At 59.1% G+C, this 115,343-nt stretch carries 100 protein-coding genes, 1 tRNA gene and 1 pseudogene (1 of these 102 running past the window's edge); 44 read left to right on the top strand and 58 right to left on the bottom strand.

All coding sequences use genetic code 11. The features are described from left to right. Positions 1-342: pseudogene (locus D8U73_RS29625) on the bottom strand (RHS repeat-associated core domain-containing protein) (its annotated part extends 178 nt beyond the left edge of the window); the annotation flags it as partial. Positions 343-556: 214 nt separating this feature from the next. Between D8U73_RS29625 and D8U73_RS24520 the strand changes: the two are divergent. Further along, positions 557-1,111, top strand: coding sequence for a DUF2780 domain-containing protein (locus tag D8U73_RS24520; RefSeq protein ID WP_130905995.1), 555 nt, complete (start codon positions 557-559; stop codon positions 1,109-1,111). Between the two features lies 1 nt (position 1,112). On the opposite strand, the gene D8U73_RS24515 is transcribed toward D8U73_RS24520, so the two are convergent. Next, positions 1,113-2,000 (bottom strand): acyltransferase, encoded by an 888-nt coding sequence (locus D8U73_RS24515; RefSeq protein ID WP_056853875.1) that lies wholly within the window; start codon positions 1,998-2,000, stop codon positions 1,113-1,115. 165 nt (positions 2,001-2,165) lie between these two features. Between D8U73_RS24515 and D8U73_RS24510 the strand changes: the two genes are divergently transcribed. Beyond that, positions 2,166-2,669 carry an ATP-dependent zinc protease gene (locus D8U73_RS24510; RefSeq protein WP_153188977.1) on the top strand — a complete coding sequence of 168 codons (504 nt, stop codon included), beginning with the start codon at positions 2,166-2,168 and terminating at the stop codon, positions 2,667-2,669. 240 nt (positions 2,670-2,909) lie between these two features. Here the strand turns inward: D8U73_RS24510 and D8U73_RS24505 are convergent, their stop codons facing one another. The 10 genes from D8U73_RS24505 to D8U73_RS24460 all read right to left on the bottom strand — a co-directional run bounded on the left by D8U73_RS24505 (position 2,910) and on the right by D8U73_RS24460 (position 14,409). Further along, a complete protein-coding gene (locus D8U73_RS24505; protein ID WP_130905993.1) occupies positions 2,910-3,932 on the bottom strand; it encodes an RHS repeat-associated core domain-containing protein in 1,023 nt (340 codons plus the stop codon). A 275-nt stretch (positions 3,933-4,207) separates the two neighbouring features. After that, entirely contained in the window at positions 4,208-5,104 is an 897-nt protein-coding gene (locus D8U73_RS24500; RefSeq protein WP_130905992.1) for an RHS repeat-associated core domain-containing protein, read from the bottom strand. Positions 5,105-5,196: 92 nt separating this feature from the next. Beyond that, positions 5,197-5,826, bottom strand: coding sequence for a glutathione S-transferase (locus tag D8U73_RS24495; protein WP_130905991.1), 630 nt, complete (start codon positions 5,824-5,826; stop codon positions 5,197-5,199). A gap of 145 nt (positions 5,827-5,971) precedes the next feature. Beyond that, positions 5,972-6,151, bottom strand: coding sequence for a hypothetical protein (locus tag D8U73_RS24490; protein ID WP_056853874.1), 180 nt, complete (start codon positions 6,149-6,151; stop codon positions 5,972-5,974). Continuing rightward, a complete protein-coding gene (locus tag D8U73_RS24485) occupies positions 6,148-7,278 on the bottom strand; it encodes a PepSY-associated TM helix domain-containing protein (protein WP_130905990.1) in 1,131 nt (376 codons plus the stop codon). The genes D8U73_RS24490 and D8U73_RS24485 overlap by 4 nt, the downstream gene beginning before the upstream one ends. Positions 7,279-7,350: 72 nt before the next feature. Next, on the bottom strand, positions 7,351-9,783 hold the full coding sequence (locus tag D8U73_RS24480) for a TonB-dependent siderophore receptor (protein ID WP_130905989.1): 2,433 nt from the start codon (positions 9,781-9,783) through the stop codon (positions 7,351-7,353). 233 nt (positions 9,784-10,016) lie between these two features. Continuing rightward, positions 10,017-10,991, bottom strand: coding sequence for a FecR family protein (locus tag D8U73_RS24475; protein WP_056853872.1), 975 nt, complete (start codon positions 10,989-10,991; stop codon positions 10,017-10,019). After that, the gene (locus D8U73_RS24470; protein ID WP_056853871.1) at positions 10,988-11,506 is read right to left on the bottom strand and encodes an RNA polymerase sigma factor; all 519 of its coding nucleotides are present in this window, start codon (positions 11,504-11,506) and stop codon (positions 10,988-10,990) included. Before D8U73_RS24470 ends, D8U73_RS24475 begins: the two co-directional genes overlap by 4 nt. A gap of 244 nt (positions 11,507-11,750) precedes the next feature. Continuing rightward, positions 11,751-12,458 (bottom strand): 3'-5' exonuclease, encoded by a 708-nt coding sequence (locus D8U73_RS24465; RefSeq protein ID WP_056853870.1) that lies wholly within the window; start codon positions 12,456-12,458, stop codon positions 11,751-11,753. A gap of 10 nt (positions 12,459-12,468) precedes the next feature. Further along, positions 12,469-14,409, bottom strand: a complete 1,941-nt coding sequence (locus tag D8U73_RS24460; RefSeq protein WP_177435067.1) for a putative nucleotidyltransferase substrate binding domain-containing protein — start codon at positions 14,407-14,409, stop codon at positions 12,469-12,471. A gap of 254 nt (positions 14,410-14,663) precedes the next feature. Here D8U73_RS24460 and D8U73_RS24455 point away from each other — a divergent pair, with 254 nt between their 5' ends. After that, complete coding sequence (locus D8U73_RS24455) at positions 14,664-15,110, top strand: response regulator (RefSeq protein ID WP_056853869.1); 447 nt, start codon at positions 14,664-14,666, stop codon at positions 15,108-15,110. 160 nt (positions 15,111-15,270) lie between these two features. On the opposite strand, the gene D8U73_RS24450 is transcribed toward D8U73_RS24455, so the two are convergent. Beyond that, positions 15,271-17,448 carry a malate synthase G gene (locus tag D8U73_RS24450; RefSeq protein WP_056853581.1) on the bottom strand — a complete coding sequence of 726 codons (2,178 nt, stop codon included), beginning with the start codon at positions 17,446-17,448 and terminating at the stop codon, positions 15,271-15,273. A 567-nt stretch (positions 17,449-18,015) separates the two neighbouring features. Between D8U73_RS24450 and D8U73_RS24440 the strand changes: the two genes are divergently transcribed. Continuing rightward, positions 18,016-18,534: a glycine cleavage system protein R gene (locus tag D8U73_RS24440; protein ID WP_056853580.1), complete on the top strand. Its 519-nt coding sequence runs from the start codon at positions 18,016-18,018 to the stop codon at positions 18,532-18,534. 215 nt (positions 18,535-18,749) lie between these two features. Here D8U73_RS24440 and rarD read toward each other — a convergent pair whose 3' ends face one another. From rarD to D8U73_RS24415, 5 genes are all read right to left on the bottom strand, one after another. Continuing rightward, positions 18,750-19,637, bottom strand: a complete 888-nt coding sequence (gene rarD, locus D8U73_RS24435; protein ID WP_130905986.1) for an EamA family transporter RarD — start codon at positions 19,635-19,637, stop codon at positions 18,750-18,752. 154 nt (positions 19,638-19,791) lie between these two features. After that, positions 19,792-20,766 carry a serine/threonine protein kinase gene (locus tag D8U73_RS24430; RefSeq protein WP_056853578.1) on the bottom strand — a complete coding sequence of 325 codons (975 nt, stop codon included), beginning with the start codon at positions 20,764-20,766 and terminating at the stop codon, positions 19,792-19,794. A gap of 197 nt (positions 20,767-20,963) precedes the next feature. Beyond that, a complete protein-coding gene (locus D8U73_RS24425; RefSeq protein ID WP_130905985.1) occupies positions 20,964-22,865 on the bottom strand; it encodes a PhoX family phosphatase in 1,902 nt (633 codons plus the stop codon). A gap of 66 nt (positions 22,866-22,931) precedes the next feature. Further along, positions 22,932-23,696, bottom strand: a complete 765-nt coding sequence (locus D8U73_RS24420; RefSeq protein ID WP_056853576.1) for a TOBE domain-containing protein — start codon at positions 23,694-23,696, stop codon at positions 22,932-22,934. Positions 23,697-23,758: 62 nt separating this feature from the next. Continuing rightward, positions 23,759-24,499 carry a ComF family protein gene (locus D8U73_RS24415; RefSeq protein WP_130905984.1) on the bottom strand — a complete coding sequence of 247 codons (741 nt, stop codon included), beginning with the start codon at positions 24,497-24,499 and terminating at the stop codon, positions 23,759-23,761. Between the two features lie 91 nt (positions 24,500-24,590). Here D8U73_RS24415 and bioB point away from each other — a divergent pair, with 91 nt between their 5' ends. The 10 genes from bioB to D8U73_RS24360 all read left to right on the top strand — a co-directional run bounded on the left by bioB (position 24,591) and on the right by D8U73_RS24360 (position 37,138). After that, entirely contained in the window at positions 24,591-25,646 is a 1,056-nt protein-coding gene (gene bioB, locus D8U73_RS24410; RefSeq protein ID WP_056853574.1) for a biotin synthase BioB, read from the top strand. 175 nt (positions 25,647-25,821) lie between these two features. Further along, positions 25,822-27,000, top strand: a complete 1,179-nt coding sequence (gene bioF, locus D8U73_RS24400) for an 8-amino-7-oxononanoate synthase (RefSeq protein ID WP_130905983.1) — start codon at positions 25,822-25,824, stop codon at positions 26,998-27,000. Continuing rightward, complete coding sequence (locus D8U73_RS24395) at positions 26,993-27,724, top strand: alpha/beta fold hydrolase (protein WP_130905982.1); 732 nt, start codon at positions 26,993-26,995, stop codon at positions 27,722-27,724. Before bioF ends, D8U73_RS24395 begins: the two co-directional genes overlap by 8 nt. Beyond that, positions 27,717-28,529, top strand: a complete 813-nt coding sequence (gene bioC / locus D8U73_RS24390) for a malonyl-ACP O-methyltransferase BioC (protein WP_130905981.1) — start codon at positions 27,717-27,719, stop codon at positions 28,527-28,529. The genes D8U73_RS24395 and bioC overlap by 8 nt, the downstream gene beginning before the upstream one ends. Beyond that, positions 28,526-29,206: a dethiobiotin synthase gene (bioD, locus tag D8U73_RS24385; RefSeq protein ID WP_130905980.1), complete on the top strand. Its 681-nt coding sequence runs from the start codon at positions 28,526-28,528 to the stop codon at positions 29,204-29,206. The genes bioC and bioD overlap by 4 nt, the downstream gene beginning before the upstream one ends. A gap of 107 nt (positions 29,207-29,313) precedes the next feature. After that, positions 29,314-29,610 carry a pyrroloquinoline quinone biosynthesis protein PqqE gene (locus tag D8U73_RS24380; protein ID WP_130905979.1) on the top strand — a complete coding sequence of 99 codons (297 nt, stop codon included), beginning with the start codon at positions 29,314-29,316 and terminating at the stop codon, positions 29,608-29,610. A gap of 278 nt (positions 29,611-29,888) precedes the next feature. Then, on the top strand, positions 29,889-31,694 hold the full coding sequence (locus tag D8U73_RS24375) for a phenylacyl-CoA dehydrogenase (RefSeq protein WP_056853568.1): 1,806 nt from the start codon (positions 29,889-29,891) through the stop codon (positions 31,692-31,694). 219 nt (positions 31,695-31,913) lie between these two features. Further along, positions 31,914-33,206 (top strand): GGDEF domain-containing protein, encoded by a 1,293-nt coding sequence (locus tag D8U73_RS24370; RefSeq protein WP_056853567.1) that lies wholly within the window; start codon positions 31,914-31,916, stop codon positions 33,204-33,206. An 86-nt stretch (positions 33,207-33,292) separates the two neighbouring features. Further along, positions 33,293-35,089 carry an acyl-CoA dehydrogenase C-terminal domain-containing protein gene (locus tag D8U73_RS24365; protein WP_056853566.1) on the top strand — a complete coding sequence of 599 codons (1,797 nt, stop codon included), beginning with the start codon at positions 33,293-33,295 and terminating at the stop codon, positions 35,087-35,089. Positions 35,090-35,359: 270 nt separating this feature from the next. Beyond that, a complete protein-coding gene (locus tag D8U73_RS24360; RefSeq protein ID WP_130905978.1) occupies positions 35,360-37,138 on the top strand; it encodes an acyl-CoA dehydrogenase C-terminal domain-containing protein in 1,779 nt (592 codons plus the stop codon). A gap of 227 nt (positions 37,139-37,365) precedes the next feature. On the opposite strand, the gene D8U73_RS24355 is transcribed toward D8U73_RS24360, so the two are convergent. Next, positions 37,366-38,295 carry a LysR family transcriptional regulator gene (locus D8U73_RS24355; RefSeq protein ID WP_130905977.1) on the bottom strand — a complete coding sequence of 310 codons (930 nt, stop codon included), beginning with the start codon at positions 38,293-38,295 and terminating at the stop codon, positions 37,366-37,368. Positions 38,296-38,464: 169 nt separating this feature from the next. Between D8U73_RS24355 and D8U73_RS24350 the strand changes: the two genes are divergently transcribed. The 4 genes from D8U73_RS24350 (at position 38,465) to D8U73_RS24335 (ending at position 40,905) form a co-directional block, all read left to right on the top strand. Then, entirely contained in the window at positions 38,465-39,748 is a 1,284-nt protein-coding gene (locus D8U73_RS24350; protein WP_130905976.1) for an aminotransferase class III-fold pyridoxal phosphate-dependent enzyme, read from the top strand. A 246-nt stretch (positions 39,749-39,994) separates the two neighbouring features. Next, a complete protein-coding gene (locus D8U73_RS24345; protein WP_130906074.1) occupies positions 39,995-40,351 on the top strand; it encodes a type II toxin-antitoxin system RelE/ParE family toxin in 357 nt (118 codons plus the stop codon). Further along, complete coding sequence (locus D8U73_RS24340) at positions 40,344-40,664, top strand: DNA-binding transcriptional regulator (protein ID WP_056853562.1); 321 nt, start codon at positions 40,344-40,346, stop codon at positions 40,662-40,664. Before D8U73_RS24345 ends, D8U73_RS24340 begins: the two co-directional genes overlap by 8 nt. A gap of 82 nt (positions 40,665-40,746) precedes the next feature. After that, positions 40,747-40,905, top strand: coding sequence for a YqaE/Pmp3 family membrane protein (locus D8U73_RS24335; protein ID WP_003228885.1), 159 nt, complete (start codon positions 40,747-40,749; stop codon positions 40,903-40,905). Between the two features lies 1 nt (position 40,906). Here D8U73_RS24335 and D8U73_RS24330 read toward each other — a convergent pair whose 3' ends face one another. The 10 genes from D8U73_RS24330 to D8U73_RS24285 all read right to left on the bottom strand — a co-directional run bounded on the left by D8U73_RS24330 (position 40,907) and on the right by D8U73_RS24285 (position 51,891). Next, positions 40,907-42,733 carry a S9 family peptidase gene (locus tag D8U73_RS24330; protein WP_130905975.1) on the bottom strand — a complete coding sequence of 609 codons (1,827 nt, stop codon included), beginning with the start codon at positions 42,731-42,733 and terminating at the stop codon, positions 40,907-40,909. Continuing rightward, complete coding sequence (gene pqqE / locus D8U73_RS24325; protein WP_130905974.1) at positions 42,699-43,871, bottom strand: pyrroloquinoline quinone biosynthesis protein PqqE; 1,173 nt, start codon at positions 43,869-43,871, stop codon at positions 42,699-42,701. Before pqqE ends, D8U73_RS24330 begins: the two co-directional genes overlap by 35 nt. After that, positions 43,843-44,118 (bottom strand): pyrroloquinoline quinone biosynthesis peptide chaperone PqqD, encoded by a 276-nt coding sequence (gene pqqD, locus D8U73_RS24320; RefSeq protein WP_056853559.1) that lies wholly within the window; start codon positions 44,116-44,118, stop codon positions 43,843-43,845. The genes pqqE and pqqD overlap by 29 nt, the downstream gene beginning before the upstream one ends. Further along, positions 44,115-44,867, bottom strand: coding sequence for a pyrroloquinoline-quinone synthase PqqC (gene pqqC, locus D8U73_RS24315; RefSeq protein ID WP_056853558.1), 753 nt, complete (start codon positions 44,865-44,867; stop codon positions 44,115-44,117). Before pqqC ends, pqqD begins: the two co-directional genes overlap by 4 nt. 154 nt (positions 44,868-45,021) lie before the next feature. Continuing rightward, positions 45,022-45,933 (bottom strand): pyrroloquinoline quinone biosynthesis protein PqqB, encoded by a 912-nt coding sequence (pqqB, locus tag D8U73_RS24310; RefSeq protein ID WP_056853557.1) that lies wholly within the window; start codon positions 45,931-45,933, stop codon positions 45,022-45,024. An 81-nt stretch (positions 45,934-46,014) separates the two neighbouring features. Further along, positions 46,015-46,089: a pyrroloquinoline quinone precursor peptide PqqA gene (pqqA, locus tag D8U73_RS24305; protein ID WP_003444522.1), complete on the bottom strand. Its 75-nt coding sequence runs from the start codon at positions 46,087-46,089 to the stop codon at positions 46,015-46,017. Positions 46,090-46,248: 159 nt separating this feature from the next. Continuing rightward, complete coding sequence (pqqF, locus tag D8U73_RS24300) at positions 46,249-48,678, bottom strand: pyrroloquinoline quinone biosynthesis protein PqqF (protein ID WP_130905973.1); 2,430 nt, start codon at positions 48,676-48,678, stop codon at positions 46,249-46,251. A gap of 42 nt (positions 48,679-48,720) precedes the next feature. Continuing rightward, entirely contained in the window at positions 48,721-49,515 is a 795-nt protein-coding gene (locus D8U73_RS24295) for a carbon-nitrogen hydrolase family protein (protein WP_056853555.1), read from the bottom strand. A 12-nt stretch (positions 49,516-49,527) separates the two neighbouring features. Continuing rightward, positions 49,528-51,210 (bottom strand): NAD(P)/FAD-dependent oxidoreductase, encoded by a 1,683-nt coding sequence (locus D8U73_RS24290; protein ID WP_056853554.1) that lies wholly within the window; start codon positions 51,208-51,210, stop codon positions 49,528-49,530. Positions 51,211-51,429: 219 nt separating this feature from the next. After that, positions 51,430-51,891 (bottom strand): Lrp/AsnC family transcriptional regulator, encoded by a 462-nt coding sequence (locus D8U73_RS24285; protein WP_007980298.1) that lies wholly within the window; start codon positions 51,889-51,891, stop codon positions 51,430-51,432. A gap of 184 nt (positions 51,892-52,075) precedes the next feature. Here D8U73_RS24285 and D8U73_RS24280 point away from each other — a divergent pair, with 184 nt between their 5' ends. Together D8U73_RS24280 and D8U73_RS24275 are read left to right on the top strand one after the other, a co-directional pair. Beyond that, positions 52,076-54,430 (top strand): glucose/quinate/shikimate family membrane-bound PQQ-dependent dehydrogenase, encoded by a 2,355-nt coding sequence (locus D8U73_RS24280; RefSeq protein WP_130905972.1) that lies wholly within the window; start codon positions 52,076-52,078, stop codon positions 54,428-54,430. Between the two features lie 112 nt (positions 54,431-54,542). Next, complete coding sequence (locus tag D8U73_RS24275; RefSeq protein WP_130905971.1) at positions 54,543-55,175, top strand: peptidase M41; 633 nt, start codon at positions 54,543-54,545, stop codon at positions 55,173-55,175. A gap of 85 nt (positions 55,176-55,260) precedes the next feature. On the opposite strand, the gene D8U73_RS24270 is transcribed toward D8U73_RS24275, so the two are convergent. The 6 genes from D8U73_RS24270 to rpsU all read right to left on the bottom strand — a co-directional run bounded on the left by D8U73_RS24270 (position 55,261) and on the right by rpsU (position 64,639). Further along, the gene (locus tag D8U73_RS24270; protein ID WP_056853551.1) at positions 55,261-55,581 is read right to left on the bottom strand and encodes a DUF3077 domain-containing protein; all 321 of its coding nucleotides are present in this window, start codon (positions 55,579-55,581) and stop codon (positions 55,261-55,263) included. A 510-nt stretch (positions 55,582-56,091) separates the two neighbouring features. Further along, a tRNA-Ile gene (locus tag D8U73_RS24260) sits at positions 56,092-56,168 on the bottom strand. 15 nt (positions 56,169-56,183) lie between these two features. After that, positions 56,184-59,930, bottom strand: a complete 3,747-nt coding sequence (locus D8U73_RS24255) for a bifunctional diguanylate cyclase/phosphodiesterase (protein ID WP_056853550.1) — start codon at positions 59,928-59,930, stop codon at positions 56,184-56,186. A 123-nt stretch (positions 59,931-60,053) separates the two neighbouring features. Next, positions 60,054-61,901, bottom strand: coding sequence for an RNA polymerase sigma factor RpoD (gene rpoD, locus D8U73_RS24250; protein WP_056853549.1), 1,848 nt, complete (start codon positions 61,899-61,901; stop codon positions 60,054-60,056). A gap of 67 nt (positions 61,902-61,968) precedes the next feature. After that, positions 61,969-63,942, bottom strand: coding sequence for a DNA primase (gene dnaG / locus D8U73_RS24245; RefSeq protein WP_056853548.1), 1,974 nt, complete (start codon positions 63,940-63,942; stop codon positions 61,969-61,971). A 481-nt stretch (positions 63,943-64,423) separates the two neighbouring features. Continuing rightward, positions 64,424-64,639, bottom strand: a complete 216-nt coding sequence (gene rpsU, locus D8U73_RS24240) for a 30S ribosomal protein S21 (RefSeq protein WP_002551877.1) — start codon at positions 64,637-64,639, stop codon at positions 64,424-64,426. 199 nt (positions 64,640-64,838) lie between these two features. Between rpsU and tsaD the strand changes: the two genes are divergently transcribed. After that, complete coding sequence (tsaD, locus tag D8U73_RS24235; protein ID WP_056853547.1) at positions 64,839-65,864, top strand: tRNA (adenosine(37)-N6)-threonylcarbamoyltransferase complex transferase subunit TsaD; 1,026 nt, start codon at positions 64,839-64,841, stop codon at positions 65,862-65,864. A 23-nt stretch (positions 65,865-65,887) separates the two neighbouring features. Here the strand turns inward: tsaD and plsY are convergent, their stop codons facing one another. Further along, complete coding sequence (plsY, locus tag D8U73_RS24230; protein ID WP_056853546.1) at positions 65,888-66,457, bottom strand: glycerol-3-phosphate 1-O-acyltransferase PlsY; 570 nt, start codon at positions 66,455-66,457, stop codon at positions 65,888-65,890. Positions 66,458-66,531: 74 nt separating this feature from the next. Here plsY and folB point away from each other — a divergent pair, with 74 nt between their 5' ends. Next, a complete protein-coding gene (gene folB / locus D8U73_RS24225) occupies positions 66,532-66,888 on the top strand; it encodes a dihydroneopterin aldolase (protein WP_008051601.1) in 357 nt (118 codons plus the stop codon). Beyond that, positions 66,879-67,397, top strand: coding sequence for a 2-amino-4-hydroxy-6-hydroxymethyldihydropteridine diphosphokinase (gene folK / locus D8U73_RS24220; protein ID WP_130905969.1), 519 nt, complete (start codon positions 66,879-66,881; stop codon positions 67,395-67,397). Before folB ends, folK begins: the two co-directional genes overlap by 10 nt. 84 nt (positions 67,398-67,481) lie before the next feature. Here folK and D8U73_RS24215 read toward each other — a convergent pair whose 3' ends face one another. From D8U73_RS24215 to D8U73_RS24165, 11 genes are all read right to left on the bottom strand, one after another. Continuing rightward, a complete protein-coding gene (locus tag D8U73_RS24215; RefSeq protein ID WP_056853544.1) occupies positions 67,482-68,711 on the bottom strand; it encodes a multifunctional CCA addition/repair protein in 1,230 nt (409 codons plus the stop codon). Positions 68,712-68,774: 63 nt separating this feature from the next. After that, entirely contained in the window at positions 68,775-70,337 is a 1,563-nt protein-coding gene (locus D8U73_RS24210) for a SpoVR family protein (RefSeq protein WP_056853543.1), read from the bottom strand. After that, positions 70,334-71,605: a YeaH/YhbH family protein gene (locus D8U73_RS24205; RefSeq protein ID WP_056853542.1), complete on the bottom strand. Its 1,272-nt coding sequence runs from the start codon at positions 71,603-71,605 to the stop codon at positions 70,334-70,336. Before D8U73_RS24205 ends, D8U73_RS24210 begins: the two co-directional genes overlap by 4 nt. 136 nt (positions 71,606-71,741) lie before the next feature. After that, positions 71,742-73,664 (bottom strand): PrkA family serine protein kinase, encoded by a 1,923-nt coding sequence (locus D8U73_RS24200; RefSeq protein ID WP_007980217.1) that lies wholly within the window; start codon positions 73,662-73,664, stop codon positions 71,742-71,744. 297 nt (positions 73,665-73,961) lie between these two features. Further along, on the bottom strand, positions 73,962-74,291 hold the full coding sequence (gene glpE, locus D8U73_RS24195; protein WP_056853541.1) for a thiosulfate sulfurtransferase GlpE: 330 nt from the start codon (positions 74,289-74,291) through the stop codon (positions 73,962-73,964). A gap of 33 nt (positions 74,292-74,324) precedes the next feature. Further along, a complete protein-coding gene (locus D8U73_RS24190; protein ID WP_130905968.1) occupies positions 74,325-75,209 on the bottom strand; it encodes a symmetrical bis(5'-nucleosyl)-tetraphosphatase in 885 nt (294 codons plus the stop codon). Beyond that, entirely contained in the window at positions 75,209-75,589 is a 381-nt protein-coding gene (gene apaG, locus D8U73_RS24185; protein WP_056853539.1) for a Co2+/Mg2+ efflux protein ApaG, read from the bottom strand. The genes D8U73_RS24190 and apaG overlap by 1 nt, the downstream gene beginning before the upstream one ends. A gap of 123 nt (positions 75,590-75,712) precedes the next feature. Next, the gene (gene rsmA / locus D8U73_RS24180) at positions 75,713-76,531 is read right to left on the bottom strand and encodes a 16S rRNA (adenine(1518)-N(6)/adenine(1519)-N(6))-dimethyltransferase RsmA (RefSeq protein WP_056853538.1); all 819 of its coding nucleotides are present in this window, start codon (positions 76,529-76,531) and stop codon (positions 75,713-75,715) included. Next, complete coding sequence (pdxA, locus tag D8U73_RS24175; RefSeq protein WP_056853537.1) at positions 76,528-77,517, bottom strand: 4-hydroxythreonine-4-phosphate dehydrogenase PdxA; 990 nt, start codon at positions 77,515-77,517, stop codon at positions 76,528-76,530. The genes rsmA and pdxA overlap by 4 nt, the downstream gene beginning before the upstream one ends. Then, positions 77,514-78,836 carry a peptidylprolyl isomerase SurA gene (surA, locus tag D8U73_RS24170; RefSeq protein WP_177336561.1) on the bottom strand — a complete coding sequence of 441 codons (1,323 nt, stop codon included), beginning with the start codon at positions 78,834-78,836 and terminating at the stop codon, positions 77,514-77,516. Before surA ends, pdxA begins: the two co-directional genes overlap by 4 nt. Continuing rightward, complete coding sequence (locus D8U73_RS24165; protein ID WP_130905967.1) at positions 78,811-81,606, bottom strand: LPS-assembly protein LptD; 2,796 nt, start codon at positions 81,604-81,606, stop codon at positions 78,811-78,813. The genes surA and D8U73_RS24165 overlap by 26 nt, the downstream gene beginning before the upstream one ends. 130 nt (positions 81,607-81,736) lie before the next feature. Between D8U73_RS24165 and D8U73_RS24160 the strand changes: the two genes are divergently transcribed. From D8U73_RS24160 to D8U73_RS24150, 3 genes are read left to right on the top strand one after another with little or no spacing between them, the layout of a single operon-like run. Continuing rightward, positions 81,737-82,756, top strand: a complete 1,020-nt coding sequence (locus tag D8U73_RS24160) for a phosphotransferase (protein ID WP_056853534.1) — start codon at positions 81,737-81,739, stop codon at positions 82,754-82,756. After that, positions 82,753-83,424, top strand: coding sequence for an N-acetylmuramate alpha-1-phosphate uridylyltransferase MurU (gene murU, locus D8U73_RS24155; RefSeq protein WP_130905966.1), 672 nt, complete (start codon positions 82,753-82,755; stop codon positions 83,422-83,424). Before D8U73_RS24160 ends, murU begins: the two co-directional genes overlap by 4 nt. A 1-nt stretch (position 83,425) precedes the next feature. Then, positions 83,426-84,193 carry a TerB family tellurite resistance protein gene (locus D8U73_RS24150; RefSeq protein ID WP_056853532.1) on the top strand — a complete coding sequence of 256 codons (768 nt, stop codon included), beginning with the start codon at positions 83,426-83,428 and terminating at the stop codon, positions 84,191-84,193. A 139-nt stretch (positions 84,194-84,332) separates the two neighbouring features. On the opposite strand, the gene D8U73_RS24145 is transcribed toward D8U73_RS24150, so the two are convergent. Then, complete coding sequence (locus D8U73_RS24145; RefSeq protein WP_130905965.1) at positions 84,333-85,325, bottom strand: alpha/beta hydrolase family protein; 993 nt, start codon at positions 85,323-85,325, stop codon at positions 84,333-84,335. A gap of 73 nt (positions 85,326-85,398) precedes the next feature. Here D8U73_RS24145 and D8U73_RS24140 point away from each other — a divergent pair, with 73 nt between their 5' ends. From D8U73_RS24140 to trpE, 10 genes are all read left to right on the top strand, one after another. Then, entirely contained in the window at positions 85,399-87,798 is a 2,400-nt protein-coding gene (locus D8U73_RS24140) for a sensor histidine kinase (RefSeq protein WP_130905964.1), read from the top strand. Further along, a complete protein-coding gene (locus tag D8U73_RS24135; RefSeq protein ID WP_020798801.1) occupies positions 87,799-88,428 on the top strand; it encodes a response regulator transcription factor in 630 nt (209 codons plus the stop codon). 326 nt (positions 88,429-88,754) lie between these two features. Continuing rightward, complete coding sequence (locus tag D8U73_RS24130; RefSeq protein WP_056853529.1) at positions 88,755-89,879, top strand: ABC transporter ATP-binding protein; 1,125 nt, start codon at positions 88,755-88,757, stop codon at positions 89,877-89,879. 44 nt (positions 89,880-89,923) lie between these two features. Then, positions 89,924-90,967: an ABC transporter substrate-binding protein gene (locus tag D8U73_RS24125; RefSeq protein WP_056853528.1), complete on the top strand. Its 1,044-nt coding sequence runs from the start codon at positions 89,924-89,926 to the stop codon at positions 90,965-90,967. Between the two features lie 251 nt (positions 90,968-91,218). Then, positions 91,219-92,466: an ABC transporter permease gene (locus tag D8U73_RS24120; protein WP_056853527.1), complete on the top strand. Its 1,248-nt coding sequence runs from the start codon at positions 91,219-91,221 to the stop codon at positions 92,464-92,466. Positions 92,467-92,478: 12 nt separating this feature from the next. After that, complete coding sequence (locus tag D8U73_RS24115; RefSeq protein ID WP_130905963.1) at positions 92,479-93,303, top strand: ABC transporter permease; 825 nt, start codon at positions 92,479-92,481, stop codon at positions 93,301-93,303. Between the two features lie 221 nt (positions 93,304-93,524). Then, positions 93,525-94,673 carry an iron-containing alcohol dehydrogenase gene (locus D8U73_RS24110; RefSeq protein ID WP_130905962.1) on the top strand — a complete coding sequence of 383 codons (1,149 nt, stop codon included), beginning with the start codon at positions 93,525-93,527 and terminating at the stop codon, positions 94,671-94,673. A gap of 80 nt (positions 94,674-94,753) precedes the next feature. Beyond that, positions 94,754-95,428, top strand: a complete 675-nt coding sequence (gene rpe, locus D8U73_RS24105) for a ribulose-phosphate 3-epimerase (RefSeq protein ID WP_056853524.1) — start codon at positions 94,754-94,756, stop codon at positions 95,426-95,428. Beyond that, positions 95,425-96,243 (top strand): phosphoglycolate phosphatase, encoded by an 819-nt coding sequence (locus tag D8U73_RS24100; protein ID WP_056853523.1) that lies wholly within the window; start codon positions 95,425-95,427, stop codon positions 96,241-96,243. The genes rpe and D8U73_RS24100 overlap by 4 nt, the downstream gene beginning before the upstream one ends. A 70-nt stretch (positions 96,244-96,313) precedes the next feature. Continuing rightward, positions 96,314-97,795: an anthranilate synthase component I gene (gene trpE, locus D8U73_RS24095; protein ID WP_056853522.1), complete on the top strand. Its 1,482-nt coding sequence runs from the start codon at positions 96,314-96,316 to the stop codon at positions 97,793-97,795. A gap of 82 nt (positions 97,796-97,877) precedes the next feature. Here the strand turns inward: trpE and estP are convergent, their stop codons facing one another. Then, on the bottom strand, positions 97,878-99,785 hold the full coding sequence (estP, locus tag D8U73_RS24090; protein WP_130905961.1) for an esterase EstP: 1,908 nt from the start codon (positions 99,783-99,785) through the stop codon (positions 97,878-97,880). Between the two features lie 401 nt (positions 99,786-100,186). Here estP and D8U73_RS24085 point away from each other — a divergent pair, with 401 nt between their 5' ends. The 4 genes from D8U73_RS24085 (at position 100,187) to D8U73_RS24070 (ending at position 103,501) form a co-directional block, all read left to right on the top strand. Continuing rightward, entirely contained in the window at positions 100,187-100,780 is a 594-nt protein-coding gene (locus D8U73_RS24085; RefSeq protein ID WP_056853519.1) for an aminodeoxychorismate/anthranilate synthase component II, read from the top strand. 9 nt (positions 100,781-100,789) lie between these two features. Further along, the gene (gene trpD, locus D8U73_RS24080) at positions 100,790-101,839 is read left to right on the top strand and encodes an anthranilate phosphoribosyltransferase (protein ID WP_056853518.1); all 1,050 of its coding nucleotides are present in this window, start codon (positions 100,790-100,792) and stop codon (positions 101,837-101,839) included. Further along, the gene (trpC, locus tag D8U73_RS24075) at positions 101,836-102,672 is read left to right on the top strand and encodes an indole-3-glycerol phosphate synthase TrpC (protein ID WP_056853517.1); all 837 of its coding nucleotides are present in this window, start codon (positions 101,836-101,838) and stop codon (positions 102,670-102,672) included. Before trpD ends, trpC begins: the two co-directional genes overlap by 4 nt. Before the next feature lie 127 nt (positions 102,673-102,799). Further along, the gene (locus tag D8U73_RS24070) at positions 102,800-103,501 is read left to right on the top strand and encodes a lipoate--protein ligase family protein (protein ID WP_130905960.1); all 702 of its coding nucleotides are present in this window, start codon (positions 102,800-102,802) and stop codon (positions 103,499-103,501) included. On the opposite strand, the gene crp is transcribed toward D8U73_RS24070, so the two are convergent. Beyond that, a complete protein-coding gene (gene crp / locus D8U73_RS24065) occupies positions 103,498-104,142 on the bottom strand; it encodes a cAMP-activated global transcriptional regulator CRP (RefSeq protein WP_056853515.1) in 645 nt (214 codons plus the stop codon). The two genes, D8U73_RS24070 and crp, sit on opposite strands and share 4 nt — an antisense overlap. Before the next feature lie 230 nt (positions 104,143-104,372). Here crp and D8U73_RS24060 point away from each other — a divergent pair, with 230 nt between their 5' ends. Continuing rightward, positions 104,373-104,795, top strand: a complete 423-nt coding sequence (locus D8U73_RS24060; RefSeq protein WP_042730268.1) for an OsmC family protein — start codon at positions 104,373-104,375, stop codon at positions 104,793-104,795. 91 nt (positions 104,796-104,886) lie between these two features. Here the strand turns inward: D8U73_RS24060 and coq7 are convergent, their stop codons facing one another. The 6 genes from coq7 to hemJ form a co-directional block, all read right to left on the bottom strand. After that, a complete protein-coding gene (coq7, locus tag D8U73_RS24055) occupies positions 104,887-105,534 on the bottom strand; it encodes a 2-polyprenyl-3-methyl-6-methoxy-1,4-benzoquinone monooxygenase (RefSeq protein WP_056853582.1) in 648 nt (215 codons plus the stop codon). 147 nt (positions 105,535-105,681) lie between these two features. Further along, on the bottom strand, positions 105,682-106,020 hold the full coding sequence (locus D8U73_RS24050; RefSeq protein WP_008027110.1) for a histidine triad nucleotide-binding protein: 339 nt from the start codon (positions 106,018-106,020) through the stop codon (positions 105,682-105,684). 81 nt (positions 106,021-106,101) lie between these two features. Continuing rightward, a complete protein-coding gene (locus tag D8U73_RS24045; protein ID WP_056853514.1) occupies positions 106,102-106,890 on the bottom strand; it encodes an SDR family oxidoreductase in 789 nt (262 codons plus the stop codon). 61 nt (positions 106,891-106,951) lie between these two features. Continuing rightward, entirely contained in the window at positions 106,952-107,908 is a 957-nt protein-coding gene (locus tag D8U73_RS24040; RefSeq protein WP_130905959.1) for a DUF805 domain-containing protein, read from the bottom strand. 77 nt (positions 107,909-107,985) lie between these two features. After that, the gene (locus D8U73_RS24035; RefSeq protein WP_130905958.1) at positions 107,986-108,954 is read right to left on the bottom strand and encodes a nitronate monooxygenase family protein; all 969 of its coding nucleotides are present in this window, start codon (positions 108,952-108,954) and stop codon (positions 107,986-107,988) included. Positions 108,955-108,985: 31 nt separating this feature from the next. Then, on the bottom strand, positions 108,986-109,417 hold the full coding sequence (hemJ, locus tag D8U73_RS24030; protein WP_056853511.1) for a protoporphyrinogen oxidase HemJ: 432 nt from the start codon (positions 109,415-109,417) through the stop codon (positions 108,986-108,988). A gap of 135 nt (positions 109,418-109,552) precedes the next feature. Between hemJ and argC the strand changes: the two genes are divergently transcribed. Both argC and erpA read left to right on the top strand, forming a co-directional pair. Next, on the top strand, positions 109,553-110,587 hold the full coding sequence (gene argC, locus D8U73_RS24025; RefSeq protein ID WP_056853510.1) for an N-acetyl-gamma-glutamyl-phosphate reductase: 1,035 nt from the start codon (positions 109,553-109,555) through the stop codon (positions 110,585-110,587). Positions 110,588-110,754: 167 nt separating this feature from the next. Next, positions 110,755-111,105 (top strand): iron-sulfur cluster insertion protein ErpA, encoded by a 351-nt coding sequence (gene erpA, locus D8U73_RS24020; RefSeq protein ID WP_007906865.1) that lies wholly within the window; start codon positions 110,755-110,757, stop codon positions 111,103-111,105. A gap of 66 nt (positions 111,106-111,171) precedes the next feature. Here erpA and D8U73_RS24015 read toward each other — a convergent pair whose 3' ends face one another. After that, positions 111,172-112,263 carry an anhydro-N-acetylmuramic acid kinase gene (locus D8U73_RS24015; RefSeq protein WP_130905957.1) on the bottom strand — a complete coding sequence of 364 codons (1,092 nt, stop codon included), beginning with the start codon at positions 112,261-112,263 and terminating at the stop codon, positions 111,172-111,174. Between the two features lie 3 nt (positions 112,264-112,266). Next, a complete protein-coding gene (locus D8U73_RS24010; RefSeq protein WP_130905956.1) occupies positions 112,267-113,700 on the bottom strand; it encodes a peptidoglycan DD-metalloendopeptidase family protein in 1,434 nt (477 codons plus the stop codon). 213 nt (positions 113,701-113,913) lie between these two features. Between D8U73_RS24010 and tyrS the strand changes: the two genes are divergently transcribed. Beyond that, positions 113,914-115,113, top strand: a complete 1,200-nt coding sequence (gene tyrS / locus D8U73_RS24005; protein ID WP_130906073.1) for a tyrosine--tRNA ligase — start codon at positions 113,914-113,916, stop codon at positions 115,111-115,113. Positions 115,114-115,343: the final 230 nt, after the last annotated feature.

The raw sequence follows: 115,343 nt of genomic DNA, 5'->3' as shown, positions 1-115,343 counted from the left end.
CGTTCGCCGTTGAAGCCGAGCAGGCTGAGCAAACCGTTCTCTTCCGGGCGATGACCATAGGGCGAGTACGCGAGAGGATTGAGACGAGCCGCGTCGAGTACGTTCAACACTGAGCGCTGTTCATCGGTGGCAAGCAATTGCGTGAGCCCACCACATTGCTGAGCCAGTACTTGATCGTCGTGCTGCATGATCGACCGTTGCAGCGTGCCTTGAATCTCGGTAGTCAAGCGATCTTTCTGGTAGAAACGCCGAGTCGTGGCTTGTACCGTCGGCGTGCAATCAACCAGTCGATCCAAGGTCGTAGTGGTAGCGGCAGAGCAGCGTCTCGCATTTGGGCAGCATGGGTGGGCTTACTGAATGAAGGTGCGATCCAGGATTTCACTGTGAAGTAACTGTTCAGGGCTGCCTACTAGCGGTTCTGATAGTGCCGTAGGTGTTTGTGACGAGCGGGCAGGAAATGCATGCCAGCCTTCGGAACATGCCCTCGCTTACCCGGTCAAACCGGCAACTTTGCGCTCGTTAACGGGCGTTATTTGTGACACACGAGGATGCCCGGATGAAGATTTCACGCGGTTTAGCATTGGCTTCGCTGTTGACCCTGGTCGCCAGCCCAGTCTTCGCACAGTTCAGCCTGGGCGATGCGGCCAGTGCGATTGCGGGCATGCAGGACGACAACGCAGCCGTCGAGGCCGCGCCGACGGCTGAAACAGCCGACCTGCTGGGTGCGCTCAGCCAATTGAATGTGACACCGGAGCAAGCCATCGGTGGCGCCGGGGCCATGCTGGGGCTGGCGAAGAATCAGTTGAGTTCAACCGACTATTCGGCGTTGGCCAAAAGTGTCCCGGGCCTTGATCAACTGTCCGGCCTCGGTGAACTGAGTGCTCTCGCCGGTTTACTAGGATCAAGCGGCAAGGCCGCGGGCCTGGACAACGCCCTGGGCAACATCAAGGACACCACCGACCTGAACAACGCCTTCAGCGCGCTGGGCATGGACACCGGCATGATCGGCGTGTTTGCCCCGGTGATCCTGCAGTACTTCGGTCAGCAGGGTGTCGGTGGTTCGCTGTTGCAAAGCCTGGGCGGGATCTGGGGCGCCGGTACCAGCAGTTGATTCAATGGCTTTCGGCGCGCAAGGCGTCGATGCGTTGGTCCTTCTCGGTCCAGAGCTGGTTGACCCAGTTCTGGACCGTTTCACGAAACCGCGGATCGTTTTCGTAATCGCCCTGCCACAGCGTCGGCTCGAGTTCGCGAGTCTTGATGTCGATGATGACCCTGGGCACGTTGCCGCTGATCAAATCCCAGAACCCGGGAATCGTTTGCTGTGGGTAAACCACCGTCACGTCGAGAATCGCATCCAGTTGTTCGCCCATCGCTGCCAGCACAAATGCCACGCCACCGGCCTTGGGTTTAAGCAGGTGGGTGAACGGCGATTGCTGCTGCGCACGTTTTTCGGCGGTAAACCGGGTGCCTTCCAGGTAGTTGACCACCGTCACTGGCTGGCGCTTGAACAGCTCGCAGGCCTGTCGGGTGATTTCCAGATCCTTGCCGGCAAGCTCCGGGTGCTTCGTCAGGAAGGCCTTGGTGTAGCGCTTCATGAAAGGGTAATCCAGCGCCCACCAGGCCAGGCCCAGAAATGGCACCCAGATAAGCTCTTTCTTGAGGAAGAATTTGAAGAACGGCGTGCGTCGGTTCAGCGTCTGGATCAGCGCCGGGATATCGACCCAGGATTGATGGTTGCTGATCACCAGATAAGACGTGTCGCGCCGCAGATCGTCGCCACCGCGAATGTCCCATTGAGTGGGAATGCACACGCGAAAGATCAGCTTGTCGATTTCCGACCAGGTCTCGGCGATCCACATCACCGACCAGGAAGCGTAATCGCGCAGACGACCGGGCAACACCAGTTTGAGCAGGGCAAACACCATCAAAGGCCCAATCAGGACCAGAGTGTTGAGCAGTAATAGCAAGGCAACGAAACAGCCGGTGAGCAGGCGGCGCATAGGCAACTCTTGAAAGCATTTGGGCGCGCCATGATAAGCAGCTTCGGGCGGCAGGCCAAATCGGTGGTGACGAATGTTTCACCATGGAGCCGCTAACCTCGGGGGAACGATCAGGTTAACCACGGTCTAAAATTGCGCTGCTCACTTCTCATGGAAGCCCACTACGTGAAATCTCTCCTTGCCCTGCTTTCCCTCATCGCCCTGCCGGCTCTGGCCGCCGAGCCAACCCTGTACGGGCGCTATGAATACATCGCCTTGCCGGAAATCGGCGGTGAAGTGCTCAAGGCCAAGATGGACACCGGCGCCCTGACCGCATCGCTGTCGGCCAAAGACATCGAAACCTTCACCCGCGACGGCGAAGACTGGGTGCGTTTCCGCCTCGCCACCAAAGATGCGAGCAACAAAGTCTACGAACATAAAGTCGCACGAATCAGCAAAATCAAAACCCGTTCCGAAGAGGACGAAGACGAAGACGTGGCTGCACCGACCAAGCGGCCGGTGGTTGACCTGGAGTTGTGCCTGGGTAACGTCAAACGCACGGTCGAGGTCAACCTGACTGACCGCAGCAGTTTTAATTACCCGTTGTTGATGGGTGCCAAAGCGTTGCGTGAGTTTGGGGCGGCGGTGAATCCGGCGAGACGGTTTACGGCGGACAAGCCGGATTGTTGATAAGAAGAGGGCTCAAGCACGGCAGAACTGCCAGGGTGTGATTTCGGCTGGTATCAAGCCTTCGGCGTTGTCGCATCATCAAAAGTCGCTGACTCACCTCGAAGTACCACGCGCCAGTTGTCAATTGGCTGTGCGCCAGTCCAGTCAGGATGGCGCACGTCTACGTAACTCTACGCATTCTGCTTAAGGAAAAAACTGTCCCGCTTCCTCGGCGTCTTGGTTCCCGTTTCCTTTCTAGAGTTATGAAAGTTTCCTTAATTCTGAATTGATTTCTGAAGGTTGGTTTATTTTAGATTCGGCGAAATAGTTTCTGTATTTTTGTAGTTTATAGGAATACATGACTTTTGAGTGTAAGTCACGTACAGCAATGTCTTTAGGAGTAGAGAGGGCATCGGTTCGAAATTCACCGCTCTCCTCATAAAAGCTTCTGACTACCTTGAACTTTTCGTTGGTGTCTGGTGTTTTCTGAGCGAAGCTTAATATTTGGTCTAATAATTTATTGTTGTCCGTTTCGACTGCTTTGGTGTATGTTTCGATTTCTTTAATGCTTTTTTTGTTCAGGTTCAACATGGTTTCTTCTTTGCCGACTTGATAGCCTAGCGTTTGCCCGTTGTAGCGCATCCCTTGTTTCTCATGCGTTATGTTGAAAACTACCTCTTGATGTGTAGTCGGTGTTCTAAGTTTTTTTGGGATTCTGCCCAAAAAAGTATTTTTAAAACCTTTCCAAGCGCTCATGAATATATTTGAGTGCCCTGTGGGGTCTGCCCCAAGAACTGGCTCTCCATCGCAATATGCGTATGCATTGATTCCTCCCCTCCCAAACGGACTCCAACTGTCCGGACTGTTAAACCGCATCAACACCGGATTGAACTGTCGATAGCCATTACCCAAATGATAATGCCCGGTCACCGAGTCTGGCCGTTCGCCGTTGAAACCGAGCAGGCTGAGCAAACCGTTTTCCGGCGGGCGATGGCCATAGGGTGAGTAGGCAATGGGATAAGGTCGGGTTGTATCGAGGGCCTCCAGTACTGAACGTTGCTGGTCGGTGGCGAGGAGTGTGGTGTCGATCTTGTCGGCGCGAACCTGGCGTTGAGCCAGCAACTGGTCGTCGTGCTGGAACAGGCTGGTCTGTACGCCGCCGCCCACTTCGGTGGCCAAACGATTGTTGCAGTAAAAGCGCTGGATGTCGGTCTGAGCGCTCAAGCGATCGAGTGGGTCATAGCGGTAGCGACTGAGGACGGTTTCGCGAGTTGTAGTAGGCATTGGCTGAGCTCCAGGCGAGGTCGGTAGCGTCGGCCTTTAGCTTCGGAGTTTTATCAGTCTTTGCCTACTATCAGAACTGCTAGTGTTTCCTCGTCGCAGGCTAAACCTTCGGCATCGTCGCAATCATCGAAGGCCGCTGGCTCACCTCGAAATACCACGCGGCCCAAGACATATTGTTACGGGTAAATATGTCTGACCCCCGTTTCCCTTGGTTGTGTGTTGTTGATCGGGTTCTTGTAGGCCATGTACTGCGCAGAGTGCGTCACGGCTTGGGTTTAATATTTTAGCCATGGTTCGAGTTCAGTAACACGGAGTTTTCTCTTTGCGCGACGCTGGAGCTCTGTTCCTCTTATCTCTCCATTAGCCTGCACGGCCAAGCGCTCTCTTGTGTGTATTTCGGCGCCAAGGTTGGGAATTTGGCTAAATTTATCAAGCTGTTCATCTGGTATGTTGTTGGTTGAGTTAACCCATTTCAAAGTCGATGATTTTGTGGCTCCGTGAGCCGCTCTGTTAGACGTAAGTCCCAATGTTGCAACATAGTTTGGGTTGAGCGCGGCAGAAGAGTAAGAGGGGCCAATGCTGGAAAGAGAACTCTGATTCATGCTCTGGTAGGGCGAAGGCATTGGCACTGAGGGCAAGTTATCCACACTTGAATATGATTTAATCGCATCGTGATTTGATAGGGCGCTTCTCCTGTTACTAATTGAACTGGCGCTTTCGAATGTGGAGTTAATTTTAGATGCAGTTGAGGTAGGTGTTCGTAATAATTTATCGGATGTCCTGCCAGCGAGTTTTAATGTTGGTCGCGGAATTGCAAAACGTTTGAAGTATACATATACCTTTCCGCTTGGATCGTGCCGATTCCTCGGATCCCCTCCACAGTACACATACGCGTTGACTCCACCCGCCCCGAACGGACTCAAATAATCCGGACTTAAAAAGCGCATCAACAGAGGGCTATATATTCGATGTCCATTGCCCAGCGAATAATAGCCTGTCATTAATTCCTGAAATTCCCCATTAAACCTAATCTGACTCTGCGAAGCGCTCAACTGACTATGACCGTAAGCAGAGTAGGCAATGGCATTACTCCCGGCCGTGTCGATGGCATTCAACACCGATCCCGAATGATCAGTTGCTAACAGGATCGTTTTGCGAATTTGCGTAGTCATTGATTGATCTCCGAAAACAGCTGTGAAATCAGTGTCGGAGATTCATCAGCGCTTGCCTACTATCAGAACTGCTAGTGTTTCCTCGTCGCAGGCTAAATCTTCGGCATCGTCGCAATCATCGAAGGCCGCTGGCTCACCTCGAAATACCACGCGGCCAATTGCGGATTGGCCGTGCGCCAGTCCAGATCAGGATGGCGCAAGTCCACGTAACCCAAGGCACATGCCACACTGATTGCCGCCACGTCGAAATGGCTGGTCAGCTCGGCAATCGCGTCTTTTTCCAGCAGCGCCAGAGCACGGCGGATTTTGTCGCGCTGGCCGTCGAGGTAGGCGGCCCAGTGTTTTTCAGCGGGGCGCAGGGCGACTTCGTAGCGCACCAGCACGGCGGCATCCATGATCCCGTCGGCCAGCGACGCGAGGGTCAGGCGCCGCCAGCGGGCGGAACCTTCGCGAGGGATCAGCGGGTTGCCGACGTGCTGGTGGTCGAGGTAGTCGAGGATCACCCGGCTGTCATGGATGACGTTGCCGTCGGCCAAACGCAGGGCGGGGATTTTGCTCAAAGGGTTGTCGTCGATCAGCGCCAGATCCGGGTCGACCGGGGTGAGCACGCAGTTTTGCAGGGCCACTCGATTCTGTTGGCCGGTTTCGTGCAGCAGCACCATGACTTTGCGAACGAAGGGCGAAAGCGGATTGTGGTACAGGGTCATGCTCGGGGCGGACATGGCAGCGTCTCGATCGGGGGCGGTGACGGGCAGCATAGCGTGTTGAGCACATAGCTCAAACGTCATGACTCGAGCCGGGCGGGAGTTGGCTTGCTCGCGATGGCGATCTTGCGGGCGCCATCGTCGGCAAGCCGTGCTCCAACGTTCAGCGGTGTTGCAGCAAGCCCCGCAGACCGAGGACGGCAGGAATGCCGAGCCCCAGCCAGCTTAGCGAATCCCAGACGCCATCCCCCAGCAACGCGGCAAACAATCCCGCCGCGCTGAAAAGCGCAATGACCGTGGGCGTGGCAAATACCTTCCAGAAACTCGACTGCCGAGGCCTCATGCCGCGCTCTCCGCTTTTTCCAGCACAGGGTTGGCAGCCTTGCGCCGGACCACCCACAGGTAAACTCCACTGCCCAGGACAATGATGGTCAGCACATCCAGGGTCGCCCAGAGAATTTGCATCGGCATGCCGCCGTAGTCACCGAAGTGCAACGGCTGCGACATGCCCATGGCGTCCATGTACCACGGACGTTCAGCCACAGCGGTGACTTGCAAAGTGCTGGCGTCGATCAGTACCGGCGTCAGCAAGTGCGAGGTCAAATGCGTGCTGCCCTTCATGAACACGGCGTAATGGTGCTCACTGGAGAACCGTGTGCCGGGAAAGGCGATGAAGTCGGGTTGCATGCCTGGCGCAACTTCCCTGGCGATATCGAGCAATTGAGTGGCCGGTGCCAGGTGCGTCAGCGGTGGCGCGTCGCGGTACGGCGCGACCATCGCACTCAGGCTGTCGTTGCGCCACGCGGCGATCAGCAGGTCGGCACAGGCGCTGATCACGCCGGTTACTCCGACCACCAGTGCCCAGGTCAGCGTCACCACGCCGATCAGGTTGTGCAGATCAAGCCAGCGCAGGCGGGAGGATTTGTCGTGGCGCACGGTGGCGAATTTCAAGCGACGCATGAACGGCAGGTACAGCACGGTGCCCGAAACGATCGCGACAACGAACAGCAACCCCATGAACGCCAGCAACAATTTGCCCGGCAGGCCGGCAAACATGTCCACGTGCAGGCGCAACATGACCATCATGAAGCCGCCATTGGCCGATGGCATCTCCAGCGCTTCGCCGGTACGGGCATCTAGCATGAAGGTATGGGATGAGTTCGGCTCGGTGCCGGCGGTGGCAGCCATGATCGCGATCGCGGCATTGGGCTCGTCATCTTCGAAACCGAAATATTGCATGACCTCGCCGGGGCGATGCTTCTCGGCCGCCTGTACCAACTGCTGCAAATTCAGGTGGGGGGTGTCCTCCGGCATGACCTGCAACTCTGGGGCATCGCCCAGCAGATGGTCGATCTCGTGATGGAAGATCAAGGGCAGGCCGGTCAATGCCAGCATCAGCAGGAACACGGTGCAAATCAGGCTGGACCAGGTGTGGATAAAGGACCAGCGGCGGATTGTTTTGCTTTTCATTTCTTGGCCTTTGAAAAAACCGAAGCCGCCCATTAAGGACGGCCTGGTCATAGGGCATGTCAGATCAACGCTTTACCACTTGTAGGTGGCAGTGGCGACGACGCTGCGCTGGTCGCCGTAGTAGCAGTAGAAACTGTCGCAAGTCGAGATGTAGTCCTTGTCGAACAGGTTGGTCGCGTTCAGCGCCAGCGAGGCGCTTTTCAAGCTGTTGTCCAGACGGCCGAGGTCGTAGTGAACAGCTGCGTCGAACACGGTGTAGGCATCGGCCTTGCCCAGTTCGGTGTTGGCCTGATCGCCGTAGGTGTTGCCGGTGTAGCGAACGCCACCGCCCACGCCGAAACCATCGAGCACGCCGTTGTGCCAGGTGTAATCGGCCCACAGCGAAGCCTGCTGGTTTGGCATCAGTTGCAGGCGATTGCCTTTGAAATCACCTTTTTGCACTTCGGATTTTGCCAGGGTGTACGCGGCGATGACCTTGAGGTTCTCCGTCACATCGGAAACGGCTTCCAGCTCCAGTCCCTTGACCTTTACTTCACCGGTCTGGCTGGTGATCGAAACGTTGTCCGAGTTGGTGGTGGTGACGGACACGTTCTTCTGGGTCAGGTCGTAGATCGCGGCACTGAGCAACGTATCGCTGCCTGGCGGCTGGTACTTGATGCCCAGTTCCCATTGCTCGCCTTCGGTCGGTTTGAACGAATCGGTGGGCGAGGCCGTGGCATTGCTGGTCGGCTGGAACGACTCGGCGTACGACAGATACGGAACAAAACCGTTGTCGAACACGTAGCTGATCGCTGCGTTGCCGCTGAAGTTGGTGTCGCGCTCAGTATTGGTGGCATCGCCCTTGTTGAAGAACTTGGTGCCGGTGTGAACCCAGTCTTCACGACCGCCCAGTGTCAGGCGCCATTGGTCGAGGGCCATCTGGTCCTGGACGTACAGGCCGGTCTGGTAGGTTTTCTGGTCGTAGTCGTAGAACGCGCTGGAGCGTGGCGGACGGACGATTTCCACGCCACGCACAGGGTTGTTCACGTTGGTTGGCGGTGCGCTGCCGAAAATCGAGGTGTAGTTGGTGTTGCTGCGCTGGTGATCGAAACCAATCAACACGGTGTGACTGACATCGCCGGTGGCGAAGTCGGCCTGGAAGTTGTTGTCCACGGCGAACTGGCTGATGTCCTCGTCGACGCTGGTGGTCGAGCGACCGACGTTGCCTTCATTGTCGACCTGAGTGAACGGGTACGCGCCGACGGTGATGCCCTGGAAAGACAAGTCAGATTTTGTGTAGCGCAGGTTCTGACGGAATTGCCAGACATCGTTGAGGCGATGTTCGAAGGCGTAGCCCAGCGCGTAGTAGGTGCGGTCGTAGTATTCCCAATCCGGGTCGCCCAGGTTCTTGTGGTGGGAAACATCGCCGAACGGCATGTTGATTTTGGTGCCCTGGATCGGCAGGAATTGGCTGGTGATGCCGGTATCGTCCCGGGTGAATTGCGTGAGCAGGGTGAACCGGGTGTCTTCGTCGATGTTCCAGGTCAGGCTTGGCGCAATGTTGTAGCGCTTGTTGTCGACGTGGTCGATTTGGGTTCCGCTGTCGCGCACTACGCCGCTCAGACCGTAGAGGAATTGCCCTTCATCGTCGATCTTGCCGGTGCTGGCAAAATTGATCTGGCGATGATTGTCGCTGCCGTATTGCAGCTGGACTTCGCTGCTCGACTCAGCACTGGGACGGCGACTGACCATATCGAGCAGGCCGCCCGGCGGCGTCTGACCATAGATCGACGAGGCTGGGCCGCGCAGCAGGGCTAGGCGGTCGAGGTTCCAGGTTTCCTGTTTCGGGTTGGCATACACGCCTTTTGGCAGCGGCAGGCCATCGAGGAACTGGGTCGGTTCGAAACCGCGCACTCGCAACCAGTCGGCGCGGGTGTCGCTGCCATAGCTGCTGGCGGTGATGCCTGGCATGTAGCGCACGGCGTCGTCGAGACTCTGTACGTTACGGTCGTCCATCTGCTCACGGGTTGCCACGGAAATCGAACGCGGCACCTCGACCAGTGCGGTGTCGGTCTTGGTGCCGGCAGCCGTGCGCTTGGCCAGATAACCCTGCACCGGCCCCCACGCGTTTTCAGGATCAGCTTCGACGCCGATCACGCTGGTGGCCGGCAGCGACATCACACCTTCAGGCACCGCCACCAGTGTGTAGCTGCCGGTGGCGCTTTGTTCCAATTGCAAACCCGTGCCCCGCAGTGCTTCACGCAAAGCGCCGGCAGCATCGAATTGGCCGGTGACCGGAGCCGACGTCTTGCCCGCCGCCAGCGATGGGCTCAGCGACAGGGCGAGGCCCGCCTGGCTGGCGATCTGGTTCAGGGTGTTGGCCAATGGCGCGGCCGGCAGGTTGTAGGCGCGAACGCTGGACGCTTGTTCAGCGGCGACCAGTTGACTGCTGGCCAAAGGGGTGCAAAGGGCGATGGCGACCGCCAGCAAACTGGGGCGCAACAAGGTGTCTAGCGAACGGGACATACAGCGGCTCCTGAAAGGGAATACTTCTCAATTGCCTAGGTGCCGAACGAAAATCAAAAAGTGATAGGGCTGGATGAAAATAATTTCGATTCAATAATCACTGTAAGTCTGACGGCCTCTTCGCGGGCAAGCCTCGCTCCTACAGTTTTGTATTGTTCCCACATTCAATAAACGACTCGACCTGGTAGGAGCGAGGCTTGCCCGCGAAGGCCGTATGCCAGAAACAGCACCTCTCAGGGTTTGGCATCGGCCTTGGCCGCCACCGTCACCCACCATTGCGTGTGCTGTTCAATCTGCACTGGCAACGTCGGTAACAGCGCGTTCAGGGCCAGGTCCGTGTCATGCAGCGGGAAGCTGCCGGTGATCCGCAGGTCCGCTACTTGCGGCGTCACGCCCAAATACCCGCGGCGATAACGGCCGAGTTCATGCACCAGGTCTTCCAATCGCGCGTTATCCACCACCAGCATGCCGCGGGTCCAGGCATCTGCGCCGAGGTTGAGTGCAGCCACCGATCCCAAGCCATCATTACGAATCAGTACTTGCTGGCCTTCGCGCAAAATCTGTTCGTCAGCGCTCGATTGCGGATGAACGGCCACCGCCGACTGCAAGACGCTCAGGCGCGTGCCTGCTTCTTCGCGCTTGACCAGAAACCGTGTGCCCAATGCGCGCATGCTGCCTTCGCGGGTTTCGACGATAAACGGGCGGGCATCACCATGGCCGGTCTCAACGAGGATTTCCCCTTCCTGGAGTACCACCCGGCGCTGCTTCTCATCGAAGCGCACGTCCACGGCACTGTGGGTGTTGAGGTTGATCAGCGTGCCGTCGGCCAGGCGAAGGGTGCGCTGTTCACCGGTCGCGGTGCGTTGGTCGGCCAACCAGTAACCGACCGGCAGATACCGCTCACCGGCAAACAATGCCAGACCGATCACCGCTACGACGCTGGCCAGACCGCTGCCGAGCTTGCGTACCCGTCGGCGAATACCTTCGCGTGATTGCAGCAAGGCAGTGCGGGCCGGGCCGCTGGCGACGCTGAAGCGTTGGTCGAGCATGCCCAATTGGCGCCATGCACGCGCATGTTCTTCGTGGGCGGCGTGCCATTTGCTGAACGCTTCGCGCTCCACCGGATTACCGGAATCCAGCGACAGCTGCCAGGCAATGGCGGCATCGAGCACCTGCGCCGACACTGGCTTGGAACTGAGCGGGTTCATGTCGGCTCACCGTACAGCGCGATGTAACACTGACGCAGGCCCTGGGTCAGGTACTGGCGCACACGCGGTACCGACACGCCGAGGCGTTCGGCGATTTGCGCGTGGCTCAAGCCATCGAGACGATTGTAGAGAAACGCCGCCCGAGCCTTGCTCGACAGCTTGCCGAGCAGGCGATCGATGTTTTTCAGGTCTTCAAGGATCATTTGCTGTTCTTCCACCGACGGTTGCTCGGCTTCGGGGATCAGCATCAGTTCGGTGAGGTAGGCCTGTTCCAGCGCGGCGCGGCGGAAATAGTCGAACAGCAGGCCCTTGGCAATCGCCACCAGAAACGCCCGCGGTTCGCGCGGCTCTTTGAGTTCCTCACGGCCGAGCAAACGCACGAAGGTGTCCTGACTCAAGTCTTCGGCTCGTTGCGGGCAAGCGACGTTGCGACGAAGCCAGGCCAATAGCCAACCGCGATGGTCGCGATATAACGCACCGACGAGCTCACTTTGAGGGCTTGGGACTGACGACACGCCGCATCACCGTTTGGGAAGTGTTAACTAACGAGAATTGTTCGCGATTGTGGCAGAGGCGAGGAGGGTGCGCAATTGGCGCTGGTCGGGTGGGATAAATGCTTGTTCGCTGTAAGACCGCGGCTTCGTTCATCGCGGGCAAGCCTCGGTCCTATAGAGATGGTGTCGTTCGTCAACGTCCTGAACGAAACATCTCTGTAGGACCGAGGCTTGCCCGGGAAGGCGCCAGAGCAGACCAAAAAATCTAGAAAGACGGGGTTTGCTGCCGTCGTTTCCACTGATTCAACCGCTGCTGCAAATTCAACGGACTGTGAATCTGTTGCTGTCGCGCACGGCTGAACAGGATCAACGCCAGTTCCGCCGTGGCCAGCGCATCGGCGCTGGCGTTGTGACGTTCGAACACTTCGAGTTTGAACCAGTCGATCCACTCGTCCAGCCCGGCCTCGCGAATGTGCGCCTGCGGGCAGACCAGCGGGGCGATATCCGCAACATCCATAAACAGGTGCTGCAACTTGTAACCCAGATGTTCTTTCAGTGCGCGGCCGAGCATGTGCTGGTCGAATGGCGCGTGGAAAGCCAGCACCGGACTGTCGCCGACAAACTCCATGAAATCGAGCAGTGCGTGGGCCGGATCGCTGCCGGCAGCAATCGCGCTGGGGCCGATCCCATGAATCAGCACGCTGGGGCCGAGTTTGACTTCGGCGCATTGCAGGGTGCGCTCGAACTGCTGGCTGAAGTCGATCGCGCCGTCTTCGATCACCACCGCACCGATGGACAGCACGCGGTCCTTGTTCAGGTTCAGTCCGGTGGTTTCCAGGTCGAGCACCACCCAGCGTTGTTCGCGCAGGCTGCACTCGCTCAATTCTTTCACCGCCGGCAAACGTTGCAGGCGTTGTTGCAGTTCTCCGGACAGGCTCGGGCCGCCCGGGCGCAACCATGAAAACAGACTCATCGCTGATCGCTCATAATTGGTACCGCAAGGCCAGACTGCTTTGCAGGCGTTGCGCCTGACGCAAGGACTCACGCAGGATCCGCCGGTCCAGATGATTCAGACTGTCCGGATCGACGCGGTTGGAGTAAGGCAGGTTCTCCCGGGTCTGTAGCTGATGTTGCTGCATGCGGGTTTGCTGAATGAAGTGATAGGCCTCTTCGTACGCCGCGCCGTCCAGGGGCTCGATGATCTCTTTGTCCACCAGTTGGCGAAAACGCTCCAGGGTGTTGTTGGTTTCGATGCCATGGGCCAGGGCAAGCAGTCGCGCCCCGTCGACGAAGGGCGTCAGGCCCTGAATCTTCAAGTCCAGTGTGGCTTTCTCGCCATTCTTTCGGGCCAGTACAAACTCGCGGAAACGCCCAACAGGCGGGCGATTGCGCAACGCGTTTTCGGCCAGCATGCGCTGGAACAAGCGGTTGTCGGCGACCTGGTCGAGAATCCCGCGGCGCAACTGCTCACAACCTTGCTCGTTGCCCCAGACCACACGCAGATCGAAATAGATACTCGAACCCAGCAGGTTTTCCGGCGTGGCCTCGCGGATGAACGCGGCGAAGCGACGCGCCCACTCGACACGGGACAAGCACAGCTCGGGGTTACCGGCCATGATGTTGCCCTTGCACAGGGTGAAGCCGCACAACGCCAGGCTTTGGTTGATCTGATGGGCGATGGGCAGCAACTTGCCGCGGATTTCGGCAGCATGGGCTGCGTCGCGGGCTTCGAACAGAATGCCGTTGTCCTGATCGGTGTGCAGCGTTTGCTCGCGACGGCCTTCGCTGCCGAAACACAACCAACTGAACGCGACGCCCGGATCACCTTTCTCGGCGAGGGTCAGTTCAATCACCCGGCACACGGTGTGATCGTTGAGCAGGGTGATGATGTGGGTGATCTGGGTCGAGGACGCACCGTGGGCCAGCATGCGCTCGACCAATTGGCCGATCTCGCCGCGCATGGCCACCAGATTTTCCACCCGCGGAGCGTTGCGGATGGTCCGCGCCAGGTGCACCAGGTCGACCCGCTGCAGTGAAAACAGATCGCGCTCGGACACCACGCCACACAGGCGTTGGTCCTTGACCAGGCAGACATGGGCGATATGCCGCTCGGTCATGGCGATCGCGGCGTCGAACGCGCTGTGGTCCGGTGTGAGGTAAAACGGCGAGGGTGTCATGTGGCGTTCGATGGCTTCGGCAAAATCACCGGCAGCATTGGCCACCACGTGCCGCAGGTCGCGCAGGGTGAAAATCCCCAGCGGCGCTTGCTGTTCATCAACCACCACAATGCTGCCCACCTGCTGCTCGTGCATCAGGGTCACGGCCTCGCGCAGGGGCGTCGCCGGACTGCACATGACCGGATGGCGCATGGCCAATTCACCCAAACGGGTATTGAGCGAATACTGCGTGCCAAGGGTTTCCACGGCTTTCTGCTGGACCTGCTGATTGACCTGATCCAGCAGGCTGCTCACGCCGCGTAGGGCAAAGTCACGGAATGTGCCGGAAATGGCGAAGAGCTTGATAAATGCGAGTTTGTTCAGCTGTAGGCAAAAGGTGTCTTCGGCTGCCAGATGTTCAGTGCGCGTCGCACGTTCTCCCAGCAACGCCGCCAGGGGAAAACACTCGCCGGTGGTGATCTCGAAAGTGGTTTCGGTACCGCCCTTGGCTGAATGGGGGCGCTCGCCTACGACCCGGCCCTGTTTGACGATATAGAAATGTTCAACCGGGCCCTCGGCAGGCTTGATGATGCTTTCGCCGGGGGCATAAAAACGCAGCTGACATTGTTCAACCAGGTACGCCAGGTGGGCGTGTTCCATCTGGTTGAAAGGCGGGAATCGCTGAAGAAATTGCAGAGTGCCCTGGATGTTCTGCAACACCGCGGTTTTCCCTGCCTGTGTGAAGGCGTCCGCTTTACTCATAACCATTACCGCAGTCTTTTTTGGAGTTGTTGTTGTCGGATGACTCACCCATGGTCGACCCCTGCGAGCGGGGTGCCCATTGGACGTAAGTCTAGGTAGGACGTAAACGTGAGGCAGCGTCTGAAAAACCCTACCTAAATGTGAGAAAAACCTTACCTAACCCCTATTGGAAAATATTCCGACGAAGTGCACATTGAAGGTCTGCTTAGCGATGTCTCACCACTGTGCTAGGGAAATGAATTGAACATGTAGAGAACGCCATGTCCGACCACGATATTTTGAGTGACGCCGAGCGTGAAGCGCTGAGTGCAGTCATGCAGGAACCTGACTTGCCGCCGCAACGGGTGTTGATCGTCGATGACGATAAAGATGCCCGGGAGCTGCTGTCAGAGATCCTCGGGTTGGACGGGATTCGTTGCCTGACCGCGGCGAGCGGCGAAACAGCATTGAAAATGCTGGAAGAGAAACCCGCGATTGGTTTGATCATCACCGATTTGCGGATGGGCAATGTCGATGGCCTCGATCTGATCCGCCAGGTCCGTGAATCGGTACGGGCGGCGATGCCGATCATCATTGTGTCCGGTGATGCCGACGTGAAAGACGCCATCGCCGCCATGCATTTGAGCGTGGTGGATTTTTTGCTCAAGCCCATCGATACCGGCAAATTGCTGGGGCTGGTCAAGCATGAGTTGGGGATGGAGCCCTGACCGATGATGGGTTTGGCTTGTTTGATCGTCTTCGCGGGCAAGCCGCGCTTCGTGCAAGACCTGTAGGAGCGAGGCTTGCCCGCTAAGGCAGCGCCCGTGATGCCCAAAAAAAACCCTGATCGAAAGATCAGGGCTTTTTCATGTCCGGCGTAAACGTTCGTTATAGGCCGTTGGCAGCCTTGAACTCGCGACGACGACGGTGCAGGACCGGCTCGGTGTAGCCGTTCGGCTGCCTGGTGCCTTCGATCACCAACTCGACCGCCGCCTGGAAGGCGATGTTGCTGTCGAAGTCTGGTGCCAATGGACGGTACAGCGCATCACCAGCGTTCTGACGGTCAACCACCGGCGCCATGCGCTTGAGGCTTTCCATCACTTGCTCTTCGGTGACGATGCCGTGACGCAGCCAGTTGGCGATGTGCTGGCTCGAAATACGCAGCGTGGCACGGTCTTCCATCAGGCCGACATCGTTGATGTCCGGCACTTTCGAACAGCCAACGCCCTGGTCGATCCAGCGCACGACGTAACCGAGAATGCCCTGGCTGTTGTTGTCCAGTTCGTTCTTGATTTGCTCGGCGGTCCACTGCGGATTCACTGCCAGCGGGATGGTCAGGATGTCGTCCACCGACGCGTGAGCACGCTTGGCCAGTTCGGCCTGACGGGCGAACACGTCAACCTTGTGGTAGTGCAGCGCGTGCAGGGCAGCGGCAGTTGGCGACGGGACCCAGGCCGTGTTGGCGCCGGCCAGTGGGTGAGCGATTTTCTGTTCGAGCATCGCTGCCATCAGGTCAGGCATTGCCCACATGCCTTTACCGATCTGTGCGCGACCCTGCAGGCCGGTGCTCAAACCGATATCGACGTTGGAGTTCTCGTAGGCACCGATCCATTTTTCCGCCTTCATGTCGGCCTTGCGCACCATCGGGCCGGCTTCCATGGAGGTGTGGATTTCGTCGCCCGTGCGGTCGAGGAAACCGGTGTTGATGAACACCACGCGCTCGCTGGCAGCCTTGATGCAAGCCTTGAGGTTGACCGTGGTACGGCGTTCCTCGTCCATGATCCCGACCTTGAGGGTATTGCGCGCCAGGCCCAGCACGTCTTCGATGCGGCCGAACAGTTCGTTGGTGAACGCCGCTTCTTCAGGGCCGTGCATCTTCGGCTTCACAATGTAGATGGAGCCGGTGCGGGTGTTCTTGCGCGTGGTGTTGCCGTTCAGGTTGTGCATCGCTGCCAGGCAGGTCACCAGGCCATCGAGAATACCTTCCGGCACTTCATTGCCATCTTTGTCGAGGATCGCATCGATGGTCATCAGGTGACCCACGTTGCGCACGAACAACAACGAGCGACCGTGCAGGTTCACCGCGTTACCGTCGACACCGGTGTAGGTGCGGTCGGGGTTCATGGTGCGGGTAAACGTCTTGCCACCCTTGGCGACTTCTTCCGACAGGTCGCCTTTCATCAAGCCGAGCCAGTTGCGGTAGATCACCACTTTGTCATCGGCATCAACGGCGGCAACCGAGTCTTCGCAGTCCATGATGGTGGTCAGCGCGGCTTCCATCAGGATGTCTTTGACGCCGGCGGCATCGGTCTGGCCAACCGGAGTGCTGGCGTCGACCTGGATTTCGAAATGCAGGCCGTTGTTTTTCAGCAGGATCGCGGTCGGTGCCGAAGCATCGCCCTGGAAACCGATCAGTTGCGCATCGTTGCGCAGGCCGCTGTTGCTGCCGCCCTTTAGCGCGACGACCAGTTTGCCGTCGACGATTTTATAGGCGGTGGAATCGACGTGGGAACCGGCTGCCAGTGGCGCCGCTTCGTCGAGGAAGGCGCGGGCGAAGGCGATGACCTTGTCGCCACGAACCTTGTTGTAGCCTTTGCCTTTTTCCGCACCGTCAGCTTCGCTGATGGCGTCGGTGCCGTAGAGCGCGTCGTACAGCGAACCCCAGCGGGCGTTCGAAGCATTGAGAGCGAAGCGGGCGTTCATCACCGGGACCACGAGTTGTGGACCGGCCATGCGGGCGATTTCTTCATCGACGTTTTGCGTCGTTGCCTGGAAATCGGCCGCTTCTGGCAGCAGATAACCGATGTCTTGCAGGAAGGCTTTGTAGGCCACGGCGTCGTGCGCCTGACCGGCGCGTTCCTGGTGCCAGGCGTCGATACGCGCCTGGAAATCATCGCGTTTGGCGAGTAGGGCTTTGTTCTTCGGTGCCAGGTCATGAATGACCTTGTCTGCACCGGCCCAGAACTTATCGGCGGTGAGGCCGGTACCGGGAATGGCTTCGTTGTTCACGAAGTCGAACAGGACTTTGGCGACCTGCAGGCCACCGACTTGAACGTGTTCAGTCATTGCTTGCCTCACTCTGCTCAGCTATTTCGCTTTTCAGCTCTTCAATTTAACAATGAAGCCTCTGGCCATTTAAACCACAAACCCTGCGACCAGTACATGCCATTTCTGACGGCTGGGTGGTGACCGATCAACGGCTTGAGGGCCTTGCTGACGGGGCTTTCAGGGATGTGGCTGCGGCTGTGGCAGACATCGATCCAACGTTATGTAGTGCGCGCTGCGGCATACTACATGATCAATTGCGCTTGTGAAAATTAGACTAATTACGTCGTTCTGCGACCCCATGACGCATTGCAGTCACGTCGGGGATCGGGATGTTCTCAAAAAACCATGAGATTGTTCCAGTTAAATATAAAAAGTTGTACACATAATCTTTGGTTTGCGGCTATGGAGCTATGTTTCCCGTGGCGAGGGAGCTTGCTCCCGCTGGCTTGCGAAGCAAGCCCAAACGTTTTTACGACTGCTTCGCAGTCGAGCGGGAGCAAGCTCCCTCGCCACAGCCAAGCCGATTCCAGCCCCTTGCCTATACTTGGTTTTCTATAACAAGAGTCATGACCAGAGGGCTGCGCCATGGACCACCTCGTACTCACCGTTTTTGCACCGGACAAGCCAGGGCAGGTCGAGCGCATTGCCCAATGCATTGCCGAGCAGGGCGGCAACTGGCTGGAAAGCCGCATGTCGCGCATGGCCGGGCAATTCGCCGGGATTCTTCGGGTGGGCGTGCCGGCAGAAGCCTACGACGCATTAGTCGATGCCCTACAGGCATTGTCCGCTCAGGGCATTCGCGTGTTGATCGCCGAAAGCGGCATCGAACAGTCCTGCACCTGGAAGCCGATTGCCATGGAATTGGTGGGCAATGATCGCCCCGGTATCGTGCGAGACATCACCCGGTTGTTGAGCGAGCAGGGGGTGAACCTGGAAAGGTTGGTGACGGAAGTGCGTCCAGCGCCGATGAGCAGCGAGCCGTTGTTCCACGCCGAGGCGATTCTGGCGGTGCCATTGACCCTTTCTCTGGACGTGCTGCAATCACGCCTGGAAACCCTGGCGGATGATCTGATGGTGGAACTGGTGCTGCGCAGTGAACCGTGACCCGGTTATCCAAGTTTAACGTGCACCTGCCTGTGGATAACCTGTAGAGACAGCCCGCCAGGCCACGCCGGCCGGGGCTTTTCAGGATCTGATCAAAAAACCAGCAGTTTCAGTGACTTGCGCACAAACGGCGGGGATCACGCTGTGGATAACCTTGGGAAGGAACGATGCAGGCCACGGAATACGTGGCCTGTGGAGGTTTGTACGTTTTTTGATCAGGCGCGGCGACGCAAACTGAGCCACGCATCGACGCTGTAAACGGCCAGGCCTGCCCAGATAAACATGAAGGCCACCAAGGTGCTGGACGACAAGTGTTCGTCAAACAGCAGTACCGCCTGCAACAACACCAACGTCGGCGCCAGGTACTGGAGGAAGCCCAGTGTGGTGTAGGGCAAATGCCGCGCGGCGGCGTTGAAACACACCAGCGGTACCAGCGTCACCGGACCTGCCGCCACCAACCACCAGGCCTCGGAGGTCGTCCAGAATTCGGCCTGAGCACTGCTGGCGGTCGGATTGAGCAACAACCAGGCAATGGCGATCGGCACCAGCATCCAGGTTTCCACCACCAGCCCGGGCAGGGCCTTCACGGGTGCCTGCTTGCGAATCAGCCCGTAGAAACCGAAGGTCAGAGCCAACACCAGCGACACCCACGGCAGACTGCCGACTTGCCATACCTGTTGCGCTACGCCCACGGCCGCCAGCCCCACCGCAATCCATTGCATGCGGCGCAGCCGCTCGCCGAGGATCAGCATGCCCAGCAGCACGTTCACCAGCGGATTGATGTAGTAACCAAGGCTGGCTTCGAGCATGCGCCCGTTATTCACCGACCAGACATAGGTCAGCCAGTTGGCCGCGATCAATGTGCCGCTCAAGGCGAGGATCGTCAGTCGCTTCGGATTATCACGCAGCTCACGCCACCAGCCCGGGTGCTTCCAGACCATCAGCAGCAAGGCACCAAACAGCGCCGACCAGAGCACGCGGTGGATGATGATCTCCACGGCGGGAACGCTGGCGATGGCTTTGAAGTAAAGCGGGAAAAGTCCCCAGATGATGTAGGCACTCAGGCCCAATATGTACCCGCGACGCGGGTTGGCGGCTTGCATGCAGAGTCCTTGCTTAGGCAGCTAACAAAGAAGGGATTGTATAGATGTATAGAGGATTGTGTAGGAGCGAGGCTTGCCCGCGAAGAACGCTAACGTGGTATGCCTGATGTACCGCGTTTTCGTTCTTCGCGGGCAAGCCTCGCTCCTACAGGGGTTAGAACAACTTCAGGGGTTCTTCGTTGAGCGCGGCCAACTGCTCACGCAACGCCAACACCTGATCGCCCCAATAGCGTTCGCTGCCGAACCACGGAAAACTGCGCGGAAAGGCCGGGTCGTCCCAGCGGCGGGCAAGCCAGGCGCTGTAGTGCATCAGGCGCAGGGCACGCAAGGGTTCGATCAGCGCCAGCTCCCGCGGGTCGAAGTCGTGGAATTCGTTGTAGCCGTCCATCAATTCCGACAGTTGCCCCAGGCAATCCTGCCGATCACCCGCCAGCATCATCCAGATGTCCTGGACCGCCGGACCCATGCGACAGTCGTCGAGATCGACGATATGGAACATTTCGTCGCGGCACATCATGTTGCCGGGGTGACAGTCGCCGTGCATGCGGATGTTCTGGTGCGGTGTGTTGCTGTAGGCATCTTCCACACGCTTGAGCAGATCGCGGGCGACGGACTCGTAGGCCGGGAGCAAACTGCGCGGGATGAAATTGCCTTCGAGCAAGGTTGCCAGTGAGTCATGGCCGAAGTTCTTGACTGCCAGGGCTTCGCGATGCTCGAACGGCTTGGTCGAACCCACTGCATGCAAGCGCCCGAGCAGTTGCCCCAGGCGATACAACTGATCGAGGTTGCCCGGCTCCGGCGCACGACCACCGCGGCGAGGGAACAGGGTGAAGCGAAAGCCTTTGTGTTCGTGCAGCGTTTCACCGTTGTGGATCAGCGGCGCAACCACGGGTACATCAACCCCGGCAAGTTCGAAGGTGAACTGGTGTTCCTCCAGAATCGCTTCGTTGCTCCAGCGCTGCGGACGATAGAACTTGGCGATCAGCGGCTCGCAGTCTTCGATGCCGACTTGATAGACACGATTCTCGTAGCTGTTGAGCGCCAGGATGCGCGCGTCGCTGAGGAAGCCGATGCTCTCGACGGCATCGAGCACGAGGTCTGGGGTGAGGGTTTCAAACGGGTGGGCCATGCTGACTCCTGCGCGCAGCAGGCTGCTGCGTCCGGCCAGGCATGGTAGCGCAGACGGGGCTGCTTTAGGGGGATCGTTCCCACGCTCTGCGTGGGAATGCAGCCAGGGACGCCCTGCGTCCCAAAAGCCGAACGCGGAGCGTCCGTTGAGCCATTCCCATGCAGAGCGTAGGAACGATCAGTGGCGGACGATCCAAATCAGGCGCCGACAATCCCGCCATCTTCCCGGCTGATCGCTATCACCGAAGACCGCGGCTTGCCATTGGGCAAATGCTCGGGGAAGGTCGAACCGCCGTTTTCACCCGGATGCTGGATTCCGACAAACAGGGTTTTTTGATCGGGTGAGAAACTGATCCCCGTCACTTCACAGCCAATCGGTCCGACCATGAAACGACGAATTTCCCCGCTCACCGGATCGGCGCAGAGCATCTGGTTGTTGCCCATGCCGGCGAAATCTCCGGCGTTGCTGGCATCGCCATCGGTTTGAATCCACAACCGCCCGGCATCATCGAACGCCAGACCGTCGGGGCTGTTGAACATGTTCTGCGGGGTGATGTTCGACGAGCCACCCTTTGGTGTTCCCGCGTGTACTTGCGGGTTGCCGGCCACCACAAAAAGATCCCAGGCAAAGGTTTTCGAACCGTGATCATCACGATCGGTGCGCCAGCGCAGAATTTGCCCGTAGACGTTTTTCTCCCGCGGGTTTGGTCCGCCCACCGGTTGCCCGTCTTCACCGCGTTTGGCGTTGTTGGTCAGCGTGCAGTAGACCTGGCCATCCTTGGGACTGACCACGATCCATTCCGGGCGGTCCATGCGCGTGGCTTTCACGACGCTTGCCGCCAGACGCACATTGATCAACACCTCGGCTTGATCGGCAAAACCACTGCCGGCATCGATGCCGTTCTTGCCGTGGGTCAACTCGATCCATTCACCCTGGCCTTTGGGATGATCGGCATTGCCGTCACCGGCGTCGAACCGTGCCACGTACAAGGTGCCGTGATCGAGCAGGTCGCGGTTGGCCTTGGGATTCTGGAGGTTGATTTTGTCGCGGCTGACGAATTTGTAGATGAATTCGCCGCGCTCATCGTCGCCCATGTAAACCACGGCATGCCCGTCACGGGTTTGTGTGAGGGCGGCGTTTTCGTGTTTGAAGCGCCCCAGCGCGGTGCGCTTGACCGGGGTCGATTGCGGGTCGAACGGATCAATCTCGACCACCCAGCCATGTCGGTTGAGTTCGTTGGGATTTTTCGCCAGGTCGAAACGCGAATCGTGTTGATGCCAGTTGATCTCTTTGCTGGAGACCACCGCGCCATAGCGTTTCTGCGCGGCGTCGAATTTCTGTTCGGCATTGGTGCTGCCGAAGCAATCGGTGAAGTTCTCTTCGCAGGTCAGGTAAGTGCCCCACGGTGTCTGGCCGTTGGCGCAATTCTGGAACGTTCCGAGGACGGTTTTACCCTGCGGATCGGCACTGGTTTTCAGCAAGTCATGTCCGGCGGCGGGGCCGCTCAGCCTGATCGGTGAATTGCCATGGATGCGTCGGTTGTAACGTGAATCCTGAACGAATTGCCAGTGGCCGTCCTTGCGTTGCACTTCAATCACCGACACGCCTTCGCAAGCCAGGGCTTTGCGCACGTCTTGCGCCGATTGCGGCATGCCGCCCTGGGGGTAAAGGTAGCGATAGTTGGTGTATTCGTTGTTGATCGCCATCAGCGCGCGATGGTCGTCCCCGGGAAAGGCGAACAGGCTCATGCCGTCGTTGTTGTCGCCGAACTGGACTTCCTGCTGCTCGGCGCTGCCATTGCCGCTCGGATCGAATGCCGGACCGTTTTTGTGCAGGGGCTGGCCCCAACTGATCAACACCGAAGATTTGTAGCCTGGCGGCAGGCTGATGCTGTCGGCGGTGGCGGCGGGAATGCTCTCGAACCCCAGCAGCTTGCTGTTGCCGGCGCTGACACTGGCGGCCAGCACGCTGCGGCTCAACAAGTTACCACCGAGGAACATGGCGGCGCCGCACAAGGCTCCCGCGCTGATGAACCCGCGACGGCTGAGGCCGACCATTTGTTCGAGGTCGGTGGGTTGGTTGTCTTCTAATAGGCTCACATCAGGCTCCCTGCGGTTTTTGCAGTCACCTTAGTGATCAGTGATGAAGGTTTTGTTGCAGCGCGTTTACAAAGGAGTGCCCAGCAGAACCCGGGACGGTGAAAACTCGACGCGCACGGGCGTGCCGTTGCCAAGTCCCTGGGACTGCAAATGCCCGGGTTCGGCCAAGGCACACAGGGTCAAGCCGTTGGGCAGGGAGATACGTACTTCACTGGGGCCGTCGTCTGCATCAAGGATCTTGTCGATAATGCCGTTCAAGCAATTGTTGCCTGGCGTTTCGCCAGAGTCGATCGCCATCAGATCAAGCCAACCGGCCTTGATCAACGCGACGACTTCGGTACCGATTTGCAGCTCCAGTCGTTCGGTACTGTCGTGGGTGATTTGTGCTTCGATGACCAGGTGTTCAGCCATTGCCAGGCGAATCAGGTCGTTTCGCCCCTGCGGCTCGATTGCGGCGACCGTACCATGCAGTTGGTTGCGCGCACTGGTGCGCAACATCAGGCGACCGAGCAGGTCCAGGTCGCTGGCGTCTTCAGCAGCTTCCAGCACCTGAGCCTGTAACGCCTGCAATTTCTGATACAGGCGCAATACCCGCTCGCCCTCGCTGGACAGTTTGGCGCCGCCACCGCCCTTGCCACCGACACTGCGCTCCACCAACGGCTTTTGCGCGAGGTTGTTCAGCTCATCGATGGCATCCCAGGCTGCCTTGTAGCTCAGCCCCGCGCTTTTTGCGGCACGGGTGATCGAACCCTGTTCAGCGATGTGTTGCAGCAGGGCGATGCGCTGCGGACGGCGGACAATGTGCTGGGACAACAAACTGGGCAAGGACATGGCAGACGCTTTGGGTTGTGACGATGGAAAGGACGTTGGCTGCTAAGTGCGAACGAGTCAAGTCAAGGCGCGTCCCCCGGTTTGGGCGTGCGGGCCAGGCAATAGACATCGACCCGTGCGGCACCGGCGTCCATCAGCAGACGAGCCAATGCTTGTGCAGTGGCGCCGGTTGTCAGCACGTCGTCCACCAAAGCCAAGTGACGGCCCTTCACCGATGCGTCGGGCACCAGAGCGAATGCGCGGCGCAAATTGTTCTTGCGCGCCGCTGCATTCAATTCCTGTTGGGCACTGGTGTCTTGAGGCCTCGACAGCAGCCGCTCGTCGGAAGGTAAGCCGAGGTGAGCGCTTAACCAGCGGGCGAGCATCGCCGCCTGATTGAACCCGCGTTGGCGCAAGCGTTTGGGCGCCAGTGGCACCGGAACCAATGCATCGGGAACCGGCAGATCATCGGCGAAACGATGTTGCAGCGCCTGGGTGAGCAGTTCGGCGAGCAAGTGGCCAAACGGCCACTTGGCGCTGTGCTTGAAACGGGTAATCAGGCTGTCTACTGGAAAACTGTAGGTCCATGGCGCAACGACTTTTTCGAAGGCCGGTGGCTGTTTCAGGCATTGGCCGCACGTCAGGCCGGCCGCGGGCAACGGCAGTGCGCAACTCAGGCAGTGATCGCCGAGCCAGGGCAAGTCGGTTTCGCAGGCCATGCAGATGGGCGCGGCCCCATCGGCCAATTCATCACACAACAAACAAAATTGTTTGTTTTTTAACCAGATGTAAACCTGTCTTTCGTATCGTGGTTGACAGCGCATTGCTCTTCCTTAAATATGCCGAACATCCGTGTTGCGCCTGTGGGTATTCCGTCCCCAGTCGCTTGCCCAGCATAAAACAAAGGAAACGCCCATGAGCGCCAGCACCACTGCCACCCTGCGTCATGACTGGACTTTGGCCGAAGTCAAAGCACTCTTCGTTCAACCCTTCAATGACCTGCTGTTCCAGGCGCAGACGGTGCACCGCGCGCATTTCGACGCCAATCGCGTCCAGGTGTCGACCCTGTTGTCGATCAAGACCGGTGCCTGCCCGGAAGATTGCAAATATTGTCCACAGTCCGGTCACTACAACACCGGCCTGGAAAAAGAAAAACTGATGGAAGTGCAGAAGGTCCTCGAAGAGGCCGCCCGCGCCAAAGCCATCGGCTCGACCCGCTTTTGCATGGGCGCCGCGTGGAAACATCCATCGGCCAAAGACATGCCTTACGTATTGAAAATGGTCGAAGGCGTGAAAGCGCTGGGTCTGGAAACCTGCATGACCCTGGGTCGCCTCGATCAGGAGCAGACCGAAGCGCTGGCCAAGGCCGGTCTGGATTACTACAACCACAACCTCGATACATCCCCCGAGTTCTACGGCAGCATCATCACCACCCGCACCTACAGCGAGCGCCTGCAAACCCTGGCCTACGTGCGTGATTCAGGGATGAAGATCTGCTCGGGCGGCATCCTCGGCATGGGTGAGTCCCTCGATGATCGCGCCAACCTGCTGATCCAGTTGGCCAACCTGCCGGAGCATCCGGAATCGGTGCCGATCAACATGCTGGTGAAAGTCGCCGGTACACCACTGGAAAACGCCGAGGACATCGACCCGTTCGACTTCATCCGTATGCTCGCGGTTGCGCGGATCCTGATGCCGCAATCCCACGTGCGCCTGTCCGCCGGCCGCGAAGCGATGAACGAGCAGATGCAGGCCCTGGCGTTCTTCGCCGGCGCCAACTCGATTTTCTACGGTGAAAAACTGCTGACCACCGCCAACCCGCAGGCCGACAAAGACATGCAGCTGTTCTCGCGTCTGGGCATCCTGCCGGAAGCCCGCGAAGAGCACGCTGACGAAGTGCATCAGGCGGCGATCGAACAGGCATTGGTGGAGCAGAAGAGCAGCGAGCAGTTCTATAACGCGGCGGTTTAAGCGCTACGCAATTTTGATTGGCTGGAATGCTGAACCCTGTGGGAGCGGGCTTGTCCGCGATCGCGCAGTCACATTCAAAAAGGATGTCGACTGGAAGATCGCTATCGCGGGCAAGCCCGCTCCCACAGGGTCTGTGTTCACCCTAATATTGGTGCTTTGATTGCCCGAGGCCTGCATGTCTTTCGATCTCGCCGCACGCCTGGCTGCCCGTCGTGCCGAAAACCTCTATCGCCAGCGTCCGCTGCTCGAAAGCCCGCAAGGCCCGCAAGTGGTGGTCGATGGCCAACCGCTGCTGGCGTTCTGTAACAACGATTACCTGGGCCTGGCCAATCACCCGCAAGTGATCGAAGCCTGGCGCGCCGGCGCCTTGAAATGGGGCGTCGGCGGCGGAGCATCGCACCTGGTCATCGGCCACAGTGGCCCGCATCACGCGCTGGAAGAAGCACTCGCCGATCTGACCGGTCGCCCACGCGCATTGCTGTTCACCACCGGTTACATGGCCAACCTTGGCGCGGTGACCGCGCTGGTGGGGCAGGGGGACACGGTGCTGGAAGACCGACTCAACCATGCTTCATTACTGGACGCGGGACTGTTGTCGGGCGCACGGTTCAGCCGTTACCTGCATAACGATGCCGCGAGCCTGGCTACTCGGCTTGAGAAAGCCAGCGGCAATACCCTGGTGGTCACCGATGGCGTGTTCAGCATGGACGGCGACATCGCCGACCTGCCCGCGCTGGCCCGGCAAGCCAAGGCCAAGGGCGCATGGTTGATGGTCGATGATGCGCATGGTTTCGGTCCGCTAGGCGCCAATGGCGGCGGCATCGTCGAGCATTTCGGCCTGAGTATGGAAGAAGTGCCGGTACTGGTCGGCACCCTCGGCAAGGCATTCGGCACGGCGGGGGCATTTGTCGCCGGCAGTGAAGAGCTGATCGAAAGCCTGATTCAGTTTGCCCGCCCCTACATTTACACCACCAGCCAGCCGCCCGCACTGGCCTGCGCCACACTCAAAAGTCTTGAACTGTTGCGCAGCGAACATTGGCGCCGTGAGCATCTGCAAGCGCTGATCCGCCAGTTCCGTCAAGGCGCCGAGCAGATTGGCCTGCAGCTGATGGACAGTTTCACACCGATCCAGCCGATCATGATCGGCGACACCGCCAGGGCGGTGCGTTTGTCGCAGATGTTGCGCGAGCGCGGGCTGATGGTGACCGCCATTCGTCCACCGACCGTGCCCGCCGGCAGCGCCCGTTTGCGTGTGACCCTGAGCGCCGCCCATAGCGAGTCGCAAGTGCAGCTATTGTTAGAAGGACTGGCCGATTGTTTCGAACAACTGGGACCGGAGCCAAGCCATGCGTGATCGACTGATTCTGCTGCCTGGCTGGGGCCTTGGCGTTTCGCCGCTGGAGCCGCTGGCGGCCGCCTTGCAAGGCCTGGATGAACATCTGCGGGTGGAAATCGAGCCACTGCCGGAGCTGGTTTCCAGCGACCTTGAAGAATGGCTCGATGAACTCGACTCGATGTTGCCCCAGGATGCCTGGCTTGGCGGCTGGTCCCTGGGAGGCATGCTCGCCTCCGAATTGGCGGCGCGTCGTGGTGATCGTTGTTGTGGTCTGCTGACGCTGGCGAGCAACCCTTGTTTTGTCGCCCATGACCAATGGCCGAGCGCGATGCCCGGTGAAACCTTCGATGCGTTTCTGGCAGGTTGCAGGGCGGACCCGCGCACGACATTGAAACGCTTTTCGCTGCTTTGCGCCCAAGGTGCCCAAGACCCGCGCGGTTTGTCGCGGCTGCTGCTCGGCGGCGCGCCACATACGGCGGCCTCGGTGTTGCTGAGCGGTCTGGAAGTGCTTGCGCAGCTCGATACCCGCCACGCCTTGCAGGCCTTTCGCGGCCCGCAGCTGCATCTGTTTGCTGGCCTTGATGGTCTGGTTCCCGCTGAGGCGGCAGGCGAGCTGTTCGCGTTAACCCCGGATATCGAAATCGGTCTGATTGAACAGGCCGGCCACGCGTTTCTTCTGGAAGACCCCCACGGTGTGGCGGGGGCGATCCAGGCCTTTTTGCATGAGTCCGGCGATGACTGATTTATCCCTTCCCAACCTGCCCGGCGGCTTGCCCGACAAACGCCAGGTTGCGGCTTCTTTTTCCCGCGCCGCGGCGAGCTACGACAGCGTGGCCGAGTTGCAGCGAGAGGTAGGCAATCAATTGCTGGGCCGGTTACCGGCGTCGTTCACTGCGCAGCGATGGCTGGACCTTGGCTGTGGCACCGGGCATTTCAGTCGTGCATTGGGCGAACGCTTCCCGCTCGGTCACGGGGTGGCGCTGGACATCGCCGAGGGCATGCTCAATCACGCCCGGCCCTTGGGCGGTGCTGCGCATTTCATCGCGGGCGACGCCGAGCGCCTGCCATTGCGCGATGCCACTTGCGATCTGATCTTTTCCAGCCTGGCCGTGCAGTGGTGTGCGGACTTCACCTCGGTACTCAGCGAGGCTTACCGCGTACTGAAGCCGGGCGGTGTTTTCGCATTTGCTAGTCTGTGCGTGGGTACGTTGTACGAGTTACGCGACAGCTGGCGTCAGGTCGATGGCATGGTGCATGTCAACCGCTTCCGCGAATTCGCTGTTTATCAACAGCTGTGTGCGGCCAGCGGCTTGCAGCCGCTCACGCTGGAAACCCGAGCGCATGTATTGCATTACCCGGACGTGCGCAGCCTGACCCATGAACTCAAGGCCCTGGGCGCGCACAACCTCAATCCCGGGCGCCCTGGCGGTTTGACGGGACGGGCGCGGATACTGGGGCTGGTCGAGGCTTATGAGCAGTTTCGTCAGGCCGAGGGCCTGCCGGCGACTTATCAAGTGGTGTACGCCGTTTTGGAGAAACCCTTATGAGCGCAGCCTATTTCATCACCGGTACCGACACCGATGTCGGCAAAACCACGGTGGCCGCAGGTCTGTTGCATGCCGCTCGAACTGCCGGCCTGAGCACCGCAGCCGGTAAACCGGTGGCCTCCGGTTGCACCGTGACGCCCAAGGGGCTGCGTAACGCCGATGCGCTGGCATTGTTGGCGGAATGTTCGCTGCCGTTGACTTATCCCCAGGTCAATCCGGTGGCGCTGGAACCGGCCATTGCCCCGCACCTGGCCGCCCGCGAGGCGGGCATCGCGCTGACCGTGCAATCGCTGGCGGCGCCGATGCGGCAGATTCTCGATATGCAGGCCGACTTCACCTTGATCGAAGGCGCCGGTGGGTGGCGCGTGCCATTGGCGGATCAGGACAACCTGTCGGATCTGGCGATGGCATTGGGTCTGCCCGTGATCCTGGTGGTCGGCGTGCGCCTGGGCTGCATCAACCATGCGCTGCTCACGGCAGAAGCGATTGCCCGGGACGGTTTGCAACTGGCGGGCTGGGTGGCCAACATCATCGACCCGAAGACTTCGCGCCTGGAGGAAAACCTCGCGACCCTGGCCGAGCGCATACCGGCGCCTTGCCTGGGACGGGTGCCCAAGCTCAAGCTGGTGACGGCCGAAGCCGTGGCGGAACATCTCCAACTGGACCTGCTGGACTAGAATTTGCCTATGACAAGGCACAGTGCCATTAGGGTTTTTGTCGGGCGTTTTCTGCGCAGGTCTGCTTCAATGTGTGTTGGTAATCCTTTGCAAGGACGAGTTCTCCCATGGAAATCTCAGGTAACAGCGCTTTTTATGCCGGTCTGAGCACTATTCAGACAGGGCAGAACCGTGTCGATCAAGCCGCGGGCCAGATCGCCAACAACACCGTCGAACGTGCGGTCACCAGCCAATCCTCGGATGCCCAGGTCGATCGCCTGCGTTCTGTCGACCGCAGTCAGCAATCGGACCTGGCCAGCAACATGGCCGAGATGTCTCAGGGCAAATTTCAGGTTGAACTGGGCGCCAAGGTCGCCAAGGCATCCGATGAAGTGCTTGGAACGTTGATCGATACGTTCGCCTGATCTCCTGCTGAATCAGCACTGCCAACGCCGCGATATTTCGCGGCGTTTTTCTGCGTAAGTCCTTCTCCCTAAACTAATCTTTCCTTCACTGGCGTGCTGCTGTAGCGGCGGCGCTGCGCAGCCTGTATGCCGGCTATTTCCTTAAGGGATGACGAACGGCAAAAGATCGACGCTTGACAAGATTTAGGCGTAAACGTATGTTTCAAACAACTGTTTGACCGTCACAACAAATCAACACGGTCGTTCATTCCCGGTTACATCAGCAGAGGTTTATCGCTATGCCTGACTACAAGGCCCCCTTGCGTGATATTCGCTTCGTACGTGACGAACTGCTCGGCTACGAAGCGCACTATCAGAGCCTTCCGGCTTGCGCGGACGCAACTCCGGACATGGTTGACGCCATTCTCGAAGAAGGCGCCAAGTTTTGTGAGCAGGTACTGGCTCCGCTGAACCGTGTGGGTGATACCGAAGGCTGCACCTGGAGCGAGTCCGGCGTTAAGACCCCGACTGGCTTCAAAGAGGCCTACAAGCAATTTGTCGAAGGCGGCTGGCCAAGCCTGGCCCATGACGTAGAACACGGCGGCCAGGGCCTGCCGGAATCTCTGGGTCTGGCTGTCAGCGAAATGGTTGGCGAGGCCAACTGGTCGTGGGGCATGTACCCGGGCCTGTCGCACGGTGCGATGAACACCATCTCCGAGCACGGCACCCCAGAGCAGCAAGAGGCCTACCTGACCAAACTGGTTTCCGGCGAGTGGACCGGCACCATGTGCCTGACCGAACCGCACTGTGGCACCGACCTGGGCATGCTGCGCACCAAGGCCGAACCTCAGGCCGACGGTTCCTACAAAGTCTCCGGCACCAAGATCTTCATCTCGGCCGGTGAACACGACATGGCCGACAACATCGTCCACATCGTGCTGGCCCGCCTGCCGGATGCTCCGGCTGGCACCAAAGGCATCTCGCTGTTCATCGTGCCGAAATTCCTGCCGAACGCAGACGGTTCGATCGGTGCGCGTAACGCCGTGTCCTGTGGTTCCCTGGAACACAAGATGGGCATCCATGGCAACGCCACTTGCGTGATGAACTTCGACGCGGCCACCGGTTACCTGATCGGCCCGGCGAACAAAGGCCTGAACTGCATGTTCACCTTCATGAACACCGCACGCCTGGGCACTGCGCTGCAAGGTCTGGCACACGCCGAGATCGGCTTCCAGGGCGGTCTGAAATATGCTCGCGACCGTCTGCAAATGCGCTCGCTGACTGGCCCGAAAGCGCCGGACAAAGCCGCTGACCCGATCATCGTCCACCCAGACGTACGCCGCATGCTGTTGACCATGAAGGCGTTCGCCGAAGGCAACCGTGCGATGGTTTACTTCACGGCCAAACAGGTCGACATCGTCAAGTATGGCGTGGACGAAGAAGAGAAGAAGAAAGCCGACGCACTGCTGGCCTTCATGACTCCAATCGCCAAGGCCTTCATGACCGAAGTCGGTTTCGAGTCGGCCAACCACGGCGTGCAGATCTACGGCGGCCACGGTTTCATCGCTGAGTGGGGCATGGAGCAGAACGTTCGCGACAGCCGCATTTCGATGCTGTACGAAGGCACCACCGGTATCCAGGCCCTCGACCTGCTGGGTCGTAAAGTGCTGATGACCCAAGGCGAAGCCCTGAAAGGCTTCACCAAGATCGTCCACAAGTTCTGCCAGACCAACGAAGGCAACGAAGCGGTTCAAGAGTTCGTCGCTCCGCTGGCTGCACTGAACAAGGAATGGGGCGAGCTGACCATGAAGGTCGGTATGGCTGCCATGAAAGATCGCGAAGAAGTCGGCGCGGCCTCCGTGGACTACCTGATGTACTCCGGTTACGCCTGCCTGGCCTACTTCTGGGCGGACATGGCGCGCCTGGCTGCGGAAAAACTGGCTGCCGGCACTTCCGAAGAGGCGTTCTACACCGCCAAGCTGCAGACCGCGCGTTTCTACTTCCAGCGCATCCTGCCGCGTACCCGCACTCACGTTGCAACCATGCTCTCGGGTGCCAACAACCTGATGGACATGAAAGAAGAGAACTTCGACCTGGGTTACTAAGGCTTAAGGCAGTTCTGCAAAAACCGCTGCTCCTTCGGGATCAGCGGTTTTTTTTGCATTGGCGTGCGCCCACGAGACTTCTCCTTGCATCACTGGTGATCGCGATGCCGCCAACTCCATTGAAAATACCTCAGTAAAACGCTCAGCAAATCGGGGTTTCTGCCGTTACAGTAGTGGGCACAATGCCATTTATTGATATGACGGGTCGGAGCTTTACCCTTGCCGCGTTCTTCCGCTGTACGTTTCAGTCATTTCCTACCGTCATTGCTGCTTTTGCTGGCGGGCCTTGCGGCTGCGTACGTCAAGGACCTGAACGTTTTCTTCACCTCACTGTTCAACGTACTGCCAACCCTGGTTCTGCTGCTGGGCGGTGCATATTGCGCGGTCTACCGACGCCAGCGTGAACTGTTTCTGATGGTCACGGTGTACATCGCCTATTTCCTGCTCGACACCCAGACTGATTACTACCGCGACAACGGCAAGGTGCGTGAAGACGCAGCCGTGGTTTTTCATCTGTGTTGTTTGTTGTTGCCGTTGCTGTTCGGCGTGTTTGCGGCGTGGCAAGAACGAACACATTTGTTTCAGGACATGGTCGCGCGTTTTGCCGTGTTGCTGGCGGTCGGCAGCGTGGCATTGGGGCTCGAGCAGAGTTACCCGCAGGCGCTGCTGATCTGGTTGTCGGAGATTCGCTGGCCGGCCTTGCACGGTGCGTGGATGAGCCTGATCCAGCTGTCCTATCCAGTGTTCATCGCATCGTTTGTGCTGCTGGCATACCAATACTGGCGCAACCCGAGGCCGCTTCACGCCGCACAGCTTGTGGGTTTGCTCGGATTATTCTGGATGTTGCCGAAAACCTTCATTCTGCCGTTTACCCTCAACATCATGTGCAGCCAGGTGATGCTGATGATCGCCGCTGCCGTTGCGCACGAAGCCTATCAAATGGCATTCCGCGATGAGCTGACCGGGTTGCCGGGGCGTCGTGCGTTGAATGAACGCATGCAGCGGTTGGGGCGCAACTATGTGTTGGCCATGAGCGACGTCGACCATTTCAAGAAATTCAACGATACCCACGGCCATGATGTCGGCGATCAGGTGCTGCGATTGGTCGCCAGCAAGCTGTCGAAAATCGGTGGCGGCGGTAAGGCGTATCGCTACGGTGGCGAGGAATTCGCCCTGGTGTTTGCAGGCAAAACCCTCGAAGAATGCATGCCGCACCTGGAAGTCATCCGCGAATCCATCGCCACCTACAACATTCACCTGCGCAATCAGGACAGCCGCCCGCAAGATGACAACCAGGGGCGCCAACGCCGTGCAGGATCCGGTGCGTCGAGCGTGTCGGTGACCGTCAGTATCGGAGTCGCCGAGCGGATCGACCAGCGCACCCCGGAAGAGGTGCTCAAATCAGCCGACCAGGCGCTGTACAGCGCCAAGGGCGCGGGGCGCAACTGCGTGATGGCGTTCGGGCAGAACCGTCGTGGCGCCGTGCGCATGGACGCCGCTACGGTTGAGTGATGATGGCGCATTCAGCGTCTGCACTGTGATTGTGGGGCGTGGTCGACGGCAGTAGGTTGGAGAAATCTGCTGACGGAGAAATGACCATGCCTGAGTACAAAGCTCCCCTGCGCGACATGCGCTTTTTGATCGACCATGTCTTCGATTTTCACGGCAGCTACGCCGCATTGGGGGCTACCGATGCCAGCCCGGACATGGTGAGTGCGATCCTGGAAGAGGGCGCGAAGTTTTGTGAAAACGTGCTCTCCCCGCTCAACCGTAGCGGCGACGAAGAAGGCTGCCATTTCGACAATGGCAAGGTCACCACGCCTGCGGGGTTCAAGCAGGCTTTCGCTCAATATGTCGAGGGTGGCTGGCATGGTCTGGCGGCGGATCCGGCTTACGGCGGCCAGGGTTTGCCCAGCTCTCTGGGGCTGGTCATCAGTGAAATGGTCGGTTCGAGCAACACCTCATGGGGCATGTACCCGGGCCTGACCCACGGCGCCATGTCGGCAATCCATGCTCACGGCACTGAAGAACAGAAACAGACTTACTTGAGCAAACTTACCGCCGGCCAATGGACCGGCACCATGTGCCTGACCGAAGCTCATTGCGGCACCGATCTGGGCATCATCAAGACACGCGCCGTACCTCAGGCCGACGGCAGCTACGCAATCTCCGGCAGCAAGATTTTCATCTCCGCCGGCGAGCACGACATGAGCGACAACATCATTCACCTAGTGCTGGCGAAACTGCCGGATGCACCGGCCGGGACCAAAGGCATTTCGCTGTTTATCGTGCCCAAGTTTTTGCCCGATGCAGCGGGTGAAGCGGGCCAGCGCAACGGCGTCTCCTGTGGCTCGATCGAACACAAAATGGGCATCAAGGCCTCGGCCACCTGCGTGTTGAATTTCGATGGCGCCCAGGGTTTTTTGATCGGCGAACCGAACAAGGGCCTGAACTGCATGTTCACCATGATGAACCATGCGCGGCTGGGTACCGGCATGCAAGGCTTGTGTCTGGGCGAGGCAAGTTTCCAGGGCGCGATCAGGTACGCCAACGACCGTTTGCAGATGCGCTCGCTGACGGGACCCAAAGCGCCGGAGAAAGCCGCCGACCCAATTATCGTGCACCCCGATGTACGGCGGATGTTGCTGACCATGAAGGCTTTCAACGAAGGCAACCGCGCGCTGACCTACTTCACCGCACAATTGCTGGATGTCGCGCACCTGAGCGCGGATGAAACAGCGCGCCAGGACGCCGAAGACCTGTTGGCGTTCCTGACGCCTATCTGCAAGGCCTTCATGACCGACACCGGCCTGGAGGTGACCAATCACGGCATGCAGGTATTTGGCGGGCACGGTTTCATCCGTGAGTGGGGTATGGAACAACTGGTGCGTGATTGCCGCATCGCACCGATCTATGAAGGCACTAACGGTATTCAGGCGCTGGACCTGCTCGGGCGTAAGGTCCTCGGCAGCCAGGGCAAGCTACTGCGCGGCTTCACCAAAATCGTCCACAAATTCTGTGCGGCGAATGCCGCGCACCCGCAGTTGGCGGTTTATGTGGCCCAACTCAACGAACTGAACCGGCAGTGGGGCGAATTGACCACTCAGGTCGGCATGGCTGCGATGAAAAATCCGGACGAAGTCGGCGCGGCATCAGTGGATTATCTGATGTACAGCGGTTACATCATCCTCGGATACTTGTGGTTGCGGATGGCGTTGGTGGCGCAGGCACAATTGGAATCGGGCAGTGGCGATGCCGATTTCTGCCGGGGCAAACTGGCGACCAACGAGTTTTACTTCAAGCGACTGTTGCCACGCACTGCCGCGCACCGGGCAGCGATCGAGGCGGGCAGCGATTGCCTGATGAAGCTGCCGGCGGAGTTGTTTGCGCTCTGACGATCAGGCTTGAAAAGCTTCGCGGGCAAGCCTCGCTCCTACGGTTCTATGTCGTTCACGTGAATGCGTGCGACACGGCCTGTAGGAGCGAGGCTTGCCCGCGAATGCGTTCTGGCAGGCGAGAACTGTCTCAGCTGAAATGCTGGTGACCAAAAATAACAAAACAGTCACTGGCTGACCCTATGTGTCGCAAAAGTTGTTGGGTTACACTCGGACCCAACGAAAACACCACACCTACGAATTACCTGTTTAGATCTTGCGAGGTTTGCCATGGCTGACTACAAAGCGCCCCTGCGCGATATGCGCTTCGTCCTCAATGAAGTTTTCGAGGTCGCCAAACTCTGGGCCGAGCTGCCGGCACTGGCGGATTCCGTCGATGCTGAGACCGTCGAAGCCATTCTCGAAGAAGCCGGCAAGGTCACCAGCAAAAGCATCGCGCCCCTGAGCCGTGCGGCCGACGAAGAAGGTTGCCATTGGGCAGACGGTGCTGTCACCACGCCGGCCGGTTTCCCACAGGCTTATCAGACTTATGCTGAAGGCGGTTGGGTCGGGGTCGGTGGCGATCCTGCCTACGGCGGCATGGGCATGCCCAAAGCCGTGTCGGCCCAGGTCGAAGAGATGGTCAACTCCGCCAGCCTGTCGTTCGGTTTGTACCCGATGCTGACCGCCGGTGCTTGCCTGTCGATCAACGCCCACGCCAGCGAAGAACTGAAAGCCGCGTACCTGCCAAACATGTACGCCGGTGTCTGGGCCGGTTCCATGTGCCTGACCGAGCCGCATGCCGGTACGGACCTGGGCATCATTCGCACCAAGGCCGAGCCACAGGCTGACGGTTCCTACAAAGTCAGCGGCACCAAGATCTTCATCACCGGTGGTGAGCACGATCTCACCGAAAACATCATCCACCTGGTACTCGCCAAGCTGCCGGATGCTCCGGCCGGTCCGAAAGGTATCTCGCTGTTCCTGGTGCCGAAGTTCATGGTCAATGCCGATGGCAGCCTGGGCGCGCGCAACCCGGCCAATTGCGGCTCGATCGAGCACAAGATGGGCATCCAGGCGTCGGCGACCTGCGTGATGAACTTCGATGAGGCTGTGGGTTATCTGGTCGGCGAGCCGAACAAAGGCCTGGCGGCGATGTTCACCATGATGAACTACGAGCGTCTGGGGGTTGGCATCCAGGGCCTGGCTTCTGGCGAGCGCTCCTATCAGAACGCAGTGGAGTACGCCCGCGACCGACTGCAAAGCCGTTCGCCGACCGGCGCGCAGAACAAGGACAAAGTGGCCGATCCGATCATCGTCCACCCGGATGTACGTCGCATGCTGTTGACCATGAAAGCTTCGAACGAAGGCGGTCGTGCGTTCTCGACTTACGTGGCCATGCAACTGGACACCGCCAAGTTCAGCGAAGACGCCGCGACCCGCAAGCGTGCGGAGGATCTGGTGGCGTTGTTGACTCCCGTGGCCAAGGCGTTCCTGACTGATCTCGGCCTGGAAACCACAGTGCACGGCCAGCAGGTTTTCGGAGGTCACGGCTACATCCGCGAGTGGGGTCAGGAACAACTGGTTCGCGATGTTCGCATCACTCAGATCTACGAAGGCACCAACGGCATCCAGGCCCTGGACCTGGTCGGGCGCAAGATCGTTGGCAGCGGCGGGGCGTTCTACAACCTGTTCGCTGACGAGATTCGTCACTTCACGGCCTCTGCCAGCGCCGATCTTGCCGAATTCACCAAACCGTTGAACGACGCTGTGACCACGCTCGACGAACTGACCGCGTGGTTGCTTGACCGGGCAAAATCCAACCCGAATGAAATCGGCGCGGCATCGGTCGAGTATCTGCAAGCGTTCGGTTATGTCGCTTACGCCTACATGTGGGCACTGATGGCCAAGGCCGCTCTCGGCAAAGAAGCGCAGGACGATTTCTACGCCAGCAAACTCGGCACGGCGCGGTTCTATTTCGCACGCCTGCTGCCGCGTATCCACTCGTTGAGCGCGTCGGTGAAGGCCGGGAGTGAGTCGCTTTTCCTGCTGGATGCCGCACAGTTCTGACAATGTAACGTCATGTAAGCTTTCTCTTACATGACGTGCTGCCTATCTCCCATAGATGCCGATTGGATCCACGGCTAATCTACTTCACATGGACGTAGCGCAGGAAGCGCAAAGCAACAACACGGACACGTAGGATTCTGCCAGGACGGCGGAGTGAAATGGATGTCAGGGAAACAGTCTGCAAAGCCCCGCTTCGGCGGGGTTTTCTTATGCCTGCGAAAAAGTACTCAGCCAAGCCCGTCCAGTGCTGGCGAGTTATTCAAGCGATCTTCTGGTCGATTTATCACCTCTTCGAGCAGCGTACGTAACAACGCCAGCGAGGCTTGTTGCCGTTGCACATCGCGACACACCAACCCCACTTTCAACGGTACCCGCGGCTCACTGAGCGGTTTCCACAGCAGGTCGTTGTTGCCATGGGTTTTTTGCGAGCGTCCGGGCAATACCGTTGCCAATTGTGTGTGCGGCAGGCTGTCGAGAATCCCCGCCATGTTGTTCAATTCAGCCTGCACCTGCGGACGTCGTCCCAGATTGGCCAATTGCGCCTGCCAAATCTGGCGTATCTGAAACTCCTCACCCAATAGCAACATCGGCAATTGCGCAGCCTGACTCATCGAGACTTTCTTGAATTCCCGCAAGGGGTGCTCCGCGGGGATGACAAGCGTCAGTTCATCCTCATACAGCATCACGCCATGTAGCCCAGGTTGCCGGGGGGGCAGATAGCTGATGCCGATATCCAGCGAGCCATTGAGCAACCGACGTTCGATTTCCAGTCCTGTCAGTTCATAGATCTGCACCACCAGATGTGGCTGGGCTTTGCGCACGCGTTCGAGCATCTGCGGCACAAGGCTGGTGTGCACCGTTTGCAAAACGCCAATGGCCAGCGTACGCAGCGCCTGCCCCTTGAAATTGCCCAATGCTTCGCGCGCCCGCTGCAGACCATCGAGCAAGGGCAGGGCGTGGTTGTACAGCGTATGGGCCGCCAGGGTCGGCAACAGGCGTTTGCTGCTGCGTTCGAACAGGCTCACATCGAGGGTCTGTTCGAGATGGCGGATCTGTTGTGAAAGCGCCGGTTGAGAGATTGAAAGTCGTTCGGCGGCACGCCCGACGTGGCCCTCTTCATACACCGCGACGAAATAACGCAGTTGCTTAAAATCCATAAGTAATTCTTATTGAAAATGCTGGTAAATCGAAATGGTTCAACACTGGGACTGAGCCTAGTCTAACTGCATTCATAAGGCTTGCAGGGCCAGAAAAGGCGATGAAGAGCATTGGCTTCGCTGTTGTTTGCATAGGTAACGCAAAACACCTGAAACGCAGGTTGAACCCATGAATCTGTTCAGCCTGCGGCGCGCTTCGCCATCGATTGATGATCTGGTAGCGGGTGCTTCCTTCGCCTCCAGTTACGAAAACCTCTCCAGTGAGTGCCTGATGCCCAGTGTCGAGCGGCCCCATCAGATTTTTGTCCGCGGCCAAGGTTCGTGGTTGTGGGACAGCGATGATCGCGCGTATCTGGATTTTTCCCAGGGCGGCGGGGCCAACAGCCTGGGCCACAGTCCCAAAGCACTGGTCAATGCCATCACGGCGCAGGCGCAGGCGCTGATCAATCCCGGTTTCAGCCTGCATAACCGCGGCATGCTCAACCTCGCCGAGCGTTTGTGCCTGAGTACCGGCAGCGATCAGGCTTACATGCTCAACACGGGCAGCGAAGCCTGTGAGGCCGCGATCAAATTGGCGCGCAAATGGGGCCAACAGCATCGCGGCGGCGCTTCGCGGATCATCGTCGCCAATAACGGCTGCCATGGTCGTAGCCTGGCGACGATCTCGGCGTCGGACAGTTCGACTTTGGCCAACCGATTTGAACCGCAGCTGCCAGGCTTCAGCCATGTTCCCTACAACGATCTTCCGGCGCTGCACGCGGCTGTTGACGAGCGGACCGTGGCGATCATGCTCGAACCGATTCAGAGCGAAGCCGGAGTGATTGCGGCCACGGCGCATTATCTCAAAGGCGTCGAACGTCTGTGTCGGGAGCTGGGGATCCTGTTGATTCTCGACGAAGTGCAAACCGGATTGGGTCGCTGCGGCACCTTGCTCGCCGAACAGTCCTACGGTGTGCGCGCCGATATCGTCGTCCTCGGCAAAGGGCTGGGCGGTGGGGTGCCCTTGGCCGCATTGCTGGCGCGGGGCAAGGCTTGCTGTTTCGACACTGGCGAACTGGGCGGCACCCATCACGGCAATGCACTGATGACCGCGGCGGGTCTGGCGGTGCTCGACAGTGTGCAGGACAAAGGATTTCTCGAACATGTCGGGGAATCCGCCCTGCACCTGCGCGAAGGTTTGCAGCGTTTGTCCCATCGTTACGGTCACGGCGAACTGCGCGGCCAGGGGCTGCTTTGGGGGCTGACTCTATCCGACGATTCTGCTGATGCCGTCGTCAACGCAGCCTTGTTTGAAGGCTTGCTGCTCAACGCTCCGCAACCGGACTGCCTGCGCTTCACCCCGGCGCTGACCGTCAGCATGGCCAATATCGATGAAATGCTCCTGCGCCTGGCCCGCGCTTTCTCCCGTGTGCGCACCGCGCAATTGCAATGCCGTAAAGGGATTGCCGTCTGATCAGACGCGTCCTGCACACATTCCAGAACCGTCTCGCGGTAATACGCACGCCCTGCGCCTGATTTTTTTTGGCGTGGGGCGTTTTTTTGTGGCGGGGTTTTGCCATGGGGCAAATTCGGCTTGAGACTTGATCGTATAAATGGCTTTTTAAAGGTGCCGACAGGGAATGTCGATACCCGCTCAACCATCACGGTTGGCTTTGAGCTCTATACCACACAGTGGTATGTTTTTGGGGAAGGGATGCCAATGTCACAAAGGCTTTTCAAGACGAAACGCTTTGCAATGGTCGCCGGAAAGGCATGGATTGGAGATGATGAGCTTCGAGAGGCCTTCCTCGAAATGCTCAAAGGGCAGGCGGATAATCTCGGCGGCGGGGTCTGGAAGAAACGCTTGAACTCCAATCGCCATCGCTCGATTGTTTTGGCGAGGGGTGGTGAATACTGGGTTTACCAGTTCATGTGTGCCAAAAAGAATCAGAGCAATATCAGTCATACCGAGCTGATCGCGTTTCGGAAAATGGCCAAGACCTACGAGGGACTGACAGAGTTGCAAATCCAGTATTTACTGGATACGAGGGAGTTTACGGAGATTTTTTATGAGTAAGAAATTCAAGAGCGAGGCGTTTGAATCAATCCACGAATCTGCCAGTGCCTTGTATGCCATCGGCGCAATCAGCAAGGCGACCATGCGCGAATTCGATGCGTCGTGCCTGGCGAACGTACCGGACGCGATACCGGCCGAACAGATCAAGGCGCTACGTGAACGCAACAATGTCAGCCAACCGGTGTTCGCGCGTTACCTGAACACCAGCGCTTCTACGGTCAAACAGTGGGAATCAGGGGATAAACATCCCAGCGGCATGGCGCTGAAGCTGCTGAGCATCGTTCAGAAACATGGCCTGGAGATACTGGCCTGAGGAATCCGGCTGAACCCTGACCAACGGCAAGGGTCGATTAGCTGTAGGGCTTGCATGAGCCCCATTCAATCAGGAGCTGCCCATGGACTTCATTCGCATCATCATCGCTATCTTGTTGCCGCCACTGGGCGTGTTTCTGCAAGTAGGATTCGGCGGGGCGTTCTGGCTGAATATTTTGCTGACGCTGTGCGGCTACATTCCGGGGATCGTGCACGCGGTGTACATCATCGCCAAGCGTTGATTTACAGCGGCAGATTCATCACTCGCCGATAAAACGACCACTCCTGCTCCAGCGCATGGGCCTGGTTACCGGCCTTGCGGAAACCGTGACGTTCATCCGCGTAGTAATGCGCTTCGACCAGGAGGCCGCTGTTCTGCAAGGCTTCGACCATATCGCGGGTCTGCTGAGGCACGACCACGGCGTCCAGTTCCCCTTGGAAAAAGATCACCGGCACGCGAATGTTGTCGGCGTGCAATAACGGTGTGCGCGCGGCATAGCGCTGGGCGTCCTGCACTGGATCGCCGATCAGCCAATCGAGGTAGTCGCCTTCGAACTTGTGGGTAGCCCGGCCCAATGCCACCGGATCGCTGACCCCGTAAAGGCTGGCGCCGGCGCGGAACACGTTGTGAAAGGCCAGTGCGCACAGCGTGGTGTAGCCACCTGCGCTGCCGCCGCGGATGAACGCTTTGTCGCCATTGATCAAGCCACGATCGGCGAGATGGCTGACCACCGCGCACGCATCTTCGACATCCACCTCACCCCAACTCAAATGCAAAGCCTGGCGGTAGGCTCGGCCATAGCCACTGCTGCCGCGGTAGTTGAGATCTGCCACGGCGAAACCGCGTTGTGTCCAGTACTGAATTCGCGGGTCGAGCATCGGATAGCACGCCGAAGTCGGGCCACCATGGATGAACACCACCAACGGTGGTTTCGCTTCCCCGGTCATTGCCGGATAGAAGAAACCGTGAGCCTCGCCCGAACCGCTTGGGTAACGCAGGGTCTGCGGGCGACTGATTCTTTCAGCAGGCAGCGGAGTGACACCTCCGGCCAGCACGTTTACCTTTTGCGACTGGCGATCGATCGCGATTACCGCAGCCGAACTGACCGGTGAGGCGGCGATGCAGTAAATGAACTGCGCATCGATGGCGAGGTGGCGGAAGCGGCTGTAATCGCTGGAATAGTCTTGCGTGGAATGACCACACAGGCCCAATCGACCGAAACCGTCTTCTGTCCAGCTCGCCAGATAGTCGCCATCATTCAGGGGTAACCAGGTGCAGCCACCGAGTTGCCAGGGTGCCGGACCATAATCGGCGGCAGCGCTTGGCAGTGGGGTCAGAGCGTTTTCCGCTTCCATCCACGGTTGCCAGTACCCGCCCCGATCCGTCAGGCAAAACAACCGACCGGCGTTATCGAATCTCGGTTGTTGCAGGGATTCTTCAGCATTGTCTCCGGCCACGCAGCGGGCCGGGCCGAAGGTGTTATCGGTCAGGCGCTCGGCAACCATCAAGCGGGTTGCGGTCCACGGCTGATGTGGGCGGCTCCACTCGATCCAGGCCAGTCGATGAGCGTCAGGACTGAGGGTCGGGGCCGCGTAGAAGTCGGCGCCTTCGGCCAGCAGGTGTCGCGTGCCGTCCGCCAGATCGATCGCGACCAAACGGTGCTGGTTGCCGTTTTCCTCAACCGTCAGCACCTGACCATTGGCGAACTGCAAATCACCGTAACGGCAGGTACCGCAGGTCAGCCTTTCTGGCGTCTCGCCCTGGAGCGATTGACGATACAGTTGCTGGTCAGCCTCATTGACGAAGACGATGCCGTCGGCAGTCAGACAAAACGCTCCACCGCCATATTCGTACACCCGACTGCGCACGCTGAACCCGGGCGGTGTCAGACACGTCGCTGTGCCAGCTTGCCAGTGCCAGACTCGGCACGCGGCGTCCTCCGGACGATATTCATTCCAGAACAAGCCGTGTGGGCCAACCTGTAACTCGGCAAAGTCGATACCGGCCGCTACTGCATTGGCGGCGCTCAGAGGTTCAGCTTTTGGCGATGAGGCGTGAATTTCGTTCATTGCGAAAGGCCAGTTGTTCGATGGTCTGGGTGGCGTGCTCGGCTTCTTCGCGGGCCTTGAGGATTACGCCGTGATGGGCGGATTTGCTGCACACCGGATCGGCGTTGCTCGCGTCACCGGTGAGCATGAATGCCTGACAGCGACAGCCGCCGAAGTCTTTTTCTTTCTCGTCGCAGGAACGGCACGGCTCGGGCATCCAGTCATAGCCGCGAAAACGGTTGAAACCGAACGACTCATACCAGATGTGTTGCATGCTGTGGTCGCGCACATTGGGAAACTGCACCGGCATCTGTCGGGCACCGTGACACGGCAAGGCGGTTCCGTCCGGCGTTACTGTCAGAAAAATACTGCCCCAGCCATTCATACAGGCTTTCGGGCGTTCTTCGTAATAGTCCGGCGTGACGAAAATCAATTTGCACGGATGCCCTTCGGCTTCCAGTTTGGCCCGGTATTCATTGGTGATGCGTTCGGCGCGCAGCAGTTGCTCTTTGGTCGGTAAAAGTCCGACACGATTGAGCTGCGCCCAACCATAGAACTGGCACGTGGCGAGTTCGACGAAGTCCGCTTCAAGGGCGATGCACAGCTCGATGATGCGGTCGATCTTGTCGATGTTGTGCCGATGGGTGACGAAGTTCAGCACCATCGGATAGCCGTGGGCTTTCACCGCACGGGCCATTTCCAGTTTCTGCGCGAAAGCCTTTTTCGAGCCGGCCAGCAAGTTGTTCACCTGCTCGTCGCTGGCCTGGAAACTGATCTGGATGTGATCGAGGCCGGCCTTCTTGAAGTCGCTGATTTTCTGTTCGGTGAGGCCGATGCCGGAGGTGATCAGATTGGTGTAGAAACCCAATTTGCGTGCTTCGCCGATCAGCTCGGCGAGGTCCTGACGCACCAGCGGTTCGCCACCGGAAAAACCCAGCTGCGCCGCGCCCATTTCCCGCGCTTCACGAAACACCTTGATCCACTGTTCGGTGCTCAGCTCTTTGCCCTGTTCGGCGAAGTCCAACGGGTTGGAGCAGTACGGGCATTGCAGCGGGCAGCGGTACGTCAGCTCAGCCAACAGCCACAGCGGCAGGCCGATCTCGGGTTTGGGCGGTACTTGCACCGATGACTCAGGCAAGTTCGATCCAGTGCTGCGCACGGGCAACCTCCATGAATTGCTCGATGTCGTCACCGAGCTCGGGCACGCCGGGGAACTGCTGGTCAAGCGCCTCGATGATCGCCGCGACATCCCGCTCGCCATCAATCAAGCCACCGATCAACGCGGCGCTTTCATTGAGTTTAATCATGCCTTCCGGATACAGCAGCACGTGGCCTTTCTGCGCCGGTTCGTACTGGAAACGATAGCCGGGACGCCAGCTCGGCGTCTTGCTGCGATCAAAGCTCATAAAGTGATTCCTTTGTGCCAGACCCGCTCACGGGTCACGCTGTGATATGGCGGGCGTTGCAGTTCGTAGGCCATGCTCATGGCATCGAGCATGCTCCAAAGAATGTCCAGTTTGAACTGGAGAATTTCCAGCATGCGCTCCTGGCCTTCACGGGTCTTGTAGTGCTCAAGGGTGATCGCCAGACCGTGCTCGACATCACGCCGCGCTTGACCCAGGCGGGTGCGGAAATACTCGTAGCCGGCCGGGTCGATCCATGGGTAATGCTGGGGCCAACTGTCCAGGCGCGACTGGTGGATTTGTGGTGCGAACAGTTCGGTCAGCGAGCTGCTGGCGGCTTCCTGCCAGCTGGCGCGACGGGCGAAGTTGACGTAGGCATCCACCGCGAAACGCACGCCGGGGAGCACCAGCTCTTGCGAACGCAGTTGATCCGGGTCCAGGCCGACGGCTTGACCCAGACGCAGCCAGGCTTCAATGCCGCCGTCTTCCCCCGGTGCGCCATCATGGTCGAGCAGGCGCTGAATCCACTCGCGACGGATCTCGCGGTCCGGGCAGTTGGCCAGAATGGCAGCATCCTTGAGCGGGATGTTCACTTGATAGTAAAAGCGGTTGGCGACCCAACCCTGGATCTGCTCACGGCTAGCGCGACCTTCATACATCGCCACGTGGTAGGGGTGGTGGATGTGGTAGAAGGCGCCTTTGGCGCGCAGGGCCGCTTCGAATTCGGTGGGGGACATCGGGACGTCGGTCATTGCGGTTCTCCGGAATACAACCGGTGGGTTCTTTGGTGTCTGGTCTGGCGCCATCGCTGGCTAGCCAGCTCCCACAGGTTTTGTGTTGCGCCACAGATTTCGCGTGCACGATCAATCCCAGTGGGAGCTGGCTTGCCAGCGATGGGGCCATCAGCTACAGCACAATGCTCATGCCGTCATACGCCACTTCAACCTGGCGCCGATCCAGCTCTGCACGCTGCGGCGAATCCTCATCAAGAATCGGATTGGTATTGTTGATGTGGATAAGCACCTTGCGCTGTTTGGGCAGTTGCTCAAGCACTTCGAGCATGCCACCAGGGCCGTTTTGCGCCAGGTGCCCCATCTCGCGACCGGTACGGGTGCCGACGCCCCGGCGCTGCATTTCGTCATCGTCCCACAAGGTGCCGTCCACCAGCAGGCAATCACTGCCGGCCATGATCTCCAGCAATGACGCATCAACCTTGCCCAGGCCCGGTGCATAGAACAATTTGCCACCGGTGTTGAGGTCCTCGACGATCAGGCCGATGTTGTCGCCCGGATGCGGATCGAAACGATGCGGGGAGTAGGGCGGCGCGGCGCTACGCAGGGGCAGTGGGGTGAAACGCAGGTTCGGGCAGGCTGGCACGCTGAAACTCTGGTCGAGTTCAATGCGGTTCCAGGTCAGCCCGCCATTCCAGTGGTTGAGCATGTTGAACAGCGGAAAGCCGCTGCTCAGGTCTTCATGGACCATGTCCGTACACCAGACCTGATGCGGGCAACCTTCACGCAGCATGAGCAGGCCGGTGGTGTGGTCGATCTGGCTGTCCATGAGGATGATGGCGCTGATCCCGGTATCGCGCAGGGCACGGCCCGGTTGCATCGGAGCGAAGCTCTGGAGCTGGGCGCGAATGTCCGGGGAGGTGTTGCACAGCACCCAGTTCACGCCGTCATCGGAGATCGCGATGGACGATTGCGTCCGCGCCTTGGCCCGCAGGCTGCCGTCGCGAAAACCTGCGCAGTTCACGCAGTTACAGTTCCACTGGGGGAAACCGCCGCCGGCAGCGGAACCTAGAATCTGGACAAACATGGGCGCTCCATCATTTCAACGCTGAAAATAAAACGCCTCGGATATCCGAGGCGTTGTGCTGCTCAACTGCCAAGGCAGCGATTAGCGGCTTGCGAAGTACATGGTGACTTCAAAGCCGATACGCAGGTCGGTGTAAGCCGGTTTGGTCCAGGCCATAAATTGAACTCCTTCAGGTAGGGTAAGGACAGCGCTATCTATAGGTATAGTCCACCTCAAGTCAGAGATGTTCCAAATAGTTAGGCTGCTATGTTACTCAAAATTTCAGAGGGATTGCCCGTGAAACTTTGAGAAAGCTCGTTGCAGCCCCGGTAATGATCATTTTGTCGCTTGCCAAGGTGCGCCCGGTGCAATGCCGTTGGCCAGGCAGCGCCAGCCGCCCTCGGCTTGATTCAATCGCTGTGCGGCAGCCAGCAAAAGGGGGCGGTCGATCAGCAAAATTGCTTCGGGCAACTGTGTCAGATAATCCGACGAGCGGCCCGCCAGTTTGGCTTGCCACAACAACTCGGCTGCCTCGACGACGGGCAATGCGGTGCTTGAAAACTGGCCAGCCAGAATCTGACGCTGGGCGATGAAAGCGCTGTCGCCAATGGCATTGATCAGCTGCGGCAAACTCTCGAGGAACTGCTCGATGTGCTGCAACAGGTCCACTGGCGCCACGGTCGGTGATTGCACACCGAATAGCAGCCCGGTTTGCCCATGAATCTGCCGCAGCGCGCTGAACACGGCATAACCTAGCTGCAACTCCACTCGCAGACGCTGGTAGAACGACGTCTGGCAGATATGTGCCAGCAAACGCCACGCGGCTTCGTCGGCCAGTTCAGTGGTTGAAGTCGGACAGTACAGCAGGATCGCATGCTCGCTCGAATCGGTATCGACAATGCTCCATAGGCGTTGTGATGGGATCGAAAGCGGCGGGGTCTGCTGATTGTCCGGCGTTCCGGGAATGCGGCTCAGAGCGAGGCCCATGGCCGCTTGAGTCTGGGCGGACAGGCCAATCGCCAGGCCGTCCCAGCGTGCACTCGCCCAGAGTTGCTGCATGTCGTCCGAGTTAGCGGTGTGGCCAAGACAGTGGTCAGGCAATGCCTTGAGCAATTGTCGAATCGGAATCAGCGCAACGCTTGCAGGTTCTGGCTGTACGACCACGGCATCAGGCGTTGTCAGCGCTTTCAGCGCGTGCTCCAGGATGATGGGCATCGGCTCCTGCAAGCCGGTCATCTTCAGAAGCCACTCATTTCCCGAAACGTTGAAGGAAAAGTTCACACCCGCCTGACGTGCATCTTCGCGTAGCGGACGCAGCGCGCTGTCGAGCCGCGATTGAAGATGGCTGTCGGGCGTCGAGAGCAGACGCCAGCGTAGATAAATCGCACCTTCAATGCCGTTGTCCGGCAACGCCTGGCTGAATTGCATTGGCGAACGTTCGCGACGACTGCGCGAGCGGTCTTGGGCGAAAGTGCGCAGACCACGGTGGGCGCTGGTCTGGCCGCGAATCAGTCCGGCGTTGGTGGCTGGCGGCTCGGTGTTCAGGAATGGATTGGGTGCGGGCAGTTGCCATGAACCGCTGAAGTTATCCACCGCGCCAATCCGTTTGAGGATTTGCTTCAGGGCTTTAACACCGTGCCCGGATAACCCGGCTTCGCGCTGCTCGCTGTCCCGTCGGGCCAGTTGCAACGCACTGCTGACTTGTTGCTGGCGCTGGAGCAGGGCAGCGTACTCTTCACGTAACCGGCTCCAGTCTTGCTGGGCGAAGAAGCTCAGCCAATCCATGAGACGCCTTGGTATGTCGCTCGCCGATGCTTCGAAGGGCAATGTGAATTCGATATGCAGCAAGGCTTGCCCGGCGAATTGGTACAGCGGCTCTGCCTTGAGCTTTTCGGCCACGCCTTTCTCGCGTAAATCCGCGAGCAAGCCCCCCGGTTTCTCGGCATTGAGCCAATGGCACAGGAATTCCAGTGCTTCGGCGCAAGAGTCGGGCAGCGATTCAAGGGCAAACAGTAAATCGAGCCGACGTTCGTCAGCCTGTTGATAGCTTCTGTCTGACGTCGTCAGCAGCGGCGTGGGAAGGGGTTGCGGGACTTTTTCACCTTGGGCAACAACCGCACCAAAGGCTTCGGCCATCACCCGCAATTCATCGAGACTCTGCGGGCCGGCAAGGCTCAAAGTCATCTGTCCGGTCTGGTAGAAGCGCTGATGAAAATGTTGCAAAGCGTGCTGAAACTCGGGTTGCTCAAGGGGCAGGCTGTCGCGATTGCCAGCGTGGAAACCCCGCAGCGGATGAGTCTCGGAGAGCCCCTCGAACAAAGCCAGTCGCTGTTGCGCCACTGGATCCTGCGACCACGCGACAAACTCCGCATGCAGCACTTCTCGTTCCCGCTGCTGATCGTCCGGATTCATACGCGGATGCGCGAGCATATCTGACAAACGTTCCAGACCACCGGCAAACGCCTGGGGCGACAATTCGAAAAAGTAATCCGTGTTGCGTTCACTGGTCCGCGCATTCACTTGGCCGCCATGGCTCTGAACGTTCGCCATCAACCCTTGGCCCGCAGGAAAACGCTCGGTACCGAGAAACAGCAAGTGCTCAAGAAAATGCGCCAGGCCAGGCCATGCCAGCGGCACATCGTGGCTCCCCGCAGCAACCCGCAATGCCGCCGCGCAGCGCTTCAAGTTCGGGGCATGACGCAGCGTCACCCGCAAGCCGTTGGCCAGGGTTTCAGTATGGGGGCGAGGGTGATTCAACGCGGGCATGGGCACTTCCAGAACAGAGAAGCGCTCATGCTAGCGGATTCGTCAGCGCTTGTTCAGATCGCCGTAAAGCTCGGGGCGACGGTCGAGCAAATAGCGGTTGGCGGAACGCGAGTCGATCATCAGCTGACGATCCAGTTCACCAACGATCAACGCTTCATCAAGACCCGCTTGGGCGATACGGCTGCCATCAGGCGCGGCAATGCTGCTCTGGCCGCAGTAATGGATATCGCCTTCGTGCCCGCAGTAATTGGCGTAGGCCACATAGCACTGGTTTTCGAAAGCGCGGGAACGGACCGTGACATCGGCGACGAAATCAAAGGGAATCATATTCGCCGTCGGCACCAGAATCAGCTCGGCACCCTGGAGCGCCAGGCGCCGTGCGTTTTCCGGGAACTCCAAGTCGTAGCAGATCAGCAAACCAAGTTTCCAGCCGTTGAGTTCAACCACAGGGAAATCGTTGGCGCCGGCGCTGAACATCGAATGGTCGAGATCGCCGAACAGATGCGTTTTGCGGTAATTGCAGACACGCTCGCCGCTGGCGTCGATCAGTTGCACGGCATTGTAGATCTGCCCGTCCTCGGAGCGTTCGGGATAGCCATACAAAATGGCAATCCCTGCCGTTCGGGCAATGCGCGCGACCTGTTGCGCCGACTCACCGTTGTGCACTTCCGCCAGCACGCTGACGGCATCGATGCCGATGTTGTAGCCGGTCAGGAACATCTCCGGCAGCACCAGCAAATCGGCGCCTTTCGCCTCCAGCGCCAGTTGATGCAGGCGTTGCAGGTTGCCGGCGACATCCAGAGGCAACGGTGGACATTGGTAAAGGGCTACGCGCATTTCGGATTCCTCTTACTCGGGCAGGGCGATCGGTCCGATCTCGTTGAACACATCTCCTGGACCCGGATTCTCGGCGTGAGTTGCACCGCCGAAGTGTTTCATGATGCCCCACACTGCGTTGAGCGAGGTCTGCACCGCGCCTTCGACCCAGGCCGGCGTCCACGAAACGTCGTCACCGGCGATGAAAATCCCGCGCTGCTCGGCCGGCATGTCGTGCTGCATGAAGTGCGCGTACATGCGCTGGTTGTAGCGGTAGTGGCCGGGCAGTGCGCCTTTGAAGGCACCGAGGAAGTGCGGGTCGGCTTCCCACGACACGGTGATCGGGTCGCCGATGATGCGCGCAGCGATGTCGACTTTCGGGTAGATCTTCTTCAGCGCATCCAGCGCCAGCTTCACGCGTTTTTCCACAGGATGCGGCAGCATTTTCAGCGCGTCGCTCATCCACGAGTACGACAGGCAAATCACCCCCGGCTTGTCGTCGCCGTTATCGAACAGGTAAGTGCCGCGGGTCAGGCGATCGGTGAGGGTCATGCTCATCAGGTCGCGGCCGGTCTCCGGATCCTTGTCCTTCCAGAAGGGGCGGTCGACCATCACGAAGGTCTTCGACGATTGCATGTAGCGGGTGCGGTCCAGGGCCATCCACATCTTTTGCGAGAACAGGGTTTCGTCGCATTCGATCTGGGTGGTCAGCAGCCAGCTCTGGCACGTGGTCAGCACCGCGGCGTATTCGCGGGTGTCGCCATTGTTGTCGGTGACCGCAAATCTGCCCCCCGGTGCGTGGGCGATTTTCTTCACCCCGGAACGTGGTGCACCGCTGTGCAATGACTTGAGGCTGGTGCCTTGCGGCCAGTGCACGCAGCGCTCAGGGACGTGGCGCCAGATGCCCTGCGGTACTTGTTCTACGCCACCGACCACCAGGTGTTGGTGATCGTCGCAGTTGGTCATCACCACGCGGAAGATTTCCAACATCGAGTTCGGGAAGTCCGAGTCCCAGCCACCGGTACCGAAGCCGACCTGGCCAAACACTTCACGGTGATGGAATGACAGCTTGGCGAACGCCTTGGAGGTGGCAACGAAATCGTAGAAGGTGCGGTCGTCCCACAGCGGTACGAGGGTGTTCCACAGCTCTTTGAGGCGCGGCACATCGCGGTCGCGGATGGCTTGCTGGATATCAGAGAACTGCGAGCCCGCTTCCAGGGCATCGGCCCAGGCGTCGGCGACTTCTTGGAAAAGTGCAGGAAGATCCGCCAATTTTTGTGCGTAATGGGTCTTGCCTTCCAGATCGATGACAGTGCTGCCTGAGGCCGGTGTCAGTGGGTTGGGGAAGGGCTTGGTTTCGAGATTCAGCTTGTCGACATAGTGATAGAACGCGGTGGACGACACCGGAAAGCGCATGCCGCCCAACTCGGCGACGATGCCGTCAGTGCCATTGAACGCCTGGGAGCGCAGGCGCCCGCCCAGCTTCGAGGCCTCATAGACCACGGGCTTGAGGCCCAGCTTCATCAATTCGTACGCTGCCACCAGCCCTGCGATCCCGGCGCCGACGATCGCCACTTCGGCACCGTGATTGTGCTCGGGAATGCTGCCAAGACCCGCCGGATGTTCGATCCAGTCGTCGAAGGCGAAAGGAAAGTCCGGGCCGAAAATAGTGACTGGTTTTTTACCGTCTGCAGGATGGCGATTGTTCTTGTTCATGGCTGACCTTGCTGGCGACCCGACGCGGGATGCGCGTCTGAGTATAGGAAAAGATGCCAGCCATTCTAGAGAGCAACGAACACGTTAATAAGACGCAAAGTGTCGTCATTTTGCTATCAGTTTGATCAATATGACGAGCTATCAATACACACTGACTACTGTGGGAGCGGGCTTGCCCGCGAAGAGGCCAGTTCTGGCACCAAAAATTATCGGCAAAAACTAAACCGGCTGCCCCCGATCAATCTTGCTACTCAAGATGATCGACGTCGTGGTTTTCTCCACACCATCCACACTGCCAATCTGGTCCAGCAACTGATCCAGCTGTTCCGGCGAATCAGTGCGCAACCACGCCACATAATCAAATTCGCCACTTACCGCACACAACTGCTGCACCTGAGCCATCGCGCTCAGACGCCGCAACACTTCCTTGCCGGAACGTGGCTGCACGGTAATCCCTACATAGGCCTGCAACCCGCCATCCACCACCCGCTGCCCGAGACGTACGCCATAACCGGTGATGACTTTGGCCTTTTCCAATCGTGCCAGGCGTGATGTGACCGTGGTGCGGGCAATGCCCAGTTGCCGGGCCAGCATGGCGACGCTCTCACGGGCGTTGATCTGCAGGGCCGCGATCAACTGGCGGTCGATTTCATCGAGAACGGGTGGGCGAGTGTCAGGCAAAGGGAGTCTCCAGGGCGTCGATCAATGCGCAAGCATGTTACAGGCAGTTTCTGCACGACGCTCGCGACGGTTCCTTGGGCTAGCCTTAGTACCGTTCAGGACATTTCTGCCTGCGACAAATTGCCATAAGTAACCAGGTAGTACATTATTCCGCCCCTTGTCACAAATGGGGAAAAATCTCGACATGAAAAATTCTGGGGTTGCCGCTGGCAGCAAGTGGTTGCTGGCGGGGTTGGGTGTGTTGATTGCACTGATCGGGCTTGGCCTGGTCGGTGGTGGCGGGTACCTGATCGCGCTTGGCGGTAGCTGGTATTTCCTGCTGATGGGCCTGGCGATGCTGGTGTCCGGGCTGATGATTGCCCGTCGCAAGCCGCTTGGTGCGTGGTTGTATGGCGTGGCGCTGATCCTCACCGCGATCTGGGCCGTCTGGGATGCTGGCCTTGAATACTGGCCGCTGGTCTCACGCGTGCTGACGTTTGCCGTCATCGGCCTGGTCGTGGCGTTGATCTATCCAACCCTGGTCCGCGCTTCGGGCGCGAACGGCGGGCGTGGCGCCTACGGGTTGGCCGGTATTCTGGGCATTGGCGTCGTTGCGACGATGGCCTACATGTTCGTCCCGACCCACGTGGTGAAGAACGACACCGTCCCTCCGGTAACGCCGGTCACCCCGGGCACCGAGCAGAAAGACTGGGCGCATTGGGGCAACACCACCGCCGGCAATCGCTTTGCCGCGCTGGACCAGATCAACAAAGGCAATATCGACAAGTTGCAGGTCGCCTGGACCTTCCGTACCGGCGACATTCCGCAAAGCACCGGTGCTGGCGCTGAAGACCAGAACACCCCGCTGCAGATCGGTGACACGGTCTACACCTGCACCGCCTACGGCAAGGTCTTTGCCCTGGATGCCGACACCGGCGCCCAGCGCTGGAAGTTCGACCCACAAGGCACCGCGCCCAACTGGCAGCGCTGCCGTGGCCTGGGTTATTCCGAAACCCCGGTGTCATCGGACAGTCAGCCGGCCGCCTGTACGAAACGCCTGTTTCTGCCGACCGGCGATGCACGTCTGATCGCAATCAATGCTGAAACCGGCAAGCCTTGCGAAGAATTCGGTAATAAGGGCACCGTCGACCTGACCACCGACATGGGTGAGGTGAAGCCCGGTTACTACCAGCAGACCTCTACTCCATTGGTCGCCGGAGACGTGGTGATCGTCGGTGGCCGCGTGGCTGACAACTACTCCACCGGCGAGCCGCCGGGCGTGGTGCGTGCCTACGACGTGCGCAGCGGTGAACTGGTCTGGGCCTGGGATCCGGGTAACCCGAACACCACCAAACGTCCACCTGCCGGCGAGACCTACACCCGCGGTACGCCGAACGTTTGGTCGGCGATGTCCTACGATGCCAAGCTCGGTCTGGTGTACCTGCCAACCGGCAACGCCACCCCGGACTTCTTCGGCGGTCAACGCACCGAGATGGACAACAAGTGGAACTCGTCTGTCGTCGCCATCGATGTGAAAACCGGTCAGGTGCGCTGGCACTTCCAGACCACCCACAACGATCTCTGGGACTTCGACTTGCCGGCGCAACCGCTGCTGTACGACGTGCCGGACGACAAGGGCGGCACTCAGCCAGCCCTGGCGCAAGTCACCAAACAGGGTGAGATCTTCCTGCTCAACCGTGAAACCGGCGTACCGATTGCCCGCGTTGAAGAGCGCCCGGTGCCGCAGGGCCATGTGCCCGGCGAACGCTACTCGCCGACGCAGCCGTTCTCCGTCGACATGCCGTCAATCGGCAACAAGACCCTGACCGAGTCAGACATGTGGGGTGCCACACCGTTTGACCAGTTGATGTGCCGCATCCAGTTCAAGGGCATGCGCCACGAAGGCGTCTACACCCCGCCAGGCATGGATCGCGCGCTGCAATTCCCGGGCTCGCTGGGCGGCATGAACTGGGGCAGCGTTTCGGTTGATCCGAACACGAACTACATGTTCGTCAACGACATGCGCCTGGGCCTGGCCAACTACATGATCCCGCGCGACAAGATCAAAGCCGGAGCCAGCGGCATTGAAATGGGCGTTGTCCCTCAGGAAGGCACACCGTTCGGCGCGATGCGCGAGCGCTTCCTCTCCGCGGTCGGCATTCCGTGCCAGAAGCCACCATTCGGCACCATGTCGGCCATCGACCTCAAGACTCACAAGTTGATGTGGCAAGTTCCGGTCGGCACCGTGCAGGACACCGGCCCGCTGGGCATCCGTATGCACCTGCCGATCCCGATCGGCATGCCCACCCTCGGCGCGTCACTCGCTACCCAATCCGGTCTGCTGTTCTTCGCCGGCACCCAGGACTTCTACCTGCGCGCCTTCGACACCGGCAACGGCAACGAAATCTGGAAGTCGCGCTTGCCGGTAGGCAGCCAGTCCGGGCCAATGACTTACGTTTCACCGAAGACGGGCAAGCAGTACATCCTGCTGACCGTGGGCGGTGCGCGTCAGTCGCCGGATCGTGGGGATTATGTGATTGCCTACGCTTTGCCCAAATAAGGGCTGAAGCTTGGGTAAAAAAGCCGCGCCATTGCGCGGCTTTTTGTTGGGCGAAAGAGAGGGTGTGGAAATCGGCTAGGATTGAGGCAGTCAAGGGTGCGAGGTGAAGGGCATGACAACAAAGTTACCTACCGCCGTGCGCGACCGTGCATTGCAGATCGCCCACCACGAAATGGGCCACTACGTCGTGGCCCGCGCCTTGGGCTTTGCCACGGGCGGCGTGACCCTGACGGTGACCAAGGATCTGCGGCACCACGGAGGGGCGTCCATTACCCTGGTGCGCCCCATTTCGTCGATGGAAGCCATGAAGGCGTATCTGGAAGCCCGGATGATGGTGCTCCTGGCTGGCGCCATGGCGCAGACACTCCCTTCAAAACCTTCAGCCGCAAAACACGTTGATAAGCCCAAAGCCACCGCGATCCTCAAAGGCGAGCAGGGGGCAGAACAGGATTACGCAAAAATCAGGGAGCTGCAGCACCTGCTTCGCAACATCACCTGCCAGGATAGCGATCCAGCGTCGAGCGAGCGCATAACGGCGCAGCTTAAAGCGATGACTGATCGGCTGTGGGGCCGGACTCAAGCAATCATCGAAGATCAGGCCGGGACGATTTCTGAATTGGCAGTGGCACTGGTGGACGGCATGGCGCTTGTGGAGCAATGGGGGCGGGCTGCGGACACGTATGAGGTTGTATGGACGGGGCAGATGCTGGAACGGTTGCGAGCCGTGCAGGCCATCCCTTCGTGATGTGTTTGGACTGAAAAACCTGGCTCTTTCAGTCCCAAAAAGGGAACGATCGGTCCCTTTTTGGGAGCTTTCAACTCTGCCGTGATTATTTTTTTTTCGAGGGGGCTGCTTCCTTTCTGGTTTGAGCAGGCCGCCGCGTTAGCACCTTCACCACATCATCAATCACCGCTTTGCTCATCGTCGTCAGGTAATGCGCAGCCCAGGCGTGGCGGTCGGAGTCTTGGGCGTAGGCGGCGTCGACGGTCAGGGATTTGGCGAGGAACAGCAGGTCGGAGGCTTGGGCCAGGGCGTCGGCGATGGGGACGTCCCGGCAGACGTGGAACAGGGGTTGATCCGAGAGATACATGAAGGGGGTGAAGCCGACGGTTTTTAGTTCTGAAATCGCAGATGTATTTGTTTTAGTCATGGTGAAGCTCCTAATTTGAAGGGCTGCCGCATTCGTTTCCAAGCGAATGGGTGGCAGCTGTGCGCAGGTTGGAAAACCGGGAAATTAGGAAACCGGCACGCCCGAAGACGTCCCGCGCACAGCTGCCATAACTCGTGGTTGAGATAGGCAAACTGCTGCTTTCAATTTCGACGGGTTTCCAAGCCCGATCGCTGAATGCTCAGCGACACCGGAGACTATCCCGTCAAACAAAAGCGCAACAAGGCGGCAAAGTGCCCAACAGCAAGATTCGGAGTTTGCCTACAAGGTCCTAAGGCGTCATCCGATATTTCGACAGCTTAAGTAAACGCAATTAAACATCAGTCTTCGGTGAAGTAATCCGAATCGATGTGTTTGATCTCGTAGAGCGCTTCACGCTGCAGCCCAAATTGTTCTCGGCCATCAAGCGCGCCAGTTCCATGCCATCGATCAGCATCGACGACGCTTTTGCGCCAGACACGAAAAAGCCGCGCACTGCGCGGCTTTCTTGTTTGGTGGGCCCACACGGACTTGAACCGTGGACCAAAGGATTATGAGTCCTCTGCTCTAACCAACTGAGCTATAGGCCCTCAGTAGGTCGCGGATTATAGCGACGGTTTCGCGGCTGTGCTATCCGAAAAATCCAATACGGTTGTACGAAGAAACGTCGCGGCGAATTCGTCGGGGGGTAGGGGCAGGCTGACGATGTAGCCCTGGATTTGTTCGCAGCCTTCGGCGGCGAGGAATTGTTGTTGCGATTGGGTCTCGACACCTTCGGCAATCACGGTGAATTGCATGCTGCGTCCGAGTGCGATGATGGCGCGAACGATCGCCGCATCGTGGGGGTCGTCCGGCAGGCCGCGGACGAATGATTGATCGATCTTGAGGATGTCCAGTGGCAGGCGTTTGAGGTAGCTCAGTGACGAATAGCCAGTGCCGAAGTCGTCGATCGCCAGTTGCACACCCAAGTGCTTGAGTTGATGCAGCACCGCCAGCGCTTCTTCCGCCTGGCTCATGATGAAGTTTTCGGTGATCTCCAATTGCAGCAGATCAGGTTTTAGGCGGTAGTCCTTGAGCAGTTGTTCGATACGCCCCAGCAGGTTCGGTTGGCGCAGTTGCGCGCCGGCGAGGTTGACCGACAGCGGGCCAAGGCCTTCGTAGGATTTATTCCATTCATGCATTTGGCGGCAGGCGGTTTCCAGCACCCAATCGCCGATCTGCAGGATCATGCCGTTTTCTTCTGCCAGAGCGATGAAGTGCTCTGGCGGCACGTCGCCAAAAGTTGGATGGTGCCAGCGGATCAATGCTTCGGCGCCTACCAGGCGATAGTCGTCGAGGCTGATTTTCGGCTGGTAATACAGGTGCAGTTCGTTGCGTTCGATGGCGCGGCGCAGTTCATGTTCGAGGGCGACGCGCTCGCTGGCCTGGGCGGTGAGGTCGCGGGTATAGCTTTCGACCCGGTTACGCCCCTTGGCCTTGGAGCGGTACATCGCCGCATCGGCGTTCTTGATGAGCGTGGCCACGTCGCAGCCGTCCTGTGGATAAAGGCTGGTGCCGATGCTGGAGCTGATGAAGAACTCATGCTCGCCCGCCTGGAATGGCGCGGTAAAGCAATTGAGCAGCTTGGTGGCTATGTTGTCGGCATCGCTGGGTTGCTGCAGCCCGGGCAGGAGGATGATGAACTCGTCGCCGCCCAGGCGTGCCACGGTGTCGATATCCCGTAACTGCTCCTTGAGGCGAACCGCAATGCCCTTGAGCAGCAGGTCGCCGACCGGGTGGCCAAGGCTGTCGTTGATGTGTTTGAAGCGGTCGAGGTCGAGAAACAGCACTGCGCCCTGGCCACCGTTTTCCTTCTGGGTGTTGAGGGCGGTCAGCAAGCGGCTTTCGAACAACGTCCGGTTGGGCAGGCCGGTCAAAGGGTCGTGGTGGGCCTGGTAGTCAAGCTTGGCCTGGGCGTGTTTAAGGCTGGAGATGTCGGCGAACACCGCCACAAAGTGGGTGATGAATTTGTCGCGGTTGCGCACGGCGCTGATGGTCAGCCAGCTCGGGTAGAGCTCGCCATTTTTGCGCCGATTGGAAATCTCCCCTTGCCAGTGCCCCTCGGCCGTCAATTGGTGCCACATCGCGGCGTAGAACGCACTGTCATGCAAGCCTGAGGCAAGCAAGCGCGGGGTATGGCCCAGCGCTTCGCTTTCGCTGTAGCCGGTGATCTCGGTAAATGCCCGGTTGACCGCGCTGATGTGCTGTTGGGTGTCAGTGATCAACACGCCCTCGGCGGTGCTCTCGAATACGGTCGCCGCCTGTTGCAGTTTTTCCTGCATCAAGTGGCGTTCGGTGATGTCGCGGGCGATGGTCAGCATGCAGTCTTCGTCACCGATTGGCAGCGGACGGCTGGAGACTTCACAAAGGCGAATCTGCCCGTCGCTGCGGCGGATATGGCAACTGAAGTCGCGGACGAAACCGTCGCGGTGCAGCAAGTCGAGCATCTGTTTGCGTTCGTTGAGGTTGACCCAGATCCCCAGGTCCAGCGCCGAACGATCCACAGACATCGCGCTGTTGAACCCGGTAATTCTGCTGAACCCTTCATTGACCTCAAGCAGCAGACCGTCGCTCTGACGGGACAACAACAGGCCGTCCGGAGAGGCGTGGAAAGCCTTGGCGAATTTTTCTTCCGAGGTTTGCAGTTGCTGTTGGGTTTCTTTGAGTTGGGTGATGTCGCGCACGACCACCACCAGCGCCGGGGTTGTATCGAGGTCGAACGGTTCGGCGGAGATCAGGCCGGTAAACACCTGGCCATTGCTGCGGCGAAAGGGCATTTCCAGGTTGCGGATGCTGCCAGCCTGCAAGCGCTGCAGCAAACCCGGACCCACACCGGGAATGCCCCAGATGTTGAGATTGGTGGCGGTCTGGCCGATGACGTCTTCGGCACGCAAGCCGATCTGCTCTTCGAAGGCTTCGTTGACCTCCAGCAGGCAGCCATCGGAAAGCCGCGCGATCACTAGAATGTCCGGGCATTGCTGGAACACCGAGGCAAACTTTTGCTCCGACAGCCGCAGTGCCTCTTCGGTACGTTTGGCCTCGCTGATGTCGATCATCAGCCCACGCATGACCGGTTCATGACCGTGTTCGATCAAGCTGACGATGTCACGCACCCACAAGCAGCGGCCATCGGCCGTGATCACTCGGTAATCGAGGCTGTGGTCGCGCCCGGCCAACACTTCGTGATCGCAAAAGCTTTGTGCGCGGATGAGGTCCGCGGGGTGAATGATGTTGCGCCAGAAGCCCGGGATCAGCCAATGGGACAGGGGATAACCCAGCAGATCCTCGGCGTGGGGCGACACATAGCTGTAGGTGAAGTCACTGATCCGCGCTTCCCAGGCGATGGCCGACAGGCTTTCCACCAGGCCGCGGTAGTGATACTCGCTGCTACGCAGTTCCTGTTCCAGATCGACCCGTCGAGCGATTTCCGAGCTCAGTCGCCGATTGACCCGGATCACCGCCACCAGCACGATAAACAGCAGCAGCAACCCCGGCAACCCATAGACCAGCAAGTCGGACCAGAACGTGCGGTGGTCGAGAACGTTGCCGACCCATTGCTCCTGGATGGCACTGATTTCGGCGGGGGTCATGTCGGCCAGGACTTTGTCGAGAATGCCGACCAGCATCTTGTTGTCTCGAGGTACGCCCATGGCCAGTTGATAACGATAAGGGGTTTCGCCGCTGACGTAGAGCCCGTCGAGCTTCAACTGGCGCAGGCTCCAGACGCTGGAGGCGAGATCGCCCACCACGGCGTCCACCTCATCGATAGCCAGTGCCTGCAAGGCCGAGCTGACGTTGGGCATGGCTACCAGGTTCAGGTCGGGGTGGTGAGTGCGCAGCAGTTCGTGGGGGGCATAGTTTTCCACCACGGCGATTTTCAGGCCGTACAGGTCTTCGATCCTGCGTGGCTGAGCACCGCCAACATGGGCCAGGATAACAATCGGAAAATCCAGGTAAGGCCGGGTAAACGACAGGAAAGCCTGGCGTTCCGGTGTCGACATGATGCCCGGCAACAGATCGAGCTTGCCTTGCTTGGCCTGTTCCAGCACAACGCTCCAGCTGGCCGGTTCGATAGGCGTCAGTTTGACGGCCAATCGCTGGCGAATCACGTTGATATAGTCTGCCGCAAGGCCCTGGTAACGCCCTTCATCGTCGCGAAACTCAAAGGGGGGCCAGGACGCATCGACACCCAGGCGCAAGTCCGGGTGGTCCGCAAGCCAGCTACGTTCTTCGTCGGTAAGAGTCAGCGCGCCAGCCGTTGCGGTCCAGGTCATCAGCGACAGCAAAAAAAGCACGGTCGGCAGTCTGGGCATAACGGTCTCGTTATGGCTCGGGGAATGTTTCGAGTGTAGACGGGCAAATCGGCGGGAGGGGTGCAGCGCAGGGATTTTATCTGCATAAAACAAAACCCCCGGCCTGGGCCGGGGGTTTTTTGATCACTCGTCGAGGAAGGAGCGCAGATGCTCGCTTCTCGTCGGGTGGCGCAGCTTGCGCAGCGCCTTGGCTTCGATCTGACGAATCCGTTCACGGGTCACGTCGAACTGCTTACCAACCTCCTCGAGGGTGTGGTCGGTATTCATGTCGATACCGAAGCGCATGCGCAGCACCTTGGCTTCACGGGCAGTGAGGCCGGACAGCACTTCGCGAGTCGCTTCTTTAAGGCTCTCAACGGTAGCCACATCGATTGGCGACTGCATGGTCGAGTCTTCGATGAAGTCACCCAGATGGGAGTCTTCGTCATCACCGATCGGGGTTTCCATGGAGATCGGCTCTTTAGCGATCTTCAATACCTTGCGGATCTTGTCCTCAGGCATTTCCATGCGTTCGCCCAGCTCTTCCGGGGTCGGTTCGCGACCCATTTCCTGCAACATCTGCCGGGAAATACGGTTGAGCTTGTTGATCGTCTCGATCATGTGCACCGGAATACGGATGGTGCGGGCCTGGTCGGCGATCGAGCGAGTGATCGCCTGACGGATCCACCAGGTGGCATAAGTCGAGAATTTGTAGCCGCGGCGGTATTCGAACTTGTCTACCGCTTTCATCAAGCCAATGTTGCCTTCCTGGATCAGGTCGAGGAATTGCAGGCCACGGTTGGTGTACTTCTTGGCGATCGAGATCACCAGACGCAAGTTCGCTTCAACCATCTCTTTCTTCGCGCGACGGGCCTTGGCCTCGCCGATCGACATGCGACGGTTGATGTCCTTGATCTCTGCGATGGTCAGACCGGTTTCGGTCTCCAGCGCAGTCAGTTTCTGCTGGCAACGAACGATGTCCGGTTGCAGGCGGCCGATGGCTTCAGCGTATTTGCTTTTGCCTTTGGCCAGTGCATCGGTCCAGCTTTCGTCGACTTCGTTGCCCGGGAACTGGCGCAGGAAATCGGCACGGGGCATGCGCGCATCACGAACGCAGAGCTGCATGATTGCACGCTCTTGCTGACGCAGACGATCCAGGGCACTGCGAACACGCTCGACCAGGCCTTCGAATTGCTTCGGCACCAGTTTGATCGGCATGAACAGCTCGGCCAGGGCCAACAGCTCGGCAATCGCTGCCTTGTTGTTGCGACCATGCTTTTTCAGCGCCTTGCGGGTGATTTCCATCTGATCGGCGACAGCGCCAAAGCGCTGTGCAGCGATGACCGGATCCGGACCGCTTTCGGCTTCTTCTTCGTCATCCGAAGCTTCGGCGTCATCGTCGTCGGTATCGTCGTCCGCTTTCACGGCTTTCGGATCGATCGGCGGTGGCACTTCGGCGGCAGGCGGCGCAATGCCGTCGTCCGGGTCGATGTAACCGCTCAGGACGTCGGACAGGCGACCACCTTCGGAGGTGACGCGGGTGTACTCGGAGAGGATATGGTCAACCGTGCCAGGGAAGTGCGCGATTGCGCTCATCACTTCACGGATGCCCTCTTCAATACGCTTGGCGATTTCAATTTCGCCTTCACGCGTGAGGAGCTCTACCGTACCCATTTCGCGCATGTACATGCGCACCGGGTCGGTAGTGCGACCAATGTCGGTCTCGACCGCTGCCAACGCAGCAGCTGCCTCTTCGGCCGCGGCTTCGTCGGTATCGGCGTCGGCCAGCATAAGGGAATCCTTATCTGGCGCAACCTCGAATACGTTGATCCCCATGTCATTGATCATGCGGATGATGTCTTCCACCTGTTCCGGATCTGAAATATCCTCCGGCAGGTGGTCGTTGACCTCCGCGTAAGTCAGGTAGCCCTGCTCACGACCAAGGGTGATCAACTCTTTGATACGAGACTGCTGTTGCGCTTTTCCGGACATAACACCCTATCCACTGAAGGTCTTGGCGGGCAAAAAACAAGCCGAGGATTATACCTGAGCTATGACCTCACGCGCCAGTTGAGGTCGGGTTTGGTACTGCCATATTGCGTTTTAATAGGTCGCGCATCTGATTTGCGATCTGATTTGCTTCCTCGGCAGTCAATCCTGGCTGCTTCGCTTTCCTGATGAGTTCTTCCAGGCTATCGGTGTGCTGACCCGCTGATAACCTAGTAATGGTGTCTAAAAACTGTTGTTCAAGGTTGTCGCCTTGAATCAGCCATTCCTTTTCTGCCAGGGCCTTGAGCAAGCGGCCCTGTTCCGTGCCGTGCCAACGGGCCATCAGCTGAATTGAGTTTAGCTTAGGATTTTTCTGCACTGCCTCGATGAGGGCTACCAGCAATTGTGCGTAGGTGTTGCGCTCATTGGCGAAATGGTTGGCAGTTTCGACCTTGCCAGCCAACTGCGGATGATGAATCAGCGTGCGCAGCGCAATCAGCGTAGGGGCCTCGACAGCAATCGGTTTACGTGGAGGCTGGTCGCGATCCCCGCCGCGTTTGCCATTCTTGTCCCACGGTTTTTTGTCCCATTTCTTGCCGCCCGCACCGGGTTTCTTCGGCGTCCATTCCTGTTGCGGCACATACATTTCTTGCGATTGCGGCTGATGATAGTCGCTGAAATCGGGCATCGCGTCGTAATCGAAGCCGGGGTCGTAGGCCGGCGGCGCTTCCGGTGGGGCGCTTTGCGCCAGCTGGCTCACCGCTTCGCCGCTCAGGCCGGTGATTTCGCTGAGGCGCTGACGCATCAGGATGCGCAGGTTGGCGCCAGGCACTTTGTCGATCAGCGGTGCCGCGAGGGTGGCCATGTGGGCCTTGCCTTCCAGCGAGCGCGGGTCTGATTCTTCGGTCAGTTGCTGGAAGAAGTAGTCGGCCAGCGGCTGCGCGTGCTGATTGATTCGCGCGCGGAAGGCGTCGGTGCCTTCGGAGCGGATCAGCGTGTCCGGATCTTCCCCTTCAGGCAGGAACAGGAAGCGGGCGCGGCGGCCATCCTGAAGGCTTGGCAAGGTTGCTTCCAGCGCGCGCCAGGCGGCATTGCGACCAGCCTGGTCCCCATCGAAGCAAAACAGTACGTTGGGCACCACACGAAACAGTCGCTTCAAGTGTTCTTCGCTGGTGGCGGTACCCAGCGTTGCGACGGCATTGCGCAGGCCTTGCTGGGCCAGGGCAATAACGTCCATGTAACCCTCGACAACAATGATTTCGTCGAGGTTGCGATTGTTTTTGCGCGCCTCATACAGGCCGTAAAGTTCCTGGCCTTTATGGAATACCGGTGTTTCCGGGGAGTTCAGGTATTTCGGCTTGTCATCGCCCAGGACCCGGCCACCAAAGGCAATGATGCGCCCGCGGCTGTCGCGGATCGGGAACATTACCCGGTCGCGGAAACGATCGTAGCGCTTGCCGGTTTCGGCATTTTCGATCAGTAGGCCTGCATCGATCATGGCTTTTTGCTGCAGGGTGTCGCTGCTCAAGTGTTTGAACAGATTGTCCCAGCCCGGCGGAGCGAAGCCGAGGCCGAAATCGCGGGCAATTTCGCCGGTCAGGCCGCGGCCTTTCAAATAGTCCACGGCAGCTTTGCGCGCAGGATGGCTTTTGAGGGCCTGACGATAAAAATCGGCGGCGGCGCTGAGCAGCGCATACAGCGGCGAATCGGTCGGCTGCCGAGGCTTGTGCGGGCGGCCGCTTTCTTCGCGAGGGATTTCCATGCCCGCGGCTTTGGCCAGTTCTTCGACAGCCTGGACGAAATCCAGGTTGTCGTGGTCCATGATGAAACCAAGGGCATTGCCGCCAGCGCCGCAACCGAAGCAGTAATAGAACTGCTTGTCGGGGCTGACGCTGAACGAAGGTGTTTTTTCTTTGTGGAACGGGCAGCAGGCCGTGTGGTTCTTGCCGGCTTTTTTCAGTTGCAGGCGCGAGCTGACCACATCGACGATGTCGGTGCGGTTCAGAAGGTCGTCAATGAAGCTCTGGGGAATCAGCCCGGCCATGGCGTTCTCGTCATCTGCGCTCAAGGGTGCCCGAAACGAAGGGCGGCCAAACGCGGGTCATTGTGTGAGGCGCGCAGGGTATGCGGCTCGACCAGTGTCGTCTGCGTAATCGCTATCGGGAAGTGTATCTGCCGAAAATCCACTGACGTTAATACTCATCAGTATTCGACTATTTGAAAGTGTTGCGCTGAATCCGGCTGCGACCCGTAACAGGTCTCGGATAGCTCATCATTTGGCATGCAGGTGATGCCTTGGGCTGATCGTCGTGAGAGGAATCAGTGGGTGTGCTCGTCAGTAGCCTTGAAAGACTCGTCAGAAAAGACGTGCACCGCTGGCAAAAGAGCCAGGTCTGACGTGATGAAGCAGATTTGTCTTGGTCGCATCTGCGGCTTCGACGGTGAAGCATCAAGCGTTTTACGCAAATGCCATTAGCCCGGCTGAGGGCCGGGCTTGGCAGAAGCTTGCTACGATCGTCTGTGTATTAGTACAGACGAACGGCGCGGCGCTGTTCGCGCTGAACTTTCTTGGCGTGACGCTTAACAGCGGCTGCTGCCTTGCGCTTACGCTCAGAAGTTGGCTTCTCGTAAAATTCGCGGCTACGAACTTCAGCCAGTACACCGGCTTTTTCGCAGGAGCGCTTGAAACGACGCAGAGCTACGTCGAAGGGTTCGTTCTCTTTTACTTTGACGGCTGGCATCCAGAGCTACCTTCATTCATTACCGGGGTCAACATCCTCGCGGCAAAAGAGCACTTGAAGACGTCGGTTTTTAAGGGTTGCGGATGTTAACCCCTCATCGCTCGGAATGCAAAGCCTCTGATCGAAAACCGCTGGTCGGGGCATCACGCGGCGACTATTATGCGCGCCTTCGAATTCAGCCTAAACAAGGCGCAAACCCATGCTAGTACTGGGATTAGAAACCTCTTGCGACGAAACCGGTGTCGCATTGTATGACAGCGAGCGCGGCCTGCTGGCCGACGCGCTGTTCAGTCAGATCGACCTGCACCGCGCCTATGGTGGCGTGGTGCCGGAGCTGGCCTCGCGCGATCACGTCAAACGCATGCTGCCCTTGATCCGTCAGGTGTTGGCGGAAGCCGACTGCGTGCCGACCGAGATCGACGCGATCGCTTATACCGCGGGTCCTGGCTTGGTGGGCGCGTTGCTGGTAGGTGCTTCCTGCGCCCAGGCGCTGGCCTTTGCCTGGGGTATTCCGGCCCTCGGCGTGCACCACATGGAAGGCCACTTGCTGGCACCGATGCTGGAGCCGCAACCGCCGCAATTTCCGTTCGTCGCTTTGTTGGTGTCCGGTGGGCATACGCAGCTGGTGCAGGTTGACGGAATCGGTCAGTACTCTCTGTTGGGCGAGACGCTGGACGATGCTGCAGGTGAAGCCTTCGACAAAACAGCGAAGATGATGGGCCTGAATTATCCAGGCGGGCCGGAGATTGCTCGTTTGGCAGAGCAGGGCGTTGCAGGACGTTTCGTTTTCCCGCGTCCGATGTGCGACCGTCCGGGCCTGGACTTTAGCTTCAGTGGCTTGAAAACCTTTGCATTGAATACCTGGCAACAGTGCGTGAGCGCCGGGGACGACGGCGAGCAAGCCCGTTGCGACATCGCGCTGGCGTTCCAGCAGGCCGTGGTGGAGACTTTGACCATCAAGTGCAAGCGTGCGTTGAAAGCGGCAGGCATGAAGCGCCTGGTGATCGCAGGGGGCGTCAGTGCCAACAAGGCCCTACGCTCTTCTTTGGAAAAAATGCTCGGGGACATGAAGGGCGATGTTTTTTATGCCCGTCCGGAGTTCTGCACCGACAATGGCGCAATGATCGCGTTTGCCGGTTGCCAGCGCTTGCAGGCAGGTCAGCAGGAAAGCCTGGCGATCAGCGTGCAGGCGCGCTGGCCGATGGAGCAGTTGTCGGCACTGTGATGAGCGGCGCTTGAGGTCGGCCTCTAAAAATGCCGTTCGCGCCCTGCAAACAGGTCGCGTAGATTGCCGCGATGGCGCCAGACGATCAGGCCCGTGAGGGCGCTCATGGGCAGCAGTGCTGCCGGTTCCTGCCAGGCCAGTAGCGGCAGGGTCAGTGGTGTAGCGATCAGGGCGGCCAGCGAGCTGGTTCGGGTCAGGTAGAACGTCAGCAGCCAGGCGCAGACCGCCAGCAACGCGGCGGGTGGATACAGGCCCAGCAACATTCCGGCAGCGGTGGCTACGCCCTTGCCACCGCGAAAGCGGAAGTACAGCGGGAACAGGTGACCGATGACGGCGCAGACGCCGATCCAGGCCTGATCCTGCAGGGAAAGGCCCGCAGCAGCGGCGATCAGCACGGGCAGCAGGCCTTTGAAGAGATCGCCGAGCAAGGTCAGGATGGCGAGTTTTTTGCCCGCCAGGCGCAACATGTTGGTAGCACCGGCATTGCCGGAGCCACTCATTCGCGGATCGGGGTTACCGGTCAGTCGGCTGAGCAAAATGGCGAAGGACAGAGAGCCGAGCAGGTAGGCGAGGATCGCCAGTAACCAAAACATGCTAACTATTCCGGGCGAGGACGCCCTGATTCTAACGGCGCATTGCGCCCTTGTCGTGTAGCGGAGAAAAGTGCTTGGACAGAGTGTTTATCGAGGGCCTGGAAGTCGATACCGTGATTGGTGCCTACGACTGGGAGCGAGGCATCCGGCAATGCTTGCGTCTGGATTTGAGCTTTGCCTGGGACAATCGCCCTGCCGCGGCCGGCGATGACCTGACCCTGGCGCTCGATTACGCGAGCGTTTCGTCGCGCATCCAGGCCTTTGCCGAGCAGGCACAGTTCCAGCTGGTTGAAACATTCGCCGAACGTTTGGTTGAAGTGCTCATGAGCGAATTCAAGATTACCTGGATGCGTCTCAAGTTGACCAAGCCAGGTGCCGTTCCTGCCGCTACCGGTGGCGTGGGTGTGGAGATCGAGCGCGGATGTCGCTAACCCAGGTGTATCTCGGGCTCGGTAGCAACATCGAGCGCGAAGCCCATTTGCAGGCCGGCCTGGAAGCTTTGGCGGGTTTTCTGGTGGATATCCATTGCTCGCCGGTTTTCGAAAGCCAGCCCGTCGGCATCAAGAGCGGGCCATTCTTCAATTTCGTGGTGTCGGCGTATACCGACCTTCCCCTGATGGAACTGGATCGCCGCTTGAAGTTTATTGAGGCGGATAATGGTCGTTATGCACCTGAACGCCGAGGTTTGCCGCTGGATATCGATGTTTTGTTGTTCGGTGATCTGGTGGGTAATTTCGATGGCTTGGTCTTGCCGCGGGCAGAAATCCTGAAAAATGCCTTTGTGCTGTGGCCGTTGTCGTTGATTGCGCCGGATCGCGTGCATCCGGGCGTAGGCAAAAGCTTTGCGATCTTGTGGAGTGAAGCTCAGATTGATCAGGTGTTGGCGCCGGTTGCGTTTGAGTGGCGTGGTGAGCAACTGACGCCCGCAGATTTGCTGTGATCCTGTTGGCGTCATCGCGGGCAAGCTTTATTCCTACAGGATCTGCGCTGCCTCTGAAGGAGCGAGGCTTGCCCGCGAAGCTGTTCAGGCGGACGTCGCCTCTTTGTAGGCCTTCAGTGCCTTCAACCGCTCGCGCTTGATCGCCTCACCCAATTCCGGCCCCTTGAATCCCTTCTCCAGCAATGGCTGAACTGCAACGCTACGAGCCGCTTGCGCGGCACCGCGCAGATAATCCGCCTGTGGATAACTTCTCTGCTCCAAGCCTTTGCGCCCTCGGGCGTCCATCTCGCACGCCGCGATGAATTCCTCGAACCGCTGTGGCCGACGGTAAACGTCGAAGCTTTGGAGCAACTCCAGCAATGTCGATGGCTTCAGCTCAAGGGCGCGATGACCGTGGGTGTGATACTCGCCCACCAGCAGCGCCAGTTCCTGACAATCCCTCGGTGCCTTGAAACGTTCATTGACCGCTTTGATCAGCTTTAATCCCTTGAACTCATGGGCAATGTGTCGCGGCCATTGTTCTTCCGGCGTCAGGCCTTTGCCCAAGTCATGCAGCAGGCAGGCCCAGCGTACGGTGAGCGGTTGTTGGTGCTGCGCCGCCTGTTCCAGCACGCTCAGAGTGTGCACACCGGTATCGATTTCCGGGTGGTGGGCCTCGGGTTGCGGTACGCCGAACAGGGCGTCTATTTCCGGCATCAGCACCTTGAGCGCGCCGCAGGCTCGCAACACTTCGATAAATACCTGAGGTCGATCTTCCATCAGCGCGCGGGAAATTTCTTTCCAGCTGCGCTCCGCCGTCAGTGCTTGCAGTTCACCTGACTCGCTGAGCTGGCGCATGAGCTCCAGTGTCTCGGCGGCAACGGTGAATCCGAGCCCGGCATAACGCGCAGCAAAGCGGGCAACGCGCAGAACCCTGAGCGGATCTTCGGCGAATGCGGGAGATACATGGCGAAGAATGCGCGCTTCGAGGTCACGCTGACCGTGGTAGGGGTCAGTCAGGTTTTGCTGGTCGTCCTCGGCGATGGCATTGATCGTCAGGTCGCGACGGATCAAATCTTCTTCAAGGGTTACTTCAGGGCTGGCGTGGAACGTGAACCCGCCGTAACCGCGGCCACTTTTGCGTTCAGTGCGGGCGAGGGCGTATTCCTCACCGGTTTTTGGATGTAGGAACACCGGGAAATCCGCACCGACGGGGCGAAAGCCCTTGGCGAGCATCTCTTCGGTAGTGGCGCCGACCACCACACGGTCGATGTCAGTGACAGGAATGCCCAGCAGGCGATCGCGCACCGCGCCGCCGACTTTATAGATCCGCATAAAAAACCTCCGTTAGCTCGACAGGATAACCTTTGCGTCGGGCTTTCGGAGGCACAAGCAGAATCAAAGGTGAATGACAGCTAGGTCCAGCCGCCCGTAATCGCCTTCACTGTGTTCACCTTTGGGGGGAACATGGTGAGTTTTCATCACCTGATCCCCTTGCAGGGTTTCCAGGTGAATGTCGAAGCCCCAGAGCCGGTGCAGGTGCTTGAGCACTTCCTCGGTGGACTCTCCCAGCGGTTTGCGGTCGTGTTGCTGGTGGCGCAGGGTCAGCGAGCGGTCGCCGCGGCGGTCGATGCTGTAGATCTGCACGTTGGGCTCGCGATTCCCCAGGTTGTACTGGGCGGCGAGGGTTTCACGAATGGTGCGATAGCCGCCCTCGTCGTGAATCGCCGGAACCAGCAGGTCGTCCTTCTGGTCATCATCGAGAATGCTGAACAGCTTCAAGTCGCGAATCACCTTGGGCGACAGATACTGCAGAATGAAACTCTCATCCTTGAAACTGCTCATGGCGAACTTGATGGCGGCCAGCCAGTCGGTGCCTGCAATGTCGGGGAACCAGCGGTAGTCCTCCTCAGTGGGCTCCTCACACATGCGACGGATGTCACGGTACATGGCAAAGCCCAGTGCGTAGGGGTTGATGCCGCTGTAGTAGGGGCTGTCGAAGCCAGGCTGGAAAACCACGCTGGTGTGGGATGTGAGGAACTCCATCATGAAACCGTCGGTCACCAGGCCTTCGTCGTACAGGTCGTTCATCAGGGTGTAGTGCCAGAACGTGGCCCAGCCCTCGTTCATGACCTGGGTTTGGCGCTGTGGATAAAAATACTGGGCAATCTTGCGCACGATGCGCACAATTTCCCGCTGCCATGGCTCCAGCAGCGGCGCATGTTTTTCGATGAAGTACAGAATGTTTTCCTGCGGCTCGGCGGGGAAACGTGCGTTGTCCTTGTCGCTGTATTTGTCCGCGCCTTTGGGAATGGTTCGCCACAGATCATTGATCTGTTTCTGCATATGCTCTTCGCGGTCCTTTTGCCGACGGCGTTCTTCTTCGGCGGAAATCGGATAAGGCCGCTTGTAGCGGTCGACACCGTAGTTCATCAGGGCGTGGCAGGAATCGAGGAGGTCTTCCACCGCGTCGATACCATGACGTTCTTCGCACTGCATGATGTACTGCTTGGCGAACACCAGGTAATCGATAATCGAGCTCGCGTCGGTCCACGTGCGGAACAGGTAATTGCCTTTGAAAAAACTGTTGTGCCCATAACAGGCATGCGCCACAACCAGCGCCTGCATGCAGATGGTGTTTTCTTCCATCAGGTAGGCGATGCACGGGTCGGAGTTGATCACGATTTCGTAGGCCAGCCCCATCTGGCCACGTGTATAGGACTTTTCGGTGCTCAGGAAATGTTTGCCGTAGGACCAATGGTGATAACCCAGCGGCATGCCGACGGAGGCGTAGGCGTCCATCATCTGTTCGGCGGTGATCACTTCGATCTGGTTAGGATAGGTATCGAGGGCGTAGCCCGCCGCAATACGGCTGATTTCGCGGTCGTAGGCCTGGATCAGCTCGAACGTCCATTCAGAGCCGGTGGAAATGGGTTGGCGCTTCTGCTCTTTGGCGGTCATGTCACTAACCTGCGCTGGAAGAGTTCACGAAAGACCGGATAGATATCCCCGGCCGAGACCAGTTGTTGCTGGGCAAAAGTGTCGGAAAAGGCTTCGGCGATGCGCTCGTATTCGAACCACAGGGCCTGGTGTTCGCGTGGGGTTATCTCAACGTAAGTGTAGTACTGCACGAACGGCATGATCTGGTTGATCAGAATGTCGCGGCAGATTGGCGAGTCGTCGTTCCAGTTGTCACCGTCGGAAGCCTGGGCGGCGTAGATGTTCCATTCGTTGCTCGGATAACGCTCGGCCATGATCTCCTGCATCAGTTTCAAGGCGCTGGAGACGATGGTGCCGCCGGTTTCGCGGGAGTAGAAGAACTCTTCCTCATCCACTTCGCGGGCACTGGTGTGGTGGCGGATGAACACGACGTCGATCTTGTCGTAGTTACGCTTGAGAAACAGGTACAGCAGGATAAAGAAGCGCTTGGCGATGTCTTTGGTCGCCTGGGTCATCGAGCCGGAAACGTCCATCAGGCAGAACATCACAGCCTTGGAACTGGGATTGGGTTGTTTGATGAGCAGGTTGTATTTGAGGTCAAAGGTGTCGAGGAACGGCACGCGATGAATGCGCGCGCTGAGTTTTTCGATTTCCGCTTCGAGTTCCTGAATATCGCCGAAGTTGTCTGGTTCTTCCTGCTTCAATCGCAGGAGTTCTTCCTTGGCTTCCCGCAGTTTTGCGCGGCTGCTGCCGGACAGGGCGATCCGCCGGGCATGCGCCGAGCGCAGGGTACGAATGATGTTGATCCGTGAGGGGTTGCCTTCGTTACTGATCCCCGCACGAACGGTCTTGAAGGTGTCGGTACCGGTCAGGTTGCGCTTGACCAGGTTCGGCAGTTCCAGGTCCTCGAACATGAATTCGAGGAATTCTTCCTGGGTAATCTGGAAGACGAATTCATCCATCCCTTCGCCGGAGTTGCCGGCCTTGCCAGGTCCTCTGCCCCCGCCACCTCCCGGCGGGCGGGCAATGTGCTCACCGCTGGTGAATTCCTTGTTGCCCGGGTGCACGACAGTCTGCTTGCCACCGCGACCATGGTGAAGCACCGGCTCGTCGATGTCGCGGCCGGGAATACTGATTTGTTCGCCGTGCTCCATGTCGGTAATGGAGCGCCGGCTGACCGCCTCTTCGACAGCCTTTTTGATGTGATCACGGTAACGCCGCAGGAACCGCTGGCGGTTCACCGTGCTCTTGTTTTTGCCATTGAGACGTCGGTCGATCACATAGCTCATAGGGAGCCCTCCGGGCAGCTACAAGTCACAAGCTTCAAGCTACAAGCACGAAGCTTTCAAAGCAAACAGAGCCACCAACAGCCTCAAGCGCCCCTACGGTGTGCTTGAGGCTGGTAGCTTGCCGCTTGCAGCTGCCTTACTGCGATTTTCTCACCCGCAGATACCACTCGGACAGCAGTCGTACCTGTTTGTCGGTGTAACCCCGCTCGACCATTCGTGTGACGAAGTCGTTGTGTTTCTGCTGATCCTCTTTGCTGGCCTTGGCGTTGAAGCTGATGACCGGCAGCAAGTCCTCGGTGTTGGAGAACATTTTCTTCTCGATGACCACCCGCAGTTTTTCGTAGCTGAGCCAGGTCGGGTTTTTACCGTTGTTGTTGGCCCGGGCACGCAGTACAAAGTTGACGATTTCGTTGCGGAAGTCCTTCGGATTGCTGATACCGGCCGGTTTTTCGATTTTTTCCAGCTCCTCGTTCAAAGCCACGCGGTTGAGGATTTCGCCGGTTTCCGGATCGCGGTATTCCTGGTCCTGAATCCAGAAGTCGGCGTACAGCACGTAGCGGTCGAAGATGTTCTGGCCGTACTCGCTGTAGGATTCCAGGTAAGCGGTCTGGATCTCCTTGCCGATGAATTCGATATAACGCGGCGCCAGGTATTCCTTGAGGAAGCGCAGATAGCGTTCGCGGGTCTCGGCCTGGAACTGTTCCTGCTCGATCTGTTGTTCCAGCACGTAAAGCAGATGCACCGGGTTGGCGGCGATTTCGTGCGGGTCGAAGTTGAATACCTTCGACAGGATCTTGAACGCGAAACGGGTCGACAGGCCGTTCATGCCTTCATCGACACCCGCGTTGTCGCGGTATTCCTGGATCGATTTGGCCTTCGGATCGGTATCCTTGAGGTTTTCCCCGTCATACACGCGCATTTTGGAATAGATGTTGGAGTTTTCCGGCTCCTTCAGGCGCGAAAGTACGGTGAACTGGGCCAGCATCTTCAAGGTGTCGGGGGCGCAATGGGCTTTGGCCAGCGAGCTGTTGAACAGCAATTTGTCGTAGATCTTCACTTCGTCGCTGACCCGCAGGCAGTACGGCACTTTGACGATGTAGATCCGGTCGATGAAGGCTTCGTTGTTCTTGTTGTTGCGGAAGGTGTGCCATTCCGATTCGTTGGAGTGAGCGAGCAGGATCCCGGTAAACGGAATCGCGCCAAGACCTTCGGTACTGTTGTAGTTGCCTTCCTGAGTGGCGGTCAGCAATGGGTGCAGCACCTTGATCGGCGCCTTGAACATTTCGACGAATTCCATCAGGCCCTGGTTGGCCCGGCACAGCGCACCCGAGTAGCTGTAGGCGTCGGCATCGTTCTGCGGGAATTCTTCCAGTTTGCGAATATCAACCTTGCCCACCAGTGCGGAGATGTCCTGGTTGTTTTCGTCGCCCGGTTCGGTTTTGGCGACGGCGATCTGGTTAAGGATCGATGGATAAAGTTTCACCACGCGGAACTGGCTTATGTCGCCGCCAAACTCCGCCAGGCGTTTTGTCGCCCATGGCGACATGATGGTGTTGAGGTAGCGCCGTGGAATCCCGAAGTCCTCTTCGAGGATTGCCCCATCTTCAGTGGAGTTGAACAGCCCCAGCGGCGATTCGAAAACCGGTGAGCCCTTGATGGCGTAGAAGGGCACTTTTTCCATCAGTTGCTTGAGCTTCTCGGCCAGGGACGATTTACCGCCACCAACGGGACCGAGCAGGTAGAGGATTTGTTTCTTCTCTTCCAGGCCTTGGGCGGCATGGCGGAAATACGACACGATCTGGTCGATGCATTCTTCCATCCCGTGGAAGTCTTCAAAGGCCGGATAGCGGCGGATCACCTTGTTGGAGAAGATTCGCGACAGTCTCGAGTTGGTCGAGGTGTCGAGCAGCTCCGGTTCACCGATGGCCAGGAGCAGACGCTCGGCAGCGGAAACGTAGGCGCTACGGTCCTTCTTGCACAGTTCGAGATACTCTTGCAGCGAGAGTTCTTCCTGGCGTGTGGACTCGAAACGTTGTTGGAAGTGGCTAAAGATACTCATGACGTCACCTCGCTCGATACGTGGAGCCGACGCCGGATCACTCAGTCGATGCTGGCAGCAACCGAACAGGCGGTCGCTGTTTACCCCCCAGAACTCTTTCACAGCTGACGACTGCGAAAGCTACTCCCGATGATCCGCGCGCCGGTGTACCGGCTCTCCCCTGTTTTGGATGGCCTGCGCTTAAGGATAGTTGGGAATTCGGGAGGTAAAGGCGAGATACGTAATTAGTTGTGGCAGACCGTTCGTCTGCCACCGCGCTAGCCCACGGCAGCCGCGGGCTTGCGTGTTACAAAAAAATTATTCGGAGGAGCCTTGCGCCGTTTCCGAAGGATAAGTCGTACGCCACAGCTCAAAACCGCCATCCATGCTGTAAACGTCAGAGAAGCCCTGACTGATCAGGTAAGCGGCTGCGCTTTGGCTGGAATTGCCGTGATAGCAGACCACCACGGTCGGCGCGTCGAGGTCGGCAGCGCGGATGAAGTCCGAGATCGAATGGTTATCCAGGTGTTTGGAGCCACTGATGTGCAAGGCGGCATAGGTGGCCGGGTCGCGGATGTCGACTACGACGGCGCCCTGTTCGCGCAGGGTCTGGGCCTGTTGCGGGGGAATACGTTTGAATTCGCTCATGGCGGGTTCCTGTGGCTCGGCTGTAAGCGCAGTCTAACGCGGGACGCTGACTGACGATGGTTCGCAAATGGATGGGGCGACTGGTGGCGTGGCGGGGTGGCCATGCTCTCCGCATTTGCAGGAGAGGCGTTCAAGGCTGTCGACATTCATCAGTGTCAGGGCGCCGCCCCAGACGCAGCCTGTGTCGAGGGCGTAAATACCCGGGGCGTCGACATTGCCTTCCAGGGCGGCCCAGTGACCGAAGATGATTTTCAGCTCCCTGGTCTTGCGTTCCTTGTGCTGGAACCAGGGCTTGTAGCCTGCCGGTGCGGTACCCAGGCCTTCCTTGCTCTTGAGATCGAGTTTGCCTTCGGCCGTACAGAAGCGCATCCGCGTGAAATAGTTGGTGATCACTCGCAGGCGCGTCACGCCTTTGAGGTCGTTGTCCCATTTCGCCGGATCGTTGCCGTACATGCCGTCAAGGTATGGCGGGAACAGGTTGTCGTCACGCAGCGCGGTTTCGACTTCGGCGGCGCACTTCAGGGCTTTACGCAGCGACCACTGCGGTGGGATGCCGGCATGCACCAGTGCCAGGTTTCGTTGTTCGTCGTAATGCATGAGCTTTTGCTGGCGCAACCAGTCCAGCAATTCGGCGCAGTCCGGGGCCTCGATGATTTCGAGCAGGGTGTCGCCTTTTTTCAGGCGTTCGATGTTCTGCCCGGCGGCCAGCAGATGCAGGTCATGGTTGCCGAGCACGCACACCAGCGATTCACGGATGCTATAGAGGAAGCGCAAGGTTTCGAGCGATTGCGGACCACGATTGACCAGATCACCGACCAGCCAGAGACGATCCCTGGCCGGATCGAATGAAACTTGTTTGAGCAGGCACTGCAGGGCTCCAAGGCAGCCTTGCAGATCGCCGACGGCATACGTTGCCATCAGTGCAACGACCCCGGCACCGCAAGGCGGAACGGTGCGATGACCGCATCGAAGTGTTTACCATCGTCGGCAATCATCTGATACGTGCCCTGCATGGTCCCGACCCTGGTGGTCATGACCGTGCCACTGCTGTAGGTATGGCTTTTGCCGACGTCGATCAATGGCTGTTGGCCGACCACGCCGGCGCCACGAACCTCTTCCACGTGCCCGTCACCATCGGTGATCACCCAGTGCCGTGACAACAATTTCGCCGGTATCAGGCCATTGTTTTTTACGGTGATGGTGTAGGCGAAGGCAAAGCGGTCGTGTTCGGGTTGCGATTGTTCTGCCAGATAGCGGGTGACGACGCTGACGTCGACCTGATAACGAGGATCGGACATGCAAGAGGCCTTAAAAACGAAGCGGGACGCGGGGCATAGCTGATGAGGTTCAGTCTAGGCCAAGTACCGGGTAGTAAACCAGACATGGGCGCTGGTGTCCTACCCGATAACGCTTGGGTTCTGTCAGACGTCCGCTGGCTTGTGCTGGGATTGTTCGCTGAGTTTGTCAGCCAGGCGCACGAAGGCGGCCAGGTCGAGTTGCTCAGGGCGCAGGCTGCCATCAACGCCGGCGGCTTCGATTTCGGCATTGCTCAGCAGCAGCTTGAGGGTATTGCGCAGGGTCTTGCGGCGCTGGTTAAAGGCTTCGCGTACGACGCGTTCCAGCAGCTTGTGATCTTTGGCGGGGTGCGGCAACACAGCGTGGGGCACCAGGCGCACGATGGCTGAATCGACTTTCGGTGGCGGGTTGAACGCGCCCGGGCCGACGTTGAACAGATGCTCTACCCGACAGTGATACTGAACCATGATCGACAAGCGACCCCAATCACCACCGCCAGGACCTGCCGCGAGTCGCTCGACCACTTCCTTTTGCAGCATGAAGTGCATGTCACGAATCAGGTGAGCGTTATGCAGCAGGTGGAAGATCAGCGGCGTGGAGATGTTGTACGGCAGATTGCCGACCACCCGCAGACTGCCTGGCGCCGCATTCAGGCTGTTGAAGTCGAACTTCAGTGCATCGCCCTGGTGCAGGTTGAAATTGCTCTTGCCGGCAAATTGCTGGTTGAGGATCGGGATCAGGTCCTTGTCCAGTTCAACCACATCGAGTTGAGCGCCGCTGCCGAGCAGGCCCTGGGTGAGTGCGCCCTGGCCCGGGCCGATTTCCAGCAGACGGTCCTCGGCTTTTGCATGGATGGAGCGCAGGATGCGGTCGATGACGCCGGCATCATGCAGAAAGTTCTGGCCAAAACGCTTGCGCGCCTTGTGTTGGTATTGCTCGTTCATAAACGGGTCTCGGCCATCTGGTAGGCGGTTTCCAGGGCGACTTGCAGGCTGCCGGTGTCGATCTTGCCGCTGCCGGCCAGGTCCAGGGCGGTGCCGTGGTCGACCGAGGTGCGGATGATCGGCAGGCCGAGCGTCACATTGACGGCTGCGCCGAAGCCTTTGTATTTCAGCACAGGCAGGCCCTGGTCGTGGTACATCGCCAGCACTGCGTCGCAGTGCTCCAGATATTTGGGGGTAAACAGAGTGTCGGCGGGCAGCGGACCACGCAGGTCCATGCCTTCGCCGCGCAGGCGCTCTAATGTGGGTTCGATGATGTCGATTTCTTCATGGCCCAGGTGCCCACCTTCGCCGGCGTGGGGGTTGAGCCCGCACACCAGGATACGCGGCTGGGCGATGCCGAACTTTTCTTGCAGATCGGCATGCAGGATTCGTGTGACCCGTTCCAGACGCTCCGGGGTGATCGCATCGGCGATCTCGCGAAGTGGCAGGTGGGTGGTGACCAAGGCCACGCGCAAGCCGCGGGTGGCGAGCATCATGACCACTTGCGCGGTATGGGTCAGGTCAGCGAGGAATTCGGTGTGCCCGGAGAAAGCGATGCCGGATTCGTTGATCACACCCTTATGCACCGGGGCGGTGATCATGCCGGCAAAATGTCCATCCAGGCAGCCTTGGCCGGCGCGGGTCAGGGTTTGCAGAACGAAAGCGGCGTTGGCCTTGTCCAGTTGCCCGGCGACGACCTTGGCGTTCAACGGTGTATCCCAGACATACAGGCTGTTGGCTGGCGCGGGCAGATCCGGCCAGTTATCCGGCGTAACCGGCAGCAAGTCGACGGCCACACCGAGCAACGCGGCCCGCTCGAGGAGCAGGTCGCGGCTGGTAATGGCAATCAAGGGGTGTGGCTGGGCTTGCGAGGCGAGCAGCAGGCACAGGTCAGGACCTATGCCGGCCGGTTCGCCGGGTGTCAGCGCGAAACGTTTGGGTTTCACTGCGCTGCCTGGTCGGCGCCAGGGAGTTTGATTTCTACGTACGCTTCGTCACGGATCTGACGCAGCCAGGTTTGCAGCTCTTCGTCGTATTTGCGGTTACGCAGTACGGTCATGGCTTGTTGCTCGCGAGCCTGGGTGGTGCTGTCGGTGGCGCGACGGCCAAGGACTTCCAGGACGTGCCAGCCATATTGAGTCTGGAAAGGCTTGGACAGTTGACCTTGCGGGGTCTTGGCCATCACTTCGCGGAACTCCGGGACCAGTGCGTTCGGATCGATCCAGTTCAGGTCACCGCCGTTGAGTGCGGACCCCGGGTCTTCCGAATAGCTTTTTGCCAGTTCGGCAAAGTCTTCACCCGCTTCGATTCGGCTGTAGAGCGACTGAGCCAAGGCCTTGGTTTTTTCTTCGTCACGGATCGGGCTTGGTTTGACCAGAATGTGGCGCACATGCACTTCATCGCGCATCTGGGTTTCGCCGCCACGCTTGTCGAGGATCTTCAAAATAATGAAGCCGCCCGGTGTGCGCATTGGCTGGGTCACGTCGCCAACCGTCATGGAGCTCAGCAGGCGATCGAAGGGCGGTGGCAGCTGGGCAGCTTTGCGCCAGCCCATGTCGCCGCCTTCCAGTGCGGTTTCACTGGCGGATTTGGCGATGGCCAGCTGACCAAAGTCAGCGCCTTGCTTGAGCTGCTGGTAAACCGCGTCAGCCTGTTTGGCAGCATTCTGAATCGCGTCGGAGTTGGCGCTTTCCGGCGTTGGAATCAGGATGTTGGCCAGGCGGAACTCCTCGGACAACTGCATTTTGCCGAGGTCGGACGCCAGGAAGTTCTTCACTTCCTGCTCGGTTACCTGGATACGTTCGGCCACTCGGCGCTGACGTACGCGGCTGATGACCATTTCGCGACGGATCTGGTCACGCGCGTCGTCATAGGACAGACCGTCGCGAGTCAGGGCGGCGCGGAACTGGTCGACCGACATATTGTTGCGCTGGGCAATAGTGCCGACAGCCTGGTTCAGTTCTTCATCGGTAATGCGGATACCGGAGCGCTCGCCGATCTGCAATTGCAGGTTCTCGACGATCAGGCGCTCAAGCACCTGTTGCTCCAGTACGCTGGCCGGTGGCACGGCAGTGCCGCGCTTGGCGATGGTTTGCTGAACTTCATGGACGCGCTGGTCCAGTTGGCTCTGCATGACTACGTCGTTGTCGACGATGGCCACCACCTTGTCGATGGACTGTACCGCGGCGTTGGCCGCGGTACCCAGGAACAGCGCGCCCAGCAGCAGCGGGCGCAGACAATCAGAAAGCTTGGTCTTCACGTTCACGATAACCTTGGATGCCTTTGTCGAGGAAGCTCTCTACTTTGGAGCCTGTGAGGCCGCCGAGTCCCTTCAGAACAATTTGGAGGAAGACGCCATGGTCGCCTTTTTCGTTTTCCGGAGCGTCTTGACTGGTTTCGTCATAATCGACCCAGTAACGGTTGATCAGGCGCAGTTTCCAGCAGCAGTTGTCGTACTCGAAGCCACCAAAGGCTTCCAGGGTACGGTTGCGGTTGTAGTCATACTGCCAGCGGCTGATGACGTTCCATTGCGGCACGACCGGCCAGATCACCGAGAAGTCGTGCTGGACGATCTTGTAGTAGTCCTTCACGTAGCCAGGCTGGCCCGGGGTGCCATAGTCACCGCCGCCGACCTGCCATTTACCGGAGTTCTGGTCGTAACGAACCTGGTCATTGCGGTAGCGATAGCCGGCGTTGACGACCTTGTTCGGGTTGTCTTCAGGCTGGTAATGGAACATCGCGCTGCCCGAGCGAGGGCTGCGGCTGTCCGGGTCCCAGTTGTAGTCGGCGGTGGTGCGCCAATCGCGGTTCCAGCGATATTCGTATTCCAGCGCATAGGGGGAGACATCTGACTTGGCGTCTTCGCGATCGTTGAAGTCGATGCCTGGCAGTTGGACTTTACGGTCCTTGAAGTACAGGGCCTGGCCGACGCTGATGCGTTGACGCTCAAAACCATCGTCTTCGATCCAGCGGCTGGTTACACCAAGCGACAGCTTGTTCTCGTCGCCGACACGGTCAGAACCGGAGAAGCGGTTATCCCGGAATAGCGACGCATAATTGAAGGTGTATTCGCTGGTGTCGAACACAGGAATGTCTTCCTGATCCTTCTCTGGAACATAAAGATAGAACAGGCGCGGTTCGAGGGTCTGGCGGTAATTCTTGCCGAACCATTGGGTGTTGCGATCGAAATACAGGCCGCTGTCGATGCTGGCGATCGGTACAGCACGGTTCTGGTTGCTGTCGAACGTGCCGTTGAGACGGTCCTGTTCTGCAGTCTGCGCGGCAATCTGGCTCTTGCCGATGCTGTCCAGATCCAGTTGATACTGCGTGTACTGATACTTGAGCTTCGGCGTCAGGAAGCCATAGCTGGCCTCCATCGGGAAGCTGACGGCGGGCGCAAGGTTGAGGCGATCGCCGTTGGCGCGGGCCAGACCTTGTACGTTGGTGTCGAGGCGCGGCTCGACATTACCGTCTTCATCGGTGAAGTTGCCGTTCTTCAAGTCCCGGTCGAACCGCACGAGCTCGGTATCGTAGGTGAAATTGAATCCGCCCGGACGTTCCGGCAGCGCACCGTTGAAGGTGATTTGCGGCAAGCGGTCATACGGCGTGATGTTGGAAACGGTCGCCAGCTGATACGCCTGAGCATTCACGCGAGCGGTGTAGCTGTCACCACGGTAGGTGACCGAACCCTGCTGGTTCACATAGTCAGCGCTTTTCACGCCAATCTGGTCAGTCTGCAGATCCTGGAAGTAATAAGGATCGCTGATCTTGGTGTAGTCGACTTGCGTGAACACGCGCGAGTCGAGACCACCCTTGTGCTGCCAGTTGTACATGTAGCGGGTTTTTTCGTAATCGGTCTGCAGTTTGCGGTCGTCGTTCTCGTCATTGAGGTACGCGGCGCCGAACTGACCTTCGCTGGACTTGGTCAGGTAGCGGAATTCGCCTTCCATCAACAGGCCACGGTCGCTCATGTAACGCGGGTACAACGTGGCATCGTAGTTCGGTGCCAGGTTGAAGTAGTACGGCGTGACCAGCAGGAAGCCGGTGTCGGTGCCGGTGCCGATGGTCGGCGGCAGGAAGCCGGACTGGCGACGGTCGTCGATCGGGAAATAGATGTACGGCGTGTACAGAACCGGAATGTCCTTGACCCGCAGTGTCACGTTGGTCGCAGTACCGAAGCCGGTGGCCGGGTTCAGGGTGATGTTGTTGCCCTTGAGCTGCCAGGCGTTGCTGTTCGGTTCGCACGTGGTGTACGTACCATCCTTGAGGCGGATGATGGCGTTCTCGGCACGTTTGGCGTACAGCGCGTTACCGCGGATACGCGATTTGTGCATCACGTATTCGGCGTTGTCGATTTTGGCTTCACCGGTGTCGAGCTGCACGTCGGCGTGGTCGCCCACGATCAGGGCGCCGTTGTCGCGAACGCGCACGTTGCCGCTCAGTTCACCGCGGCTCTCGGCCTGGTAAAGGTTGGCTTCGTCGGCTTCGACCTGCATGCTGCCCTGGCGCATGACCACGTCACCGGCCAGGGTAGCGACTTGCTCTTCCTGCTTATAACGTGAGGCTTTGGCGCCGATAAAGGTTGGCGCATCGCTTTTATTCGTCTTGTCATTCATGCCAGGACGAATCGGTTCGATATAGGAACCAGAGCAATACGGACCGGTTTCGGCCAATTGCGCTGCGGTGAGCTGTTCACGGGGAACCCAGTCGAGGTGACTGTAGTCTTCGCTACGCGACTTCAGGCCACGGCCTTTGGATTCGGTGACGAGTACGGTCTTGGCGCCAGCGTCCTCGCTGGTACCGCTCTCGGCCGCAGCCTCGTCGGATGCGACTGCGCTGCCGTCATGCACGGGACGCGGAGGCAATGCAGCCGCCGGCGTCTTTGGCGCACAGTCCCAGGCACCCGAAGCAGAGACTGAGCAGTCATACTGTTCCGCGGCGACCACAAAGGAAGTGGCGAGGGGTTGCAAGGCCAGCAGACTGCCGGTTACCAACAACGGAAATTTTTTACGAAACGCGGGGGATTTCAATGCCATCTTATTAGTCCGGGCTTCCTGCGTGCCATCTGCCCGCGGTGTGGGCCGCACGCCTCTCGATGGTCTGAAAAAGATGCTGGATAATAAAGCATGACCCGCTTGACGGCTAGCGCCGTCGGAGACCCTTGCAATGCCTGACCAAGATGTACGTTTGCAACACCTGAAAGTTTGGCTCGATGAGCAATTGGCAATCCTTTTTGCGGATCAGGGTTGGGGTACCGTACCCCCGGCCACGTTGACCGCGGCCAGCAGCGACGCGAGTTTTCGGCGTTATTTCCGATGGGAAGGCGCCGGGAGAAGTTTCGTCGTGATGGACGCGCCACCGCCCCAGGAAAACTGCAAACCCTTCGTGGATATCGCTTTTTTACTGGCGAAATCCGGAATAAATGTGCCGAAAATTTATGCTGAAGACCTCGAGCGCGGATTTCTTTTGCTCAATGACCTGGGCAACAAGACCTATCTGGACGTGATCGACAGCGAAAATGCCGATGCTTTGTTCGACGATGCCCTGCAGGCGCTGTTGGCTTTTCAGCAGTTGCCGATGGTCGCACCCCTGCCGAGTTACGACGTGGCATTGTTGCGGCGCGAGCTCGAACTGTTCCCGCAGTGGTACGTAAAACGCGAATTGGGCATCGAGTTCGACGCCGCGCAGCAAGTGCTCTGGCAGCAAGTCAGCGATTTGTTGATCGACAGCGCGCTGGCTCAGCCCAAAGTCCTGGTCCATCGCGATTACATGCCACGCAACCTGATGCTCAGCGAGCCGAACCCCGGCGTGCTGGATTTCCAGGATGCGGTCTACGGACCGGTGACCTACGACGTGACCTGTCTGTTCAAGGATGCGTTCCTCAGCTGGCCTGAAGAGCGCGTGCGCGGTTGGCTGGAAAGCTATTGGCAGCAGGCTTCGGCGCTGGATATTCCGGTACAACCGGATTTCGAAGATTTCCTGCGGGCCAGTGACTTGATGGGCGTGCAGCGTCACCTGAAAGTGATCGGCATCTTCGCCCGCATCTGCCACCGCGACGGCAAACCGCGTTATCTGGCTGACGTGCCGCGTTTCTTTGACTATATAGATGCGGTGCTCGCCCGCCGGCCTGAGTTGGCGGAGCTGGATGTGTTGCTCGCCAGTTTGCGCGCTGGAGTGAAAGCATGAAGGCCATGATTCTCGCCGCAGGTAAAGGTGAGCGCATGCGCCCGCTGACCCTGACCACGCCAAAGCCGCTGGTTCGCGCCGGCGGTGTGCCGCTGATCGAGTACCACTTGCGTGCACTGGCGACTGCCGGTTTTACCGACATCGTGATCAACCATGCCTGGCTGGGGCAGCAGATCGAAGATTACCTGGGCGACGGTTCGCGCTATGGCGTCAGGATCCAGTATTCGCCGGAGGGCGAGCCGCTGGAAACCGGCGGCGGGATCTTCCGCGCATTGCCCTTGCTGGGTGATGAGGCCTTTGTCGTGGTCAATGGCGATATCTGGACTGATTATGACTTTGCCTTGTTGCATCAGCCGATTGCCGGGCTTGCTCATTTGGTGCTCGCGAGCAACCCGGCCCATCACCCTGATGGGGATTTCCAATTGATCGACGGGCAGGTCCGTGACGGTCAGCCGGACGCGGCCACCCTGACCTACAGCGGTATCGCGGTGTTGCACCCGCAGCTGTTCGAAGGTTGTTCTGCCGGCGCGTTCAAGCTGGCGCCATTGCTGCGTGCCGCAATGTCCGCCGGGAAAGTGTCCGGCGAGCGCCTGAACGGGCAATGGGTCGACGTCGGCACTCACGAACGCCTGTCTGAAGCCGAAGCCCTGATCGAAGCGAGACGCTGACGTGTTGTGGCCAGGGACTCTGATCGGAGCCGGGGCGGGCTTTGCCATTGCCAGCATTCCGGGGGCCATGCTCGGTGCTTTGTTGGGGCAGGCGCTGGATCGACGCCTGCATTTGCAAAGTTGGGCACATCTGCGGGAAAAGCTCGGCGGTCGTCCGGTTTTGCGCAACGATGAACTGCTGTTCGTGTTGCTCGGCAGGTTGGCCAAGTGCGACGGGCGAGTGGTGGACGGTCATATCCAGCAGGCGCGTCAGGAAATGCGCTCGCTGGAAATGAACGAATCAGCGCAGCGTCGGGCCATTGCCGCCTTCAATCGGGGCAAGTCGGGCAACGACCCGTTGCGCGGATACCTGCGCCGCCTGGGTCATCAGCCCCATGCCGCCGAAGGTGTCCTGCGCGCCTGCTGGCGGATGGTCTGGGCCGATGGTCGCGCGGGGCAACAGGAGCGCGAACTGATCGCGCAATGGGGCAAGTGGCTGGGCTGGTCGACTCGTCAGATCCTGGCGTTGGCCCAAGACTATGAGCCTCAGAAACGTCCAGAGGTTAACCGCGTTACAAGTTATCAGGATGCCTTGCGGCTGCTGGGGGTATCGGCCACCAGTGAGCCGGCGCAGATCAAGCGCGCCTACCGGCGTCTGCTCAGCCGCCATCACCCGGACAAAATTGCCGGCAGCGGGGCGACGGCGTCGCAGGTGCGTGAGGCAACCGAGAAAACCCGGGAGCTGCACAACGCTTACGCGCTGATCCGGCAGCGGCGGGATTTTCGCTAGCCGCCAAGGTGTGTGTCGTCAGTGATTACGCTATCGCGGGCAAGCCTTGCTCCTACTGGATTTGCGTCGTACACGAATTTCGCCATCGACATGAAACCTGTGGGAGCGAGCTTGCTCGCGATAGGAGTCACACGATCTATCAATCCGCCGCATTCTGCGGATTCAACCAGCCCCGCACCCGGCGAACCAGTTGCTCCTGCTGCGCCTTGTCATTGCCCGGCAACGCCTTGAGCGCTACCTGGCTGAAGGCCGAAGTCTTCAAGCGTTTGCTGGCTTGCAAGCGAGCCAGCGCGGCGTTGCGATCCAGCGGTTTGTCCATGTAAAAGATGTCGGCTGTGGGCAATTTCAGGTTCGGTGCGAGTTGGTCCAGGTCGGGTTTCACTTGCGCCGGCGTATGCGCGGCAACCATGACGAAGCGTTCGATTTGCGATGGTTGCCGCTCGCTCAGATACCGCGCGGCCCAATAAGCGCCGGTGCCATGGCCCAGAACGACGATGCTGCGGGCGCTTTGCTGTTCGGCGAAGGCTATCGCCGCATCGATACGGGCGAAGATTCTTTCGGCGTCGGCCTTGGACTGTTCTTCACTGGTTTCAGCGACAGGTTTGTCAGGCACTTCAGCTTCACCTCCCGCGACCTGCTCGATAGGGGCGGCGGTGGCCGCGTCCTTGCTGCCGGTATCCGGCGTTTTCGGCACCGGTGGCACTTCGACAAAGCGTGGCGCGATGGCATCGCTTTGCAAGTCCGGCAAGGTGATACTCAGGCTGCTCCATTGCGCGTCTGGCAATTGGCGGCGCAACGGACCGATTGCTTGCGGCCAGTCAACGGTTTCGCCTGCGCCCGGGACGATAATCACCGCGCCTTTGGGCTCGGCGGTATTGGCCGGTTTCCACAGGGCCAGGAACGTGTCGCCGCCCGCTTGCAGTTGCTGTTGCTCATGGGACGGGATTTTTCGCTCGAGGGCGGCCGCTTCTTCCTGGCTACGCTCAGGCAACGGCTGGCGTTCAAGCGGTTTTTCTTCCGCCGGTTGCTCCACGGCGGCAGGTGCCGGGTCGGCGGCCTCGACGGAAAAAGCGCATGGCAGGATCAGCGACAGGCACAATGCTGGCAGTGCCAGGCGGTAGACAGGGGGCATCGGATATTCCAGGCCAGAAGTGATTCCGGCAGCCTAATGGGTTGGTCAGTATTTGTCAGTGTGTGAGAGTTCGATGATGCGTTTTCGCTGCCTGTGGGTTATCGGCTGGTTGTGCTTTCCCTTGATGGGCTGGGCGGCGGCCGCCCCACCGGCGCACGTCGCAGCTTTGTCTGCCGACCAGCAACAATGGCTGGCACAACAGGGCGAGTTGCGTGTCGGGCTGGTGTTGCAGGCTCCCTATGCTCAATACGATCGCCGTTTGCAGCGCTTGTCGGGGGTCAATGTCGAGCTGATGAAATGGCTGGCCAAGTCGCTCAAGGTCGAGCTGAGCTGGCGTAACTTTCCCGATCTCGAACAGCTGGAGGCCGCCGCGCGTGCCGGTGAAATCGATATCGCCCCGGGACTGAGCCAAACGCCCGGCGGTCTGCGCCTCTGGCAGTTTTCCGATCCCTACATGCGGGTGCCGCAACTGGTGGTCAGCGACCAGAAAAGCACCGGTGCAGTGGAACTCGAGAAGCTCGACAGCCAGACCCGCGTGGCCGTGCGAATGCCCAGCGCTACCGCCGACTACCTGCGCGGCAACTATCCGCACCTGAACCTTCAGGGCGTGCCGATGGAACGGCAGGCGCTGCAATTGTTGTTGAGTCAGCAGGCTGGCTATGCCGTGGTCGATGAGGCGCAGTTGGGACGGCTGTCGGTCGAACCGGAATTTTCCGGGTTGGTAGTCGTGGGTGATATTGGCCTGCCGCAGCTGCTACGGGTGGCTACGCTGCGCGACAAACCGCAACTGGCCGGCATTGTCGAAAGCGCACTGCGGGCGATCCCGGCCAAGGATCTGGAAACCCTGCACAACCAATGGCTGCAACCCAAGTACCCGCGACTCACCGAATCGCCCGGGTTTTGGCAAAACCTTTGCCTTTTGTTGTTGGTGCTGGCGTTGAGCTGCATGGCCATTGTGCTCTGGCAGCGTCGTCAGCAGCACAGCCTTGAGCAGCGACTGGCGGCCGCGCAGGCCGACATCGCCTTGCGCGCCGCCAGTGAAGAAGCCCTGCGGCTGACCCAGTTTTCCATCGATCAAAGCACTGTCGGCATCCTTTGGGTCAATTGGGACAGTCACGTGCGCTACGCCAACCGTGCCGCCGAAACCATGCTTGGCTATCCATCCGGCGGGATCATCGACCGTCCATTGATCGAGTTCGAACCCGGCCTGCACATGGATCGCTGGTTGAACCTGTGGAAGAGCGCCAGGGCCAGCGACGAAACGCCACAAAGTTTCGAAACCAATTGCTTGCGGGCTGACGGCAGCATCCTGCCGGCCGATGTTTCGCTGAGCTTCCTGCGCTTTCGCGATGGCGAATACCTGGTGGTTTATCTCACCGACGTTACTGAGCGTCGCCGCGCCCTGGCAGCGTTGCAGGAAAGCGAGGCGCGGCTGCAGGGGATCGCGGCGAATGTACCCGGACTTGTCTTTCGCCTGGAACGGGCGCCGGTGACAGGTCAGATAGACTTTGCCTACATCAGCGAAGGCAGCGAGAGCCTGGTGGGATACTCGCCGGCGACCCTGGCCCATCGTGACAAAGGCTTGCGCAGCCTGGTGCACCCGGACGACAAGGCCAGTTATCACCAGACCCAGGATCATGCTCTGGATACCGACAGTGACTGGTCCTGGCAAGGGCGGATTCTCACGCGCCAGGGCGAACAGCGCTGGGCGGAAATCAAGGCGATCACCCGTCAACTGGAGGACGGCGCCTATGTCTGGGACGGCATCGTCTGGGACATCAGTGAGAGCAAACGCATCGAATTGGAACTGGCCAGCTCCCGCGAGCAGTTGCGGGAGTTGTCGGCGCACCTTGAGAGCGTGCGCGAAGAAGAAAAGGCGCGGATTGCCCGGGAAGTGCACGACGAGTTGGGGCAGATGCTGACCGTGTTGAAGCTGGAAACGTCCATGTGCGAATTGGCCTACGCGCAGCTCGACCCTGGGCTGAACGAGCGCTTGAACAGCATGAAACGTCTGATCGCCCAGCTGTTCCAGCTGGTCCGCGATGTGGCCACGGCATTACGCCCGCCGATTCTCGATGCCGGGATCGCCTCGGCCATCGAATGGCAGGCCCGGCGCTTCGAGGCGCGCACACAGATTCCGTGTCTGGTGCAGGTGCCGGACAATTTGCCGTTGCTCAGCGATGCCAAGGCGATCGGTCTGTTTCGCATCCTTCAGGAAGCGTTGACCAATGTCATGCGCCACGCCCAAGCGCATACTGTTGAACTGACACTGACCCGAGAAGGCGAAGTGCTGTGTCTGACGGTCAGCGATGATGGCGTAGGATTCGTCGCCGCAGCTGGCAGGCCAACGTCCTTTGGCTTGGTGGGCATGCGCGAGCGGGTGCTGATCATGGGCGGTGAGTTGTCGCTTGAGAGTGAGCCGGGGGAGGGCACGACCCTGAGTGTTCGAGTGCCATTGGATGAGGATAAATAAGTGATCCGTGTACTGGTAGCTGAAGACCACACCATCGTCCGCGAAGGCATCAAACAGTTGATCGGCCTGGCCAAGGACTTGCTGGTGGTAGGGGAGGCGAGCAATGGCGAACAATTGCTCGAAACGTTGCGGCATGTACCCTGCGAGGTGGTGTTGCTGGATATCTCCATGCCCGGTGTGAATGGTCTGGAAGCGATTCCCCGGATTCGTGCGCTGAACAATCCGCCGGTGATCCTCGTGCTGTCGATGCATGACGAAGCGCAAATGGCCGCCCGGGCATTGAAAGTCGGAGCCGCGGGATATGCGACCAAGGACAGTGATCCGGCGCTGTTGCTCACGGCTATTCGCCGGGTCGCCGCAGGTGGGCGTTACATCGATCCTGACTTGGCCGATCGCATGGTCTTCGAGGTCGGCCTGACCGATTCGCGACCGTTGCATTCATTGCTTTCGGAACGTGAGTTCTCGGTGTTCGAACGTCTGGCCCAGGGCGCCAACGTCAACGACATCGCCCAGCAACTGGCCCTGAGCAGCAAGACCATCAGCACCCACAAGGCGCGCCTGATGCAGAAGCTCAACATCACGTCGCTGGCCGAGCTGGTGAAGTACGCGATGGAACACAAGCTCCTCTGACGCTGTGCCCAATCCCCCTGTAGGAGCCAGGCTTGGCGGCGAAGGCGTCCTCGAAATCGCCTTCGCCGGCAAGCCTGGCTCCTACAGGGGGACGGCGCCGGCCGTATCCATTCGCGACAGCCCCTGGATACCCGTTTTGCCGTTGCTTGCGGCCTGCAGCTGACAGCTTGTCGCCGCGTTTGCCAAAACGCGCCATCCTTGTAGGGCAATCCCTACCCCCAACCTTCCATCCGGCTGAGGCGAATCTCTCCTGCGCCCCGATTTGCGCAGGCCCCAGCGTCCACTAGGCTTAGTCCACAGCAGTCATCAACAACAAAGGTGTGGGTATGAGCCAGGTCGATTCAAGTGCAGGGGCCAATGATGTTCTGGTCAGCTTTCGTGGAGTGCAAAAGAGCTACGACGGCGAGAACCTGATCGTCAAAGACCTCAACCTGGACATTCGCAAAGGCGAATTCCTCACCTTGCTCGGGCCGTCCGGCTCCGGCAAGACCACCAGCCTGATGATGCTCGCCGGTTTCGAAACACCGACCGCGGGCGAAATCCTGCTGGCCGGGCGCGCTATCAACAACGTGCCGCCGCACAAGCGCGACATCGGCATGGTGTTCCAGAACTACGCGTTGTTCCCGCACATGACCGTCGCCGAGAACCTGGCGTTCCCGCTGACCGTGCGCGGCCTGAATAAAAGCGACGTCAGTGACAAAGTCAAAAAAGTCCTGAGCATGGTGCAGCTCGATACGTTCGCCCAGCGTTACCCGGCGCAACTGTCCGGCGGTCAGCAGCAGCGTGTGGCACTGGCTCGCGCCTTGGTGTTCGAACCGCAACTGGTCCTGATGGACGAACCCCTCGGCGCCCTCGACAAGCAGCTGCGTGAACACATGCAGATGGAAATCAAACACCTGCACCAGCGTCTGGGCGTGACCGTGGTCTACGTGACCCACGATCAGGGTGAAGCCTTGACCATGTCTGACCGGGTGGCGGTGTTCCATCAAGGCGAAATCCAGCAGATCGCGCCGCCGCGCACCCTCTACGAAGAGCCGAAAAATACCTTCGTCGCCAACTTCATCGGCGAGAACAACCGTCTCAATGGCCGCCTGCACAGCCAGACCGGCGACCGCTGCATCGTCGAGCTGGGACGTGGTGAAAAGGTCGAAGCCCTGGCGGTCAATGTCGGCCGGACTGGCGAACCCGTCACCTTGTCTATCCGCCCGGAACGCGTGAGCCTCAATGGTTCCAGTGAGTCGTGCGTCAACCGCTTCTCCGGAAGGGTGGCGGAATTCATCTATCTGGGCGACCACGTCCGGGTTCGCCTGGAAGTCTGCGGCAAAACCGACTTCTTCGTGAAACAACCGATTGCCGAGCTCGATCCGGGGCTGGCGGTCGGCGATGTGGTACCGCTTGGCTGGCAGGTCGAACACGTTCGTGCGCTCGACCCACTTCTAGAGGCGAACTGATCGCCCTTCTGCTTCACCAACCCTGCACGTGGAGAACAATATCAATGTTGAAATCCCTGAAATTCACAGCTCTGGTCATGGGCATGATCGGCGCCTCGCACGCGATGGCCGCAGGCCCGGACCTGACCGTGGTGTCCTTTGGCGGGGCGAACAAGGCGGCGCAGGTCAAAGCCTTTTACGCACCGTGGGAAGCGGCGGGCAACGGCAAAATCGTGGCGGGCGAGTACAACGGTGAAATGGCCAAGGTCAAGGCCATGGTCGACACCAAAAGCGTGTCCTGGGATCTGGTAGAAGTTGAATCGCCAGAGCTGTCCCGTGGTTGTGACGAAGACATGTTCGAGCAACTGGACCCTGCGCTGTTCGGCAAGACCGAAGATTATGTCAAGGGCGCCATCCAGCCATGCGGCGTGGGCTTCTTCGTGTGGTCGACCGTGTTGGCCTACAACGCCGACAAGCTGAAAACCGCACCGACCAGCTGGGCGGATTTCTGGGACACCAAGCAGTTCCCGGGCAAGCGCGGCCTGCGCAAAGGCGCCAAGTACACCCTGGAATTCGCACTGATGGCCGACGGCGTTGCGCCCAAAGACGTCTACAAAGTGCTGGCCGGCAAGGACGGTCAGGATCGCGCGTTCAAGAAACTCGATGAGCTCAAGCCAAACATCCAGTGGTGGGAAGCCGGCGCACAGCCACCGCAGTACCTCGCTTCCGGTGACGTGGTCATGAGTTCGGCCTACAACGGCCGTATCGCTGCCGTGCAGAAAGAAAGCAACCTGAAAGTGGTGTGGAACGGCGGCATCTACGACTTCGACGCATGGGCCATTCCAAAAGGTCTGGACGCCAAGCGTGCCGAAGCGGCGAAGAAATTCATCGCTTTCTCGGTTCAGCCACAGCAGCAGAAGACCTACTCGGAAAACATCGCCTACGGCCCGGCCAACACCCAAGCCGTACCATTGCTGGCCAAGGATGTCCTGAAAGACATGCCGACCACCCCGGAAAACATCGCCAACCAGGTGCAGATCGATGTCAGCTTCTGGGCTGACAACGGCGAGCAACTGGAACAGCGCTTCAATTCCTGGGCTGCGAAGTAACTGGAGGGCTCGCCCTCCTGTGAGGGCGAGCTTTTGTGGCGAGGGAGCTTGCTCCCGCTTGAGTGCGCAGCACTCACAAAATTGGCAGTGCCAACACGATTTTGGGGCCGCTTCGCAGCCCAGCGCGAGCAAGCTCGCTCGCCACAAGGAATGGATGATCGTTCCCACGCAGAGCGTGGGAACGATCAGTACCAAAAATTCGAAGCGGTATTTACCACTTCTGCAATGACCAAAGATTTCCGGAGTACGCCATGGCTATCGCCGTTCCCGTGAACGCGGGTACTGACCCCACCTTGAAGCAGCGGCTCAAGCATGCCGAGCGGGTCAACCGCTGGAAGGCCCAGGCACTGATCGCGCCATTGGTGCTGTTTCTGTTGCTGGTGTTCCTGGTGCCGATCGTGGCGCTGCTCTACAAAAGCGTGGGCAACCCGGAAGTGGTCGGCGGCATGCCGCGCACCGTGTCCGCCATCGCCAGCTGGGACGGCCGCGGCCTGCCCGCTGAACCGGTTTACAAAGCGGCCGCCGAAGACCTCGCCGAAGCCCGCAAGAATCAAACGCTGGGCGATTTGTCCAAGCGCCTGAACATGGAATTGGCCGGCTACCGCAGCCTGCTGACCAAAACCGCCCGCGCCTTGCCGCTTGCCACCGAGCCGGCCTCTTATAAAGAAGCGCTGGAAGGTCTCGATGAGCGCTGGGGCGATCCGGCCTACTGGCAAGCGGTACGTCGCAACACCAGCAGCATTACCCCGTACTACTTGCTGGCCGCCGTCGATCACCGTATCGACGACCTCGGCGAAATCGCTCCGGCCACTCCGGACCAGGCGATCTACCTCGACATCTTCGCCCGTACCTTCTGGATGGGCCTGATCATCACCGTGATCTGCCTGGTATTGGCCTATCCGCTGGCTTACCTGCTGGCGAACCTGCCGTCGCGCCAGAGCAACCTGCTGATGATTCTGGTGCTGCTGCCGTTCTGGACCTCGATTCTGGTACGGGTCGCCGCGTGGATCGTGTTGCTGCAATCGGGTGGCCTGATCAACAGCGGTCTGATGGCCATGGGCATCATCGACAAGCCGATCGAACTGGTGTTCAACCGCGTCGGGGTCTACATCTCGATGGTGCACATCCTGCTGCCATTCATGATCCTGCCGATCTATAGCGTGATGAAAGGCATCTCGCCGACCTACATGCGCGCCGCGATTTCCCTCGGTTGTCATCCGTTCGCCAGTTTCTGGCGGGTGTACTTCCCGCAGACCTATGCCGGTGTCGGCGCCGGTTGCCTGTTGGTGTTCATCCTCGCCATCGGCTACTACATCACCCCGGCGTTGCTGGGCAGCCCGAACGATCAAATGGTCAGCTACTTCGTCGCGTTCTACACCAACACCAGCATCAACTGGGGCATGGCGACCGCGCTGGGCGGCCTGCTGTTGCTGGCGACGGTCGTGCTTTATCTGATTTACAGCTGGCTGGTGGGCGCGAGCCGCCTGCGCCTGAGCTAAGGGGAGAACGAAATGCTGAGTCCTTACATGTCGCCCATCGAACGGGTGTGGTTCTACAGCTTGCGGATTCTCTGCGGCTTGATTCTGTTGTTCCTGATCCTGCCGGTGCTGGTGATCATTCCGCTGTCGTTCAACTCCGGCAGTTTCCTGGTGTACCCGCTGCAAGGCTTCTCGCTGCAGTGGTATCACGATTTCTTCGCGTCGGCGGAATGGATGCGCGCCCTGAAGAACAGCATCATCGTCGCTCCCGCGGCGACGGTGCTGGCAATGATCTTCGGGACGCTGGCGGCCATCGGCCTGACCCGTGGTGACTTCCCGGGCAAGGCGCTGGTGATGGCGCTGGTGATTTCGCCGATGGTGGTGCCGGTGGTGATCATCGGTGTGGCCAGTTATCTGTTCTTCGCGCCATTGGGGCTGGGCAACAGCTTCTTCTCGCTGATCGTGGTGCATGCGGTGCTGGGCGTGCCGTTTGTGATCATCACGGTGTCGGCGACCTTGCAGGGCTTCAACCACAATCTGGTGCGTGCCGCTGCGAGCCTCGGTGCTTCGCCACTGGTCGCGTTCCGGCGAGTGACGTTGCCGTTGATCGCACCGGGGGTGATTTCCGGTGCGCTGTTCGCCTTCGCGACGTCCTTCGATGAAGTCGTGGTGACCCTGTTTCTCGCTGGCCCCGAGCAAGCGACCTTGCCACGTCAGATGTTCAGCGGTATCCGCGAAAACCTCAGCCCGACCATCGCCGCCGCCGCGACGCTGCTGATCGCCTTCTCGGTAATCCTGCTGCTGACCCTGGAATGGCTGCGTGGCCGTAGCGAGAAACTGCGTACCGCGCAGGTTTGACGGCCAGCGATGATCGTTCCCACGCTCCGCGTGGGAACGCAGCCCGGGACGCTCCGCGTCTCAATCCAGAGCCGAACGCGGAGCGTCCGTTGAGGCATTCCCACGCGGAGCGTGGGAACGATCGTGCTACAGGCTCGCTCATTCATGACCTGAATGGCAGACAACCCCCAATCCCCAGCTACTATTGTGCCCAGCTCCCCTATCTATAAGAGGCTGCGCACATGAGTCTTTCCTCTTTCAAAATCGCTCACAAACTGATCACCGGCGCAGGGGCCATCGAGCAACTGTCGGCCGAGCTCACTCGACTGGACATCGACAACCCGCTGATCGTCACCGACGCTGCGCTGGTCAGGTCCGGCACCGTAGCGCTGGCGCTGGCGCAGTTGGGGGATCGAACCTACGAGATCTTCGACCGGGTGCTGCCCGATCCGGAAATCGCCATTGTCGAAGACTGCATGCGGGTCTACCGCGAAGGCGGGCATGACGGCTTGATCGGCCTGGGTGGCGGCAGTGCCATCGATATTGCCAAGAGTGTTGCGGCGTATGCCGGTTATCACGGCGCGCTGGAGGATTTGTTCGGCGTCGACCAGGTACCGCGCAAAGGCCCGCCGCTGATCGCGATCCCGACCACCGCCGGTACGGGTTCAGAAGTGACCAATGTGGCGATCCTTTCCGACAAGGTCGCGCAATTGAAGAAGGGCATCGTCAGCGATTACCTGTTGCCGGACGTGGCACTCGTCAGTCCGCAAATGACCCTGACCTGCCCGCGCAGTGTCACCGCCGCCAGTGGCGTCGATGCCTTGGTGCATGCCATCGAATCCTACCTGTCGGTCAATGCCTCGCCGATCACCGATGCCCTGGCCATCGGCGCGATCAAGCTGATCGCCCAGGCTTTGCCAAAGGCCTACGCCAATCCGTCCAACCTGCAAGCCCGTGAGGACATGGCTACCGCCAGCCTGATGGCCGGTATGGCGTTCGGCAATGCTGGAGTCGGCGCGGTGCATGCGCTGGCCTATCCGTTGGGTGGTCGCTTCAATATTGCCCATGGCGTCAGCAATGCCTTGCTGCTGCCCTATGTCATGACCTGGAACAAAATGGCGTGCGTCGAACGCATGCAGGATATCGCCGAGGCCATGGGCGTGAAGACCGAGCAGTTGAGCGTCAATGAGGCGGCCGATAAAGCCGTGCAAGCCATGACCGAATTGTGTGCAGCGGTGGAAATCCCCGCGGGTCTGCGCAGTTTCGGGGTGCCTGAGGATGCCATCCCCGCCATGGCTGTGGAAGCCGCGGGCATTGAACGCTTGATGCGCAACAATCCGCGCAAATTGAGCGCGATTGATATCGAGAAGATCTACCGCGCTGCCTACTGATCATCGCGCTCACGGTGCGCGCGCCAAAGCATGAGGTATACAATGCGCGCCATCGTGATTTTGCTCAGAAAAGGTGCGTCATGCAGCCCTTCGTAATTGCTCCGTCGATTCTCTCCGCCGACTTCGCCCGCCTGGGTGAAGAAGTGGACAATGTCCTGGCCGCCGGCGCCGACTTCGTGCACTTCGATGTCATGGACAACCACTACGTGCCCAACCTGACCATCGGCCCGATGGTCTGTGCGGCGTTGCGCAAATATGGCGTGACCGCGCCGATCGACGCGCACCTGATGGTCAGTCCGGTGGATCGCATCGTCGGTGACTTCATCGAAGCTGGCGCGACCTACATCACCTTCCACCCGGAAGCCACGCAGCACGTCGACCGTTCCCTGCAACTGATCCGCGAAGGCGGCTGCAAGTCGGGCCTGGTGTTCAACCCGGCGACCCCGCTCGACGTGCTCAAGTACGTGATGGACAAGGTCGACATGATCCTGCTGATGAGTGTCAACCCGGGCTTCGGCGGGCAGAAGTTCATCCCGGGTACCCTCGACAAGCTGCGCGAAGCACGCGCATTGATCGATGCCTCCGGTCGCGACATTCGCCTGGAGATCGATGGCGGCGTGAACGTCAGCAACATCCGCGAAATCGCTGCGGCAGGCGCCGATACCTTCGTCGCCGGCTCGGCCATCTTCAATGCGCCGAACTATCAGGAAGTCATCGACAAGATGCGTTCCGAATTGGCGCTGGCTCGCCCATGAGTGGTTTTGAGCAGCTGTTCCCGGGAAGCCTGCCAAGGCTGGTGATGTTCGATCTGGATGGCACGCTGATCGATTCGGTCCCCGACCTCGCGGCCGCTGTGGATAACATGCTGCTCAAACTCGGTCGCGCACCGGCCGGTATCGCGTCGGTGCGCGAGTGGGTCGGCAACGGCGCCCCGGTGCTGGTGCGTCGTGCGCTGGCCGGTGGTCTGGATCATTCTAAAGTCGACAATGACGAAGCCGAGCGGGCATTGGAAATTTTCATGCAGGCTTACGGCGCAAGCCATGAGTTGACGGTGGTCTACCCCGGCGTTCGCGATACCCTGAAGTGGCTGCAAAAGCAGGGCGTCGAGATGGCCTTGATCACCAACAAGCCGGAGCGCTTCGTCGCACCGTTGCTCGATCAGCTGAAAATCGGCCGTTACTTTCGACTGATCATTGGCGGTGACACCCTGCCACAGAAAAAACCGGACCCGGCCGCGCTGTTTTTCGTGATGAAAATGACCAACATCCCGGCGTCGCAGTCCTTGTTCGTCGGCGATTCGCGCAGTGATGTGCTGGCGGCGAAGGCAGCAGGGGTCAAGTGTGTGGCATTGAGCTACGGCTACAACCATGGCCGGCCGATTGCCGAAGAGTCGCCGGCTCTGGTGATCGACGATCTGCGCAAGTTAATTCCCGGTTGCCTGGATCCTGCCGCTGAGATAACGTTGCCCGACGCTGTTCAATCCCCTCCTGGAAATCCCATCGTGGTGGTCACTCGCAAACTCTGGATGAAAGTCATCAAGGCCCTGGCCCGCTGGCGTTGGCGCGCCTGACTTGATCCTGGCCGGCTCCCCGGCGCGTTTGCATACCTGACTGTTAGACCCTCAAGCCACGAGGCACATCATGATCCGCGAAGAATTCCTGCGTTTGGCCGCTGCCGGCTACAACCGCATCCCGCTTGCCTGCGAAACCCTGGCCGACTTCGATACGCCGCTGTCGATCTACCTGAAACTGGCCGACGAGCCCAATTCCTACCTGCTGGAGTCGGTGCAGGGCGGTGAGAAGTGGGGCCGTTACTCGATCATCGGTTTGCCATGCCGCACCGTGATGCGGGTTCACGATCATCACGTCAGCGTCACCGTCGATGGCATCGAGACCGAAAGCCACGACGTTGAAGACCCGTTGGCCTTCGTCGAAACCTTCAAGGCGCGCTACAACGTGCCGAGCATTGCTGGCCTGCCGCGTTTCAATGGTGGTCTGGTGGGTTATTTCGGTTACGACTGCGTGCGTTATGTGGAGAAGCGTCTGGGCAAGTGCCCGAACCCGGACCCACTGGGCGTACCGGACATCCTGCTGATGGTGTCCGATGCGGTGGTTGTGTTCGACAACCTCGCGGGCAAGATGCACGCCATCGTCCTGGCTGACCCGGCACAGGAAGACGCTTTCGAGCAAGGCCGCGCCCGTCTGGAAGAGCTGCTGGAAAAACTCCGTCAGCCGATCACCCCGCGCCGTGGCCTGGATTTCAGCAAGCAGCAAGCCGCCGACCCTGTGTTCCGCTCCAGTTTCACCCAGGACGATTACGAAAAAGCCGTCGACACCATCAAGGAATACATCCTCGCCGGTGACTGCATGCAGGTCGTGCCGTCCCAGCGCATGTCGATCGACTTCAAGGCTGCGCCGATCGATCTGTACCGTGCGCTGCGTTGCTTCAACCCGACGCCTTACATGTACTTCTTCAACTTCGGTGACTTTCACGTCGTCGGCAGTTCGCCGGAAGTGTTGGTGCGGGTCGAAGACAACCTGATCACTGTGCGCCCGATTGCCGGCACCCGCCCACGCGGAGCCAATGAAGAAGCGGACCTGGCGCTGGAAAAAGACCTGCTGTCCGATGACAAGGAAATCGCTGAACACCTGATGCTGATCGACCTGGGCCGTAACGACACGGGGCGGGTCTCTGAAGTCGGTTCGGTGAAGCTCACCGAGAAGATGGTCATTGAGCGTTATTCCAACGTGATGCACATCGTGTCCAACGTCACCGGGCAATTGAAGGCCGGTTTGACGGCGATGGACGCACTGCGGGCGATTCTGCCGGCGGGCACGCTGTCCGGTGCTCCGAAGATCCGTGCGATGGAAATCATCGACGAGCTGGAGCCGGTCAAACGCGGCGTCTATGGCGGTGCTGTCGGCTACTTCGCCTGGAACGGCAACATGGACACCGCCATTGCGATCCGCACGGCGGTGATCAAGAACGGCGAACTGCACGTGCAGGCCGGTGGCGGCATTGTCGCCGACTCGGTGCCAGCGCTGGAATGGGAAGAAACCCTGAACAAGCGCCGCGCGATGTTCCGTGCCGTGGCCCTGGCCGAGCAAACCCCGGCAAGCTGAGTTTTCACAAGGAACTCACCGGCATTAGAAAAACGCGTCACCCGAGAGGGTGCCGCGTTTTTTGTGCCTGCTGTTTGCCGGATCAGAAGTCCAGCGCAACCCCGACGGTAAGCCCTTGCTGGGTAAAGTCATCATCCTTGCGGAACGTGTAGCCACCGCGCAACGCCAGGTCAGCCGTCAACTTGTGGCTCACGCCCAGACTCACGCGGTTCAGGTGGCTTTGCGGCGTATAACCATCAAGCGTGAAGTCGAGGGTTGGCAGGCTATTGAGCGCGATATTCACCTTCTGCACATCATCTTCATACTCGCGCTCATAGGCATATTCACCGAACACCAGGGTTTGAGGGGTGATCTGGTATTTGCCCTGCAGCCCGGCGCCGAGACGTTTTGAATCGCGTTTCTGGTCGTCAAAGGTCAAAGCCGTGGAGCGGTTGTCATTTTCCGAATAACCGTCGACTTCAACCTTCGCGTAGTCGGCGCTGATGAACGGCGACAGGTGCCAGTCGCTGCCCGGCTGCGCAATGTCATAGCCAACCCGTGCACCGAAAGCCCAGAGATAGCCATCGGTATCGCCTTTTTCCGAGCCTTCGCTGGCACCCAGATCGAATTTGCGTTTGAGGTTGTCGTAATCGAGCTTGCCACCGGTCAACGCGGCATCGGCCCACCAGCGGTTCTGTTGGAATTGGGCAAACACGGTCGCCAGGTAACTGTTGAGTTTGTAGTCTGAATCGTTATCGCCGGCCTCCAGATTCTGTCGATAGAACCCTGCCGCCACACCCACGCGCCAGGCGTCGTCAAGACGATAACTGCCGCCAATATTCAAGTTATAGCCACTGCCATCCGCGCTGGCGCCGCTGTTTTGACTATCGACATCAAGGTGCTGACCGCCGCCGGCGACGATCGCACGCCATTGCCCGACCGCCTGCCAATTTTCCCAGTCCGATTGCCATTGGCTGCGTAGTTCGTCCTGGTGGGCGCGTAAGGTCGCGTGGGCCATTTCTGGCAGCAGCGTCAGTTCCCAAGGCGCGGCGAGCAAGGAATAGGCATAGTCGGAAATCAGCTTTTGCCCCGTTTCAGTCGGGTGAACGCCATCGTTGTAGATCAGCTTGCTCGGGTCCGGCGTGGCGCTGTTGATACCAAAGGCAGCGTTTTCAGTGCAGCCTTCGCCGCTGAAGCATGTGGCAGTCAAGTTCTGGCCGGTGGCGAGGCCGAAACGCGCGGGGTCGGCGAAGGTTTCCTGCAACAGCAATGGAATATTCAACGGGATGATTTGCGCATCGATGCCCGCCAGCCGATTGACCAGTTGCCGGTTGAAGGCCGCACTCAGTTGCGAGGAGGGCGTCTGCAGCGGGGTGCCATTGATAGCCGGGGTCAGACCCAGGTCAGGCAGCAGCCAGACCATGATGTAACGGGCACCGGCGGTTTGCAGGACCTGAGCGCTGTTGGCCAGGCGGTCCGCAGCGGCATTGGCCTGAGCGCCACTTTGCACCCGTCCCTGGAGAAAATCGTTGCCGCCGCCGGAGAGGTAGTACAGGGCGTTCGGATCGGCGCGCAAGTTGTTGGTCGGTAGATAGCCAGCGCGGGTGCGCTCGCCAGTGGCGGAGACGGTAGTGATTGAACTGAGGATCTGGTCGGTGCGGTAGCCGCCCACGGCCCAGTTATTGCCATCGGGCAACCCTTGGCTGGCGCGCGCCGCAGAGGTCGACGCGGCAGTATCGTCCGCGGAAAATCCGAGCCTTGCACCCAGCAACTGCGTCGAGTTGGCGGAATACACTTCGCCACTGCCGTCCTGGTAAGTCGGCCCGGTTCGGTTAGTGAAGCGAAGCGTCGAACCGGGAGGGCCTCCGGTATCGGTGAACTGTCCTGCATCGTTGAGGCTGTCGCCAAACACGATGAAGTTCGAGTAAGGATTAGGCGCGGCCATCGCCTGGGCGCAAGCCATTGCAAGCATGCAACCGGCGATTGGTACGAACAGTGTTTTTCCTGGCATGGGCAAGTCCGTTTTTTTATTGTTTTAGTGGATGAAACGATCGTGCCAAAAACTATAGAAGCAGATGCCATTCGGCGCGAACCCGCCGTTTGTTACCTGAGCTTCGTTCGCGCCATATTGCACGCTCCGCTCGGCTAAGTTACTGTGCCCGGACGTATAAATGAGACCTTCCCCGTGTTGATCGTCAGCAAACTCCTGGATCAAGTCATCAAGGCACACGCCCGTTGGCGTTGGCGCGCCTGAATCCTTCTGCCGGCCCGGCCGGATCTTTACCGCTTTGCCTTCTTAACCCGTGACATACCGCCTTGCCGCGCGATTGCAGCGAACGACAAAGTGCAGGGCGCTGCGGGTAATCCTTCGAAGGCTGTTCAAGTCAGTGAATTCAAGAGGTTCTTAACGCCATGTTGCTGATGATCGATAACTACGACTCTTTTACCTACAACGTTGTGCAATACCTTGGTGAGCTGGGCTCCCAGGTCAAAGTCGTGCGCAACGATGAGCTTACTGTTGCCGAAATCGAAGCCCTCAACCCCGAGCGCATCGTTGTTTCTCCCGGTCCTTGCACGCCGACCGAAGCTGGCGTCTCGATTGACGTCATAAAACACTTCGCCGGCAAGTTGCCGATTCTGGGCGTGTGCCTGGGCCATCAATCCATCGGCCAGGCATTCGGCGGTGATGTGGTCCGCGCCCGCCAGGTCATGCACGGCAAGACCAGCCCGGTATTCCACGAAGACAAGGGCGTCTTCGCCGGCCTGAACATGCCGCTGACGGTCACGCGCTATCATTCGTTGATCGTCAAACGCGAAACCTTGCCTGATTGTCTCGAACTGACCGCATGGACTCAGCTCGAAGACGGCTCGGTCGACGAGATCATGGGCTTGCGTCACAAGACTCTGAACATCGAAGGCGTGCAGTTCCATCCTGAATCGATCCTCACCGAGCAGGGCCATGAGTTATTCGCCAACTTCCTCAAACAAACCGGCGGCACGCGCTAAGGACTTTTCATGAATATCAAGACAGCCCTGAGTCGTATCGTCGAACAGCTCGACCTCAGCACCGATGAGATGCGCGATGTCATGCGCGAAATCATGACCGGCCAATGCACGGACGCGCAGATCGGCGCATTCATGATGGCCATGCGCATGAAAAGCGAAAGCATCGACGAAATCGTCGGTGCCGTGTCGGTCATGCGCGAATTGGCAGACAAGGTCGAACTCAAGACCCTCGACGGCGTGGTCGATGTGGTCGGCACCGGCGGTGATGGCGCCAACATTTTCAACGTCTCGACCGCTTCCGCTTTCGTGGTGTCGGCAGCCGGTTGCACCGTGGCCAAGCATGGTAACCGTGCGGTCTCGGGCAAGAGCGGCAGTGCCGATTTGCTGGAGGCGGCCGGTATTTACCTGAACCTGACGCCGGTCCAGGTAGCGCGCTGCATCGACAACGTCGGTATCGGCTTCATGTTTGCCCAGACCCATCACAGCGCCATGAAACACGCCGCCGGTCCGCGCAAGGAGCTGGGCCTGCGCACGCTGTTCAACATGCTCGGCCCGCTTACGAATCCGGCCGGTGTGAAGCATCAGGTAGTGGGCGTGTTCACCCAGGCATTGTGCCGGCCATTGGCCGAAGTGCTACAGCGTTTGGGCAGCAAGCATGTGCTGGTGGTGCATTCCAAAGATGGCCTGGATGAGTTCAGCCTGGCGGCACCGACCTTCGTGGCGGAGCTCAAGGACGACAAAATCACCGAGTATTGGGTCGAGCCGGAAGACCTGGGCATGAAGAGCCAAAGCCTGCATGGCCTGGCGGTGGAAAGCCCGGCGGCGTCCCTCGAGCTGATTCGCGATGCCCTGGGCAAGCGCAAGACCGAAAACGGTCAGAAGGCGGCGGAGATGATCATGCTCAATGCCGGCGCTGCGTTGTACGCGGCCGACCATGCCAGCAGCCTGAAAGAGGGCGTTGCCCTGGCGCACGATGCGCTGCATACCGGTCTCGCTCGGGAAAAGCTCGAGGAGTTGGGTGCGTTTACCGCGGTATTCAAAGTGGAGAATGAGGGATGAGTGTACCGACGGTTCTGGAAAAGATTCTGGCGCGCAAGGTCGAGGAAGTTGCCGAGCGTAGTGCTCGCGTAAGCCTCGCCGAGCTGGAAAACCTGGCCAAGGCGGCCGATGCACCCCGTGGTTTTGCCAAGGCATTGATCGAACAGGCGAAGCAAAAAGAGCCGGCGGTCATTGCCGAAATCAAGAAGGCTTCGCCGAGCAAAGGCGTGATCCGCGAGAACTTCGTTCCTGCCGACATCGCTAAAAGCTACGAAAAGGGAGGGGCCACCTGCCTGTCGGTACTCACCGACATCGATTACTTCCAGGGAGCCGATGTGTACCTGCAGCAGGCTCGTGCTGCCTGCAAGTTGCCGGTCATCCGCAAGGATTTCATGATCGATCCGTACCAGATCGTGGAAGCCCGTGCGCTGGGTGCAGACTGCGTGCTGTTGATCGTCTCCGCGCTGGACGACGTGAAAATGGCCGAACTGGCCGCCGTCGCCAAAAGCGTCAACCTTGATGTGCTGGTGGAAGTGCATGACGGCGATGAGCTGGAGCGGGCCTTGAAAACCCTCGACACGCCGTTGATTGGTGTGAACAACCGCAACCTGCACACCTTCGACGTCAACCTGGAAACCACCCTCGACCTGCTGCCGCGCATTCCTCGGGATCGTCTGGTGGTGACCGAGAGCGGCATCCTCAATCGGGCCGATGTCGAGTTGATGGAAATCAGCGATGTGTATGCGTTCCTGGTCGGCGAGGCGTTCATGCGCGCCGAAAGCCCTGGCACTGAATTGCAGCGTCTGTTCTTTCCGGAGCGCGGCCTTCCTGTCAGCGGTTCAACACTTGACTGAATAAGCATCGCGAGCAAGCTTGCACCCACATTGGAATTTTGGTCTGAACCAATCCCCTGTAGGACTGAGCCTGCTCGCGATAGCGGCATAAGAAACACCTCAGACTCCCTGTCCTACGGAAAACCTTATGACCTCACCTGTCTCCCTGACCATCGAAGCCGGCCTGCAAGCCGAACAAGACTTGCTGGCATCAGTCTGTGCCGGTGATGCAGAGTTCGGTCTGTTGTTCTGGCAACCCAGCGATCAGGCTTTGGTGATGCCACGCCGTTTGAATCGTCTTCCGGCCTTCGATGCTGCCTGTGAGGTCTCGGCAGCAGCGGGCTGGCCGGTATTGTTGCGCGATACCGGAGGCGAACCCGTTCCCCAGTCAGCCACAACAATCAACATCGCCCTGGTTTACGCACCGCCACGCAGCGAAGGCGATTTGAATCGCATCGAATCTGGCTACCGGCGCCTTTGCGACCCGATCTGTCAGTTGCTGGATGAGTTGGGCGGCACCTCGTCCCTCGGTGAAATCGAAGGTGCGTTTTGCGACGGTCGCTTCAACGTCAACCTGGACGGACGCAAGATGGTCGGCACCGCCCAGCGCTGGCGCCAGAGTCAGGGCGGTCAGCGTCCGGTGGGCCTGGTGCACGGGGCGATGTTGATTGATAACGAACGAGAGTCGATGGTCGCGGCGGTCAATCGTTTCAACGAGGCTTGTGGCCTGGACCAGCGAGTGCGAGCCGAAAGCCACATCGCCCTGCACGAGAAATTCACGGCGCCGGATGCACTGGCCCGTCTGGACGAGCTCTACCGGCTGATGCTCAAGCAGATGTTCAGCGCCTAGCGTGTGCCAAAGACCACCATGGTCTTGCCTTTGACGTCCACCAGGTTGCGTTCCTCAAGATCTTTGAGCACGCGACCTACCATCTCCCGGGAACACCCGACAATCCGCCCGATTTCCTGACGCGTTACCTTGATCTGCATGCCGTCGGGGTGGGTCATGGCGTCCGGCTGTTTGCATAACTCAAGCAGGCAACGCGCGACGCGGCCAGTCACGTCGAAAAACGCCAGGTCACCCACTTTGCGCGTGGTATTGCGCAGGCGTTGTGCGATTTGTCCGCTAAGCACGTAAAGAATGTCTGGATCCTGCTGCGACAGTTCGCGGAATTTCGCGTAGCTGATTTCCGCGACTTCGCATTCTACCTTCGCCCTTACCCAGGCGCTTCGCTCTTGTTCCAGGCCCGCCTGCTCGAACAAGCCCAGCTCGCCGAAGAAATCCCCGGTATTGAGATACGCGATGATCATTTCCCGACCGTCGTCATCCTCAATGAGGATGGTGACCGATCCCTTGATGATGAAAAACAACGTCTCCGAGCGATCCCCGGCGCAGATGATGTTGCTCTTGGCCTGATAGCGGCGGCGCTGACAATGCATCAGCAGCTTATCGAGGTTCTTGATCTTGAGTGTGGGGGCAATAGCAACCATGGTTGTATCCCGAAAAAACTGCACGGTATGTTTGATTTTTTTATGAATTGCGCAAGCCGCGGCAAAGGCTGGTTGTGCGTCAGCGAATTGGCGTCAGCTTAACAGACACTTCCGACATTATTCGAGAAATTACCTACAGGGCCGTAGGTTGCGTCCCACGACGAGGCCGCCGTCTATCACGGGGGCTGTGCTAAGCTGGCAACCCTTTTTTATACAGTGGAGTCTTGGCGATGAAGGCACGCATCCAATGGGCTGGCGAAGCCATGTTCCTCGGCGAATCCGGTAGCGGTCATGTCGTGGTCATGGATGGTCCGCCCGACGCTGGCGGCCGCAACCTGGGTGTCCGGCCGATGGAAATGCTCCTGCTGGGTGTTGGCGGTTGCAGCAACTTCGATGTGGTCAGCATCCTCAAGAAATCCCGCCAGGCTGTCGAGAGCTGTGAAGCCTTCCTCGAAGCCGAGCGCGCGACCGAGGACCCGAAAGTCTTCACCAAAATCCACATGCACTTTGTGGTCAAGGGCCGTGCCTTGAAAGAGGCCCAGGTCAAGCGTGCCATCGAACTGTCCGCCGAAAAATACTGCTCGGCATCGATCATGCTTGGCGCGGCGGGTGTCGAAATTACCCACGACTACGAGATCATCGAGCTCGGTTGATTCAACAGTTTTCGAGCACAAAAAAGGCGAATACCACACGGTAGTCGCCTTTTTTGTCCCTTGTAGAAGCGAGCCAGCTCGCTACCTCAGGTCAGATCCGATAAGTACTCTTGGTCATCACCTTGGCCAGCAAGCTCATCCCGAACTTCACCGGCGCCGGAAACCGAAAGCCGCCTGCGTCTAGCGCACTTTCGGCGTGCTGTTCTTCGTCGATGCGCATTTGCTCCAGAATCGCCCGGGACTTTTCATCCTCGGCCGGCAGTTGCTCAAGGTGTTCGTTCAAGTGTTTGCACACCTGATCTTCGGTCGCTGCAACGAAACCCAGGCTGACTTTGTCACTGATCAGCCCGGCAACAGCGCCGATTCCGAACGACATGCCATAGAACAGCGGATTGAGAATGCTGGTGTGGCTGCCCAACTGATGGATGCGTTGTTCGCACCAGGCCAGATGGTCGACTTCTTCTTCGGCGGCATGCTCCATGGCGGCGCGCACTTGCGGCAGCTTGGCGGTCAGGGCTTGGCCCTGGTACAGCGCCTGGGCGCAGACTTCGCCGGTATGGTTGATGCGCATCAGGCCGGCGACGTGCCGGGTCTCTTCATCGCTCATTTTCACGTCCGGCTGCACGATGGCGGGTGACGGGCGGTATGGCTGGCCACTGAAAGGCAGCAAAGTACGCATCGCGGCATCGGCTTGCAGCAGAAGGCGGTCAATCGGCGAGTAGTGACGTTGGGTAGTCATGCTGACCTCCGGAGGAATCTCGGCGGCCAGTTTAACCCAATCGGCCGGGGAAGGTTTGCGCTGGGTCATTGTGCTGCAGTTGCCATGACAATGTTGTGATGCCCCGATGGGAGCGCCACTTGGCCGTTCCCATCGGGTGTGTTGTCATCAGCCCGGCGGCCAGTGCATCTGGCGCTGACCCAGCACATGCATATGAATGTGATAGACAGTTTGTCCACCTTCTTCATTGCAGTTCATGACAACGCGAAAGCCCTTCTCACAACCAAGCTCCAAAGCCAGGCGCTGGGCGGTAAACAGAATGTGCCCGGCCAATGCCTTGTCGTCTTCGGTCAGGTCATTCAGGGTGCGCACCGGCTTCTTCGGAATCACCAGAAAATGTACCGGTGCCTGTGGGGCGATGTCGTGGAAGGCCAGAACCTGGTCGTCCTCGTAAATGATCTTCGCCGGAATTTCCCGGTTGATGATCTTGGTGAACAGAGTATCCACAGCTGTTTTCTCCGTTGTTTGGGCTGGCCTGAGTGTACTCATGGGATTTGCCCGAGCCCAGCTTTTTACCTGCCAGACCTTTTAGCGCGGGCAATAAGCCTTGTTGACCATGCCGGTGATTGTCCGGATCAGCCAGCGCGAGCCGAACCGGGACAGGGCGGCGAGCCAGCGATTGCGCCGTCCCGGAATAATGATTGCGCGGTTTTTCTCAAGAGCCCGTACGGTGTAGAGCGCCACTTCTTGCGGGCTCATCAGCAGTTTGCTGTCGGCCAGTTTGTCTGTGTTCAACTGCGCGGTACGGAAAAATCCGGTGCGCGTCGGACCAGGGCAGAGCACCGAGACCTTGACCGCACATTTTTTCAGCTCGACGCGCAGCCCTTCGGAGAAGTGCAGCACGTAGGCCTTGCTCGCGTAATAAGTGCTCATCCACGGACCAGGATGGAACGCTGCGACCGAAGCGACATTCAGGATCTGCCCGCCGCCTTGTAGCGCCATACTGTTACCGATGGCGTGGCATAAACGCGTGAGGGCCAGGATGTTGACTTCGATCAGGTCTTGCTCGGTCATCCAGTCCTGGGCCAGAAAGGGACCGCAGGTGCCGATACCGGCGCAATTGACCAGCAGATCGATCTGACGGTCACCTTCCTCCAACTCCAGCAGGAACCCGGACAACCGCAGCGGTTCCCCCAGGTCGCAGGCGCGGAACAGCACTTCCACGCCAAAGCGTTGCGTCAATTCAGTTGCAATACTTTCCAGCTGATCACGCTGTCGGGCCACCAGAAGCAGGCTGCGTCCGCGGCGGGCCAGCGCTTCGGCCATCGCCAGGCCGATGCCACTGGAAGCGCCAGTGATCAGAGCGTAACGGGTCATGCAGTTCTCCATCGCAACAGCTCCGCGCCGCGACGCGGGTGTCACGGGTGGGGAGCGCTGTTCATTCTTTGGCAGAGTCTACAGGGGGCTGGGCTTCTTCGGCTGCATCGGCGGCCGAATTTGCGTCAGGTTCGACTTCGACTTCAATTTCGTCGGTGGTGACCGAGCCACTTTGGTAGCTGCTTTCGAGCGTGTTTTCGTACTCATCCTTTATGGCTGAAAGGCCGCCCGCCAGAGCTGCGACGATAAACAGCGCGATCACCACCAGCCATAACGCGGATAACACTTTGACGGCAGTGCTGTTGGGTGGCGGCGGAGCGCCGTACCGGTTGGCAGTCTGGTTACCCGGCATCGCCAGCAGCAACAGCGGAAAGAAACTGCCCACGAACGGCACAAGATTGAGCAACCACAGCCAGCCTGACCAGCCAATATCGTGCAGGCGTTGGACGCTGATCATGATGCTGGCGATGAGGAATGCCAGGCACAGGAAGAAGACCAAAATGCCAGCGATGATCAGGCCGGCAGTCGAGTCGCTGCTGACAAGCGCGAGGCCAATCAGGGCGAATACACCGACAACGGCCATTGTCACAAGCCCAAGCACCATCGACCAGGCGAGAAAACGCAGGCGCCCGATACGCCCTTCAACGCCAAATGGTTTGAGTGTGGCGAACCCAGCGACACTTTCACCGACAATGGCCCGAGGGGGGGCATAAGGGGACTGCGGCTCTGCTATCGCGTCAGCGGGCACATGATCGTGAACGTCGGACAGATGCAATTGGATCGAAGGTTCGGATTCGATACGCGCATCGATGCCGGTGTTCTTCAGAGCCTGGAGGTAGGTCTGTGCATCGGCGTGCGACAGATCGCGCTTGAGGGCAACAGGCCGGCCACTGAACAAGCGTTCGATGGCGGTGACGTCGCTCTTGAACAGCGCCGCGAGATTGAGTTTGGCGGTGCCAATATCGACACCTGGTAGCAGAGCGCCGTCGAACACGATCTTGAAACGGTCTTCGCTCATTGCCGAGGCATCCTTGTCGCGAGAGTTTTAGTACAGCGAGTGTAAGGCCAGCCATGTTGGACTGGCCTGTTTTTGTTTCAGCGTGGCCAGCGCTTGGGTAATTGAGCGGCGTGCTCCAGCGCCTTGCGATACTCGGCGTCGAGGCGCGCGACCAATTGGTCAACACTCGGCAGGTCATCGATTTCGCCTACGCCCTGGCCTGCGGACCACACGGTTTTCCAGGCTTTGGCTTCATCGTTCAGCGGCTTGAGTTTAGAGCCGAAATTGACCTCGCCTTTATTTTGCAGCGCCGCCATGTCGAAGCCGGCAGCTTCGAGGCTTTGGCGCATGAAGCTCGCCGGCACACCTGACACCGCTGGAGTATGGACGATGTCCGCCGCTTTGGACGTCAGCAGCATCTCTTTATAAGCGTCGGGTGCATGACTCTCGGTTGTGCCGATAAATCGCGTGCCGAAGTAGGCAAGATCTGCACCGAGCAATTGCGCCGCCAGAATTTCGTGGCCGTGGTTAAGGCAGCCAGCCAAGAGCAAGGTCTTGTCGAAGAACTGCCGGATCTCGGCGATCAGCGAGAACGGGCTCCAGGTCCCGGCATGCCCGCCAGCGCCTGCGGCGACGGCGATCAGGCCATCCACACCGGCCTCGGCGGCCTTCTCTGCATGGCGGCGGTTCGTTACGTCATGGAACACCAGGCCACCGTAGCTGTGGACCGCGTCGACCAGTTCTTTCACCGCGCCGAGGCTGGTGATCACGATCGGCACTTTGTGTTCGATGCAGATATCGAGGTCAGCCTGGAGCCGAGGGTTGCTGTTGTGGACGATCAGGTTCACCGCGTATGGCGCAGGTTCTTCCATTGTTGCCAGTCCTGCTTCGATCTCCTCCAGCCAGGCTTTGAAGCCGCTGCTCTCGCGCTGGTTCAACGCAGGGAAACTGCCAACCACGCCATTACGGCAGCAGGCGAGCACCAGTTGCGGGTTGGATATCAGGAACATCGGCGCTGCCACCACGGGCAAACGCAGACGTTGTTCGAGCAGAGCGGGCAGCGACATTGGAAGTACCCCGGTAAGTTATCTGATGGAATTAGAACGGCCGAACGACGACCAGAATTACGATTGCCAGCAATATCAGAACCGGCACTTCATTGAACCAGCGAAAAAAGACATGGCTGCGGGTGTTTTCGCCACGGGCAAAACGCTTTACCTGCGCACCGCACATGTGGTGGTAACCGATCAGCAATACCACCAGGGTCAATTTGGCGTGCATCCATCCGCCTTGACTGAAATAAGCGCCGGGGTTCAGGCTGATCAGCCAGCCGCCGAAGATCAGGGTCGCAATCATCGCCGGCCCCATGATGCCCCGGTACAGCTTGCGCTCCATGATGCTGAAACGCTCCTTACTGACGGTGTCTTCGCTTTGAGCGTGATAAACGAACAAGCGCGGCAGGTAGAACAGGCCGGCGAACCAGCAAACGACGCTGACGATATGAAGCGCTTTAAGCCACAGAAAAAGCATTTTTAGTTATCCCAGGATTCACGGTAGCCGGAATAGTAGAGGCTTGAGCGTCCGCACGTCACCTTGCCGGTTGTCGCAGGCGCGCGCGGCCCCTATTATCGACGGCTTTCCAGTGGGTTCGTTGAGGGCAGGTTTATGGTCAAGGTCGGTATCGTCGGCGGCACGGGTTACACCGGTGTCGAACTGCTGCGTCTGTTGGCGCAACATCCGCAAGCGGAAGTCGTTGTCATCACTTCCCGATCCGAGGCTGGCCTTGCCGTGGCCGACATGTATCCGAACCTGCGCGGCCACTACGACGGTTTGGCATTCAGCGTTCCGGACATCAAGACGCTGGGCGCCTGCGATGTTGTGTTCTTCGCCACGCCCCACGGTGTTGCCCATGCCTTGGCGGGTGAACTGCTGGCAGCCGGGACCAAAGTCATCGACCTGTCGGCGGATTTCCGTCTGCAGGATGCCGATGAGTGGGCCAAGTGGTATGGCCAGCCGCATGGCGCGCCAGAGTTGCTGGACGAGGCGGTCTATGGTCTGCCGGAAGTCAATCGTGAGCAAATCAAGAAGGCGCGCCTGATTGCTGTCCCGGGCTGCTATCCGACGGCGACGCAATTGGGGTTCCTGCCATTGCTCGAAGCCGGCCTGGCCGATGCTTCGCACCTGATCGCTGACTGCAAGTCTGGCGTGAGCGGCGCTGGCCGGGGTGCCTCTGTAGGCTCGCTGTACTCTGAAACGTCGGAAAGCATGAAGGCGTACGCCGTCAAAGGTCATCGTCACCTGCCGGAAATTCGTCAGGGGCTGCGTCGTGCAGCGGGCAAGGACGTAGGCCTGACTTTCGTTCCGCACCTTACGCCGATGATCCGTGGCATTCACTCGACGCTATACGCGACGGTCGTGGATCGCTCGGTGGATCTGCAGGCGCTGTTTGAAAAGCGCTATGCCAACGAACCGTTCGTCGACGTCATGCCGGCCGGAAGTCATCCGGAAACCCGCAGCGTGCGCGGTGCCAACGTATGCCGTATTGCGGTGCATCGTCCGCAGGACGGTGATCTGGTAGTCGTACTCTCGGTGATCGATAACCTGGTCAAAGGTGCTTCGGGGCAAGCGGTACAGAACATGAACATCCTGTTCGGTCTGGACGAACGTCTGGGTCTGTCCCACGCAGGCATGCTGCCGTAAAGCTGGTTTGCACACAAAAAAAGGCCCGTTGAACGGGCCTTTTTGCATTTGCGGATGGCGGTTGGGTTGGTTGATATAGCATAACAATAGTTGACCGCTTTTCTAGGAGAAGCGGATAATGCGCGTCATCACGCAATATGACGGCTTAGCGCCGGGAGATAGTCAGCATGAGCGTCGAATCCTTCACCCCCACGGCTTTGCAATTCACCCACGGTGCCGCGCACAAGGTGAAGAGCCTGGTCGATGAAGAGGGCAATGATCGCTTGAAGCTGCGCGTATTCGTTACGGGCGGCGGTTGTTCAGGTTTTCAGTACGGCTTCACCTTCGATGAAGAAGTGGCCGATGACGACACCATCGTCGAGCGCGAAGGTGTGAGTCTGGTGGTCGATCCGATGAGCTTCCAGTATCTGGCAGGCGCCGAGGTGGATTATCAGGAAGGTCTGGAAGGTTCGCGTTTCGTTATCAAGAACCCGAACGCAACCACTACCTGTGGCTGTGGTTCTTCTTTCTCGATCTGATCAGCACTCCAGCATCACTCAACGCCGCATGGTCGCCAGGCCCTGCGGCGTTTTGCTGTCCGGGCTTTAGGCGGGATAGATAGCGCCAAGGACGCGTAGCCCGCGCGCGCCGGTCACACTTGGGCGATTGGCGGCGATGCCTTCGAGGCAGCAGTGAGCGAGCCAGGCAAATGCCATGGCTTCGACCCAGTCGGGATCGACGCCATAGGTTGATGTACTGCTGACTTTCGCCTTCGGAAGCAGGCCGGCCAAACGACTCATCAGTGTGGCGTTATGCGCGCCACCGCCGCAGACCAGCACTTCTTGTGTGTCTGTCTGGGCGCCTTGCAATGACTCGGTGATGGTCAATGCGGTCAGTTCAAGCAGCGTTGCCTGCACGTCTTCGGCAGCGAAGGGCGGGAGGTGCGCGAGGTGTTGCATCAACCATGGCAGGTTGAACACTTCCCTGCCGGTGCTTTTCGGGCCTTGGGTGACGAAGAATGGATCACTGAGCAGCGCCTTCAACAGCGTGGGTTGGACCTTGCCACTGGCGGCCCATTGGCCGTCACGATCATAGCTGTCGCCACGTTGCTGATGAATCCAGGCATCGAGCAGTACGTTGCCCGGGCCGCAGTCGAAGCCGCTAACCGGCTTGCCGGGTTCGATCAGGCTGAGGTTGCTGAAGCCGCCGATGTTGAGCACCGCGCGGTTGCCGGGCTGCGCATCGAACAGAGCTTCATGAAAGGCTGGGACCAGCGGAGCACCTTGACCGCCAGCGGCCACATCCCGACTGCGGAAGTCGCTGACCACGGTAATACCTGTCAGCTCGGTCAGCAGCGCGGGATTACCGATTTGCACCGTGAAACCGCGCGCAGGTTCATGGCGAATGGTTTGGCCATGGCTGCCGATCGCGCGAATATCGTCACGGGTAAGGTGCTGTTGAGTGAGGAGGGCGTTGATGCCCTGTGCCGCGAGTTTTACCCAGTTCTGCTGGGCGATGGCGGAGCGGGCAATTTCGTCCGGACCGCTGGCGCACAGGCCAAGCAGTTCTGTGCGCAAGGAATCGGGCATGGGAATGTAGAGGGTGGCGATCAGCCTGATCGCCGAGGTCTGCTCGACCAGGGCAATGTCCAGGCCATCAAGACTGGTCCCGGACATCACACCTATATAAAACGGCATGACTCAGCGCTTCGCCGAAGCTAGCTGGGTGGCTTTTTCCTGGTCCATACGCGCCATCAGCGGTTGGCTCTGTGCCAGGAAGCGTGCGCGTTCTGCTTTGGAAATCGGATCGGCCATCGCGACTTTCTGGCCCAGTGGGTCGACGTGCACGCCGTTTACCTGGAACTCGTAATGCAAATGCGGACCGGTGGACAGGCCGGTGGTGCCGATGTAGCCGATCACCTGGCCCTGTTTGACTGAGCCTCCGGTCTTGATGCCTTTGGCAAAGCCTTGCATGTGGCCATACAGCGTGCGGTAGCTGTTGCCGTGCTGCAGAATCACGGTGTTGCCGTAACCCCCGCGGCGGCCGGCCAGCAATACTTTGCCATCACCCGCAGCCTTGATCGGCGTACCGCGCGGAGCTGCGTAGTCCACGCCTTTGTGAGCGCGGATCTTGTTCAGGATCGGGTGTTTGCGACCCATGGAGAACTTCGAACTGATGCGGGCGAAATCTACCGGAGTCCGGATGAACGCCTTGCGCATGCTGTTGCCATCGGCGGTGTAGTAGCTGCTGTTGCCTTGTTTGTTGGTGTAACGCACGGCGGTGTAGGTCTTGCCGCGGTTGGTGAAGCGTGCAGACAGGATTGGGCCGTTGCCGACAGCTTTGCCGTTGACCACTTTCTGTTCGTAAATCACGTCGAACTCGTCACCCTGGCGAATATCCTGGGCGAAGTCGACGTCGTAGCCAAATACACTGGCCATGTCCATGGTAAGGCTATGGGACAGGCCGGCACGGGCTGCGGATTGTGAAAGCGAACTGTTGATGACGCCGTGAACATACGCGGATCGCACCGTTGGCTTGGCGGTGATCCGGTTGAACATGTAGCCCTTGTCAGTCTTGCTCAGGGTGATGGTTTCAAGGTCGCTTACCTTGCTGTGCAGGCTGCTCAGCTGGCCATCCGGACTCAATTCGAATTCGAGTTTTTGCCCGTGCTTGAGTTGGCTGAACTGCTTGGCCTGCTTGTCGCTGGCGAGCACGTCATGTACCGAAGTGGCCGGAAGACCGACCTTCTCGAAAAGTGTAGAGAGCGTATCGCCCTTCGAAACGATCACTTCCCTGTGGTTGGGAGCCTTCTTTTCTTCGGCGACCGCTACAGCAGGGGCGGGTTCCGGTGCGGCTTCAGCCGTTTGCGGTGTGTCTTCGACGCTGTTTTCGATCTGTGCGAAAGGAGAAGCTGCCGGCTCATTTGTGGCTTGAACGGCTTCAGCAGCGTCTTGATCTTGTGTCAGTTGTTCAGCAGGGCTTTCCAGTTCAAGACTCAGTGTCGTCTTTTTGGCTTCAACATCACTGGAAGGAAATACCAGAAGCGCCAGGCTCAAAAGGGCGGCGATGCCGCTCGCAGCGAGCAGGTGGGTCTTCGGGTAAAGCGGCGGCGCTTTAGACGATTCTTTGGTCATAAGTAGTTTTTTGACTTTGAAAAGATGAATTGGAAAAGATGAATGACATGATGAAGATGAAATAACTGTATAAAATATAACCAAATCATCTCTGAAGCAAGTCCACGGATATCGCTGTCTGTGGATTGGCGTCCGTGCGCCGGGCAAACCTTGTATTTGACGCACGTTCTTGTATGGTTGGTTCCCTTTGAATCTGAGCCTTGCAGGTTGGTTATGAAGTCGGTTGAAGAGCAGCTAGCGCTGATCAAACGTGGTGCAGAAGAACTGTTGGTCGAGTCCGAGCTGGTGGAAAAGCTCAAGCGCGGCCAGCCGCTTCGTATTAAGGCAGGCTTCGATCCGACCGCGCCGGATTTGCACCTGGGTCACACCGTGCTTATTAATAAGCTGCGCCAGTTCCAGGAGCTGGGGCATCAAGTGATCTTCCTGATCGGTGACTTCACTGGGATGATTGGCGATCCGAGCGGCAAGAGTGCAACGCGTCCTCCGCTGACTCGTGAGCAGGTTCTGGAGAACGCTGAGACCTACAAGACTCAGGTATTCAAGATTCTCGATCCTGCCAAGACTGAAGTGGCCTTCAACTCCACCTGGATGGACCAGATGGGGCCGGCCGATTTCATTCGCCTGACTTCCCAGTACACCGTGGCTCGCATGCTCGAGCGCGATGACTTCGACAAGCGCTACACGACCAATCAGCCAATCGCTATTCACGAGTTCCTGTATCCGCTGGTTCAGGGTTACGACTCGGTCGCCTTGCGTGCGGATGTCGAGTTGGGTGGTACTGATCAGAAATTCAACCTGCTGATGGGGCGAGAGCTACAGCGTGGGTATGGTCAGGAGGCTCAATGCATTTTGACCATGCCGTTGCTCGAAGGCCTGGATGGCGTGAAGAAGATGTCCAAGTCTTTGGGCAACTATGTCGGTATCCAGGAAGCGCCGGGAGTCATGTACGGCAAGCTGGTTTCCATTCCGGATGCGCTGATGTGGCGTTATTTCGAGCTGCTGAGCTTCCGTTCCATGGATGAGATCAATGCATTGCGTGCTGATGTCGAGGCGGGCGCTAATCCGCGTGACATCAAGATCAAGCTGGCTGAAGAGATCGTTGCGCGTTTTCATGGTGAAGAGGCCGCCGCCAATGCTCACCGCGGAGCCGGGAATCGCATGAAGGATGGCGAGCTGCCGGATGATCTGCCTGAGATCGAATTGACTGCCGCAGAGGGCATGCCGATCGCAGCTGTCCTTAATAAGGCTGGCCTGGTCAAGAACTCGGCCGTGGCGCGAGATCTACTTGGGTCTGGTGGTGTGCGTGTAGATGGTGAGGTCGTGGATCGCACCTTTATATATGCACTGGGCGCGACCCATGTTTGCCAGGCAGGTAAAAAGGCATTTGCGCGTATTACGCTCAAATCCGAATAAACCTGAAATAAGGGGTTGACGGCGAATTTTAGAAGCCTATAATTCGCCCCACTTCCGGCGCAGTCGAAGCGGAAAACTCCTTGGTAAACAATGAGTTACGCAGTTTTAGGCAGCAAGTTGCTTCAGATCATCGAAGCCAGAAGGAAGTTGAAAAAGAGGTGTTGACAGCAGCGTTTAACGCTGTAGAATTCGCCTCCCGCTGACGAGAGATCGACAGCGCAAGTGGTTGA

The organism is Pseudomonas sp. Sample_22, from assembly GCF_004307635.1.
GTDB lineage: Bacteria > Pseudomonadota > Gammaproteobacteria > Pseudomonadales > Pseudomonadaceae > Aquipseudomonas.
The sequence above is the reverse complement of the archived record's forward strand: the minus strand, read 5'-3'. Positions and strand labels throughout refer to the sequence as shown.

Coding starts and splice junctions, on each gene's coding strand:
- D8U73_RS24520 (WP_130905995.1), top strand. CDS start 557: ATGAAGATTTCACGCGGTTTAGCATTGGCTTCGCTGTTGACCCTGGTC.
- D8U73_RS24515 (WP_056853875.1), bottom strand. CDS start 2,000: ATGCGCCGCCTGCTCACCGGCTGTTTCGTTGCCTTGCTATTACTGCTC.
- D8U73_RS24505 (WP_130905993.1), bottom strand. CDS start 3,932: ATGCCTACTACAACTCGCGAAACCGTCCTCAGTCGCTACCGCTATGAC.
- D8U73_RS24500 (WP_130905992.1), bottom strand. CDS start 5,104: ATGACTACGCAAATTCGCAAAACGATCCTGTTAGCAACTGATCATTCG.
- D8U73_RS24495 (WP_130905991.1), bottom strand. CDS start 5,826: ATGTCCGCCCCGAGCATGACCCTGTACCACAATCCGCTTTCGCCCTTC.
- D8U73_RS24490 (WP_056853874.1), bottom strand. CDS start 6,151: ATGAGGCCTCGGCAGTCGAGTTTCTGGAAGGTATTTGCCACGCCCACG.
- D8U73_RS24485 (WP_130905990.1), bottom strand. CDS start 7,278: ATGAAAAGCAAAACAATCCGCCGCTGGTCCTTTATCCACACCTGGTCC.
- D8U73_RS24480 (WP_130905989.1), bottom strand. CDS start 9,783: ATGTCCCGTTCGCTAGACACCTTGTTGCGCCCCAGTTTGCTGGCGGTC.
- D8U73_RS24475 (WP_056853872.1), bottom strand. CDS start 10,991: ATGAACCCGCTCAGTTCCAAGCCAGTGTCGGCGCAGGTGCTCGATGCC.
- D8U73_RS24465 (WP_056853870.1), bottom strand. CDS start 12,458: ATGAGTCTGTTTTCATGGTTGCGCCCGGGCGGCCCGAGCCTGTCCGGA.
- D8U73_RS24460 (WP_177435067.1), bottom strand. CDS start 14,409: ATGGTTATGAGTAAAGCGGACGCCTTCACACAGGCAGGGAAAACCGCG.
- D8U73_RS24455 (WP_056853869.1), top strand. CDS start 14,664: ATGTCCGACCACGATATTTTGAGTGACGCCGAGCGTGAAGCGCTGAGT.
- D8U73_RS24450 (WP_056853581.1), bottom strand. CDS start 17,448: ATGACTGAACACGTTCAAGTCGGTGGCCTGCAGGTCGCCAAAGTCCTG.
- D8U73_RS24440 (WP_056853580.1), top strand. CDS start 18,016: ATGGACCACCTCGTACTCACCGTTTTTGCACCGGACAAGCCAGGGCAG.
- rarD (WP_130905986.1), bottom strand. CDS start 19,637: ATGCAAGCCGCCAACCCGCGTCGCGGGTACATATTGGGCCTGAGTGCC.
- D8U73_RS24430 (WP_056853578.1), bottom strand. CDS start 20,766: ATGGCCCACCCGTTTGAAACCCTCACCCCAGACCTCGTGCTCGATGCC.
- D8U73_RS24420 (WP_056853576.1), bottom strand. CDS start 23,696: ATGTCCTTGCCCAGTTTGTTGTCCCAGCACATTGTCCGCCGTCCGCAG.
- D8U73_RS24415 (WP_130905984.1), bottom strand. CDS start 24,499: ATGCGCTGTCAACCACGATACGAAAGACAGGTTTACATCTGGTTAAAA.
- bioB (WP_056853574.1), top strand. CDS start 24,591: ATGAGCGCCAGCACCACTGCCACCCTGCGTCATGACTGGACTTTGGCC.
- bioF (WP_130905983.1), top strand. CDS start 25,822: ATGTCTTTCGATCTCGCCGCACGCCTGGCTGCCCGTCGTGCCGAAAAC.
- D8U73_RS24395 (WP_130905982.1), top strand. CDS start 26,993: ATGCGTGATCGACTGATTCTGCTGCCTGGCTGGGGCCTTGGCGTTTCG.
- bioC (WP_130905981.1), top strand. CDS start 27,717: ATGACTGATTTATCCCTTCCCAACCTGCCCGGCGGCTTGCCCGACAAA.
- bioD (WP_130905980.1), top strand. CDS start 28,526: ATGAGCGCAGCCTATTTCATCACCGGTACCGACACCGATGTCGGCAAA.
- D8U73_RS24380 (WP_130905979.1), top strand. CDS start 29,314: ATGGAAATCTCAGGTAACAGCGCTTTTTATGCCGGTCTGAGCACTATT.
- D8U73_RS24375 (WP_056853568.1), top strand. CDS start 29,889: ATGCCTGACTACAAGGCCCCCTTGCGTGATATTCGCTTCGTACGTGAC.
- D8U73_RS24365 (WP_056853566.1), top strand. CDS start 33,293: ATGCCTGAGTACAAAGCTCCCCTGCGCGACATGCGCTTTTTGATCGAC.
- D8U73_RS24360 (WP_130905978.1), top strand. CDS start 35,360: ATGGCTGACTACAAAGCGCCCCTGCGCGATATGCGCTTCGTCCTCAAT.
- D8U73_RS24355 (WP_130905977.1), bottom strand. CDS start 38,295: ATGGATTTTAAGCAACTGCGTTATTTCGTCGCGGTGTATGAAGAGGGC.
- D8U73_RS24350 (WP_130905976.1), top strand. CDS start 38,465: ATGAATCTGTTCAGCCTGCGGCGCGCTTCGCCATCGATTGATGATCTG.
- D8U73_RS24345 (WP_130906074.1), top strand. CDS start 39,995: ATGTCACAAAGGCTTTTCAAGACGAAACGCTTTGCAATGGTCGCCGGA.
- D8U73_RS24340 (WP_056853562.1), top strand. CDS start 40,344: ATGAGTAAGAAATTCAAGAGCGAGGCGTTTGAATCAATCCACGAATCT.
- D8U73_RS24335 (WP_003228885.1), top strand. CDS start 40,747: ATGGACTTCATTCGCATCATCATCGCTATCTTGTTGCCGCCACTGGGC.
- D8U73_RS24330 (WP_130905975.1), bottom strand. CDS start 42,733: ATGAACGAAATTCACGCCTCATCGCCAAAAGCTGAACCTCTGAGCGCC.
- pqqD (WP_056853559.1), bottom strand. CDS start 44,118: ATGAGCTTTGATCGCAGCAAGACGCCGAGCTGGCGTCCCGGCTATCGT.
- pqqC (WP_056853558.1), bottom strand. CDS start 44,867: ATGACCGACGTCCCGATGTCCCCCACCGAATTCGAAGCGGCCCTGCGC.
- pqqB (WP_056853557.1), bottom strand. CDS start 45,933: ATGTTTGTCCAGATTCTAGGTTCCGCTGCCGGCGGCGGTTTCCCCCAG.
- pqqF (WP_130905973.1), bottom strand. CDS start 48,678: ATGCCCGCGTTGAATCACCCTCGCCCCCATACTGAAACCCTGGCCAAC.
- D8U73_RS24295 (WP_056853555.1), bottom strand. CDS start 49,515: ATGCGCGTAGCCCTTTACCAATGTCCACCGTTGCCTCTGGATGTCGCC.
- D8U73_RS24290 (WP_056853554.1), bottom strand. CDS start 51,210: ATGAACAAGAACAATCGCCATCCTGCAGACGGTAAAAAACCAGTCACT.
- D8U73_RS24280 (WP_130905972.1), top strand. CDS start 52,076: ATGAAAAATTCTGGGGTTGCCGCTGGCAGCAAGTGGTTGCTGGCGGGG.
- D8U73_RS24275 (WP_130905971.1), top strand. CDS start 54,543: ATGACAACAAAGTTACCTACCGCCGTGCGCGACCGTGCATTGCAGATC.
- D8U73_RS24270 (WP_056853551.1), bottom strand. CDS start 55,581: ATGACTAAAACAAATACATCTGCGATTTCAGAACTAAAAACCGTCGGC.
- D8U73_RS24255 (WP_056853550.1), bottom strand. CDS start 59,930: ATGCCCAGACTGCCGACCGTGCTTTTTTTGCTGTCGCTGATGACCTGG.
- rpoD (WP_056853549.1), bottom strand. CDS start 61,901: ATGTCCGGAAAAGCGCAACAGCAGTCTCGTATCAAAGAGTTGATCACC.
- dnaG (WP_056853548.1), bottom strand. CDS start 63,942: ATGGCCGGGCTGATTCCCCAGAGCTTCATTGACGACCTTCTGAACCGC.
- rpsU (WP_002551877.1), bottom strand. CDS start 64,639: ATGCCAGCCGTCAAAGTAAAAGAGAACGAACCCTTCGACGTAGCTCTG.
- tsaD (WP_056853547.1), top strand. CDS start 64,839: ATGCTAGTACTGGGATTAGAAACCTCTTGCGACGAAACCGGTGTCGCA.
- plsY (WP_056853546.1), bottom strand. CDS start 66,457: ATGTTTTGGTTACTGGCGATCCTCGCCTACCTGCTCGGCTCTCTGTCC.
- folK (WP_130905969.1), top strand. CDS start 66,879: ATGTCGCTAACCCAGGTGTATCTCGGGCTCGGTAGCAACATCGAGCGC.
- D8U73_RS24215 (WP_056853544.1), bottom strand. CDS start 68,711: ATGCGGATCTATAAAGTCGGCGGCGCGGTGCGCGATCGCCTGCTGGGC.
- D8U73_RS24210 (WP_056853543.1), bottom strand. CDS start 70,337: ATGACCGCCAAAGAGCAGAAGCGCCAACCCATTTCCACCGGCTCTGAA.
- D8U73_RS24205 (WP_056853542.1), bottom strand. CDS start 71,605: ATGAGCTATGTGATCGACCGACGTCTCAATGGCAAAAACAAGAGCACG.
- D8U73_RS24200 (WP_007980217.1), bottom strand. CDS start 73,664: ATGAGTATCTTTAGCCACTTCCAACAACGTTTCGAGTCCACACGCCAG.
- glpE (WP_056853541.1), bottom strand. CDS start 74,291: ATGAGCGAATTCAAACGTATTCCCCCGCAACAGGCCCAGACCCTGCGC.
- D8U73_RS24190 (WP_130905968.1), bottom strand. CDS start 75,209: ATGGCAACGTATGCCGTCGGCGATCTGCAAGGCTGCCTTGGAGCCCTG.
- apaG (WP_056853539.1), bottom strand. CDS start 75,589: ATGTCCGATCCTCGTTATCAGGTCGACGTCAGCGTCGTCACCCGCTAT.
- rsmA (WP_056853538.1), bottom strand. CDS start 76,531: ATGAACGAGCAATACCAACACAAGGCGCGCAAGCGTTTTGGCCAGAAC.
- D8U73_RS24165 (WP_130905967.1), bottom strand. CDS start 81,606: ATGGCATTGAAATCCCCCGCGTTTCGTAAAAAATTTCCGTTGTTGGTA.
- D8U73_RS24160 (WP_056853534.1), top strand. CDS start 81,737: ATGCCTGACCAAGATGTACGTTTGCAACACCTGAAAGTTTGGCTCGAT.
- murU (WP_130905966.1), top strand. CDS start 82,753: ATGAAGGCCATGATTCTCGCCGCAGGTAAAGGTGAGCGCATGCGCCCG.
- D8U73_RS24145 (WP_130905965.1), bottom strand. CDS start 85,325: ATGCCCCCTGTCTACCGCCTGGCACTGCCAGCATTGTGCCTGTCGCTG.
- D8U73_RS24140 (WP_130905964.1), top strand. CDS start 85,399: ATGATGCGTTTTCGCTGCCTGTGGGTTATCGGCTGGTTGTGCTTTCCC.
- D8U73_RS24130 (WP_056853529.1), top strand. CDS start 88,755: ATGAGCCAGGTCGATTCAAGTGCAGGGGCCAATGATGTTCTGGTCAGC.
- D8U73_RS24125 (WP_056853528.1), top strand. CDS start 89,924: ATGTTGAAATCCCTGAAATTCACAGCTCTGGTCATGGGCATGATCGGC.
- D8U73_RS24120 (WP_056853527.1), top strand. CDS start 91,219: ATGGCTATCGCCGTTCCCGTGAACGCGGGTACTGACCCCACCTTGAAG.
- D8U73_RS24115 (WP_130905963.1), top strand. CDS start 92,479: ATGCTGAGTCCTTACATGTCGCCCATCGAACGGGTGTGGTTCTACAGC.
- D8U73_RS24110 (WP_130905962.1), top strand. CDS start 93,525: ATGAGTCTTTCCTCTTTCAAAATCGCTCACAAACTGATCACCGGCGCA.
- rpe (WP_056853524.1), top strand. CDS start 94,754: ATGCAGCCCTTCGTAATTGCTCCGTCGATTCTCTCCGCCGACTTCGCC.
- D8U73_RS24100 (WP_056853523.1), top strand. CDS start 95,425: ATGAGTGGTTTTGAGCAGCTGTTCCCGGGAAGCCTGCCAAGGCTGGTG.
- trpE (WP_056853522.1), top strand. CDS start 96,314: ATGATCCGCGAAGAATTCCTGCGTTTGGCCGCTGCCGGCTACAACCGC.
- estP (WP_130905961.1), bottom strand. CDS start 99,785: ATGCCAGGAAAAACACTGTTCGTACCAATCGCCGGTTGCATGCTTGCA.
- D8U73_RS24085 (WP_056853519.1), top strand. CDS start 100,187: ATGTTGCTGATGATCGATAACTACGACTCTTTTACCTACAACGTTGTG.
- trpD (WP_056853518.1), top strand. CDS start 100,790: ATGAATATCAAGACAGCCCTGAGTCGTATCGTCGAACAGCTCGACCTC.
- trpC (WP_056853517.1), top strand. CDS start 101,836: ATGAGTGTACCGACGGTTCTGGAAAAGATTCTGGCGCGCAAGGTCGAG.
- D8U73_RS24070 (WP_130905960.1), top strand. CDS start 102,800: ATGACCTCACCTGTCTCCCTGACCATCGAAGCCGGCCTGCAAGCCGAA.
- crp (WP_056853515.1), bottom strand. CDS start 104,142: ATGGTTGCTATTGCCCCCACACTCAAGATCAAGAACCTCGATAAGCTG.
- D8U73_RS24060 (WP_042730268.1), top strand. CDS start 104,373: ATGAAGGCACGCATCCAATGGGCTGGCGAAGCCATGTTCCTCGGCGAA.
- coq7 (WP_056853582.1), bottom strand. CDS start 105,534: ATGACTACCCAACGTCACTACTCGCCGATTGACCGCCTTCTGCTGCAA.
- D8U73_RS24045 (WP_056853514.1), bottom strand. CDS start 106,890: ATGACCCGTTACGCTCTGATCACTGGCGCTTCCAGTGGCATCGGCCTG.
- D8U73_RS24040 (WP_130905959.1), bottom strand. CDS start 107,908: ATGAGCGAAGACCGTTTCAAGATCGTGTTCGACGGCGCTCTGCTACCA.
- D8U73_RS24035 (WP_130905958.1), bottom strand. CDS start 108,954: ATGTCGCTGCCCGCTCTGCTCGAACAACGTCTGCGTTTGCCCGTGGTG.
- hemJ (WP_056853511.1), bottom strand. CDS start 109,417: ATGCTTTTTCTGTGGCTTAAAGCGCTTCATATCGTCAGCGTCGTTTGC.
- argC (WP_056853510.1), top strand. CDS start 109,553: ATGGTCAAGGTCGGTATCGTCGGCGGCACGGGTTACACCGGTGTCGAA.
- erpA (WP_007906865.1), top strand. CDS start 110,755: ATGAGCGTCGAATCCTTCACCCCCACGGCTTTGCAATTCACCCACGGT.
- D8U73_RS24015 (WP_130905957.1), bottom strand. CDS start 112,263: ATGCCGTTTTATATAGGTGTGATGTCCGGGACCAGTCTTGATGGCCTG.
- D8U73_RS24010 (WP_130905956.1), bottom strand. CDS start 113,700: ATGACCAAAGAATCGTCTAAAGCGCCGCCGCTTTACCCGAAGACCCAC.
- tyrS (WP_130906073.1), top strand. CDS start 113,914: ATGAAGTCGGTTGAAGAGCAGCTAGCGCTGATCAAACGTGGTGCAGAA.